We start from the raw sequence: 95,048 nt of genomic DNA on the forward strand, positions 1-95,048 counted from the left end.
CCGCCCCCGGGGCGGTCTTCGCGGTGCGCGCACGTGCCCAGGGCGTGTCCGACGGCCGTGCCGAGCTGCTCGATCCTGCAGGCCAGGTGGTCGCGCGTGCCGCGCTGGACAAGCGCGGCGGCGCCCGCCTGGAAGGTGTTGCGCGGGTCGTCGGGCGCACCGTGTTCCAGCTGCGGCTGCTGGACGGCAGCGATCATCAGGTGGACAGCATCCCGGTCCCGCTGCAGGTCGCAGCGCCTGCACCGGTGCGGATGCTGATGCTGGCCGGTGCGCCCGGACCCGAGGTCAAATACCTGCGACGCTGGGCCGCCGATGCGGGGGTGGAGCTGCAGTTCCAGTCCAGCGTGGGGGCCGGCGTGACCTTGGGCGACGCACCGGTGGCCCTGACCCCGGCGCGGCTTGCGGGATCAGACGTGCTGCTGCTGGACGAACGCAGCCTGGCCGCACTGGGCGCAGCGCAGCGCAACGCCGTGCAGCAGGCCCTGCGCGATGGATTGGGCGTGTTGGTGCGCAGCGCGGGGCCGCTGCCGGACAACGCGCGCCAGACCCTGCGTGGCTGGGGCCTGTCGGTCACCGGCAATGGCCAGGCCGCGGCGTTGAAACTGGCGGGCGAATCGCAGGCGGAGCTGTTGCCGGCGCGGCGCGGACCGCGGGCTCCGGCGGCGGAGGCAACGCAGTGGATGGCCGAGGCCGATGCACGTTCCCACCTGGCCGAGGTGCCGGCGCTGGAACAGCTGACCCTGCGCGTCGCTGGCGCCCAGCCGCTGCTGCAGGATGCGGACGGCGCGGCCATCGGCGGCTGGCGCGCGAGCGGTCGCGGACGGATCGGCCTGCTGCCGGTGACCGACAGTTACCGCGCGGTGCTGGCCGGGCGCGATGATCGCCATGCGGAGCTGTGGAGCAGTGTGATCGGCCTCATCGCGCGCCCGGTCGCGGCGGCGCCCGAAGTGCAGGTGGCGTCCGATACGCCCTGGGCGGGCGAGCGCGTGGTGGTGTGCGGTGTCGCGGCCGGCGCGCAGGTACGTCGCAGTGCCGAAGCCGCACCGGAAACGCTGATCGTCGACCCCGCCACCGGCACGCAGCGCTGCGCGGCATGGTGGCCGCGCCAGGCCGGCTGGCACGAACTGATGCAGGGCGATGTGCGGCAGGCGGTGTATGTGTTCGACCCCGCCGACGCCACCGCGCTGCATCGCCAGCAGCTGCGCGACAGCACGGCGCTGCGCGTCGCCGGCGGGCACGGACGGATGTCGGCCGCCACGCAGCAGGTGCCGGGCGCGCGCTGGCCATGGCTGCTCGCCTTCGTGCTGGTCGCCGGCCTGCTGTGGTGGCTGGAGCGGCGCACCACCGCAACGGACCGGTAACGCCGCGCCATGCTCGGCGAGCGCAGCGGAAAGGCAAAGGCGTGCCGACCAACGGTCGCCACCCACCAAGCGCAGAAGCTGACGCCCAGCTCGCAGTGAATGATTCACGTGTATGGGCAAGCGCGTCTCAGGCATTGAGACGAAGCTGTGTTCCCATACCGTTCTTTGCGGCATGTTTTCCTGATGGCTTACGAACTCGCCAAGCGCACCGCCGATGCCGAACACCAGCTCGCTACCCGCGATGGCCTGCCGGCACGTGATGGCGCCCTGCTCGGCGCCCGCCTGCAGCGCCGTTACCACGATCGCATCACCGGCAGCTTCGCCATCCCCGGTCGCGAAGGCAGTTACGCGCCGATCCCGGACAGCGTGCCGCCGGCGCTTGCCGCCGCCCTGAAAGCGCGCGGCATCGACCAGCTCTACAGCCACCAGGCGCAGGCATGGGACGCAGCACAGCGCGGCGAACACGTCGCCATCGTCACCCCCACCGCCAGCGGCAAATCGCTCTGCTACACCCTGCCGGTGGTCAGCGCGGCCATGCAGCACAAGGCCAAGGCGCTGTACCTGTTCCCAACCAAGGCGCTGGCCCAGGACCAGGTGGCCGAGCTGCTGGAGCTCAACCGCGCCGGCGACCTGGGGGTCAAGGCCTTCACCTTCGATGGCGATACCCCTGGCGATGCACGGCAGGCAATCCGCCTGCATGGCGACATCGTGGTGTCCAACCCGGACATGCTGCACCAGGCCATCCTGCCGCACCATACCAAGTGGGCGCAGTTCTTCGAGAACCTGCGCTACGTGGTGATCGACGAAGTGCACACCTACCGCGGCGTGTTCGGCAGCCACGTCACCAATGTGCTGCGCCGCCTCAAGCGCATCTGCGCCTTCTACGGGGTGCAACCGCAGTTCATCCTGTGCTCGGCCACCATCGGCAATCCGCAGCAGCATGCCGAGGCCCTGATCGAAGCGCCGGTCACCGCGATCACCGAATCCGGCGCCCCAAGCGGGCCCAAGCAGGTACTGCTGTGGAATCCGCCGGTGGTCAATCCGGACCTGGGCCTGCGCGCCTCGGCGCGCTCGCAGAGCAACCGCATCGCACGCATCGCGATCAAATCCGGGCTGAAGACGCTGGTGTTCGCGCAGAGCCGGCTGATGGTGGAAGTGCTCACCAAGTACCTCAAGGACATCTTCGACCACGACCCGCGCAAGCCCGCCCGCATCCGCGCCTACCGCGGCGGCTACCTGCCGACCGAGCGCCGCGAGACCGAACGCGCGATGCGCGCCGGGCAGATCGACGGCATCGTCAGCACCTCCGCGCTGGAGCTGGGCGTGGACATCGGCAGCCTGGACGTGGTGATCCTCAACGGTTATCCCGGCAGCGTGGCCGCCACCTGGCAGCGCTTCGGCCGCGCCGGTCGCCGCCAGCAGCCCGCGCTGGGCGTCATGGTCGCCAGTTCGCAGCCGCTGGACCAGTACGTGGTGCGGCACCCGGACTTCTTCGGCGATGCCTCGCCGGAGCATGCGCGCATCGCCCCGGACCAGCCGCTGATCCTGTTCGACCACATCCGCTGCGCCGCCTTCGAACTGCCGTTCCTGGTCGGCGATGGCTTCGGCCCGATCGACCCGGAAGTATTCCTGGAAGCATTGGCGGAAACCGAGGTGGTGCACCGCGAAGGCGAGCGCTGGGAGTGGATCGCCGACAGCTACCCCGCCAACGCGGTCAGCCTGCGTTCGGTGGCCGATGGCAACTTCGTGGTGGTCGACCGCAGCGGCGGCAAGCAGCAGATCATCGCCGAAGTGGATTATTCCGCCGCCGCACTGACCCTGTATGAGGGCGCCATCCACATGGTGCAGTCCACCCCTTACCAGGTGGAGACCCTGGACTGGGAAGGCCGCAAGGCCTACGTCACGCGCACACACGTGGACTACTACACCGACAGCATCGACTTCACCAGGCTCAAGGTGCTGGACCGCTTCGACGGCAACCTCGCCGGGCGCGGCGACTCCCATCATGGCGAGGTGCACGTGGTGCGCCGCGTGGCCGGCTACAAGAAGATCCGTTACTACACCCACGAAAACATCGGCTACGGCCCGGTCAACCTGCCCGACCAGGAACTGCACACCACGGCGGTGTGGTGGCAGTTGCCGCAGGCGCTGCTGCTGCGCGCGTTCGCCAGCAAACAGGACGCGCTGGACGGTTTCCTGGGTGCGGCCTACGCGCTGCACATCGTTGCCACGGTGGCGGTGATGGCCGACGCGCGCGACCTGCAGAAGGCGGTCGGCAACGGTGACGGCGCGTGGTTCGCCATCGCCGACCAGAGCGGCCGTGGCCAGCTGCGCGGCGAAGAGGGCGATCCCGGCGCGGTGGAGCTGCTGCAGCAGTTCGTGCCTACCGTGTACCTGTACGACAACTTCCCCGGTGGGGTCGGCCTGAGCGAGCCGTTGTGGCTGCGCCAGCAGGAGCTGGTGCAGCGCGCGCGCGAACTGGTCCAGCGCTGCGACTGCAAGGCGGGCTGCCCGGCCTGCGTCGGCCCGGTGCTGGCCGCACAGGAAACCGACGACACCACCCCGCGTGCGCTGGCCCTGCGCGTGCTGGACCTGTTCGATGCGCAGGCCTGCGAGCACGTGCCGGACGTGTCGGTGGTGGTTGCCGATCCGCTGGAGCTGTTGGCACCGTGAGCCTGAGCCTGGACAAGCTGCGGCTGCTGCGGCGGCAGGCCGGTGACGCCAGGGCGGTTGCCCCGTCAGCGCCCGCCGGACCCTTGCCGGAGCCGACGCCCGGGCTGCCCGCCGCTGCCAACGATGCGAAGCAGCCCGACGCGGCGCGTTCGGTATTTGCCTGGGTGGAAAAGGAGATCCGCCACAAACCCACCGGGGTGGCCGCAGCGCCACGCCAGGTGGCCGACGCCAAGGGACTGCGACGCCTGCTGGGCGTGCGTGAACGCGGTAGCGAGACCCCCCAGGCACCGCGGGCGCGCGCGCAGGACCGCAGCCTGCCCGGCACCGAGATCGCGCCGGGCCTGCACCTGATCGAATCGTTCCTGCCGGGGGATGTCCCATCGTCACCGCTGTCGTTGGCCTTCGCCAAGCGCGAGCAGCAGCACGTGGCGCCGCAGGACCTGCTGTTCTTCGATACCGAAACCACCGGCCTGGCCGGCGGCACCGGCACCCGCGCCTTCATGATCGGCGCGGCCGACTGGCACCAGGATCCAAGCCGGGGGCCGGGCCTGCGCATCCGCCAGCTGATGATCTCCACGATGGCCGCGGAGACCGCCATGCTGCGTACCTTCACCAGCTGGCTCGGATCGACCACGGTGTTTTCCAGCTACAACGGACGCAGCTACGACGCGCCGCTGCTGAAGACCCGCTACCGGCTCGCGCGGCAGGGCGATCCGATCACCGCGCTGGACCACATCGACCTGCTGTACCCGACCCGTCGCCGTTATCGCGGGGTCTGGGAAAACTGCCGGCTGGCCACCATCGAACGGCAGCTGCTGAAGGTGGTGCGCGAGGATGACCTGCCCGGTTCGGAAGCGCCTTCGGCCTGGCTGCGCTACCTGCGCGGCGGCGATGCGGTGAACCTGCGGCGGGTGGTCGAACACAACCACCAGGACGTGGTGACGCTGGCACAGCTGTTCCTGACCCTGGTCGAACAGCAGGCGCAGGCCGATGTGCCACCCCCGGTGAACTGCCTGCCGCTGCAGGCAGGGTGAGCGAGCGTTTACCCGACGTTGACGGCGCATGGCGCTTGATGACCCCTCGTGTCATCCATTCATCGACCCGGGAGGTCCGCCATGCGTTCGAATCGTTGGCTGTTGCTCACCTGTCTGCTGCCGCTGGCCGCCTGCAGCAGTACGCCGTCCAGCGCAGACACCGCGCCGACCACGCCGAAGCCGGAAGTTGCAGGCCTGGGCAGCCACTGCCACGGCGACACCTTGACCGCGCTGAGCGGCCAGATGGCCAGCCAGGAGGTCATCGACCGCGCGGTGCGCGACGCCGGTGCGCGGACCCTGCGTGTGGTCAAACCCGGCATGGCGGTCACCATGGACTACCGCGAAGACCGCGTCACCGTGCGCGTGGATGAGCAGAACAAGATCATCTCTGCCAGCTGCGGTTGATCCCTGCGGGCGGGAGCGGGCGAGCGCCCGCTCCCTGGTTGATGCTCAGAGCCGCACCGCACGCCCATCCGCCAGCGCCTTGGCGATGACCTTTTCGGCTTCGCGCGACGCACGTGCCTGCACCTCCGCCTGACGCTCGCCCAGTACCGCCTGCTGTTCGCCCAGCACCGCCTGCTGCCTGCCCAGTTCTCCCTGCCGGGTGGCCAGTCGGCCCAATTCGCCATGGGCACTGTCCTGGGTCACACCGCGCGACGCACGCGCCGCCTGCGCGGCCGCATCGCGGTTGATGTCCAATCCCCCCAGCGCACTGCGCGCGGTGTCCCTGGCGTGCTGCGCGACCGCGCGTGCCTGTTCACCGGTACGCCGGCCCAGCTCGCCCTGCTGGCGGCCAAGCGCCCCCTGCTTCACCCCCAGGGTGGCCTGTTGCTGGCCCAGTCGCGCAGCATCTGCATACGCGGCCTGCATCTGCTGCAGCAATGCAGTGTCGCGCACCACGTAACGCTGGTCGCCCTGGCGGAACCAGAAGCCCGTTGCACCCGCACCCAGGTCACTCCTCGCCTGGGTCACATCATCCAGCGCACCGTCGGCATAGCTCTCGTTGCCGGTGACCAGCACGTGCGCACGCGCAGGCCGTTCGCCCAGGTCCAGCCGACCATGGGTGACCAGGCTGGTGACCCGGTGGCCGCCGTCGCGGGTGATGGTATGGGTGGTGGTGCTGGCGTGTCCGCTGCGTGCGCTCGCCGGTGCCGGCGGCGGTGGGGGTGGTGCAGGCGCAGCGGCAGCGGCAGGCGCCGGCGGTGCTTCCGGTGCCGCCAGTGCAGGCGGAGCAGCCGGTGCAGCGGGCGCCGCAGGTGGCGACGGTGGGGTGGGCGGCGGCGGCGTGGCCGCAACCAGGCGCATCGGCAGGATCGCCACGGCCAGCACGGCTGCGGTCAGCAGCGCGGTCAGCGCCTTCGGGCAGGCGTGGTGCTGCTGCAGCGAGATCAAGCGGCGCTTGAGGCTCTGCCGGCTGGGCGCGGCACTGGCCACGCCCAGATGCGGATGCGGCATCACGCCCAGCTGCAACAGCAGCCGACCGTAGTCCTGGCGGCGCTCGCCACGGCCGTCCACCACCGCCGCATCCACCGCTTCTTCGCGGGCCTGGGCATATTCGCTGACCGCCAGCCGCAGCAGCGGATGGAAGAAGAACAGGTGCTGCGCCAAGGCCGGCAGCAAGCCCCACTGCAGGTCGTTGCGCTGCAGGTGCTGCAGTTCATGGGTCAGCGCCAGGTCCAGCGCATCGCCCTGCAGGGCATGCCCACCCACCGGCAGCAGCAGCACCGGCCGCAGCGGCCCGACCACCTGCGGCGCATCGATATCGGCACTCATCCACAGGCGCGGGGCACGACGCAGGCCATGCGCTTCGGCCGCCAGCTGCAGGGCGTGTACCAGCGCCTGGTCATCGCACGGGGTGGCATGGGCCAGCAGCGCGCGGCTTCGCCGCCATTCGCGATGGGTCCGCCAGGCCATGGCCAGTACACCGGCCAGCCACAACGCGGCCAGGGCCAGTGCCCACCAGGGCGTGGTCGCCAGCGCGGACGAAGCGATGCCCTCATCGGCAATCGCCAGCCCCTGTGCCGACAGCGCAGCCGCCTGCACGTACAGCGTTTCACCGACGGCGGGCGTGACCGATCCGGTCGCCAGCGTCGGCGCCGGCAGCACCGCCAGCTGCAGCGGCTGCGCCCAGAACAGGCCCAGCACCGCCTGCAGCGATACCAGCCACCACATCCGGCAGCGCGCGGCAGCGCCCAGTGACGGAACGGCGCGGCAGACGCCCCACACCAGCGCCACCAACAGCGCGGTCTGCAGGCTGGTCCAGGCCAACCGTTCCAGCAGCACGATCAGGTTCGCGCCCATGGCTCAGCCCTCCTGCCGGCGTGACTGCAGCTGTTCGACCAGCGCTTCCAGCTCGGCCAGTTCGTCATCGCTGACCGTGTCGCGCTGCGACAGATAGGCCACGAACGGCGACACCGAACCCTGCAGGGTGCGGTCGACGAACTGCGCGATGGCGCCCTGCACCACGCTGTCCTGCCCGGCTGTGGACTGGTAGCGGTACATGCCATCGGCCTGCTCGCGGCGCAGGTAGTTCTTGCCACGAAGGCGTTCCATCATGGTCAGCACGGTGGACCGGGCCAGGCCGCGCGGCTCGCCGAATCCGACTGCCACTTCGCCCACGCTGGGCGTTCCTGCCTCGTCGATGTACTGCAGCAGGGCCAGTTCCTGGTCCCCGATCGTCTTGCGGTGCATGGCACAGTTCCTTGGGTGACTACACGTGTCGCCACAGTGCCCATGGCGACAGATGTAGTCAACCCCCCGAAGGTCATGTGCCGACGAACGGCAACAGGCCCCGTAGCTGCCGCCCTAAGTCTTGTTACTCAGCCGCGTGGCCCGCCCATCACCGGCAGGATCGCGCCGCTGATGTAACTGGAACAGCTGGGCGCGGCCAGGAACACGTAGGCCGGCGACAGTTCTTCCGGCTGCGCAGCGCGGCCCATGTCGCTGTCCTGGCCGAACTCGCCCACGTCCGGGGCGGCCTTGTCAGCCGGATTCAACGGCGTCCACACCGGTCCCGGCGCCACGCAGTTGACCCGGATGCCGCGCGGCAGCAGCTGGCTGGCCAGTGCCTTGGTGAAGGCATGGATGGCGCCCTTGGTGGCGGAGTAGTCAATCAGCGACTTGCTGCCGAACAGGCCGGTTTCCGAGCCCGAATTGACGATGCTGGCGCCCTCGCCCAGGTGCGGCAGCACGGCGCGGGCCATCTGGATGTAACCGCCGATGTTGGTCTGCAGGGTTTCCTGCAGATGCGCATCATCGAGGTCTTCCAGACGATGGCAGTGCAGCTGGAAGGCCGCGTTGTTGACCAGGATGTCGATGCCGCCGAAGGCCTTGGCCACCTGCTTCACCGCGCGGTTGCAGAACTTCGGATCACGCACGTCCCCGGCGATCACGATGCAGCGTCCACCTTCGCGCTCCACGTGCTGGCGGGTGACATCGGCATCTTCGTGTTCGTCCAGGTGCAGCACCGCCACATCCGCGCCTTCGCGGGCATACAGCACCGCCACCGCACGGCCGATGCCGGAGTCGCCGCCGGTGACGATCGCGCGCAGGCCTTTCAGCTTCCCGCTGCCCACGTAGTCGGGCGCGAGGAAACGGGGTGACAGGTCCAGTTCGTTTTCGTTGCCGGGCTTGGCGATGTTCTGCGCGGGCATCTTTTCCGGTTGCCTGCGGGTGCCGGCCTGGGTCACCTTTTTCTTTGCGGCCTTCTTGCTGGCGCGTGCGTCCTTGGCCTTTTCCTGATCCTGCAGACGGCGCTGGCGTGCGGCCACCCGTGCGCCCCGTTCATCGGTGGCCGCGGTCTTGCGGGTGGCGGTCTTGACCACGCGCCTGCGCGCGCCGCCTTCCGCCTCGGCCGGCGTGGCGCCAGCGGCGCGGGTGCCCTTGCGGACCTTCGGGGTGGCTTTCTGGCGGGCGGGGACTTTCTTTGCTGGGACGGTCTTGGCGGTAGCCATGAGATCTCCTCTTGAAGCGGATTGTCCAGGACAGCGCGGTGTGTCCAGGGCGTGCAACCAGTCTCCACATCGCGCGTTGGCGCGGCAGTGAATGCAACGTGCCCGGCATGTGCACGCGTTCATCCCGGCACCACGCCGCAGGCGTCAGTCTGGGCGCCTCGAACCTGATTGGAGCTGCAACGATGATCCGTTATCTCAGCGTGGCCGCGATGGCCGTTTCCGTGGCCGCCTGCAGCAGCACGCCGGTGGCCCAGGTGCAGCCGATCGACGGCGTGGTTTCAGGCCAGTGCCATCTGGACAAGGTGCAGGGCGCGGTCGGCCTGGCGGCCTCGGCGGCGACCGTGGAACGCGCCCGCGTGGACAGTGACAGCCTGCAGGTGCAGGTGCTGCGCGGCAGCCGCGAGCGCAGTGGCCCCACCGCCAGCGGCAGCGCCGATCCGGCCGCTGGTGCCGCGCATGAAGGCGGCGAACGGTTGACGATTGAAACCGGCCGCACCAACAACATCACCGCGATTTACTGCGGCTGACCTTTGCCGCCACCCGGCGCGCCCTGCGCAGGTAGCGCAGGGTCGCCTGTTCCCATTGGCGCGGCCCCCGCAGGCCGGCCAGCGCGACCAGCTCACCCCGCTCCCAGCCGTCGAACACGCTGGGATCGATGTAGGCCTTGCGGCACACCGCCGGCGTATTGCCGAGCAGGTCGGCAACCTTGCACACCACCTCGCGCTGCGCCGCCGCCAGTGCGGTCTTGCTGGCGGGCTCGGGCAGCTCGGTGGCGGCGAACGCCCGCAACGCTTCCACGGTGCCGCCCCAGGTGCGGAAGTCCTTGGCGGTGAACTCCTCGCCCATCACCTCGCGCAGGTAGTCATTGACCTCACCGGAATCCACCGGCTGCAGCGTGCCATCGTCATCGCGGTACTGGAACAGCGCCTGCCCGGGCAGCTGCTGGATGCTTCGCACCTGCCTGGCCAGCTGTCTGTCGCCGATCTCCACTTCGTGGTGCTGGCCGGACTTGCCGCGGAAGCGCATCTGCACCCGGCCGCCCGCCACCAGCGCCAGGTGGCGGTTGCGCAGCGTGGTCAGGCCGAAGGATTTGTTTTCGCGCGCATAGGTTTCATTGCCAACACGCACCAGCGTTTCGGCCAGAAGCGCTACCACGATCGCAAGGACCTTCTCGCGCGGGAATCCCGCACGCTTCAGGTCGTTGCGCAGGTGTCGGCGCAGCTTCGGCAGGGCCTCGCCGAAGGCGATGATGCGGTCGAACTTGCCCTCCCCGCGTACCCGCGCCCAGTCGGGGTGGTAGCGGTACTGCTTGCGACCCCGTGCGTCACGCCCGGTTGCCTGCAGATGACCGTTGGGCCAGGGGCAGATCCACACGTCGGTATAGGCCGGGGGCACGGCCAGCGAACGGATGCGGGCCAGCACCTCGGCGTCGCGCACGACGTGTCCGGCCGGGTCGCGGTAGCTGAATCCTTTTCCCGCCCGACGCCGCTGGTAGCCAGGCTGGCTGTCGTCCACGTAACGCAGTCCGGCAGCGCGGGCGGCGGCTTTTTCAGGGGTTGCGGGGGGTGGGCTCATGCGCGCAGTGTGGCGGTCGCACCGAGCACGCCGCGTCAATAACGCAACACAAACACGTGGGCGGCCAACAGCCGCTATGCTCACGCCTTTGTCACCTTGAACGTTCCTGGAGTCCGCATGCCGTTCCTGCAGTTGCCGCGCCTGGCGCGCCCCTTCCTGCTCCTGCTCCCCGCCACCCTGTTGCTGGCCGCCTGTTCGGCACCGCCGATGGACGAACAGGATGCGGTCACCGCCCAGGCCCAGCAGGCCGCTGAAAAGGCCACCGCCCCTGCCGACGAAGCCGGCAAGGCGACCGAAGCCCCACCGATCGGCAACTGCGATGCCACCCAGGTGCAGAGCCTGGTCGGCCAGGCCTATACCGATGCACTCGGCAGCCAGGCCCAGCAGGATGCCAGCGCGAAATCGCTGCGCGTGCTGCGCCCCGGCGACATGACCACGATGGAGTTCGTGGGCGAGCGCCTGAACGTGGAAGTTGACGAGAAGGACGTGGTCAGCGGCCTTCGCTGCGGCTGATTTCCCCAGCGCTGGCAAGCACTTGCCAGCGCCTTGGTTGCGCGTGCAACCGTGTGTTGCGGCATCGCACCATCTATGGTCTAGTCGAAGCATCCGGTGGCATCCCGCGCGCTCCAGGTAGCGCGCCCTGTCTCCTGGAGTGAGCGCGAAAGCGCTTGGCGAGCGCCAGGGGAGGCACGCCACCGCACGGGCATCGGCCCTGCCGGGGGAACGGTCGCATCGACCAACGCCAGGACGCCACTTCGCTTTTCCCTGCCGTCCCGGTACGGCAGCCTCATTCCAGTGGTCACGGCGCGTCCTGTGGGCAGGCTCAGGAGTCCCCGCTCACCTGACCAAGAGGCAAAGATGGCCCCCCGCAACCGCCACGGGCTTTACGACCCACGACACGAGCGCGATGCCTGTGGTTTCGGCATGGTCGCCCAGTTGGATGACCAGCCGTCCCGGCTGCTCGTGGATACCGCCATCGCCGCGCTTTCGCGGATGACCCACCGTGGTGGCGTCGCCGCCGACGGCGTGACCGGCGACGGCTGCGGCCTGCTGCTGCGTCGCCCGCAGGCGTTCCTGAAAGCCATCGCCGCCGAAGCGGGCATCAACGTCGGCGCGTGCTTCGCTGCCGGCGTGGTGTTCCTGCCGCACGATGAAACCGCCGCCGCACAGTGCCGCGCCGCGCTGGAAGCGGAGCTCTCCAAGGCCGGCACGCAGCCGCGCGGCTGGCGCGTGGTGCCGACCGATCCCAGCGTCTGTGGACAGCTGGCACGCGATACGCTGCCGCGCATCGAACAGGTCTTCGTCGATGCCGGCCAAGCGCAGGACAATGCCGGCTTCACCCTGGCCCTGTTCCTGGCGCGTCGCCGCAGCGAACAGTCGCTGCGCGACCACGCCGATTACTACGTCACCACGCTCAGCCCGAACGCGATCAGCTACAAGGGCATGGTGCTGCCGGACAAGCTGTCGCGCTTCTTCCTGGACCTGCAGCGCAGCGACCTGGCCTCCAGCGCTATCGTGTTCCATCAGCGTTTCTCCACCAATACGCTGCCGCGCTGGCCGCTGGCGCATCCGTTCCGCATGCTCGCCCACAACGGCGAGATCAACACCATTGAAGGCAACCGCCGCTGGGCGCAAGCGCGCAGCAAGGTGTGGAAGACTCCGCGCTTCGACATCGCCGAGTTCGATCCGGTGATCTCCATGCACGGCTCGGACTCGCAGAGCCTGGACAACATGCTGGAGCTGATGGTCAGCGCGGGCATGGAGCTGATCCAGGCGCTGCGCATCCTGGTCCCGCCGGCGACCCAGTCGCTGGAATTCAAGGACCCCGACCTCGCCGCGTTCTACGAATTCCACGGGCTCAACAGCGAGCCGTGGGACGGCCCGGCCGGCATCGTCGCCTGCGACGACCGCTACGCGGTGTGCACGCTGGACCGCAATGGCCTGCGCCCGGCGCGCTGGATGCTTACCTCCGACCGCCACTTCCTGGTCGCCTCCGAAGCCGGCGTGTGGGAAGTGCCGACCGAACGCGTGGTGCGCAAGGGCAAGCTGGGGCCGGGCGAGATGATCGCCATCGACCTCAAGCGCGGCGACCTGCTCGATTCGGAGGCGGTGGACCGCATCAACCGCGGACGCGCGCCGTACAAGCAGTGGCTGCAGCAGGGCGTGACCTACCTGCAGACCGAACTGATCGATCCTTCGCTGGTGGAAGAACCGTTCGACGCCCGCACCCTGCGCAGCTACCACAAGCTGTACCAGCTCAGCACCGAGGAAGTGGAGCAGGTGCTGCGCCCGCTGGCGGAGACCGAGCAGGAAGCCACCGGTTCGATGGGCGATGACACGCCGATGGCAGTGCTGAGCCAGCGCAGCCGTCCGCTGTACGACTACTTCCGCCAGGCCTTCGCGCAGGTCACCAACCCGCCGATCGACCCGCTGCGCGAAGACTGCGCGATGTCCCTGTCCACCCAGCTCGGCAAGGAGACCAACATCTTCCACGCCGGCGCGGAGACGGTGAACCACGTCATCCTCAATTCGCCGGTGCTGAGCCAGCGCAAGCTGCGCCAGCTGCTGAAGATGGAGCAGTACGCCGACGCCAACCGGCTGATCGACCTGTCCTACAGCGAAGAAGAAGGCCTGCGGGCCGGCATCGAGCGCATCTGTGCCGAGGCCGAACAGGCCGCGCGCGATGGCATCGTCATGCTGCTGCTGTCCGATCGCTACCCGGTGGCCGACCGGCCGATGGTGCATGCCCTGCTGGCCACCAGCGCGGTGCACCACCACCTGTGCAACACCGGGCTGCGCTGCGAGGTGAACCTGATCCTGGAAACCGGCACTGCGCGCGATCCGCACCACATGGCCTGCCTGCTCGGTTTCGGCGCCACCGCGGTGTATCCGTACCTGGCCTACCAGACCCTGTTCGACCTCGGGCGCCGCGGCATCCTCAAGCTCAGCAAGGGCGGCGAGCAGTCGCAGATCGGCCGCCGTTACCGCAAGGGCGTGTACAAGGGGCTGTCCAAGATCATCTCCAAGATGGGCATCTGTACCGTGGCCAGCTACCGCGGCGCGCAGCTGTTCGAGATCGTCGGGCTGGAGCCGGACGTGGTCGAGCTGTGCTTCCCGGAGACGCCCTCGCGGGTCGGCGGCGTCAGCTTCGCGCGGCTGGATGCCGAAGCGCGCGAACTGACCGTGCAGGCCTGGGACGACCAGGTGCAGCCGGACGTCGGCGGCCTGCTGAAGTACGTGCACGGCGGCGAATACCACATGTACAACCCGGACGTGGTCATGACCCTGCAGCGCGCCTCGCGCTCGGGCGATCCGGCGCATTGGCAGGCGTACTGCGATGCCGTGCATGCACGTCCGCCGTCCGCGCTGCGCGACCTGCTGCAGCTGGTGCCGGCCGCCACGCCGACGCCGCTGGACGAGGTGGCGCCGGCCAGCGAACTGTTCCCGCGCTTTGATACCGCGGCGATCAGCCTGGGTGCGTTGTCGCCGGAAGCGCATGAAGCGCTGGCCATCGCGATGAACCGCCTGGGTGGCCGCAGCAACTCCGGCGAAGGCGGCGAAGACCCCGCCCGCTATGGCACCGAGAAGCGTTCGAAGATCAAGCAGGTGGCTTCGGGTCGCTTCGGTGTCACCGCCGAATACCTGGTCAACGCCGAAGTGCTGCAGATCAAGGTCGCCCAGGGCGCCAAGCCCGGCGAGGGCGGCCAGCTGCCCGGCCACAAGGTCAACGAACTGATCGCCCGCCTGCGTTACGCCAAGCCGGGCATCGGCCTGATCTCGCCGCCGCCGCACCACGACATCTACTCCATCGAAGACCTGGCCCAGCTGATCTACGACCTCAAGCAGGTCAACCCGACCGCGCTGGTGTCGGTGAAGCTGGTCAGCCATGCCGGCGTGGGCACGATCGCCGCCGGCGTGGTCAAGGCCGGCGCCGACCTGATCACCATCTCCGGCCACGACGGCGGCACCGGCGCCTCGCCGGTGAGTTCCATCCGCTACGCCGGCGTGCCGTGGGAACTGGGCGTGGCCGAAGCGCACCAGGCGCTGGTCGGCAACGATCTGCGCGCGCGCACCATCCTGCAGACCGATGGCGGCCTGAAGACCGGCCTGGACGTGGTCAAGGCGGCCATCCTCGGCGCGGACAGCTTCGGCTTCGGCACCGGTCCGATGATCGTGCTGGGCTGCAAGTACCTGCGCATCTGCCACCTCAACAACTGCGCCACCGGCGTGGCCACCCAGGACGAGCGCCTGCGCGAGAACTACTTCACCGGCCAGCCCGAACGCGTGGAGAACTTCTTCAGGCTGCTGGCCGAGGAAGTGCGCGGCTGGCTGTCCCACCTGGGCGTGCGTTCGCTGCAGGAGATCGTCGGCCGCACCGAACTGCTGCGGCAGATCGATGCCGCGCCGCGCGAAGGCGTGCGCGTGGACCTGTCGCGGCTGCTCGCCGATGCCAGCTACGAAGGCAGCCACTGCGCCGCCCAGCGCCTGTACGAATCGCCGGACAGCCTGGCCACGCAGATGGACGGGCTGCTGGCCGATGCCATCGCGCACAAGCGCGGCGGCGACCATCGCTTCCTGATCCACAACACCGACCGCAGCATCGGCACCCGCCTGTCAGGCACCATCGCCCGCGCGCACGGCAACCAGGGCATGGCCGAATCACCGCTGGAGCTGCGCTTCCGCGGCACCGCCGGGCAGAGTTTCGGTGCCTTCAACGTCGGTGGCCTGCACCTGGAAGTGGAAGGCGAAGCCAACGACTACGTGGGCAAGGGCATGGCCGGCGGCCGGCTGGTGGTGCGTCCGCCACGCGGCGCGCGCTTCGAAGCCCGCAGCACCGCGATCATCGGCAACACCTGCCTGTACGGGGCCACCGGTGGCGAGCTGTTCGCTGCCGGGCGGGCCGGCGAGCGCTTCGCGGTGCGCAACTCCGGCGCGCTGGCGGTGATCGAAGGCGCCGGTGACCATTGCTGCGAATACATGACCGACGGCGTGGTGCTGGTGCTGGGCAAGGTCGGCCTGAACTTCGGCGCCGGCTTCACCGGCGGGCTGGCCTACGTGCTGGACGTGGACCGTGATTTCGTCGACCGCTACAACCACGAGCTGATCGACATCCACCGCGTTTCCGCCGAAGGCTTCGAGAACTACCGCCAGCACCTGCATCGGCTGATCGGCCGCCACCGCGAGCTGACCGGCAGCATCTGGGCCCAGCAGATCATGGACGAGTTCCGCGATTACATTGGCAAGTTCTGGCTGGTGAAGCCCAAGGCCGCCAGCATCGAATCGCTGACCGAAACCCTGCGCCGCGCCGCATGACCCCGCCCTTTTCATCGGTAGTGCCGGTCGCTGGCCGGCAGCACCTCCAAGCCGAAAGGCAGAGCCCGCCATGAGTCGCAAGCACGCTTTCCAGTTCCTCGACCTGCCCCGGACGATGCCGCAGCGCATCCCGGTGGAACTCCGCACCTCCGGCGACTGGGGCGAGCTGTACGGCAAGTTCGGCAAGGAGGAGGCGCAGTACCAGGCCGGCCGCTGCCTGGACTGCGGCAACCCGTACTGCAGCTGGAAATGCCCGGTGCACAACGCGATCCCGCAATGGCTGCAGCTGGTGCAGGAAAACCGCATCGAAGAAGCCGCCACGCTGTGCCACAGCACCAACCCGCTGCCGGAAGTGTGTGGCCGGGTGTGCCCGCAGGACCGCCTCTGCGAAGGCAGCTGCACGCTGGAGGAATTCGGCGCGGTGACCATCGGGGCGGTGGAAAAATACATCGTCGATACCGCGCTGGCACGCGGCTGGCGTCCGGACCTGAGCGCGGTGGAGCCCACCGGGCGCACGGTGGGGGTGGTGGGTGCCGGACCGGCTGGGCTGGCCTGCGCCGACCGCCTGGCGCGTGCCGGCATCACCGCGGTGGTATACGACCGCTACGAACAGATCGGCGGGCTGCTGCAGTTCGGCATCCCCAGCTTCAAGCTGGACAAGGACGTGATCCGCAAGCGCCGCGAGGTGCTGGAAGGCATGGGCGTGCAGTTCCGGCTGGGCGTGGAGATCGGCCGCGATGTCACCGTGGATGACCTGCTGCAGCGACACGATGCGGTGTTCCTGGGTACCGGTGCCTACCGCTATACCGACGGCGGGCTGGATGGGCAGGACCTGAAAGGTGTGCTGCCGGCACTGCCGTTCCTGGTACAGAACGCCCGCATCGTCAGCGGCGACAATCCGCAGGGCCGCCCGATCGCCGGCTGGGAAGACCAGATCAGCCTGCCCGACCTCACCGGCAAGCGCGTGGTGGTGCTGGGCGGCGGCGATACCGGCATGGACTGCGTGCGCAGCGCCATCCGCCTGGGTGCGGCGCGCGTTACCTGCGCCTACCGCCGCGACGAAGCCAACATGCCCGGCTCCGCGCGCGAGGTCGCCAATGCCCGCGAAGAAGGCGTGCGCTTCCTGTTCAACCGCCAGCCGCTGTCGATCGAAGCCGGTGCCGACGATGAGGCAATCGGCGTGACCGTAGTGGAGACGCGACTGGCCGCGCCCGATGCCGATGGCCGCCAGGCCGCGGTGCCGATCGAGGGCAGCGAATCGCTGCTGGAAGCCGACGTGGTGATCATCGCCTTCGGCTTCTCGCCCAGCGCGCCGGAATGGCTGTCCGCGCACGGCGTGGAATCCACCGGCAACGGTCGCCTGCAGGTGGGCGGCAAGGACCGCCTGCCGTTCCAGACCGCACACCCGCGGCTGTTCGCCGGCGGCGATGCCGTACGCGGTGCGGACCTGGTGGTGACCGCGGTAGCCGAAGGGCGCGATGCTGCGGCCAGCATCGTGCGCCTGCTGCTGGCGTGACCCTGCGCGCAGCTGCGCTAGCCTTCCAGCTGGCGCAGGTGCGCGATGCAGCGCTGCAGGCGGTGATGCAACTGGTCGCGCTGGGCGCGCGATGGCGGTACCTGCGCCTCGTTCGGCTCGCGCAGGTGGGTGGACAGCGCCGCCAGTCCGAGGCTGCCCACGCCGCCGGCCATGCGATGCAGCCGCTGCGAGGCCATGCGCTGGTCCGCCCGGTGCCACGCCTCCTGCAGTGCCGCCCCGTCCTCTTCCAGGCTGGCGCGCAGCGTCTGTACCAGCTGGCGGGCGGCGTCCTCCGTACCGAAGCGGGCCACCAATGACGCCAGGGTCGGCGCATCGCTGCATTCCACCCCGGCACACGGTGCTGCCGGCGCAGCGCCAGCGGCCAACAGCCCGGGCGCGACCTTGGCGATCGCATCGTGCAGCGTGCGCCGGCTGATCGGCTTGGCGAGCAGGTGGTCCAGGGCCATCCCCCGCATACCGTCGATATCGGCGGTCATGCCGATGATGGGCCCGGGCGCACGGCCCCGCTGCTGTTCTTCGCGGCGGATGTGCTGCACCAGCCCGGCACCGTTGAGGCCGGGCATCTGCTCATCGGTGAACAGCAGCCGGGGTGGGTCGCGGCGCCACGACGCCAGCGCCTGCAGGCCATCGCCGGCCACTTCCACATCCAGGCCCATGCCGCGCAGCCACCACTGCATCAACAGCTGCTGGGTCGGATGGTCTTCGGCAACCAGCACGCGGGGCGACGATCCGCTGCGCCGCGATGCGTCCGGCCCGCAGCCAGGATCGGCAAGGTTGCTCGCCACGGCATCACCTGCGAGCGGCACCGGGGCGTGCTGCAGTTCCAGTTCGATTTCCACCACCGTGCCCTGGCCGGGCACACTGCGCAGGGCCAGCGTGCCGCCCATCGCGGTGACCAGCTGGCGGCAGATGCCCAGTCCCAGCCCGGACCCGCCATGCTGGCGCGTCGTGGAACGCTCGGCCTGGGCAAACGGCTCGAACACCGCCTCCTGCCGCTCCAACGCGATGCCCACCCCGGTATCGGCCACGACCAGCCGCAACCGCTGCGCGTGGGCGGTGTCTTCGAGCGCTTGCAGGGACAGCGATACACCGCCGTGGCGGGTGAACTTGATCGCATTGCCGACCAGGTTGAACAGCACCTGCCGCAGGCGGGTGGCATCGGCCAGCAGCTGCGGGGCCACCCGTGCTCCCACGCGCTGGTGCAGGTACAGACCCTTGGACTGTGCGACCGGCCGCAGCAGGGCCTCCACGCTCTGCACCAGCGCGCGCAGGTCGACCGGCCCGTCCTGCAGGTCCATGCCCTCGGCGCGCCCTGCGGACAGAGCGGCAACGTCGTCCAGGATGCGTCCCAGCATCGACGCGGCGTCGTCCAGGGTGGCCATCACCGCACGCTGGTGCGCGTCCAGCGGTGCACCCCGCAGCCGTGCCAGGCGCTGCAGCAGCACGTGCATCGGTGCGCCGATCCCCGTCCCCAGGCTGGAGACCATCTGCTCACGCTCGGCCGCATCCGCAGCGGCCTGCGCATGCGCGCGGAGGATCGCCTGTGCACGGGCGTCGGCGTCGGACACGTCCATCCAGTAACCCGTCCAGCACTGCTCGCTGGATGCTTCCAGACGGGGCCATGCGTGCATGGCGACATGCCGTGGCCCGCGTACGCCTTCGGCGGAAAAACGCAGCGCCACCGGACAGATGCGACGCACCGCGCGCAGCAACACCGACAGCACCCGCTTGTGGTCAGCGGCATGGATGGCGGCAAGGATGCGCGAAGGATCGTCCTGTAGTTCGCGCGGCGTTGCACTGAACAGCTGCGGCGTGTCCCCGGCCAACAGTTCGATGTGGATTTCTCCGTCGCGCGCGCGCCGCGCCTGGAACACGACCACCGGCAGGTTCCTAGATACCTCGTCGATCAGTCGCTGCACGTCACGGCTGCGGCGGACTTCGTCGCGCAGCCGCCAGTAGCCGTTCGCCTGCACGAGGGCGATGCCGGCAAGCGCCAGCAACAGGCCCGCAACGACGAGCGGCCCCCGCGTCGGCGCCGGCAGCATGAATGATCCCAGGGCGAGGCAGACGGTGACAACGCACGGCGTCACGAAGATGTCCTTTTCCGCAATCCAGGATCCACCGACGCTAGCAGGCTCATCGCTGGGCACCATCAGGATTGCTGCATAAACGACGACGCCCGGCGTGATCCAGCGCATACACTTCGGCAGTGCCCCCTGGAGAATCTCCGTATGCGACTTGGACTGGCCGCCAACCGGCTGCACCACCATGATGGCGAAGCGGCCCTGTTCCGCTTCCTGCGCGCCAGTGAGGCGGGCCTGCGTGACCTGCAGTGTTCGCTGCACGCGGTGGGCCGCACCTTCGATGCGATCCAGCAGCATGGTCCGCTGCGGGGCGATCCGCTGGTCCGGCAGTATCCGTATGGCCGCGACGGCGGGCTGATGAAGCTGGTGGCCGAGGTGGTCGGCATGGGCGCCGAGCGCAGCCTGGACGGCGCCATCTACCTGATCGATCCGGTCGATCCGTCATCGATTTTCCCGGAGGCGATCGCGCTCAAGCGCCAGTGCGTGATCCATGCCAAGCCCTTCATTTCCACCGTGGCCAGCGCGCGCGACTGGGTGGAGGTGGAGCGCCTGCACGCCGGCTTCGCCGCCGATGCGGCCGCGGACGACCTGCACCGGTTCGAAGGGCAGACCCTGGCGCTGATCGCGCACGATGCGATGAAGCCGGCGATGCTGGCATTCGCCGACGAACACTTCGCCGTGCTGTCGCGGTTTGCTTCGCGGATCGGTACCGGCACCACCGGCCAGCGCTTGAATGAACTGGCGTGGAGCCGCGGCTGGCCGGCCGATACGCCGTGGGTGACGCGCTACCAGAGTGGCCCGATGGGCGGTGATGCACAGATCGCCGACCAGGTGCTGGAGGGGCGCTGCCAGCGCGCGGTGTTCTTCGAAGATCCGCACGTGGCGCGGCAGCATGAAGCCGACATCCAGCTGCTGGAGCGGGCGGTGACCACGGTGACCGACCTGGCGGTGTGCATCACTTCGCCGCGGGTGGCGGCGCGGTGGGCTTCTGCGGCGGCGCGGCGTTTTTGAAGCTGGCTACGTGTAAGGCGCGTTCGTCTACGTGTGAGGCGCCGGGTGGGCAGGCCAGGCAGGACACGCCGTGAATCCGTCCATGGAGGCTCGCTGTTCGCATCCATGCGAACAGACGGTCCTGCCTGGCCTGCCCACCCGGCGCCCTGACGGTTCACGGGTGCCCGGGCAATGGGGGATGGGGGAAATGCGTGGGCGACTGCTGTGGCCCGGCGCAGGCGGCAGCGGTATTCCTGCTGTGCGGGAGCCCCCTTGTTGTTCAAGGGGGCGCGCCGCAGGCGGGGGGATAAGGTGGAATGCGTGGGCGACTGCTGTGGCTCGCCGCAGGCGGGTTACAGCAGTTGCCTTAGCATTGCCTTCAATCTGCGGCCTTCCTGCTGGAAGTAGTCGCGTTGTTGGCGCCAGGCGGGGAAGCGTTGTTCGACTTCGTGCCAGAAGGCGGGCGAGTGGTTGGCCTGCAGCAGGTGGCAGAGTTCGTGGACGAGGACGTACTCGAACGCTTCCGGCTTGCCCAGGACCAGTGCCAGGTCCAGTGCCATGCTGCCGTCGGGGGCCAGTGATCCCCATTGCGAGGACATCACTTTCAGCCGGATACGCGTCGGCGCGCGTGGCAGGCCAGGCAGGTAGCGCGGCAGCCAGCGTCCTACGTCGGCGCGCGTCTGCGCTTCATAGAACTCGCGCAGCAGGCGCTTGAGCGTGGTCGGGGTGGCGCGCGCCGGCCAGTGCACGCACGCGCCCTGTTCGTCCACCTCCAGCTTGGCGTAGCGTGCTTCCTGCCAGCGCAGCGGAATCAGTTCACCGCGCAGTGGCAACAGTCCAGGCTCGCCCGGCACAAGCGGCGGCGGCATGCGATCAGAGCGGTAGTGCTGCAGCTGCTCGGACAGCCAGCCCCGATGCTGCTCAAGGAACCGCTCGCCGGTCTGCAGGCTGGCACGCAGCGGCAGCGTCAGCCGCGCACCGCGTTCGTCCACGCTGAGCTTGATGCGACGCGCACGCGGATCGCGCACGCGCAGCACATCAATCTCCGCATCGTCCAGCCGCAGTCGCACGGTATCGCGCTGCACGGTGGCACTGGGTGCAGGGGACAGCAGGCGGCGGAGCAGGCGACTCATGCCACCAGCATACGCCGCCACGGACGGCGCGATGTCAGCAACGTCCACCCCACCCTGTTCAGTCCGCCTTGCTCAGCTTGAAGGCCTCTTCCAGCAGCAGGAACAGGCGACGGATCTCGGCGCTCTGCAGTGCGAAGCGTGCATCCAGCTCGGCACGACGGCCGTCATCGTCCGAATGCTCCAGCTGGTCCAGCGCGCCATCGAGGAACTTCAGCTTGCGCACGATCAGGTCATCGCCGATCACGAAGGACAGGTTGTCTTCGAACACCAGGGCCAGCTTGGTGACCTGCTTGCCCGCGTCCAAGTGCTTGTCGATCTCGTCGCAGCGCAGTTCCTGGTGCTGGCACTTGACCACGGCACCGCCCTCCACCGGGTCCTTCATTTCGCACTCTTCGCCCAGCGACAGGCCGGTCGGCAGCGGTTCGCCGGCAATCCAGCCGGTGAGGATCGAACGTGGCGCCACTTCGGCGTTCAGTGGCATCGCCGGGAAACTGCCCAGCAGCCCGCGGATGTCGGACATGAAGTACTCGGCGGTCTTGCGACTGGAGCAGTCCACTGCGACGTAGCCATGCTTGAGGTCGATGAAAGCATCGTTGCGCGAGTTCTTGACGAAGGCGCGCGGCAGCAGTTCGTGCAGCAGGTCATCCTTCATGCGCTTGCGTTCGCGGCCGCCGGGACGACGCCCTTCGTTGGACTCGATTTCCTCCAGCTTGCGCTCCAGCAGGTCGTTGACCACCGCGCCCGGCAGGATCTTGTCTTCGCCGCCGACGGTCAGCCACAGATGCTCTTCGATGCGGTGGGAGAACTGTTCCTTCTCTTCGCGGCCGAACGGGGAAATGAAGCCACGCGAATTCATCTCAAGCGGGCCGACCGGCTTGAGCAGGGCATTCGGCAACTGGGTGTCCACGTTGGAGAAATCGGTGGCGGTGGGGAAACGGAAGAAGGTCAGGTTGCGAAAGAACATGGAATTCCGGATTCAGGAGTGAAGGGCGCCGTGGCCATCGTCGGCCATCGGCGTCTCAGGAGGTGCGTCGCGGTGGCGACGCTCCAGGGAATGAAAATCAAACAGGTCCAGGTCCGCCAGCTGCGACGGTTCCACGCTGGCCAGTGCACGGGCGATCTGCTCCACGCGCCCCGGATGGTCACTATCCCACTGCGCCAGCAGCTGGCCTATCTGGCGACGCTGCAGGTTGGGTTGGCTGCCACACAGCGTGCACGGGATGATCGGGAAGCGGCGTGCCTGCGCGTACTGCGCGATGTCCCGCTCGCGCACATAGGCCAGCGGCCGGATCACCACGTGCTGGCCATCGTCGCTGCGCAGCTTGGGCGGCATGCCGGACAGCTTGGCATGGTGGAACAGGTTCATCAGGAACGTCGCCGCCATGTCATCGCGGTGGTGCCCCAGCGCGATCCGGGTGAAGCCATGGCGGGCGGCATGCTGGTACAGCGCGCCACGGCGCAGCCGGGAGCACAGTGAACACTGCGTGCGCCCTTCGGGAATCACCCGGCTGACCACCGAATAGGTGTCCTGTTCGATGATCTGGTACGCCACTCCCAGCCGCTCCAGGTACGCCGGCAGCACATGCGCGGGAAACCCCGGCTGCTTCTGGTCCAGGTTCACCGCGACCAGCTCGAACCGAACCGGCGCCCTGCGCTGCAGCTGCAGCAGCATGTCCAGCAGGGTATAGCTGTCCTTGCCGCCGGACAGGCACACCATCACTTTGTCGCCCGCCCCGATCATGCCGTAATCGGCGATGGCCTGGCCGACCTGCCGACGCAGTGCGCGCGCCAGCACGTCCGCCTGCGCGCCGGCCTCGCGGGGCACGCGCGGCAACGGATCGGGCAGGGACAGGACGTCGGTCATCCGTCCATTCTACCGGCTGGCATGCGTGCTTCGGAGGCCTCCGGAGCGGCGGTTCTCCCGGTGGTCACCCGCGCTGTGTATGCTCGACGGGTGGACATCTACACTCCCGCAGAAATCACCGAGCGCCTGCTCGCGCTGCGCGCCGACCACCGCGCGCTGGACGAACGCATCACGCGCATGGCGGCCAATGGCGAAGACGACCTGGAGTCCAAGCGGCTCAAGCGTCACCGGCTGCAGCTGAAAGACTGCATCACGCGGCTGGAAAGCCTGCAGATCCCCGACGAGCCGGCCTGAGCCCTTCCGGTGGGTGCCCCGGCCTGGGCACTTCCGGTGGGTGGCGACCGTTGGTCGCCACGCCCTGCCTGATCAGTCCTGCGGCACGGTTTCTTCCGGCCGGGCCGCTTCCGGGCTCACCCGTTCAATGGTGTGGCGCAGCTCGCGGCCGAGGATGAACTTGGCATCCTTTGCCCAACCGTCCAGGCGCTCGTCGAACAACAGACGGCTGTTCTCGTCCGGCCAGACCAGCCGCAGTTCGCGCAGCTTCTGGATGAATCCACGGAACAGGGTCTTGTCGAAGAACTCCGGTGCCGCCGGCGCGTACAGCAGGCTCAGGCGCTGCGCGGCCTGCTGGCACAGGCTTTCCAGTTCCGCCGCACCCAGCGTGCCGGGACCATTCTTCACCAGCACCGAAATGGCGATGTAGTAACGCTCGAATGCCTGCTGCAGGGAGTGGCCGATCGCACGCAGGCGGAACACCTCGTCGGTCTGTCCGGTATTGCGCGACAGCACGCCGCCCTCATCCTCGCCGACCTGCTGCAGCAGGCCCTCGCGGATGAACAGGTCGATGGTCTGTTCGATGCGCTGGCCGAACTCGTCTTCGGACCACGGCAGGAACAGTTCGGCCTGCAGGAAGGGGTACACCGAACGCCCCAGGCGCACCAGGCCGGCGCGGCCCATGCGCCGGTTGTTCTGGAAACAGCACGCGACCCACGACGAAGCGGTGAACAGGTGCAGCACGTTGTTGCGGAAGTAGCTGAGCAGCACGGCGGTGTCCCCGCTCACGCTCAGCACGTCGCCCAGCGGATGCTTGACCCGGGTCAGCACGTTGATTTCTTCGGCGTGGGCGATGATCCGCTCCGGCGAATGCGGGGTGACCGTCACCCGGTCCGAGTACGGCATTTCCTCCAGCAGCGTCTTGCACAGCTGGATCTGCGCGATCAGGTCGGCCTCGCCCATGGCGTGCTTGGGCGTGGACAGCAGCGCCAACGCCAGCAGGTTGATCGGGTTGACGTCGGCGGCACCGTTGATGCGCACCTGGATGCGTTCGGCCAGGGTATCCACGGTAGTGGACAGCCATGCCGGCTTTTCATCCTCGGCGACCGCACGACCATCCCACTCAGGGGCCTTTTCGGCCAGCACGTCGTTGAGCGCGATCGGTTCGCCGAAGTTCACCACCACCTGGCCGAAGTTCTGCTTCAGCACCTTCGGGATGCCCCACAGCAGCGACCAGATCGATTCCTTTTCCTTGGGCCGGCCGGTCAGCTCGTCGAGGTAGCTGCTGCCTTCCATCAGTTTTTCGTAACCGATGTAGATCGGCTGGAACAGCACCGGCTTGCGCGGCTGGCGCAGGAATGCCTTGAGCGTCATCGAGATCATGCCGCCCTTGGGCTGCAGCAGGCGACCCGTACGCGAGCGGCCGCCTTCGACGAAATATTCGATGGAATAGCCGCCGGCGACGAGCTGGGCGACGTATTCGCTCAGCACCGCCGAATACAGCGCGTTGCCGCGGATCGAGCGGCGGATGAAGAACGCGCCGCCCTTGCGCAGCAACGTGCCGACCACCGGCAGGTTGAGGTTGATGCCGGCCACGATGTGCGGCGGCACGATACCGCGGTCGTACAACAGGTAGGACAGCAGCAGGTAGTCCATGTGGCTGCGATGGCTGGGCACGTACACCACCTCGTGGCCGGGCGCGGCCGCCTTGAACTTGTCAAGGTGGTGGACCAGCACGCCGGCATAGATGCGGTTCCACACGTGGCTCAGCATGAAGCTGGCCGAACGCACCACCGGACTGGAGTAATCGGCGGCGATTTCCCACGCGTAGGCGTGCGCCTTCTTCCACGCGTCGGCCGGCTTGCTGTTGTCGCGGCGGGCCTGGGCGGCAATCGCTTCACGCACCGGCTCGGCCTGCAGCACCTGGTCCACCAGCAGGCGGCGGGTGGACAGGTCAGGACCGATCACCGATTCGCGGATGCGGCGGAAATGCGTGCGCAGCACACGCTGCAGCTTGCGCACCGTGCGTTCCGGATCCAGCCCTTCATCCACGGTGGCCCGCAGCGAGATCGGCGGGGCGAAGCGCACGATGGTGCTGCGACCGTTCAGCAGCACCGCCAGCAGTCGGCGGAAGCGTCCGACCAGCGCCCAGTTTTCAGAGAACAGCACGGCAAACCAGCCGCTCTGCTTGTCCGGCGCGCGGCCGACGAAGATCGACACCGGCACCAGGTGCACGTCCAGTTCGTCGCGCGACCGGTGCGCCTGCAGCACCTTGGCCAGCGAATCGGAGTGGGTCTTGGCGCCGCGCTGTTCGGGGATGATGGAATTGCTCGAACTGCGCCGTGACAGGGCCACGTAGGCGCGCTTGCGGCCGGTGGGATCACCGGGCAGCGGCACCAGCGGCGAGGGCAGCCCGGCCTGGCGGCAGGCCTTGTCCAGGATCAGCGCATTGGACAGACCGTAATCCTCCAGCACGTAGACCACCGGGCGGCCGTCGTTGTACTGGCCGGGATCCTGCGGTTCGATGTCCAGCGACAGCCAGGGCTCGAACAGACGACCCAGCAGCCGCGCCCACCACGGACGCCGGCCGGCGCCAGCGCGCGCGGCAACATGCGCCGGCACCGGGCCGTCGATCGTCATCGGGGACACCTGCGCCGGATCGGCAGGGGTCTGCTCAGGTTGTTCGCCGGGGAACGGCAGCGGATTCTGTTTCGACATCGGCATCATTATGGCGTAGCCGCGGGCTTTTCATCGTCCCCGGTCTCAACAGGAAGTGCGATGGCCGAGACGGATTCAGCTTCCACGGCCGCCTGCGCCGTGCGCGCGTTGCGCAACAGCGCGTCGGTATCGGCCAGCGTACGCGTGAGGTACCAATGCCCCTCGCGGCGGGTCAACGGAATCTGCAGGGTGATCGTCTCTCCTGCCAAGGGATACTGCAGGCGTACCAGGGCGTTGTCGCCCTGCCGGGAAAGTACCTCGCCGGCAATCCCGCGCATCGATGCGTCCAGATCAAGCCCATAGCTGGCCAGCACCGATTTCAGCGTGGCGATGAACGGTCCCAGCCGCTCCAGGCTGGCCGCCATTCCGGCCTGCTGCAGCTGCGCATCGTCGGTGAAGCCGGTCGCGCTGGCGGCCTTGGTGAGCGCGGCGATGCTCGCCCGTGCCCGCGCCCGGTCGCTTATCGGCGCATCGGCCGCCCACGCCGCCAGCGTCTGCACCACCTGCACGTAGTGCGCCTGCTGGCTGGCGGTGAAGCTGGTTTCATGGCGCAGGTACTGCACGCCGAACAAGCCCATGGACTGCGCGGCCTGGCGCACGGCGGCCGTCTGCCCGGCCAGTTGCCGGTCGAAACTGCGCTGCAGGCGCTGGCTGCCATCGTCGGCGGAAAGGGCCTGCAACATCGGCAGCAGCTGGTCGTGCAGCGGCAGTTCGGTCAGCGGCCAGCGGCTGTGGCCCTGGCTCCACGCCTGGTCCAGTGCCGTGTACTGCGCCGGTGGTACCGACAACCGGGCATAGGCCACCAGGTCGTTGTCGGCAATCGCACGCGCCATCGCCTGCACCGCCGCGACGGGTTCGGCGGGCGGCAGAGCGGCATCGACCGCATCGCGCTGGCAGGCGGCCATCGCCAACAGCAGCATGGCAGCGCAAGTCCACCCACCCGCATGGCGCAGCGCGCGCCGTTTCGTCTTCGACATGATGGTTCGGACTCCCCAGACCGGCCTGCATCTTGACCGGAGTTGCCTGTCAGCAGCAAGACAGTGGCGACACAACGCCGCGCGCGGCGTGCAGGCCATTGAACCACAACGGCTGGCGCTCGGCGGATCAGTGGATGCTGGTGACCGGCTGATGCACGTGTAGGTATTGCGCTGGATGCACCGGATGCGTGATCGAGGCGGCAGATCCCTCGCCCGCGGAGGCGCCCACTACAGGCCCCGGCAAACTGCCGAACCCGAGGTGTCCCACCATGCGTTCCTTCTTTTCGCTTGTCATCGCCAGCGCCCTGTCCTGGCATGCAATGGCCGCTCCGGCTGCGGGTGAGGCGCCGCTGCAGCCTGCCATCGTCGGCGGAACCGATGTCCCGGACGGCCGCTATCCCTTCATCGTCAGCCTGCAGAATGCCGGCGCGGGCTCGCTCTACTCCGGCCACTTCTGCGGTGGCTCCCTGATCTCGCCATCGTGGGTACTGACGGCCGCCCACTGCGTGTGGCGCCGCTCTCCCGGCAGTCTCGACGTCCATGCCGGTGCAACCGATTTCGGCAGCGCCACCGGCAGCCGCCACGCCGTGGCTGCCATCCACGTCCATCCCGCCTACACCGGCGATAAAAATGACGTGGCCCTGATCCGCCTGAGGACACCGATAGCCGATGTGCGGCCGGTCAGCCTGCCGGGCCTGGAAGGGGCGGCGTTCGAACAGCCCGGCCAACGCCTCACCGTTGCCGGCTGGGGCAGCCTGGCCAGCGGCATGGATTTTCCGCTGCGGATGCAGGAAGTGGATGTTCCTTTCATCGCCACTGCGGAATGCCAGCGGCTGTACCAGGGTCGCCTGCCTGTCGATGCCGAGGTGGAGCTGTGCGCCAGCCGTTCGGGCAAGGACTCCTGCCAGGGCGATTCCGGTGGCCCGTTGTTCCTGGCCAGCGATGAGGGCAGCTGGGATCAGCTCGGTGTCGTAAGCTGGGGAATCGGCTGTGCGAGGGGCGACTCCCCGGGCGTGTACGCGCGCCTTGCCGGTGCCGGGATCGTGGACTTCATCCGCGCTACCTGGACCGGGGACTGAGCCGGCCCCGCGCGCCGCTCAGCGCCGCAGTGCGGCACTGATGTCCTGCTGGATGGCCCGTGCCGCAGCCTGCGGATCGGCCGCCAGCCGGATCGGTCGCCCGACCACGATGGCATCGGCGCCGTCGGTGAAGGCCTGCGCCACCCCGACGGTGCGCTTCTGGTCATCACCGGCCGGACCGTCCGGGCGGATCCCCGGGCAGACGATGGAGAACCCGGCGCCGGCCGCGGTACGGATCGGCGCCGCTTCCTGACCGGAGGCGATCACGCCGTCGATACCGGCCGCCTTCGCCGCCAGCGCGCGTTCCACGACAACATCCACCGGTTCGCGGTCAATGCCCATCCGGGCCAGGTCTTCGCGCCCCATCGAGGTCAACACCGTGACCGCCAGCAGGCGCATGTCGCCGCCAGCCACGGCCGCACAGGCCTCCATCATCGCCGGGTGCCAGCCATGGATCGTGCAGTAGCTCACCGGCCATTGCGCCAAGCGCTTGATGACCGCCGCGGCGGTGGCCGGAATGTCGAAGAATTTCAGGTCGACGAACACCCGCTTCTCGCGGCGCGCCAGCTCCTCCAGCACCTGGAAATACTCACCCGATGCCAGCAGCTCCATGCCGATCTTGTAGAAGCCGACGCTGTCGCCCAGCCGATCCACCCACCCCAGCGCCTGCGCGCGGTCGGGCACGTCCAGCGCGAAGATCAGGCGCTCGTCATCACGCAGTGGCAGCGGTCCGCGGCTCATGGCGCATAGTCCAGCGCGGCACGCTTTGCGTCGTGGCGGGCCTGGCGCGGCTGGCTGAAATCATTGTTGAACTGCGCCGGCTCGAAGCCGCCGTAGGTCGGGTTCGGCAACATCCACCAGCGCTCGCCGAACCAGTCGTGGTACTGCTGCAGCAGGGCATCGCGGCCGTCGTTGGTGTTGGCGGTGACTTCGACGAAATCGCCGAGCTGGTCACCGAACTGCATCAGCACCCGGTACTGTTGCCCGGCCAGGCGGCGGCGGCAGTTCTTTTCACTGCCGGCCTGCTCACAGCCCTCCACCACGGTCCCCAGGCCGAGGAACACGCTGTCGTCGGCAACCGGCAGGCCCTCGGCACGCAGGTTGGCCAGGGTGGTCTCCTTCAGGTGCACGGCGCGGTTGGAGATGTACAGCAGGGTGACGCCTTTTTCATTGGCCGCCCTGGCGAAATCAACGACGCCGGGAATCGCCTTGGCCTTCTTCTCGGCCACCCACTGGTCCCAGGTCATCTCGTCGTATTCCTTGCCATCGCGCACCAGGCGCGCCTGGTAGGGCGAGTTGTCCAGCACGGTCTCATCCAGGTCCAGCACCACCGCCGGCTTCAGGCCCTTGGCATCGTTGCCGCGCTCTTCCGGCACCAGGGCATCCCAGTGGGACTCCTTCAGCGCCGCATCCAGGCGATCAGCTGCGGCACGGTAGGTCTGCTCGGTGATTGCCCGGTATTCCTGCGCACGCTGCATCCACAGCACTGCGTTCAGGTTGTCGTTGGCACTGCTGTCCGTTGCCGGGGCCGCATCCGCCGGTGCGGCGGCAGCGGCTTGGGCCGCAGCAGGCGGGGCGTCGACGCGCTTGCACGCGGACAGCCCGATCACCGCGATGGCGAGCAGGGACAGGGAAAGGGGGGCGATACGACGACGCATTGGCTTCACCATGTTCAGATCCCCGCCATTTTAACGGCAAACATGACAGGGGCAGCGGCTATGCTTGATGGCTGTTCCATCGACCCAGCGGAGCCCGCCATGACCGACACCCCCGACACCCCTGCCCGCCCGCTGCTGGATGCCACCCAGGCACGCTTGCTGGGGTGCCTGGTGGAAAAGGAAGCCACTACGCCGGACACCTATCCGCTGACGGTGAACGCGGCCCAGTCGGCGGCCAACCAGAAGACCGCGCGCGATCCGCTGATGAACCTGGATGCCGGCAATGTGCAGCACGCGCTGCGCCAGCTGGAAAGCATGGGCCTGGCGCGCCAGCATTTTTCCTCGCGTGCCGACCGCTATGAACATCGCCTGCAGACGGCCCTGGACCTGACCCGCCAGCAGACCGTGGTGCTGGCACTGCTGCTGCTGCGGGGTCCACAGACGTTGGCCGAGCTGATGACGCGCGCCGAACGGCTGCATCGCTTCGGCAATGCCGACGAGGCACGCCACGCGATCGAACGCCTGCAGCAGCGCGAGCTGCTGGTGGTGCTGCCGCGTGCCGGTGGCCAGCGCGAAGACCGCTACATGCACCTGCTGTGTGGCGAAGTCGATGGTGCGGCGCTGGCGGCGACGTTCGCCGCGTCGGGTTCGGCATCCACTGGCTCGGGCGGCCACGATCCGGCGCTGGCCGAACGGGTGGCGCAGCTGGAAACCGCCGTTGCCGAGCTGCGCGCCGAGCTGGAAGCGCTGCGCGGCTGAATCGAGGGCTGCCGGCCAGCGGCCGGCACTACCATGCGGCGCGCGATCAGCGGGCGACGTCGGCCGCGCCCGGCGTGGCGAACAGGGTCACCCATTGCTCGCTGCCGGGCAGCTGAATCGGGCCGCGCTGCTGCATCCCCAGCCGGCGCAGGATCGCCGCGGAAGCCAGGTTGTCCGGGCTGATGATGCCGTACAGGTCCTGCAGGCCCAGCGTGCCGCGCGCATGGGCGAACACCGCCTGCGCCGCCTCGCCGGCATACCCATGGCCTGCGTACTCGCCCAGTACCGCGTAACCGACATCCGGTCCCGGCAGGCCGTCGCGGCGGACCAGGCCGGCATTGCCCAGCCAGGCCCCATCGGACAGGCGCTCGATCGCATACATGCCGAAGCCGTTCAGCGCGTAACTGTGCAGCACGCGCAGCGCGATGTACTCGCGGGCCTGCTCCTCGCTGCGCACGGCGCGATCGCCGATGAAGCGCACGAAACCAGGATCATTCAGCAGGGCCAGCATGCAGCCGGCATCGCGCTCGGGCTCGATGGGCCGCAGGCGCAGCCGGTCGGTTTCAATCTGCACTGCCGTTCCCGTCGCCGTTGTAGTGGCCGATTGTGCGCACTGCGCGCTCAGTCGAACAAGGCCTGGATGGCCGCCAGGCCGGCGCTGGCCCGTTCCTGCTTGCGCGCCGCATCGGCCACCGGATCGGCGCCGTCGCGCTGCAGTTCTTCGGCCGGCAGTTCGGCGAAGAAGCGGCTGGGTTTTAGCCGGACATGCTCGCCGAACTTGCGCGTCAGCTTGCTGTGGCTCATCCACAGCTGGACCTTGGCCCGGGTGATGCCCACGTACAGCAGCCGCCGCTCTTCCTGCAGCGTGCCTTCGTCCAGGCTGACCTGGTGCGGCAGCACGCCGTCTTCGCAGCCGACGATGAAGACATAGGGGAACTCCAGGCCCTTGGAAGCATGCAGAGTCATCATGCGCACCTGGTTGCCGCCATCGTCCTTGTCGTTGCGCGACAACAGCGCCAGCTGGCCGGCCAGGTCGGCGGCGGTGGCGCCGCGCGGGCCGCCTTCGAACCACTGCGCCAGCTCTTCGATGTTGCTGGCGCGGCGCTGGTAACTGGCTTCTTCCTTGGCCTGCTGACGCAACTCGCTCAACAGCCCTGATTCCTTGGCCACCTTGCGGATCATGTCGCCGGAAGATATCTCGCGGGTCTGTGCGCGCAGGTCACGCAGGATGTCGGTGAAGCGCGACAGGCTGTTGGCCGCACGCGGGGGGAGCTGCTGCAGCGCGCCCAGCGCCTCGGCCGCCTGCGCCATCGGCATGTTCTTTTCCGATGCCAGCTCCGCCAGCTTGGCCAGCGTGCCTGCACCCACGTCGCGCTTGGGCGCCTGCACCGCGCGCATGAAGGCGGTGTCGTCGTCCGGATTCACCAGCAGGCGCAGCCAGGCCAGTGTGTCTTTGACTTCCTGGCGCTCCAGGAACACCGTGCCGCCGGACAGGTGGTACGGCACGCGCGCCAGCTGCATCGCCTTTTCCAGCGGGCGTGACTGGAAGTTGCCGCGGAACAGGATGCAGAAATCACTCCACGGTACCTGCCGCGCCTGGGCGATGAAGGCGATCTCGGCCGCCACTTTTTCCGCCTCGTGCTCGCTGTTGCGACACTCCCACACCCGGATGCGTTCGCCGTCGGCCTGGTCGCTCCACAGCTTCTTCAGGTGTTCGTGCGGATTGTTGGCGATCAACGCATTGGCCGCGCGCAGCACCCGGTTTGAACAGCGGTAGTTCTGTTCCAGCTTGATGATCTGCAGCGCGGGGTAGTCGCGCGCCATCTGCTGCAGGTTTTCCGGATTGGCACCGCGCCAGGCGTAGATGGACTGGTCATCGTCACCCACGCAGGTGAAGTTGCCCTTGTCCCCGGCCAGCTGCTTGAGCAGGCGGTACTGGGCGTCGTTGGTGTCCTGGCACTCATCCACCAGCAGGTAGCCGATGCGTTCGCGCCAGGCGATGGCGATCTCCGGATTCTCCTCCAGCACCTGCACCGGCAGGCGGATCAGGTCGTCGAAGTCCACGGCATTGAAGGCCGTGAGCCGCAGCTGGTAGCGCTCGTAGACGCCGGCCGCTTCCTTCTCGCGGTTGCTGCGCGCCTCGCGCATCGCCTGCTCCGGTGACAGGCCGGCATTCTTGGCACGCGAAATAAGGTTCTTCACGTCCTCGATGTCATCCGGCTTGGCACCATGCATCAGGTCCTTGACCTGGGCGTTGCTGTCGTCGGCATCGAAGATCGAGAAGCCGCGCTTCAGGCGCACCGCAGCGTGTTCGATCTGCAGGAACTTCAACCCCAGCGCATGGAAGGTGCAGATGGTGACGTCTTCGGCGTCCTGATCACGCAGGCGCCGGGCCACGCGCTCGCGCATTTCCTTGGCCGATTTGTTGGTGAAGGTGATCGCGGCGATGCGCCGGGCCGGATAGCGGCCGCAGCCGATCAGGTGGGCGATCTTCTCCACGATGACGCGCGTCTTGCCGCTGCCGGCGCCCGCCAGTACCAGCAAGGGGCCTTCGATGTGCAGCACTGCTGCGCTTTGGGGGGGATTGAGTCCGTGCATGTACTGCCGATTGTAGCGGGGGCACCCTGACCTCCGGCAGGTTGCGCTCGCCCGCCCCGCTGCGGATAGTGGCGGCACACCCCGTTTCACAGGAAGTGACCGATGGACCTGAACAGGTTTGCCTGCCGCGCGGTGCTCGCCGCCGCCCTGCTGTCGCCGCTGCACGCCGCCCAGGCGCAGCTGGCCGCCGAAAACGTCCCCCTGTCGCTGCAGGAACACGCGGTGGTCAGTTCACCGGCCTTCCTGAAAGCGCACCCGGACCTGCGTTACCGGCAGCTTGGCCTGGCGGCCGTCGAGCGCGACAAGCCCGAGGATGCGCGTCGTTACTTCCGGCTTGGGGCCCAGCATGCCGACAAGCTGTCCCAGGCGCTGATGGCCGAGCTGCTGTGGAACGGCAAGGGCGGCCCGGTCGACCGCGCACTGGGCTATGCCTGGATGGACCTGGCGGCCGAACGCGGCACCGAATGGCTGGTGGTGCGCCGCGAACAGTACTGGGCCGCCCTGGACGAAGCCGAGCGCAAGCGCGCGGTCAGTGAAGGCCAGAAGCTGTACGCCGAGTACGGCGACCCGGTGGCCAAGCCGCGGCAGGAACGCGAAATGCGCCGCAACATGGGGGAAATGACCGGCAGCCGCACCGGTGCACTGGGTTCGACGGTCATGCAGGTGCGCTTCAACGGGCAGATGGTGCGGGTGGTACCGGAGATCTACTACGCACCGCGGCTGTGGCAGCCCGAAGCCTACTGGAAGTGGCAGGGCCAGCAGCTGGACGCGGGCAACACCAGCAGCGTGGACGTGGGTTCCCCGCATCCGCTGCGCGGCGACTGAGTCCGCCCGCTGCGGCTAGAATCTGCCGATGGCCAAGCTCTATTTCTATTATTCGGCGATGAACGCCGGCAAGACCACTACGCTGCTGCAGAGTGCGCACAACTACCGCGAGCGCGGCATGCGGGTGGCGATCCTTACCCCGCGGCTGGACAACCGCGCCGGCAGCGGCGTGGTGGCCTCGCGCATCGGGCTGAAGGCCGATGGCATGGCCTTCGAGCGCGACAGCGACCTGCAGCGACTGGTCGAAGCCGATATCGCCGCGCACGGCCCGCTTGGCTGCGTGCTGGTGGACGAAGCGCAGTTCCTCAGCCGCGCCCAGGTCTGGCAACTGAGCGAAGTGGTCGACCAGCTGCGCATCCCGGTGCTCTGCTATGGCCTGCGCACCGACTTCCGCGGTGAGCTGTTCGAAGGCAGCCAGTACCTGCTGGCCTGGGCCGACGAGATGCAGGAGATCAAGACCATCTGCCACAGCGGCAAGAAGGCGACCATGACCGTGCGGGTGGACGAGCACGGCCACGCGGTGCAGGACGGCCCGCAGGTGGAGATCGGCGGCAACGAACGCTACGTGTCGGTCAGCCGCGCCGAGTTCAAGAAGATCACCCGCGGCGAAAGCCGGATCGACCCGATGCAGGCCGCGCTGCCGCTGTAAACCGGTAGCGCCGGTGGCGCCGGGCATCGCGCGGCGCATCCGGTTCCCTGTTTACAGGGCTCAGTACAGCGTGCGCTCTGGCGCCCCGGCCGGCGGCGGACTGTACTGGTACAACCAGGTTTCCGTCAGCGTCTTGCCCCCGCTGCGCAGGAACAACCGGATGTCGATCTGCGCGGTGCTGTCATCGCCCGGCACCAGGTCGAACATGGCCCGGTAGCCGTTGATCTCACGCAACGGACGGGCCGAAACGATCTCCAGCTTGCCACGGCTCGCCTGCACCACGGCCTCCACCTCACCCTTGTCGATCAGGCTGGCCAGCGCGCCGCCGGCGAAGTCCACCGCGAAGCGCCAAGAGAAATAGTTGCGCTTCTTGCCGATGATGCCGCCCAGGCCGGTGCGGGTGGCCACGGTGTGCGCCAGCGGCGAACGTGCCGGCGGCTCGGCGCCCCAGTACAGGCGATAGCCGACCAGCAGCTCCTGCCCGGCCTGCGGTTTCTCCTTCGGGTTCCAGAACGCGACGATGTTGTCGAAGGTCTCGTCCACGGTCGGGATCTCCACCAGCTGCACCGAGCCCTCGCCCCAGTCGCCCTTGGGCTCCACCCACAGGCACGGGCGCTTCTCGTAGAACACGCCGTCGTCCTGGTAATGGTCGAATTCGCGGTCGCGCTGCAGCAGGCCGAAGCCACGCGGATTGCGATCGACGAACATGTTGAAGCGCAGCTCGCGCGGGTTCACCAGCGGGCGCCAGATCCACTCGCCGCCACCGCTCCACATCGCCAGCCCGTCGGTATCGTGGATCTCCGGGCGCCAGTCCCACGCCATGCGGCGATCGTTCTCGCCGACCTGGAACATGCTGGTGCACGGAGCGATGCCAAGCCGCTCGATCGCCTTGCGCGGGTACAGCGCGCTGTCGATGTCCATCAACAGCACATCGCCATTGGTGATGGCGAAGCGGTAGGCGCCGGCGACGCTGGGCGAGTCGAGCAACGCATAGACCACGATGGTGTCCGAGTCGTTGTCCGGGCGTTCGAGGTAGTAGGCGATGAAGTCCGGGAACTCTTCCGGGCCGCCGGTCCCGGTGTCGATCGCCAAGCCGCGCGCCGATTGCCCGTACTGGCCTTCCTTGCCGACCGCGCGGAAGTAACTGGCGCCGAGGAACGCAGCGAAATCGCGATCGGTATCCTTGCGCGTGTTGAGCCGGAAGCCGGCAAAGCCGAGGTCGGCAGGCAGCTGGCCGTCCTTGATCCCACTCTTCCCATAATCGAAGGCGGCACCGTCATAGGCCAGTTCCTGCGCCTTGCCGTCGACCACGTCGAACATCCGCACCGGCGAATGGAAGTACAGCCCCAGGTGGAAGAACTTGGCCTGGAACCGGCCCGGCTCATTACCCCACAGCGCATGGTCCTGGCGGTAGCGGATCGACTGGTATGCATCCCAGCTCAGCGCTTCCACCGGGCCTGGCAGGGTCCGTTTGTGGGTCGTGTAGGGCGCAGCGGCCAGCGCGCGCGCCTGGCCCTTCAGGCTGGCGAAATCGAACGGCACCGGCTGTCCCAGGCGGCGCAGGCCGACCTGTCGGCTTGCCGCGGCGCCCACGTTCAATGCAGGCAGGCCGAAGGCAGCCAAGGCCAGGGAAGCGTTGCGGATAAAATCGCGTCGTTGCATTCGAAGGCAGCCGGGGCATGGAGGGTCGGCCATTATTCCAACAGATTCGTTAATTGTTGGCAGTGGCCGGCGACATCTGTTCAGCTGGCCGCGGCAGGCGGGCCAAGCGCAGGTCCAGCTGGCGGACGGCCGAAGACGGAATGCCGCGCTGGGCGATCAGCAACTGGCGTGCCTCGCGCCACGCCGCGGCGGCCCGCGCGGGGCTACCCGCCGCGCGTTCGGCCTCGCCCAGGTCGAGCAGGCCCTCCGGCAGCAGGGCCACATGGTCAGGCTGGCGCCAGATACGTACGGCGGTGCGGTAGTGGCTGACCGTGGCCTGGTCATTTCCATCCGCCCTGGCGACGTCACCCAGGGCGTGTTCGGCCAGGCCGACTTCACGGTGGTCCGGCCCCAAGGCGAAGGCCAGCTTGTCCCGCACTTCGCCGAGCACAGGGCCCGCCCACGCCCGGCGACCCTGCTGCAGTGCCAGCAGCGCGCGGGAACGCTGCACCACCAGCGTTTCCGGATGGTCCGGGCCGAACGCCTGCACCGCCGATTGCCAAGCCTGGTCGAGTGCCGCAGAGGCCTCTGCGGCCTTTCCGCTACGTGCCAGCATCTGCCCCAGCTGGCGCCGCATGCCGATGGCTTCCGGGGTGCCCGGTGCAGCGCGCTGCAGCAGTGCCAGCGCCTGCTGGTAGCCCTCCCGTGCACGCGCGTCCAGGCCGGCTTCGGCATCCAGCCCGGCCAGCCCCGCCAGCGCACCGGCGATGCCACGCGGGTTGCCCTCCCCGCGCTGGTACAGCGCCAGGGCGCGGATGAAGGCAGCGCGCGCAGCACGGACATGGCCGAGCTGGCTCTGGCAATGGGCCAGTTCGCTGGCGAAGCCCGCCACGGCGGTCGGCAGCAGGTCCTGCTGCTGGTCGGCGATGGACGCTGCGGCCTGCAGGTGGGCGACGCACTCGCGGTCACGGCCCAGCATGCGCAACGCGCGCGCGCGCTGGGTCACCGCTTCCAACTGCAGCGCACCCGGCACGTCCTGTTGTGCCTGCAGCAGCGTGCGTTGTTGATCCAGGATGCGCAGGGCCGTCTGGTAGTCGCCCAGTCCGATGTGCAGGCGTCCGATGACCCCCTCCATTTCGGCCAGCGCCAGCGGCTGCCCGGCCAGTTCTGCCTGCGCACGCTGTTGTCCGGTTTCCAGCAGCTGGCGTACGTCGAAGTGGCCGTGGCGGACGCTTGCCGCGCGGTCGAACAAGCCGATGTTGAAGTCCTGCATCGCCTGTGCGCGCGCGGTCTCCTGACGGGCCTGGCGCGCCTGCCAGACGGCCATCGTCGATACCGCCAGCAAGGCCGACAGGGCCAGGCTGGCGCCGGTCACGCCCCAGCGATGGCGCCGCAGATATTTGCGCAGGCGATACCCGGTGCCGGGCGGATGGGCGCGCAGCGGCCGTCCATCCAGGAACCGGCGCAGGTCTTCGGCCAGGGCATCGACCGATCCGTAGCGCTGCTGCGGATCCTTGTCCATCGCCTTGCCCAGCAGCAGGTCCAGGTCGCCCCGCACGCGTCGGGCAAGACGCCGCGCGGCCGCCGGCACCGACATCCCGGCTTCACCCTGCAGCAACCGACGCGATGCGGGCATTGGCTGGACCTCCAGGATGGAGCGCTCCCACTCGCTGTCGGAGTGTCGACGCAGGCGGTAAGGTTTGTGCCCGGTTACCACTTCGTAGATCACCACGCCCAGCGAGTACACATCGGTACGGGTGCTCAGCGGGTCGCCCCTCACCTGCTCTGGCGCGGCGTAGTGCAGGGTGAACGCGCGCGGCTCGCCGGGGGCGGCCACCGCCGCGACGCCCTCCGGATCCAGCAGTTGGGCGATGCCGAAATCCAGCAGCTTGACCCCACCATCGGCCACCAGGATGTTGGAGGGCTTCAGGTCGCGGTGCACCACCAGGTTGGCGTGCGCATGCGCCACCACCGAACACACCTGCAGCATCAGCCGCAGTCGTTCTTCCAGCGGCAGCATCCTGCGCTGGCAGTACTCGGTTATCGGCTCGCCCTGCACGTAGTCCAGCGCGAAGTAGGGGTGTCCCTGCGGATCGATGCCTGCGTTGTGCAGCTGGGCAAGATGCGGATGCTGCAGCCGGGCCAGGATCTGCCGCTCGCGCGCAAAGCGCGCATGCAGCCCGGGTTCGGCCAGGCCGCTGCGCAACAGCTTCAGGGCGACCTTGCGCTCGTACATGCCGTCGCAGCGCTCGGCCAGCCAGACCTCGCCCATCCCGCCTTCGCCGAGCAGCTGCAACAGGCGGTAGGGACCGATGCGGCTACCACCGCGCGATGATCCGGGCGCGGAAAACACCGGCTGGGCCATGAACTGCTCGCTGTCGCGTTCATGGGCCAGCATCTTCTCCAGCTCTGCGGCCAACCCCGGATCGCGTGCTGCCACCTGCCGCAGGCGTTGCAGGCGACCGTCTTCATCCAGTTCCAGCAGCTGGTCCAGCCATGAGGACAGTTCACGCCAGCGCAGGGCATCCATGGCGGGTGTTCGCGCTCAGTCCCCGCTTACTTCGGTCAGCAGGAACAGGCGTGCCTTCTGCCAGTCGCGTCGGATGCTGCGCTCGGAACGCTGGCTGAGTTCGGCGATCTGCTGTTCGGTCAGGCCGGCGAAGTAGCGCAGTTCGACCACCCGTGCCAGGTGCGGATCCAGCGCCTGCAGGCGCTCCAGCGCCACGTCCAGCGCCAGCAGGTCCTCGTCCATGCGGATGCCGCTGCTGCTGTTTTCAGGGATGTCCACCCGTTTGAGGTCACCGCCGCGCTTGCGCGCCAAGCGGTTGCGGGCGTAGTCCACCACCACGCTGCGCATGGCCGAAGCCGCATAGGCGAAGAAGTGCGCACGATCCTCGAAGCGTGCCCCGCCCCGGCTGCCGAGCAGTTTCAGGTAGGACTCGTGCACCAGCGAGGTGGCATCCAGGGTGCGGCCCTGCTGGCCGGCCAGCTGCCGCCGGGCCATCCCATGCAGCTCCTGGTAGAGCACGGTGAGCACGCGGTCCAGCGAGGCACGGTCGCCGCCGCGCGCGGCGTCCAGCCACACAGTGATGTCGGATCCTTCATCCATCGCAGCGCCTGCTCCCACGGGAGTCGTGGCGCGACTATAGCCCTGTCCAGCGCGCTTGGCGAAAAAGCCCTCAGCGCTGGCAGGAACCGCACCAGACGCTGGCCCGCTGGCCGATGGTGGCGTGCTTCAACGGCCGGCCGCAGGACCGGCAGGGCTGGCCGTCGCGTCCGTAGACCGACAACTCCTGTTCGAAGTAGCCGGGCGCCCCATCGGGACTGATGAAGTCGCGCAGAGTGGTGCCACCGCGGGTGATTGCATGCTGCAGGATCTGCTTGACCGCCTCCGCCAGACGTAGATAGCGCTCGCGCGATACCTTGCCGGCCTCGCGCAGCGGGCTGATGCCGGCCCGGAACAGGCTTTCGGCCGCGTAGATGTTGCCCACGCCCACCACCACCGCCTGGTCCATCAGGAAGGTCTTGATCGGCGCCTTGCGGCCACGGCTGCGCTGGAACAGATAGTCACCATCGAAGGCATCGTCCAGCGGCTCCGGGCCCAGCCCCTGCAGCAGCGGATGGACCTGGCCCGGCGGCTGCCACAGCAGGCTGCCAAAGCGGCGCGGATCGTTGAAGCGCAGCAGGCGGCCGTTGTCCAGGCTGATATCCACGTGGTCATGCGCGCGCAGCGGTGTGTCGCCCGGCAGCACGCGCAGGCTGCCGGACATCCCCAGGTGCAGCAGCGCACTACCGGCTTCGGTATCCAGCAGCAGGTACTTGGCGCGCCGGCGCACATCCACGATGCGCTGCCCCGGCAACAGGGCGGCCACCTCGTCCGGGATCGGCCAGCGCAGCTCCCTGCGGCGCAGTATCACCCCATGGATGGCACGTTCGAGCAGATGCGGCGCCAGTCCGCGCCGGGTGGTTTCAACTTCGGGCAACTCAGGCATGCGCAGATTCTACGCCCGGCCGCAGCGGCAGCGCGGTAGCCCTACCGCCCGGCCCACTCCCAGCTGCAGCGCCATGCGCCAGACTCACCGCGGCGGCGCCGCCAGCTCGCGCGCATCCAGGAACCCATCCCGGTTCGCATCCTGCTTGTGGAACCGCTGCACCAGCGTCTGCCGCTGCTGCCCACGGGTGATCGGCCGCCCCTTGCCGCCCGGCAGCTCGCTGGCGTCCAGCACGCCATCACCATCGGCATCCATCTGCTCGAAGGCGTACATCATCCACTGCACATACTCGGCCTCGCTGACCCGCCCATCGCCATCGGCATCCATGCGCTGCAGGTAGGTGCCGGTGTCGGCCACCTGCGCCTGCACGCCGCCCGCAGCGGACAGCAGCAAGGCGATCAGCAGGGTGATCACGGGTCCGCGCGGCAGCGTAAGGGTGACGTCGGTCATGGCGGCCTCCAGGCCGTGGTCCGGCGCGGGGTTGCCGCGGTGCAGACATGATGGCCCCTGGCTTGGCAAACTGCATCCCTGCGCCGCCACGGCGCGCACCTTCCAGCCGGGAACCTGCGTTGTCCAGCCTGAATCCAGCCGCCGTCGTACCGCCCGCAGCCGATGCCGGCACCCTCCCGCCGCTGATAGAACTGGATCGCGCCAGCGTGATGCGCGGTCAGGTCAAGGTGCTGCACGGCCTCAGCCTGCGGATTGCACAGGGCCAGCACACCGCGCTGCTCGGACCCAACGGCTGCGGCAAATCCACCTTCATCAAGCTGATCACCCGCGAGCTGTATCCGCTGGCACATGCCGATGGCCACGTGCCGGTGAAAGTGCTGGGCCAGAACCGCTGGCAGGTCGACCGGCTGCGCTCGCAGCTGGGCATCGTCACCGGCGACCTCAGCAGCACGCTCGCCGACATGCCGGGACTGACCGTGGAACAGGCGGTACTGACCGGATTCTTCGCCAGCTACGTGCTGCCTGCCTTCCGCGAGATCACCCAGGACATGCGCGAGCGCACGCGCCAGACCCTGGCGATGACCGGCGCGCTGGCGCTGCACGGTCGCAGCTATGCAGAGCTGTCGGCCGGAGAGACACGGCGCGTGTTGATCGCCCGGGCACTGGTCAACCGCCCGCACGCGCTGTTGCTGGACGAGCCATCCACCGGGCTGGACCTGGTGGCCCGGCAGCAGCTGGTCGATACCATGCAGTCACTGGCGCGGCAGGGCATCACGCTGGTGCTGGTCACCCACCACGTGGAAGAGATCATTCCCGAAATCGAACGCGTGGTGCTGCTGCGCGACGGCCGTGTACTGGCCGATGGCACGCGTGCCGAACTGCTGTGCGATGCGCCCCTGTCGGCCGCGTTCGGCGGCCCGATCTCCGTGGTGGAGCAGCACGGACGGCTGGCCGCGTACGCGGGATAGTTCCGCAGGGCCGTCGCAATGGGCACCACAGGGGCGGGCCGGCTGCCCCGGCCCACCGCTCCCGGATCAGAACCGCAGCGCGGCAGCGCGCGACTCGATCGGTGCCATCCGGCTCTGGTCCTGCAGTTGCAGATCGCGCAGTTCATACGGCGGGCCAAATCCCGCCGGCAACGCAGCCTGGTCGAACGGCAGTATCAGCGTCCCCTGCCCGGGACCCTCGAACCAGGCGGCGGCATGGGCCTGCGCGACGGGTTTCAGCTGCCCATCGGCGGCGCTGGCGTACAGGGTGCCGCGTGCTTCGTAACGCCCCGCCGCTGCCACCTGCAATGACACGCTGACCCGGCGGCTGGCGGGATCGGCCGTGGCCTGGCCGCTGAGACGCGCCGTCGGCAGCGCAACAGCGAAGGCGACCGTGCCATCACGCAGCACGCCGTCGGCCTGTGCGAACACCTGCAGCTCCCACAGACCCTGCGTGTTGCCCACGTCGGCGGGAATACGCACCTGCGCGCGCAGGCTGCCATCGGGAATGGGCCGCAACTGCTGCGGCCAGCTGCGGCCATCCGGTGCGACCAGCAGCGCATGACCGCCGAAACCGCTTCGGGGCGTGCCCGCCTGCAGGCTGCTGGCGCCGTCTTCGCGCAGGCGCGCCTGCAGCTGCATGCTGCCGCCGGCCAGCACCCGCCAGTGGCTGGCCTGGACTTCCAGCCACAGTGGGCTGTTCGGTTCCAGCACCTGCACCACGTAGCGGCCCCGTGCCTGGCGACTGTGCAGGCGGTAGATCCCGGCCGTGCTGGCTGCACCGGTCCGCAGCATGCGCGTGCCATAGCCAACCGGCATGCCGGCATCGTGCAACACACGTGCATCGACGCTGCGGGCCCCGCTGCTTCGCCCGGCCGGATCGCGCAGCTGCAATGAGCCCGCCGACAGCGCGCGGGCGCCCGGCGCCGGGCTGAGCTGGATCACCGCGTCCGGCGCGGTCAGCGGCAACGCCAGGCCGCGCTGCAGTTCGGCTGCATCGACCTGCTGCCAGTAACTCCGGCTGATGGCCGCATGGGGCGCGGGCGCATGCAGCGGCTGCGCCGGGTCCAGCGCCCAGGCGAACGCCAGCGGTACCTGCTCGCTTTCATCGTCGTTGGGCAACGGCGCGGCGACCAGGGTGGCCGGTATCTGGTCGCCCGCCGCGGCGGCGCGCAGCGGTTGTGCAGCCCCTGTGGTCGCGGTGGACAGGATCGCCAGCGCGGCAACGGCCAGGAGGGTGGAATGCATCGTCATGAGGGTCTCCGTCACTGGGTCAGGTCGTTGCGCAGGAGCGTGCCCAGGCCGAAACACGCGCGGCGGCTCTGGTTGTGGCTGAGCGGTTCGGCGCCGTGCGTGCGCGCCGTGTCGGTGAACCACACGGTGCCGGCCGCCTTCTGGCTGCTGCAATCGAGGAAACCGTCCGAACACGAAGAAAGCCAGTTCCGGGTGAACTCCAGGCCGAGGTTGGCGGCATAGCCTCCGCAGTAGCTGTCCGCGTCCGTAGGCGCCGAGTCGACATCGCTGCCGACCACCACGCGGAACGGCGTGGGCAGTGCCGGGCGACCGCCGGTGCCATACAGGTTCTGCGCGTTGTAGGTGGCCATGTGGCCGACCTGTTGCTGGCGCACCGCATCGTTCCTCAACCCCAGCAGCCAGCCCAGCAGGGTTTCGAAGGTGCTGCCGTTGATCACTGCGTCGGCCAACGGCGTGCCGGCCGAAGACGGTGCCAGCGCGGTGACCTTCTGCAGCGTCTGGATGATCTTCGGATAGCGGCGGTCGTAGGTCGGGTTGGACAGGATCCAGCGCACGACGTTGCCACCGTTGGAGTGGGTGATGACCACCAGCCGGGTGATGCCGCGGCTTTCGATGAAGCCGGACAGCTGCCCGGCCAGGCAGCCGGCGGCTTTGGGCTTCCACATGTACTGGTTGAAGTCGCAGTTGATGACGACGTAATTGCGCCTGTCCGGCAGGCCCTGGCGGACACTGTCGATGATGGCTGGCTGCCAGTAGTCCCGGAGGGCGTTGGTGTGCGCGCCGGTGCCGTGCACGAAGGCTACGCCGAGGCCATCGGCCGCCTGCGCGGGTTGCAGGCCCACCAGCAGGGCCAGTGCGGTGCTTCGTAGTGCGGTGCTGTGCATTGCATGTTTCCCTGATCTGCGGGTCCTGCGGACCCCTGGATGGCCTCATGCTCGGCGCGATCGTGGGGAGACGTCCGTGCGCTGCCCCGGGTATCAAGACATTTCCGACACTCGGCAGCGGTTTTGTCCCGAGCAGAGGGCCATGCCGGTTCTGGCCGTATGCGCGATGGGCGCTGCGCAGGGCGGGCGGGGCTGCGATCATTGCCGGCGAGCCCCTGCCCCGAGCCTGCCCATGTCCGTGATCGCCCACCTTGGCCGCACCCTGCCCGGCCTTGCCGTCGCCCTGTCCCTGGCGGGGTGCACGTCAACCGCAAGCAGGCCGACCGCCGTTGAAGCCAACGTCACCACCAAGGCGGTCGGCTACCTGGACGCGGCATCGGTGCCGGCCAGCCTGGCGCTGGTGCCTGCACCGCCGGCGGCCGGCTCGGCCGGCTTGGCGCTGGACGAACAGGTCAGCCGCGAGGCACGGGCACTGCGCGGCACGCCGCGCTTCACCCAGGCCACGCACGACGCCGAACTGGGCTTCCCTGAAGGGGCCAACCAGTTCTCCTGCGCCATCGGCCTGGACGTGGACGCGCAACGCACGCCGGCGCTGTACCGCCTGCTGGAACGCAGCCGCATCGATGCCAGTGCCGCCACCCGCACTGCGAAGAAACACCACCAGCGCCCGCGCCCGTTCATGGTCAACGGCGAGGCGACCTGTACTCCGGAAGACGAAGCCGGCCTGCGCGGCAACGGCTCCTATCCCTCCGGCCATACCTCGATCGGCTGGGCGTGGGCGCTGCTGCTGTCGCAAATCGCGCCGGACCGGGCCGATGCCATCATCGCGCGCGGACGCAACTACGGTGAAAGCCGCCTGGTGTGCAACGTGCACTGGCAGAGCGACATCCTGGAAGGCCGCTTCATGGGCGCCGCTGCCGTGGCACGGTTGCAGGACAATCCGGCTTTCCAGCGCGACCTGCTCGCTGCGCGCAAGGAAATCGAAGCCGCGCGCAGGTCCGGGCAGCATTCCAGCCGCGACTGTGTGGCCGAGGAAGCGGTGCTGAAGGTGCGCCCGCAAAGCGCGCTGTAGTTCGTCGACAAATCCGGCAGGGTTCATCGCGCGCGATGACGCTGCCGACGCCGGCAGGTTGCCGAGGTGCGTCGGGCCGCGATCCCGCCATCGTGTCAGGCAATCGGCTGCACGCCATGGCCTTGCGGACCGCTGCCGACCGCTGCGGTCCACCCGCGCAGGGCAGTGACGCCCTGCGCCACGTTGCTGACTGCAACTGGCGACAGCGTGCCGGCGCTCGTGCACCGCCGTGCAACGCTGTCGCTTCCATCGCATGCGGAACCTCCATCCATGACACGCCACCAGACAGCCGTCATCGCGCGGACCAGACCCTTTGCGTTGGCCGCCTCGTCGCTGATCGCGGCCGCCTCACCGGTGGCTGCCAATGTCACTGGCTACCTTCTCGACATGCAGGTGCCGGACAGTATCGCGCTGCTCCCCACGCCGCCTGCCGCAGGCACGGTGACCGCAGCCCTGGACGCGCAGGTCAGCGATGAGGCGCTCGCGCTGCGCGGGACCGAGCGGTTTGCCCAGGCCAGCCGGGATGCCGACGATTCATTCCCTAAAGGCCCTGTGCAGCCGGGCGCCAACCAGTTCAGCTGCACACTGGGGATCGACGTGGACGCCGCGCGTACCCCGACCGTGCTCAGCCTGCTGCAGCGCAGCCGTCGCGACGCCAGCGCCGCCGCGCGTGCGGCCAAGAACCAGTATCTGCGTCCGCGGCCGTACGTGGTCAACGCAAAGCCGACCTGCACACCGGAAGAGGAGGACAAAAAGCGCGAAACCGGCTCGTATCCGTCCAGCCACGGCATCGCCGGGTGGGCCTGGGCGCTCATCCTTGCCGAGGTGGCGCCGCAGCGGGCCGATGCGATCTTCGCGCGCGGTCGCAGTTACGCTGAAAGTCGCCTGGTCTGCAACATGCATTGGCACAGCGATATCGTGCAGGCACGGTTCCTCGGCGCCGCACTGGTTTCGCGGCTGCACGAGAATCCGGAGTTCCAGGCCGACCTGCTCGCCGCAAAACGCGAAATCGCAGCCGCGCGCGCGTCCGGGCAGCGTTCCAGCCGCGACTGTGTGGCCGAGGAAGCGGTGCTGAGGGTGCGCCCGCAAAGCGCGCTGTAAAGAACGAAAAACGGCGCGGAAGAATCCGCGCCGTGGATGCCCATCAGTCGGATGGCGACCGTGGGCCGCCACCCGGTTCTCCGGTCGGTCAGAACTTCGCGGTGAACTCCACGCCGAAGGTACGCGGCTCGTTGAGGAAGCCGGTCAGGTTGTTGAAGTCGATCGCCCCGACCACCCGCACCTGGTCGGTCAGGTTGCGACCGAAAACGGCCACGTCGTACTGGCCGTAATCCCAGTTGTAGCCCAGGCGCAGGCCGCCTTCAAGCGAGCTGCGGCTACGGAACTCCGGCGATTCGTACAGGAAGAAATTGACTTCGCTCTTGTATGCCCAGTCGGTGTAGACGTAGAACTCGCTGGCATCGGTGACCGGGAAACCGGCACGCAGGGTCAGGTTGTGGATCCACTTCGGCGCCTGCGGCAACGAATTGCCATTCACCAGCGCGTAGGTGCCACCGTTGATCACCGTGGTCGGATCGGTGATGGTGCAGCCACCGCCGCAGATCGCCACCGCCAGGCTGGGGTCCTTGATCTCGGTGTCGTTGTAGCTGCTGCCCAGGGTCAGCAGCACGTTGTCGGTCAGGTAGGTTTCGAAGTCGAGCTCGAAGCCCTGGCCGATCGTCTTGTCGGCGTTGAGCAGGGTCGCGGTGTTGTTGGTGCCGCCCACGGCGATCAGCTGCTGGCCGTCCACGTCATAGCGGAACACGCTGAAGCCCAGGCGCGCACGGCGGTCGAACAGGTCGGCCTTGATGCCGGCCTCGTAGGAAATCACCTTCTCCGAATCGGCCTGGGTGACCCCACCAAAGGCCAGCCGGCCCTGGATGGACGGCGCCCGGAAGCCCTTGGCCACGCGCGCGTAGGCGTTGACGTTGTCGGTCAGCGCGTAGACACCGCTCAGGTCCCAGCTGACGTCGTCGACATCGCTGTTGGCCACGTACGGACCGCTGACCGGGGTACCGCCGGCGACAGCCTGCAGCACGCTGGCGGTGAAGTCCTTCTTGTCCTGGGTGTAGCGCACGCCGGCACGCAGCTTGAAGCGCTCGGTCACGTCGAAGTCACCGGAGGCGAACGCCGCCCACGCCTTGTTGCGCTGCTGCTGCACGGCATGGCCGCTCTGCGGATTGCCCGGGGTCAGCGAGTCGTAGTTGAAGCTGTCGATGGTGACGTCTTCATCGAAGTAGAACACGCCGGCCTGCCAGTCGAAGCGGCCCCATTCGTTGGATTCGACGCGGAATTCCTGCGTCCACTGGCGGTGGCTCGGCAGGCCATCGGCCGACTCGGACGGGAACGGAATGAAGCCCGGGCCGTAGTTGCCGGCGCCCAGGAAGGCCGCGCCGTAGCCGCCGTCGATGTCGCCGTGGTTGAGCGATTCGGCGGTTTCATAGCCGGTGATCGAGTGCAGGGTGACCCGGCCCAGGTCCCACTTCAGGCGCGCGCTGCCGCCCCAGGTTTCCAGGTCGGAGAAGTTCTGCCCGTCGGTGGCCACTTCATCACGATCGAAGTTTTCCACCAGCTTGTTGCTGCCCGGCTGGATGATGTTGGCGCGGAACAGGCGCGCGGTGCCGTTGAGCTTGCGCTTGTGCAGGTTGAACAGGCCTTCGAAACCGTCGCCTTCGTACAGGAACTGCACGCGTGCGGCGCCTTCGTCATAGCCTTCGAAGCCCTGCGCCGGTGCGTCGCTGCGGGTGTTGGTGACCCAGTCGTCGCGGCGCTGGTAAAGGGCCGATACGCGGGCCGACCAGCGGCTGGTCAGCGGGCCGCCGTAAGCGCCCTGCACGTTCCAGGTGTCATAGCTGCCGTAGGCGACCCTGACGTAACCGTCAGCGTCCTGCGACGGACGCGCCGAATCGAACTTGACCACGCCGGCCGGGGTGTTGCGGCCGAACAGCGTGCCCTGCGGCCCGCGCAGCACTTCCACGCCGGCCAGGTCGAACAGCGGGAAGCCCTTCAGCAGCGGGCTTTCCTGCACCACATCGTCGTATACCAGCGACACCGGCTGGGACGCGTTGAGGTCGAAGTCGGTGTTGCCCAGGCCGCGGATGTAGAAGCGCGGGAAGGCACGGCCGTAGGATGATTCGATGTTCAGGCTGGGCACGCGGCCGGCCAGGAAGCGGATGTCGTCACCGGCCGAACCGAGGACATCAAGCTTCTCCCCCTGGATCGCGGTGATCGCCACCGGCACGTCCTTGGCGTTCTCGACGCGGCGCTGGGCGGTCACGGTGAGCGCATCGAGCGCGACCGGATCCTTGCTGGCCGGAGCTTGCTGGGCAACTGCGGACAGCGGCAGCAGGGCGGAGAGAGCGAGAACGAGCGGACGCACGACCGGTCGGCGGTCGTGGACGGAACGGTTCGGGGACATGGCGGTAGGCTGTGTTGGGAGGGGTGGTGGAACGGCGCTACCAGATAATTGTTGCAATACAACACGCTGGCCGCAAATGCCGCGCGTTCATGGCCGTCGCCGGGGCGCTGGCCAGGCCGCTAGACTCGTCGTTTCCGCACCCCTTGGAATCGCAGCGATGAACCAGTGGTACTTCCATGTCCCCGGCCAGGCCGACCGCGTCGGCCCCTTCGATGAGCAGGCCGCACGCCGCTTCGCCCAGGCCAATCCGCGCGCGCTGGCCTGGTGCCAGGGCATGAGCGGCTGGATGGCGATCGACGAAGTCCCGGAGCTGCGCAGCGAGGCCTCCGGGATGTCCAGCGCGCCGCCGCCGGTACCGGGCCACGGCGCGCGTGGCCAGCGCGCGGACGACATCGATTTCCGCATCGTCGGCCATGAAATGCAGTTCGTGGAGATCGAACTGGACCCGGGCGAGAGTGCGATCGCCGAAGCCGGCGCACTGATGTTCAAGGATTCGGCGGTGCAGATGGATACCGTGTTCGGCGACGGCTCGCACAGCGGCCAGGGCGGCGGTTTCATGGACAAGCTGATGTCGGCCGGCAAGCGCGTGCTGACCGGCGAAAGCCTGTTCGCCACGCTGTACACGCACACCGGCCACGGCAAGGCCAAGGTCGCCTTCGCCGCGCCCTACCCCGGCACGGTGCTGCCGATGAAGCTGGACGAGCACGGCGGGCGCCTGATCTGCCAGAAGGACAGCTTCCTGGCCGGCGCGCGCGGGGTGCAGATCGGCGTGCAGTTCCAGCGCAAGATCATGACCGGCCTGTTCGGTGGCGAGGGCTTCATCATGCAGAAACTGGAAGGCGACGGTTGGGTTTTCATCCATGCCGGCGGCTGCGTGGTCGAACGCGAGCTGGCGGCCGGTGAGCGGCTGGACGTGGATACCGGCTGCGTGGTGGCCTACCACGCCAGCGTGGACATGGACGTGCGCCGGGTTGCCGGCATCAAGAGCATGGTATTCGGTGGCGAAGGCGTGTTCCTGGCCACCCTGACCGGCCCCGGCAAGGTCTGGCTGCAGTCGCTGCCGTTCTCGCGGCTGGCTGGCCGGATGTGGATGGCCGCGCCGCAGGGCGGTGGCCAGAACCGTGGCGAGGGCTCGGTACTGGGCGGCCTGGGCCGGATGCTGGACGGCGACAACCGCTTCTGAGGGGAACGCGGCCCGCTGCCGCCCCTCCGCCCGGTGGGTGACGACCATTGGTCGTCACGCTGTTGCTCTCTTGCCGCTGCGCTCGCCGAGCGTGGCTCGGCGCTACCGGGCACCTGCGACCCTGGGTAGTGATGGCCGCTGGCCGTCCTGCTGTGGCCCCTGCTCCGGTGGGTGACGACCGTTGGTCGTCACGCTGTTGCTCTCTTGCCGCTGCGCTCGCCGAGCGTGGCTCGGCGCTACCGGGCACCTGCGACCTTCGGTAGTGACGGCCGCTGGCCGTCCTGCTGTGGCCCCTGCTCCGGTGGGTGACGACCATTGGTCGTCACGCTGTTGCTCTCTTGCCGCTGCGCTCGCCGAGCGTGGCTCGGCGCTACCAGGCACCTGCGGTCGTCACCCACCACGATTGACGGCCAGCGGCCGTCACTACCGGCTATGCTGGCGCCCTTTCCTGCTGCGTTTCCTTGCCGATGAGCCTGTCCCGCACCCGTGTGATGCTGTCCGTTGCCCTGCTCGGCCTGCTGGCCGGTTGTGGTGGCGAGAATGCCCGCCCCACTCCGCCACCGGCGCCCACCGTGGTGCAGCCCGCCAAGCCGGTGAAGATCGGCATCGCCCTCGGCGGCGGCGCGGCCAAGGGCTTTGCCCATATCGGCGTGATCAAGATGCTGGAAGCCAACGGCTTCGAACCGGTGGTGGTGTCCGGCACCAGTGCCGGCAGCGTGGTCGGTGCGCTGTACGCCAGCGGCATGGATGCCTTCGAGATGCAGACCAAGGCGGTGGCACTGGACGAAGCCAGCATCCGCGACGTGCGCCTGTTCTCCGGTGGACTGGTGCAGGGCCAGAAGCTGCAGGACTACGTCAACCAACAGGTCGGCAACAAGCCGGCGGAACGGCTGAAGAAGCCCTTCGCCGCCGTCGCCACCAACCTGGAAACCGGTGAGCGCGCGGTGTTCGTGCGCGGCAACGTCGGCCAGGCGGTACGTGCGTCCAGCAGCATTCCGGGCGTGTTCGAACCGGTGAAGATCGGCCAGAACAACTTCGTGGATGGCGGCGTGGTCAGCCCGGTGCCGGTGGACGCGGCGCGCCAGCTTGGCGCCGAGTTCGTCGTCGCCGTGGATATCTCCAGCAAGGCCAGCGGCCGCACGCCGACCGGCATGCTGGGCATCGTCAACCAGTCCATCGCGATCATGGGCCAGCGCCTGGGCGAACAGGAACTGGCGCGCGCAGACATCATCATCCGACCGCGCGTGCTGGATATCGGCGCGTCTGATTTCAGCCAGCGCGGCAAGGCCATCCTGGAAGGCGAGAAGGCCGCGATGGCCGCCATGCCGCAGATCCGCGCGAAGATCGAGCAGATCCAGCGCGCGCGCGCCGCCGCCCTGCTGCCGCCGCCGCCCAAGCCGAAGTGCGATGAGCCCTCGCGCGTGGGCCGGCTGATGGGACGCAAGGCCGACTGCTGACCCTCGGTAGTGACGACCGCTGGCCGTCCTGCTGTTGCCCCTGCCCTGATGGGTGACGACCGTTGCCGGTGGGTGACGACCGTTGGTCGTCACGCCGTTGCTCTCTTGCCGCTGCGCTCGCCGAGCATGGCTCGGCGCTACCGGGCACCCGCCACCCTCGGCAGTGACGACCGTTGGTCGTCACGCCGTTGCTCTCTTGCCGCTGCGCTCGCCGAGCATGGCTCGGCGCTACCGGGCACCCGCGACCCTCGGCAGTGACGGCCGCTGGCCGTCCTGCTGTTGCGCTCTTGCCGCTGCGCTCGCCGAGCATGGCTCGGCGCTACCGCTTCAGCGCTTCACATGCCCGGCGGCGCGGCGCTTTTCCATGCGCCGGGTTTCCAGGCTTTCCGCATGGCGCTGCGCGCTCAGCTGCAGCTGTTCCATCGCATCGCCCGGCAGCCACAGCTGTTGGCTGCCACGGGTCAGTGCCAGGTAGGCCGCGCGCACCGGGCTGTGCGCCTGGCGCGTCTCGTAGCCGGTGATGAAGCAGCACGCCGACATCGCCACCCGGTCGAACTGCAGGTTCTTGGCATGCTGGGCCAGGCACAGCGTGATGCCTGCCTCCTGCACGGGCACCAGCGCCGCCAGCAGCTGCTCCAGCGCGGTTGAATCGAATCCACCGGAAAACAGCGCCGGGATATCGCCCTGGCCGCGCTGCCCGCAGGCTTCCACGAAGGCCTCCCAGCGCCGGCTCGACTCGCCCCGCCGCACGCTCCGCCAGGCATCGATCGGCGCCTGCGCTTCTTTCTGCAGCAGGCGCAGCGAAGCCGGATGCACGTGCACGCGCGCGCCCTGCGCGAGCAGCTGGTGGGTTTCCTGCAGCAGCCGCCACAGGCTGCCGTACAGGCGTGCCCCGGACTGCGGCACCTGCGACCACGTGGCATAGCGGCGCACACCGGTGGCGCGGTCGCTGGCGCCCATGAAACGTTCGCTGGAGGCACCGATGTCATCCAGCGCCAGTGACTGGTTGACCAAGCCATCCACCTGGCTTCCCTGGCGCACCGATTGGCTCATTTCCAGCACCTTGGAGCTCGACCAGCGCGATGCGCGCCCTACCAGCCGCTGGTGCGGATCGCCCAGGCTGACCACGCCGGGCGCATGCCGGGCCAACACCTGCTTCCAGGCCGGACTCAGTTCATGTGCCTCATCCACCAGCAGCATGCCCAACCCGACCGGCGGCGCCACGCCCTGCAGCTCCAGCCATTTGCCGAGGTGGCCGGTATTGAGGCTGAGGCAGCCGCCCTTCTGCACGCCGGCATCGAACATGCAGCGCCAGACGTGCTCGGCAGCGGCCACGTAGGGCGCCGCGTCGAGCATCGCCCATGGCAGCGAACGGTCGAAATGCGCGGCCTGCAGCGTCGGCGATGCCGATGCGCACCAGCGGTTGATGCCTTCCAGGGCCGTCATCAGCACCTGCTCGGGTACGCGCTGGCCGATGCCCTGCAGGCCGATCCGGCGGGTGATCTCCCAGGCCGGGATCGTGCTCAGCCGGTAGGTCGGCACGAAGCCGTTGCCGCGGCCACTGCGTGCGGCCTGCTGCACCATCAGGTTGGCCAGTTCGATCTGGGTCAGCAGCCGCGTGCCGGAATCGGCCGGCAGCCGCGGGCGGAAGGCTTCGACCTGGCCGCGCGAGGGCGCGATGTAGGTATAGCGGCCCGGCCGGGCGTCCATCAACGCCAGCACCAGATGGCTTTTCCCGGTGCCGGCGTAGGCGTCCAGGTCGATCAGTTCATCCGGGTTGGCGGCGATGGCGCGCAGCACGCGCGCCTGTTCGCTGGTGAACAGCCCGTTGCGCTCGATGGCCCCGGCCCCGGTGGCATGCGGCGCCTCCTCGTCCGGATCCGATTCGGGATCGACCGCTTCGCCCTCGTCCTCGGGCGCGGCGGTGGCCGGGTAACGGATCGTGTGCTCGGCCAGGGTGACCTGGCAGGCGGCCTGGAAGTCCGCGCCGGGATACACATTAGGCGAGGCGGCGACGAAGCGCTCAACGGCTTCGTCCGGTGCCAGCAGCACGCCGTGCATGGCCAGCTCGGCCAGCCACGCATCCAGCGCCGGCTGCCCTTCACCGCCTTTCCCGGACAGCTGGGCGGCGACCGCGCTGCCGTCGTCAGCGGCGAACAGCGCGCACGCATCGTGCAGCAGGCGTTCCAAGTGCGCTCGTGGATGGGCGTGCAGGCGGCACAACTGCGCTGCGAGCAGGCCGGCCTGTTCCAGCGGCGTCGCCGGCGGCGTGCCGCGGCCCAGGTGCTGCGCCAGCATCCGTCGCCGCAGTGGCAGGAAGTGGGTGGTTTCGGTGAAGGGCGCGGTGTCGGGCATGTCGATGATCGAAAGAGGTGCTGCAGCCAACGCCCCTGTTCGACGCTACCGCTGGCGACGATGCTCGGCTACCGCATGGCTGCCGTCAAACCGGTTCACCCACCCAGCTGCGACAAGGGCAGTGCGCGGAAGGGTTTCACCGTGCGCAGCACGAAGCTGGAATTGACGTCAGCCACCCCGGAGGCATTGAGCAGCTTGTCCAGCAGGAAGCTGGAGAAGTGCTCCAGGTCGCGCACGTAGATCTGCAGCAGGTAGTCCATGTCGCCGGTGAGCGCATGGCAGGCCACCACTTCATCCCATTCCACCACGCTGTCGGCGAAACGTGCGATGGCGGCCTGGTCATGCTTTTCCAGCTGCACGCGCACGAAGGCCTGCAGCCCCAGGCCGATGTGCTTGGGCTCCAGCCGTGCGCCATAACCGGCGATGACGCCCTCGCCTTCCAGCCGCTGCAGGCGGCGCAGGCAGGCCGAGGGAGACAGGTTGACCCGCGTCGCCAGTTCGGCGTTGGTGGCGCGGCCATCCCGCTGGATCTCGGCCAGAAGGCGTAGATCCGTGCGGTCGAACTGGACTTCACCTGCCATTGCTGCCTCGCAACACGGGATGGACGCAACGATATTGCGCCAGGACGCGATCAACGCGCAACTTTGCAACCCTGTTGCGCGATCCCTGCCCTAGCATCGACAGACACCCGCAAGGAGCCATCCCATGGACCAGACCACTCCCCGCCGCGTCGAGCACCAGCAGACCGACAAGGGCTATGTGCCGGTCTATACCACCGCCGTGGTGGAACAGCCGTGGGACAGCTACAGCGCCGACGACCACGCAACCTGGAGCACGCTGTTCAAGCGCCAGCGCGACCTGCTCAACGGTCGCGCCTGCCAGGAGTTCCTGGATGCGCAGGACGCCATGGGCATGAGCGCGGACATGATCCCGCGCTTCGACCAGCTCAACGAGGCCCTGGCGGCGGCCACCGGCTGGACCCTGGTCGGCGTGGAAGGGCTGCTGCCGGAGCTGGATTTCTTCGACCATCTGGCCAACCGGCGTTTCCCGGTCACGTGGTGGATCCGGCGGCCCGACCAGATCGACTACATCGCCGAACCGGACATGTTCCATGACCTGTTCGGGCACGTGCCGCTGCTGATGAACCCGGTGTTCGCCGACTACATGGAAGCCTACGGGCGCGGCGGCGTGAAGGCCCATGCGCTGGGCCCGGACGCATTGCAGAACCTGACCCGGCTGTACTGGTACACGGTTGAGTTCGGCCTGATCAACACCGCCGACGGGCTGCGCATCTACGGCGCCGGCATCGTGTCGTCCAAGGGCGAGTCGCTGTACTCGCTGGAGTCGCCTGCACCCAACCGGATCGGCTTCGACCTGGAACGCATCATGCGCACGCGTTACCGCATTGATACCTTCCAGAAGACCTACTTCGTCATCGACAGTTTCGAGCAGCTGATGCAGGCCACCGCACCGGACTTCACCCCGATCTACGCCAGCCTGGCAGACCAGCCGCAGTTTCCGGCCGGCGAGGTGCAGGCGGACGACCGCGTGTTCCAGCGCGGCACCGGGGATGGCTGGGCGAGCGGCGGCGACGTCTGAGGCGTGGCTTAGGGGCTTGGTGGGTGGCGACCGTTGGTCGCCACAGCACCGCCGATATGCGCGATTTCTGAAAGCAACGCCCTGATGTCATCTATCTAATCGTCCGGCACTCATTTGCGTCGTTTATGGCGCTGTTTCCATGGAGCCGGATGACAACGCTGAGAATCAAATTTCAATTCGAGCACGGATCGGCTGATGGCCATGTGCTTGATGCCTACGATGCCGCGCGGGCACTGACCGGCATCGCGCGCTCGCTGAACATCACGCTGCATGCGTTGCTCAACGACGAAGTAAGGACGCAGGGCGATACCGCCAGCGGGGTCGAGGTGTTTCTTGCGCCGCCCAGGCGTGGCAGCTTCGTGTACGAGCTGGTGATGAGCTTCAGTGAGCTGGTCGCCACCGGCGTCGCCTACGATTTCATCAAGTACGCCTTCAACGAGGCGATCGGCAACGACGCCGACGAAGCACACACTGCGGCGCTGCAGAAGCGCATCGAGCCGACCATGGGTGCGCTGCCTGCCGCACTGGAAACCGCCCTGCTGGAAGCGCATCGCCCGATCGCGCAGGCGCCGGAGATGACGCTGACGGTGATGCGTCCCCGCGGCCAGGTGCTGGCACGCTTTGACAACCAGACCATCCGCCAGCTGCAGCCCACCGTCGAGGACCTGGATGCGCCGGTGCTCGGGCACGTAACCCGCTACAACACCATCAGTGAGTGGGGCAAGCTTTACAGCCACGATGAGCGTCGCGTGGTGTCGTTCCAGATTGTCGACGAACTGGACATGGCGCAGCGCTCGCTGATCACCTGGTCGCTGCATCAGAACAATCTGGGCCAGGAAGGGGCAATCGCCCTGCATGCCCGCGCGTTGATGTCACCGGGCTCGCATCGCGTCAAGCGCTATCTGGTGACCCACGTCGCGCGGACAGCCTGAAGCTCGAGCCTCCGCTGCGCCCGCCGACCATGGGTCGGCGCTACCGGTCATCGGTCGGTGGCGTCAGCGCGGGTAGGCCAGCAGCACCACAAGGTCTTCTTCGCCACGCTGCTGCAGGGCGTGGCGACTGCCGGTGCGGGTCAGCAGCGCATGCCCGGCGCGCACATCAAACTGCTTTCCATCCAGCACGTACGAGCCTTCGCCGCTGACGATGTAATAGATCTCGTCCTTGTGCTGCGGATGCAGGCCGATGCCGGCGCCTTTGTGCAGCACGCGCTTGCGCAGCACGAACGGCAGCCCCTCGGCGTCGGCGAAGAACGGATACGCCGTGGTCGGACCCGCGCCGCCATGCGGACCGGCCTGGGGCCGCGCAAGGTCGTCTTCGTGCACGACCTGCGACGGGCGCTGCGGGTCGCTGCCCTGCCCCGCGCCGCCGCTCACGTCACAGTCGATGTCACGCACCAGTGCAGGCTTCACTGCCGGCTGCAGTTCCACCCAGTCACGCATCACCAGGCAGGCCACCGCGTTCGCACCTGCAGTGCTGAAATGGGTGCCATCAGCCTTCTGCTGTTCGGGCACGAACAGGAAATACGGCCTGGCGCCCTGCTCGCCCAGCGCACGGATCCAGCGCGTGGAACGGTCGTTGAGGTCGATCAGCGCGATGTCCTCGCGCGCGGCCAGCTGTTTCATCGCCAGGGTGTACACCCCATGCGTATCCAGCAGCGAACCGAAGTCATACAGCAGGCGTGCCACCGGGGTGATCAGTACCGGCGTGGCACCCTTGTCGCGTGCCAACTGCACGTAGCGCATCAGGAACGCGGCATAGTCGCCGGCCGGATCGGTATAGCGCGAGGGGTCTTCGAACTTCGCATCGTTGTGGCCGAACTGGATCAGCAGCACATCGCCCTGGCGCAGCTCGCCGGCAATGGCGTCCAGCCGTCCTTCGGCGATGAAACTGCGCGTGCTGCGGCCGCCCTTGGCATGGTTGCGCACCTCGATGCGCGCCGGATCCAGGTAGCTCTGCAGCATCTGCCCCCAGCCCGCCTGCGGCGTCCGCTCCGGCCCATACTCGGCCGCGGTGGAATCGCCGGCAATGAACACCCGCTGCGACGCAGCGTGTGCGGTGGCAGCGAACGACAGCAACAACAACAGCGTCAGGCGCAGCATCGGCAGGGCCTCTGGTAGCGCCGAGCCATGCTCGGCGGATTGCCGGAGTGACGACCAACGGTCGTCACCCACCTTGGTCGGTCGTCACCCAACTTGGTCGGTCTCACCCACCGTGGCGGGTCGTCACCCACCGTGTTACCCGGTTACCGCGCCAGCCAGCCACCGTCGACCGGCAGCACCGCGCCGTTGACGTAGTCCGACGCCGACGAGGCCAGGAACACGGCAGCACCGGCCAGGTCTTCCGGGTTGCCCCAGCGTGCGGCGGGGATGCGTTCCAGGATCGACTTGTTGCGGTCTGCATCGGCGCGCAGGGCCGCGGTGTTGTCGGTCGCCATGTAGCCCGGTGCGATCGCATTGACGTTGATGCCCTTGCCGGCCCATTCGTTGGCCAGCAGGCGGGTGATGCCGGCGATGCCGCTCTTGCTGGCGGTATAGGACGGCACGCGCACGCCGCCCTGGAAGGACAGCATCGAGGCGATGTTGATGATCTTGCCGTGGCCCTGGGCGATGAAATGCCGGCCGGCCGCCTGCGAGATGAAGAACGCGGACTTGATGTTGACGTTCATCACGTCGTCCCAGTCCTGCTCGGTGAAGTCGACCGCGTCGGCGCGACGGATGAGCCCGGCGTTGTTGACCAGGATGTCCAGCCCACCGAGGCCTTCGATGGTTTCGCGCACCACGCGCTCGACCGGCTCGATGCTGATCAGGTTCGCTTCGATGGCCAGGCAGCGGCGGCCCAGCGCGGTGATCTTCGCCACGGTATCGGTCGGCGGGGCGATGCCGGCCACGGCTACGTCGGCGCCTGCGGCAGCCAATGCCACGGCGATACCCTGCCCCAGGCCGGTGTTGCCACCGGTGACCAGCGCGACCTTGCCTTCCAGACTGAACGGATTAGCCATTGATGCATTCCTTTTGGATACGTGCGCTCGCCGCACGATGGACGGACCGCCGCCGGCGCGGATGCCGGCGGCGGAACTGAGGCTTACTTGAGCTGGCAGATGTCCAGCACGTGCATGTCGGTGTAATCCAGGTTCTCGCCACCCATCGCCCAGATGAAGGCGTAGTTGCTGGTGCCGGCGCCCATGTGGATCGACCACGGCGGCGACACCACTGCTTCGTTGTTCTGGATGACGATGTGGCGCTGCGCTTCCGGCTCGCCCATGAAGTGGTACACGCGATCGTTCTGGCCCAGGTCGAAGTAGAAATACACTTCGCTGCGGCGGTCGTGCAGGTGCGGCGGCATGGTGTTCCAGACGCTGCCCGGCTTCAACACGGTCAGGCCCAGCAGCAGCTGCGAGGACTGGCAGGTGGCCGGCACGATGTACTGGTAGATGGTGCGCTCGTTGCTGGTTTCCAGCGCGCCACGGTCCAGTGCCACCGCGTCCTTGATCGACAGCGCCTTGGTCTCGAAGCGCGCGTGCGCCGGGGTCGAGGCCAGGTAGAACTGCGCCGGGTTGGCGGCATCGTCGGAGGCGAACACTACGTCTTCGCTGCCCATGGCCACGTACAGACCGTCCTTCGGGCCCAGCTTGAAGGTGGTGCCATCGACGGTGATGGTGCCGCTGCCGCTGCCGACGTTGATCACGCCCAGCTCGCGACGCTCCAGGAACGCATGGCCGGCGGCCGAAGCCGGTTCGGTCTGCTTGGGCAGCGAAACCGGGCCGTTGACCGGCGCTGCACCGCCGAGCACGAAGCGCTCGTAGTGGGTGTACTTCAGGGTCACCGCATCGGCGTTGAACAGGCCATCGAGCAGGTACAGGTCGCGCAGGTCGTCATTGCTGGCGCCCTTGATGGCATCGGGATGGGTGGCGTAATGGGTCTTGCAGTACATGGCTTCTCCAGAGCAGGGGACGGGCCGATGACTCGGCGCCGGCGCGGTGTGGCGGCCATTCTAACGGCCTTGGACACCGGTGTCATTTTGCACCGCAAGGTGCCTTTTCTTCCATACGGGGCGGGGGTTTACGGTTTATTCGTCCTGCGGCGGCTGGCAGGAATCGCGCACGATCAGGTGCGGGCGCACGCTGGCGATCTGCATCGCCGGCTGGCCATCGGGCTGGATCAGCATCGCCGCAGCGGTGCGTCCGGTATCGCGCGTGTGCCGCCGCACCGAGGTCAGCGACGGCCACAGGCGCGAGGCCAGCGGGCTGTCGTCGTAGCCGATGATCGACAGTTCGCGCGGGATGTTGATGCCGGCGCGCAGCGCGACCTTGTAGATGCCGGCGGCCATTTCGTCGTTGCCGGTGAAGATGGCGGTCGGGCGCTTCTTGCCCAGCAGCAGCTTTTCCGCAGCAGCCACGCCGGATTCGAAGGTGTAGCCGGCTTCGACGATGCGGTCCTTGGGCAGCTCGATGCCGCGCTTGGCCAGCGCCTCGATGAAGCCGGAGGTGCGTTCGTGGGCCGAGCGATAGGCACTCGGGCCGGTCACCAGCGCGATATCGCGGTGGCCGAGCGAGAGCAGGTAATCGGCCGCCTCGGCGGCGCCATCGCGATCATGGGTGACCACCATCTGCGAGGTTTCATCCAGCGGCAGCGAGGCGATGCGGGTGAAACGGCAGCCGATCTCTTCCAGGGCATCGGCCAGCGCCTGGTCTTCGGATGCACGCGGCACCAGGATCACCCCGTGCAGCTTCTGCTGCTGCACGAAGCGGCAGACACCCTCGATATAGCCGGGGCTGCGGCTGTCGCAGGGATGCACCACCAGTTCGAAGCTGGAACCGCGCAGCGCATCCAGTGCGCCGTACTGCATGTCCACGATGTACTGCGCGGTCGGGTTGTCGTACACCATCCCGATCAGGAACGAGCGCCGGAAGGCCAGCCCACGCGCCAACGGGTCGGGCGTGTAGCCGACCTCGCGCATCAGCGTTTCCACCTTCTCGCGCGTGTCCTTGCGCACCAGCGGGGAGTTGTTGATGATTCTTGAAACCGTTTTCTTCGAGACCCCCGACAGCCGCGCGATGTCGTTGATCGTTGCCGCCTTGCCTTTCATCACTGCCGGCTTGGCGGCATCGTTGCTGTTGCGCACTGACATGTCTTCGACTCGAGGGGTCGGGGGATTCTAGCCGCGCGCTCAGTCGAGCGCGCGGTAGCGGAAGTTGCGGAAGGTGACCGCGCCGTCGCCGGCCGCGTACAGCGCCGGCTTCAGGGCCAGGAACTTGCCCGCCACATTGTGATGGTAACCGGACACTTCCATCTGAACCGGGTACTTCTCCCAGGTGCGGCCGTCGGTGCTGGAGTGGATGGTGACGATATGCCGGTTGTTGGTGACCCGCAGCCACAGCTTGCCGCCGGTGCTGCTGGGCGCCAGCCGGGTAGGGCGCTCCTCACCATAGCGGTGCATGATGAACTTCTCGCCGTTGCTGCCGACGCCCACGTACAGGCGGTCACTGTAGTACAGCAGGGCACCGCCGACCGCGCCGGGGGCGACATCCATCTCGACCTCGAACTGGTAGGCCTTGTCGCCGGCGATGGCGGTGAGCGGCGAGCTGTCACGCGGGGTTTCGCCCTTGCCCTGCAGCACCAGGCCGTTGCCGCTGAAGCCCAGCCGCTTGTATTCATCCTGCGCGGGGTTGAAGAACGACCATTGCGGGCCGAGCTTGCTGCCGGTGAAGGGGTCGGACAGGGCCATGCCGTGCTGTCCCACCGACTCGCCCGACGGCTTGCGCAGCGGCTGGCCTAGGTCGCCGCCCTTGGCGACATACCAGCCGTCGGCGGTCCACTCGATCGGCTCCAGCAACGCCTGCCGACCCAGCGTCCAATAGCCGTTCTCATAGCCGTGATAGATCATCCACCAGCGGTCGTCGGTGCCTTCCACCACGGTGGCGTGGCCGCGTGACCACCACGGCTCGGCGGCTGACTGCGTGCGCATGATCGGATTGTTCGGGTCGTTCACCCACGGACCGTGGATGGAACGCGAACGGGCAACAATGACCATGTGCCCGGTCGGCGGGCCGGCGGTACCGCCCACCGCGGTGGTCATGTAATACCAGCCGTCGCGGAAGTTGATCTTCGGGCCTTCCTGCGCGTATGCCTCCACGTCCCAGCTTTCCGGATACTTCCAGCCGTCGTAGACGTGCTTGGGGGTACCGACCACGCTCAGGCCGTCGTCGGCCAGCTGCACGTAATCACCGCCACTCAGGAACAGATAGCGCTTGCCGTCCTCACCGACGGCGTGGCCCGGATCGATGTACTTCTCCAGGCCGATGTCGATCGGTTCGCTCCACGGGCCCTTGATGTCATCGGCCCAGACCACGAAGTTGCTCCGTGTTTCACCGGTGCGCGCGGGGAAATAGATGTAGTAGCGGCCTTCGTGCTTGATGATGTCCGGGGCCCAGATCGCGCCGACGTTCCGGGTGATCGCATGGCCCAGCGGCTGCCAGTTGACCAGGTCGCGCGAATGCCACAGCGGCAGGCCGGGATACGCATCGAAGGAGGACAGGGTGAGGTAGTAATCCTCGCCATCCTTCAGCACCGACGGATCCGGGCGGTCACCGGCGAACACCGGATTGAGGAAGGTGCCGTTGCCGAGGTCGGCCTGGCGCTGATTCTCGATGCCACGTTTCCAGTTCGTGGCGGTTGCCGGTTCGGCCACGGCCGAGCTGGCCAGCAGCAGGCCACCGGCCAGCAGGATCTTCAGAGTGTGCTTGAACTGCATCGTTTTCCCTCCCAGGAAACATATGTAGGACGACCCGCGACCGCGTTGGGTGACGGCCCGCGACCGCGGTGGGGACGGCACGCGACCGCGGTGGGTGACGACCGTTGGTCGTCAAGCTTTCTTCGATGGATGGCGACGCAGGTCGTCGCCACGCCGCCCGCCCCCATCAGGCCCGCAGCAGATGCGGCAGCCACAGCGACAGGCCGGGGAAGAACGCCACCACCAGCAGCACGCCCAGCGCCACGAACCAGAACGGCCAGATGCTGCGCATGCTCTCGCCCACGCTGATCTTGCCGATGGCGGTGCCGATGAACAGCACCGAGCCCACCGGCGGGGTCACCAGTCCGAGGCCGCCGGCCAGCACCAGCACCAGCCCGAAGTGGATCGGATCGATGCCGTAGGCCTTGGCCACCGGCAGGAAGATCGGCGTGCAGATCAGGATCATCGGCGCCAGGTCCATGAAGGTGCCCAGCAGCAGCAGCATGATCACGATCATCAGCAGCACCATGAACTGGCTGTGCGCGAAGGACTGCAGGAAGTCCACCGCCGCGACCGGCACCTGCAGGAACGCCAGCAGCCAGCCGAACACGGCAGCGGTGGCGATCACGAACAGGATCACTCCGGTGCTGCGCGCGGCATGGATGACCGTGCCGAAGAACTCGCGCCATGGCAGCTGACGGTACAGCAGGGTGGTCACCAGCAGCGCATACACCACGGCGATGGCCGCACTTTCCACTGCAGTGAAGATACCCGCGCGGATACCCACGAAGATCAGCGCCACCAGGCCCAGGCCGGGCAGGGCGGAGAAGATGCGCAGGGCCACCGCGCGCCATCCCGGGAACACTTCCACGCCATAACCCCGGCGACGTGCCACCACATAGCCGGTGACCATCAAGGCCAGCGTCATCAGCAGTGCCGGCACGATGCCCGCCGCGAACAGGTCGGCGATGGACAATCCACCGCCGGCAGCGGCCGAGAACAGGATCAGGTTGTGCGAGGGCGGCACCAGCAGCGCGACCAGCGCGGCGGTGATGCTGACGTTGACCGCGAAGTCACGGTCATAACCGCGCTTGACCATCTGCGGGATCATCGTGCCGCCGACGGCCGACACATCGGCGATGGCCGAACCGGACACGCCGCCGAAGAACAGCGAGGACAGGATCGACACCTGGCCCAGGCCGCCGCGCATGCGCCCGACCAGCGAAGACGCCAGCGCGATCAGGCGTTCGGAGATGCCGCCACGCATCATGATCTCACCGGCGAAGATGAACAGCGGAATCGCGATCAACGATGCCGAGCCGGTACCGGCGGAGATCTGCTGCACCAGTACGATGCTGGGGATGTCCAGGTAGAGCAGGGTGGCAAGCGCGGCGGCCGCCAGCGCGTAGGCGACCGGCACGCCGATCACCAGCAGGCCGGCGAACACCAGGAAAAGCAGGGTAATGCCCATGTTCAACGATCTCCTTCAGCGTCTTCGTCGGCCACCACCGCGAGCGGGAAATGGACCCGCCAGGCACGGTTGAGCGCGAACAGCACCATCAGCGCACCGCCCACCGACAGCGGCAGGTAATTGATGCTCTGCGGCAGGTTGGCACCGGCGGCCTTGATGCCCAGGCCGTCGCGCAGCAGCACCATCGCGCACACCGCCAGGTAGCCACCCAGCACGCCGATCACCAGCTGCACGAAGGTATCCACCGCACGGCGCAATCGCGGGCCCATGTAACCGGCCAGCAGGAAGAAACCGAAGTGGCGGTTGGTGTAGACGCCGCAGGCCGCGCCCAGGCTCATCGCCGTGCTCAGCAGCAGCAGCGTCACCGGCTCGGTCCAGCTGGGCGAATCGTTGAGCACGTAGCGGGCGAAGACCTGCCAACCCTGCACCACCACCAGCCCCAGCAGGGCAGCCACGGCGATGTAGATGGCGAAATCGGCGATGCGGTCCAGCAGGCGCTGTCCTGCGCCGGGGGCGATCGGGGCGGTGCCCGTCGTCATGTCGGTCATGGCAGAGTTCCTCAGGCGAGATCGCGGATGCGGCTGACCATGGCGGCCAGCTCGGGCTGCTTCAGGTACTCCTGCAGCAGCGGATCGGCGGCCTTGCGAAAGGCCGGCATGTCCACTTCGTTGGTCTTGATGCCGAAGTCGAGCACCGCCTTGCGCGCGGCATCTTCGGAAGCATCCCACTGTTCGCGCATGACCTTCACCGAGGCACGCGCGGTTTCCAGCAGCAGCTGGCGATCGGCCGGCTGCAGCTGGTCGAAGCTGGCACGCGACATCAACAGTACGTCCGGCGCATACGAATGATCGCTCTGCGACCAGTAGCGCGCTGCCTCGAAATGCCGGCTGGAATGGAAGCTGCGCATGTTGTTTTCCGCACCGTCGATCATGTGCGTTTCCATCCCGGAGAACGTGTCACCCAACGACATCGGGGTGGGGTTGGCACCGAACAGGCGCATCAGTTGGATGAAGATGTCCGATGATGCGACGCGCAGTTTCAGGCCGCGCAGGTCCTGCGGGGAGACGATCGGATGCTTGGTGTTGTAGAAGCAGCGCGCACCGGAATCGTAGATCGCCAGGCCGACCAGGTCGCGGCTTTCGAAGCCGCGCAGCACCGCCTCGGCAACGCCGCTGTCCAGCGCGGCGCGCATGTGCGCCACCGAGTCGAACACGTATGGCAGGCACAGGGCCTGGGTCAGCGGAAAGGCGTTGTTGAGCGCGCCGGAGTACACCCGGGTGATGTCGATGGCGCCGAAGCGGGCCATGTCGATCGCTTCCGATTCGCGGCCCAGCTGCCCGGAGTGGTATTGCCGCAGGCGCAGGCGCCCACCGGTCTCACGTTGCAGCGTATCGCCGATCCACTTGACCGCAGTCACGGTGGGATAGTCCGCCACATGCACATCGGTGGCGGTGAGCAGGTGGCCGCCGGCTGCGCTGTCGCCGGCCTTGCTGCAGCCGACCAGTGCCGGCGCGGCAAGCGCGCCGAGGCTGGTGGCAAGGAAATTTCTACGTGTGATCATCTGCGCCCTCCCGCGCGTGTTCACCGGGCCGCTGCGGTCATCCCGCAGCGACGGCCCGGCAGGCAATGTCTCCGAAACCGGCAAACCGCACCACTGCCGTCTGGCCTACGCGGATATCGTGGATACCGGTCGCATTGCCGGTGGCGATCAGCTCGCCGCGCTTGAGCGGTCGGCCGCGTTTGGCCGAGCGGGACAGCGCGAAGGCGATCGCAGTGCGCAGGCCGCCGGGCAGGCGGGTTGCACCGCCGGTGCCGACCACCTCGCCTTCGATCAGCGTTTCCGCGCGCAGTTCGCTGTCGTCGCGCCTGGTCCAGTCGGTGATCTCCGGTCCCAGCAGCAGGCCGTTGTTGTTGCCGAAGTCGGACACCACCACCAACGGCCCCAGGATGTTGATCGTGGCCAGCGGGCTGCTGGCAACTTCCACGCCGATGTACAGGCGGGCCGGCAGTGCTTCGGCCTGCTCGGGCGTCCACTCCAGCTGGTCGGCCGGGGCATCTTCCAGCAGTTCGATCACATACTCGGCTTCGACCGCTGCGAAGCCGCCCTCGAAGACCGCGATATCGAGCGTTGTTCCACCGGTAGCATTCTGCAGCCGATTGTTGAAGATCGGGCCCAGCAGACGATCATCGCCGGAGCTGTCGCGGCGTTCTTCAGCGATGTAGCCGACCTTCCAACCGACCACCTCATGCTCCCACTGGCCGATTGCCAAGTCCTGCACGTGATAGGCGCTGACCAGGTCGGCGGGGATCTGGCCGGGGAAATCGGCCAGCGATGCGCCCGCGCGGCGCGCACCGGTGAAGGCGCTGGCGATGGCGGCAGGGTCGGCGGAGGCCGCCGGTGCGGTTGGCAGGTCCATGTTGCCGGGTTCGTTGCTCAAGGAGGCTCTCCCTTTGGCGTTGTTGCGCTGCGCATCGACAGCGTTCGGATGACGTGTATATGGTAAACCGGTGTCATCTGGCAATGTGCAGTGCGTCAGAAGGCACGACGGGGGTGGCCAACTGTCACCTGTCATCGTTCCAGGAGCCTTGTGCCGCATGAGATCGACGCTTTTTTCGCTGCTCTGTTCGTTGTCCCTGGCCACTGCACCGGCGACTGCTGCCGCTGCGGCGCAGCGCGCACCGCCGCCGGCCGTTGCCGGGGCCGAAGAGGCCGCCGGTGAGCACATCGCATTGTGGCCAGCGGGAGGGGTTCCCGGCGAAAGCGGCCCCGCGCGCGGACTTCACGTGGTGGAGCGCAGCGCGGACCCGGCCCGGCCCGATCGTTACGTCGATCAGATCGATGCGCCGTGGTTGGTGGTGCATGCCCCGGCGCAGTCGAATGGCAAGGCGCTGCTGGTGATTCCAGGCGGCGGCTACCAGCGCGTGGTCATCGACAAGGAAGGCACCGCACTGGTCCCACGGTGGGTTGACCGCGCCGGCTATACCCTGTTCGTGCTGCGTTACCGGTTGCCCGAGGCCGGCCGCGACCGCCAAGCGGCGCTTGCCGATGCGCAGCGCGCGATGCGCGTGGTTCGCGCCGCCGCAGCACGCCGCGGCCTGGACGTCGAAGACATCGCGGTGATGGGCTTTTCAGCCGGTGGGCATGTCGCCGCGCGGCTGGCCACCGGCTACGACACCCCCGCTTACCCGCCAGCCGATGCAGCCGACCGGCTCAGCGCGCGGCCTTCCCGCGCCGTGCTGGTGTACCCGGTGATCGACATGGGGCCGCAGGCCCACGGCGGCTCACGCCTGCGCCTGATAGGCGAACCGGCGGACGCGGCCCTGGTACGCCGCTACTCGATGCAGGACCAGGTGCGCGCGGACATGCCGCCCACCCTGTTGCTGCACGCGGCGGATGACCGCGTCGTCAGCGTCGACAACAGCCTGCTGATGGCGCGTGCGCTGGCAGCGGCGGGCGTGGAGCACGAACTTCATGTGTTCGCCCACGGTGGCCACGGCTTCGGCATGCGCGCGGCCGCGGATTCGACCACGGCCCTGTGGCCGGACATCGCGCAGCGCTGGCTGCGTGCCCAGACCCAGACCCAGACCCAGACCCCGGAGGGTCACCCATGAACGACGATCACGCCGACCTGCAACGCCGCCGCTTCCTCCGCGACAGTGCACGCTGGTCGTTCGCTGCCGCCGCCGCCTCCCTGCTGCCGAACGCACTGGCCCAACCTGGCCTGCACGCCGACCAGCAGGTACTGGCGCGGGTACGCGGGGGGCGCGTGCGCGGCCAGCGCGAACACGGCACGTGTGTGTTCCGCGGGCTTCGCTACGGCGCCGACACCGCCGCCTACCGCTTCCAGCCACCGCGCCGGGAAACGCCGTGGCGCGGTATCGCCGATGCACTGGACTACGGAGCCGCCGCGCCACAGGGCGGCAGCGAAGGCCCGGGCAGCGAAGACTGCCTGTTCCTCAATGTCTGGACGCCGGCGCTCGGCGACGGCGGCAAGCGGCCGATCCTGTTCTACATCCACGGCGGCGGCTTCAACAACGGTTCCGGCAGTGACCCGCTGTATGACGGCGGCGCGCTGTGCCGGCGCGGCGACGTGGTGGTGGTGACGGTCAACCATCGCCTCAATCTGTTCGGCTATCTGTATCTGGGCGCGCTCGGTGACCCGCGCATGGCCGCGTCCGGCAACGTCGGCCAGCTCGACCTGGTGCAGGCCCTGCAATGGGTGCGCGAGCATGCTGCGGTCTTCGGCGGCGATGCGGGCAACATCACCGTGTTCGGCCAGTCCGGGGGCGGGGCGAAGATCGCCACGCTGATGGCCATGCCCGCGGCGAAGGGATTGTTCCAGCGGGCTTGGACGATGAGCGGCCAGCAGGTGACCGCCGCCGGCCCGCGCGCCGCCGCGCAGCGCACCGCCATCGCCATGGAAGCGGCCGGCGCGAAGGACGTCCAAGCGCTGCTGCGTCTGTCCCCGGCCGCGCTGCTGGCCGCCGGCAAGGCGCGCGATCCGTCGCGGATCGAGACCAGCGGGCTGTACGTGGGGCCGGTGCTGGATGATGTGGTGCTACCGGTGCATCCGTTCTTCCCCGAAGCGCCGGCGCAGTCCGCGCACATCCCGATGGTGATCGGCAACACGCGCGATGAAACCCGTGCGTTCCTCGGCAACGATCCGGCCAACCACGAACTCACCTGGGACACCCTGCCGGCGAAGCTGGAACGCGAGCAGTACGTCGACCTGCGCCCACAGCGGGTGATCGACGCGTACCGCCGGATGTATCCGGATTACACGCCGTCGCAGGTGTTCTTCGCCGCCACCACCGCCGGACGCTCATGGCGCGGGGCGGTGGAAGAACTGGAAGCGCGCGCGCGGCAGCGCGCCGGCGCGGCGCCCACCTGGGCCTACCAGCTGGACTGGGGCTCGCCGCTGGACGGCGGCAGGCTCGGCGCTTTCCACACGCTCGATATCCCGCTGGTGTTCGACAACACCGCCCAGCCCGGTGCACGCAGCGGCGATGGCGCGCAGGCACGCGCACTGGCGGCCACGATGAGCAGCGCACTGCTGCAGTTCGCCCGCCATGGCGACCCCAACCACGCCGGCCTGGCGCACTGGGAACCGTACGGCCTGCCGCGCCGGCAGACGCTGCTGTTCGATGTGCGCAGCACGCTGGCTGACGACCCGCGTGGCGGAGAGCGTGAGCTGTATCGGCAGGCACCGTTCCTGCAGCGCGGCACGTTCTGAGTCCTGTTCGAAGGAGCTGTTGATGATCCGTAGTCCCTCCAGGCACCCCGCCGGGCATGGCCCGGCGCTACCTGTGTCCATCATGCAGCGCTTGCTGCTTCTCTTCTGCTGCGTCACACCGCCGGCCTTGGCCGACGTGCCCGCCGACCGGCCGGCGCCAACGCCGATCCGCGCCAGCAAGGTCATCCTGGTCGGTGACTCCACCACGGCCGTGCAGGGGGGCTGGGGAGCGCGCTTCTGTGCGGACCACCTGGTGTCCTTCGCGGCCTGCACCAATCTGGCGCGCGGCGGACGCAGCACCTACAACTACCGCGCCGAAGGCTCCTGGGCGCTGGTGGAGGCGGAGATGCGCACCGCCGGCTATGCCGCTACCTGGGTGCTTATCCAGTTCGGCCACAACGATCAACCCGGCAAGCCGGGGCGTTCCACCGGACTGCGGCATGAGTTCCCCGACAACCTGCGCCGGTACGTTGCCGAGGTACGCGCGGCCGGCGCGGTGCCGGTGCTGGTCACGCCGTTGACCCGGCGCCAGTTCGCCGATGGCACGCTGATCGACGACCTGGGCCCCTGGGCGGACGCCGTGCGCACGGTGGCCGCCGAACTGGACGTGCCGCTGGTCGACCTGCACGCCCGCAGCCGGCAGCTGGTGCAGGCGATGGGCCCGGTACTGGCGATGCAGCTGGCACAGGCGCCTGCGTCGCAGGAGCAGGTCGCCGCTGCGCTGACCGGCACCACCGTCGATGCGGCCCCTTCCAGCGCGGCCGGCCGCGCGGCGCAGCACGCGCTGCTGGAACCGATGGGGCAGGCCAAGCGGGCCTTCGACTACACCCACCTGGGCGACAAGGGCGCGGATGTGTTCGCCACGATCATGGCCGAAGAGCTTGCACGCGCCGTTCCCGCGATGCGCCCCCTCCTGTTGCCTTGACGTATTCAGCTCCTCGGCCCCGGGGTTGCTCACCGCTCTGCTGCACGGATACGCACGGAAACAGGCACTCTCGTCTGCTGTTGACACCGTGCAAACGTTCCGCGGACGTCACTCGCCTAGACTGCAGGCATGGATCTGCACCTCACCCCTCCGGCCTTCCGCGGGAAAGACCGACTGATCGCGGCGCTGGATGCGGCGGTCGGGCAGGGCGATGCCGGAGCGATCACCCGCGCGCTGCAGCACACGCTGCGGCAGGCGATCCATGATCCGGAGATCGAACTGCCTTCCTGCGTCCACCAGCCGCTGCAGGGCCGCTACGCTCGTCGGGAACTGCACCGCAGCACGACGCTGGGCTACAGCGTGATCGCGATGTGCTGGGGGCCGGGACAGGGCACACCGCTGCATGACCACGATGCGATGTGGTGCGTGGAAGGGGTCTGGCGTGGCGACCTGCGGGTTACCCCCTATGCGCTGCTGGAACAGCGAGGCCCACGCTGGCGGTTTGCCGCGCAGCCGGTGCTGTACGGTGAGACAGGCAGCGCCGGCAGCCTGATTCCGCCGCACGAATACCACACCCTGCGAAACGCCAGCAGCGAGGACATCGCGGTGTCGCTGCACGTCTACCAGGGGCCGATGGAACGCAGCACCGTGTTCGATCCGCTCGGCGATGGCTGGTACCAGCCACGCGTGCAGGAACTGGACAGCGACGGCTGATCAGCGCAGGGATGACGGCCAGCGGCCGTCGCTCCCCTCACGGCAGGGCGACGGTGTTGTTCAGGCGGGTGACCTCTTCGCCATCGTCTGCAAGGCCTACCCGCACGCGCAGTCCGCTGCGCTCACCGGCCGGCAGCGGCAGGCTGACCGTGGTGGTCTTCGGCTGCAGGTCCAGCGGCGCGTCCATGGCCGGGACCTCGATCCGGGCGATTTCACGGCCGCGTGCATCTTCCAGCACCGCCACGCCCACGCCGGTGGCCACATGGCCCAGGCTGTGCACGGTGACGTGCACCTGGCGGCCATCCACCCGCACGTCGCCGCGGCCTACGCCCAGGTCGGCACGCTGCTCCACCGGGGTACCGGCGCGCACCCGTTCGAATTCGAACACTTCGGTGCGGCCCGGCTGGAACTGCAGCGGCGTGCTTGCGCTGCTTTCAAGCACGAACTCGCGCTCGCGCGGCGTGCCATCGATGCGCCCGTCACCATCGGCGTCCACGCCACTGCGCACCCGCCAGGTGCCGCTGGCCACGTTCCAGCCGGTCATGTCGGCGCGGATCACCCGCTTGCCCAGGTTATGGCTGGTCACGGTGAAGCGCTCGCGCGAGGGTGCATGCACCAGCAGTGCCACCTGTTCGGCCGCTTCATCGCGGTCGAAGCGCCAACTCACGGTATGCCCCGGCCAGCTCTGGTTGCGCTTCAGCGCGATGCCGCCCAACCGCGCGCGTTGCAGGAACTCGCTCGGCGCTTCCACCCGATCCGACCACCAGTGGCCTTCGGTGTTCATGTACTCGCGTTGTGCCTTGGCCTGGATGCCATCGGCATGCAGGGCCTCGATGTAGCCGGTATCGCCGCTGGCCTGCCAGGCCATCAGGCTGGCGAAGCCGGTCTTGCCACCCTTCGCCTCGGCGGTCAGTTTCGGGTACCAGTCCTGCTGCCGGCCCAGTACCTCGACGTAGTTTTCGCCCAGGTTGGACAGCGCGCCGGGACCGCCACGTTCCACCCGGTAGTCCAGCGCCTTCAGGTATTTTTCGTCACCGCTCCAGCGCCATGCGGCCCAGAACGTATGCATGATGTCGCCGCTGCCGGAGCCGTTGTTGAGCTCGCCGCCACGGGTTTCGCCAGTGGCCCAGTTGATCTCGTTCGGCAGCGCCCAACGGCCCTTGTCATCGGTGTAGGCGTGCGCCAGATAGCCATCGGCCAGGCCGGTGACCAGACGGCGGCTGTTCGGATCGGCATTGAACTGGCCGAGCAGGAACGCCGGATGCAGCACCGGGAACGAATACGGCTTCTGCCACTGCCAGTTCGGTTCGCGGTAGACCTTGTTGCCGCCGAACCAGTTGCTGGAAAACAGCAGGTGGCCCTGCGGGTTGGGCAGGATGATCTTCTCCTGGAACGCCTTGACCGTTTCCATCAGGCGCTCCACGGTCAGCGGATCGCCCCAGTTGAGGTACAACATGGCGCTGTTGGTGTTGATGCCTTCTTCGTAGGCATGCAGTTCGTCGGTCTCGATCGTGCTCAGGCCGTTGCTGAACATGCCATTGCGGTACACCGCGTCGGACAGCGCGGTCAGCGAGGCATTCAGGCGGTCCGGCTGCACGCCCATCAGGGCCAGCCCGGGCCACTGCTGGGTGAGGTCGGAATCATCGGAGATGCCGCCGCCGAAATCGCCATAGGCGACCTGCCGGTTGTCGATCCACCAGTCGATGAAGCGGCGCACATGGGCAAGGTCCTGCACCTGGTTGAAGGCCCACGCCGGCACGCCCTTGGGCACGGCCGGCGCGGTGAATGGCGGTTTGCCCTGGCTGTTGTAACTGATGTAATTCCAGTACAGGCGGCCCAGCTCATGGTCCGGGTCCACCCGCAGCAGGTCGCTGAGGTCGGCGTACACGCGCGCATACAGGCGCTGGCGCTTGGACGTGGTGTGCTCTTCGACCAGGAAGCCCCAGTTGTCGCGTACCTGGTTGAAACGGTCGGCGACATGTTCGGCGATGGCCTCCTGGCGGGGCTTGAACACCATGCGGATTTCGGTGCCGTCGAGCGCGCCCGCATCGAAGCCCGGCGCGGCCGAAGCGATGCTCAGCCACAGGCTGTCGGCGGTGAGGATGCGGTCGCGCAGGTCCAGCCACAGCGTGCGCTGCTTGCCCGGCTGCACCGATACCGACACATCGATCATGTCGCGTGCCGGCCAGATCGGATCCTTGATGCGGATGTTGAGCGGAATCAGCCCGTCGTGCGTGGCCGGCAGGTCCAGCGCGGGCAGGTCGATGGCCACTCCGTCCAGGCCGTCGTGCATGTTTTCCCAACTGTGCGCCCAGCTGCGGATCAGCGGCTGGTTGGCCGGTGCATCGCCCACGCCGGAAGGAACCAGCACGTGCACGATCGGTCGCGGCTGCGCGGGCAGGCTGTCGGCGCCGCGACGGCGCGAACCGGCGCCCTTGGGCAGGGCCATCACCGTGCTGCGTTCGGCCGCCGGGTAGCGCCCCTGGATGTAATGGCGAAGGCTGTCCAGGTTGGTGTAGTCCGGCAGCGCCTGGCTGTCCACCCGATACGTCTGCGTGACGCTGCCCTCGGGCTCGGCGCCGGCGTCCACGTGGTACGCCCAGATCTCCTGGATCGGCGTTTCCTGTTCCACGTTGGAAAAGCGCAGCACGCCGCCCTGCTGGGCCGGGATGTCATCCACGCTGCGCACCACGCCGCGCGGGCGCTGCATCAGCACCGTGCCGGCATTGGCTGCATCGCTGCCATGGGCGAGCGAACCGGACGCCGCGCCGCGCACTTCGATGCGGTTCACCGTTTCGCCCGCCGGCAGGGTCAGGTCCAGATGCTGGCCGCCCTCCACATAGGTATTCCAGTCCGGCAGCTGGAAGTAATCGTTGCGGCCGGGCAGGCGCGAGCGGTTGTAGACACCCGGCCAGGTGGTCTCGGCGATGCCGTCGGTGGCCTTCCACATCCACTGCTTGAGGTCCTTGGTATCGGCGAACTCCACCTTGCGGATGCGCGTGCCCTCGGCGGCCAGTGCGGGCGGGGCCGCGCCTTCCCAGCCGAAACGATGCCGCCACGCGCGATCATCGGCCGTGGCGGCAACCGCGCTGGCCGCTGCCTTGCCCTGTGCCAGCGCGGCCACGGCAGGACCGTCCAGCAGCTGGTCGTAGACGCGGATGTGCTGGAAATCGCTGCCCCGCAGGAAGTTGTAACGGCTCTGCACCTGGTAGGGCGCCATCACCCTTCCGGCGAGCCCAAGCTGGTCCAGCGCGGCATCGTAATCGGCGGTGGCCTCGGCCCGCGCGACCTCCTTGCCGTCCACGAACAGCCGCACGCCATGGTCTTCGTCCCAGCCGAACGCCAGGTGCAGCCACTGGTCGGCACGCGGTGCCTGCGGCATCTTGAACGACACGCGGGTGCGCGCCAGGTTGGCGTCGGTGACGAACGCATCGAAGCCGTGCCCGTTCCAATCGATGCGCAGCCACGCCATGTCCCAGCTGCTGTGGTCGGCATAGCCCACGCGGAAGATCACGAACGGCGCTTCGCCCACGGCGTAGCGCGGCCGCCAGTCGAAGGCCAGCGTGCCGCGCTGGGCCAGGATGTTGCCCGGTGCATCCCAGGACAGCACGCCGTCGTCCTGCCATTGGATCGCCTTGCCGCGTGTACCGTCCTGGACCACCGCCACCTTGTCGCGGAAGTTCGGTATCGCTTCACCGTGCGCCACGTCCGCCTGCAGGCCGCGGTTGGCGTCGACATGGAACAGCAGCGTTGGCGGGCCGGCGCCGAACACCGGCGCAGCGAACAATGCAGTGGCCAGTGCCAGCAGGTGGCGACGGGGCAGGCGGGCGACGGCAGCGGAGCGGTGTGGCATGGAACCTTCCTTTCAACAGCGGGCAACGGCAGGGCAATGCGAGGGCGGTGCGGCGATAGAGGGGGCGTGGCCGAGCATGCCGATGCCTGAGCGTGGAGGGCATCGACCCGTCCCGCGCTGCGCCGCATTCTGCACCTGCTGCCGCGCTTTGGAGGCAGGTCGGCCTGGGCTCCATCGTGGCCTGCTCGGACGCCGTGGCGCCGCTGGCGAGAGGGACGACCGTGCAGCTGCGGCCCTCACCGCAGACGTCTGGCTGACACCGCAGGTCACCGGAACGTAGCAAAGCCGACCACGGCGCAGCATCTTGCGCCGCAGCAGGAGCGCCACGGTGGCGGGTACGTTGGGCGTTGCACCGGACGGCGGCGTGGCTGGCACGCCGCCGGGTGGGTCATCAGAACTTGTAGCGGACGCCGAGCAGGAACTGGCGGCCGGTTTCCGTGTACTGCAGCGGCAGCTGGCCGGTGAGCGGCGAACGAACCCACTCGTCGGACGCTTCGTTGGTCAGGTTGACCCCTTCCAGGGTCAGCTCCAGCTGGTCGCTCATCTTGTAGCGCAGCGACGCGTCGATCATCGTGGTGCCGGTCATGCCGTGCACGCCGTCCAGGTTGAAGCCGGTTTCCTGGCCCGGTGCCTGGGTCAGGTAGTCGTCGCGGTTGGTCGCCGAGACGCGGCCGGACCAGACCTCTCCTTCGTAGAACAGCGTGGCATTCCACGAGGTGGGCGACAGGCCGGTCAGGTCGTTCTTCATCACCGCCTGGCCTTGACCGTTGAGGTACTGGATCTTCGATTCCACCCAGGTGTAGTTCAGCTGCACGCCCAGGTTGGACCACTTGCCCGGCAGGAAGGTGAACGGCTGGGTGTAGTTCGCCTCCACGCCGTGCAGTTCACCGCCGGGGGTGTTGAGCGGGATGCTGAAGGTGAACTCGTCGTTGACCGTGGCACCGGTGCCGTCCAGCAGGCTGGCCGGCAGGCCGCTGGTGGAGTACGGACGCACGTCGCGGGTGGTCTGCACGAAGGACTCGATGTCCTTGTAGAACAGGCCCAGGCCGAGCATTGCGCCTTCGTTGAAGTACCACTCGAAACCGAGGTCGACGTTGGTGGCGCGGATCGGATCCAGGTTCGGGTTGCCGCCGGCCACCGTGCGTGCGCCGCCGGCCACCGCCACGGTCACGCCGGGGGTCAGGTTGCCCAGGCCCGGACGGGTCATCACCTTGGCCGCGCCGAGGCGGATCAGGAAGTCCGGCGCCACTTCGGCAACCAGGTTGAACGAGGGCAGGGTGTCATCGTACTTGCGGTTGCTGGTGGTCAGCACCGGCACCCCGCCGACGGTGGCGTAGCCGTTGGATTCCTGCTTGGTTTCCACGTAGCGCACGCCGAAGTTGCCCGACAGCGGGATCGAACCCAGGTCGGTGGAGAACTCGCCCATCAGCCACACCCCGCGGTCCTTCTCTTCCACGCTGCGGCTGTTGTTCAGGCGCGGTGCGACGGCGAAGGTGCCGGTGTTGCTGTAGATGTCGAACAGGTCAGCCACCGCGTCCAGGTTCGGCACCACCCAGTTGGACGGGCTGCCGGAGATGCCCTTCAGGCCTTCCTGCTGGGTGTATTCCGGCGGCACGATCAGCCCGCTACCCGGGAAGGTGGGCACGGCCAATTCGCTGGCGCGGCGCAGTTCCACGGTGTTGAAGCTGTAATCCTTGGCCAGCACGCCACCCTTCAGGCGGAAGCCCGGGCTGATGTTCCAGTTGAAATCCAGCTGCGCGGTGTCGAAGTCGTTGTCCACAGACTGCGGACGCAGGCGGATTTCGGCCAGGGTCCAGCCGTTCGGATTGGTCGGATCCACGCCGTAGTTGAGGATCGGCTGGTTCTTGTTGCCGCGGTAATCGTAGCTGTACCCATCGACATCGAACTTGTCCATGATGACGGTGGTCTGCACCGGGTTCTCGTGCGCCGAGCGCGAGGTACCCAGCTTGCCGGTGATCGAGAACGCATCACTGAAGCGATGGTCCAGGTTCAGGCTGACCTGCTTGAAGTCGGTGCTCCACTCGTCGTGGCGGTTCTCGCTGCGGATGTCGACGTTGTCGAACGCACCATAGACCAGCGCGTTGTTGCGGATTTCGCCATCGCGCACGATGGTCTGCGGCTTGCCGGCGCCGGAGCGGCTGAAGGAGATCGCTTCGATGTAATGCTCGTCGCGGTCGGCGTCGATCTTGGAGTACAGCGCATCCAGGGACACTTCGGTGCGGTCGGTCGGCTTCCACTGCAGCGAGCCGGTGACGCCCAGGCGTTCCTGCTTGTGCTCCATCTGCACGTAGCGCGGGAAACGCGGGTGGAAGACGTTGGCACCCCGCGCGGCAGCGAACGGCGAGCTGGCGGCGAAGCCGCCATTGCTGGGGCCATTGGCCCAGCGGCCGGTGTTGGAACCCTCTTCAAGCGCCTGGCGCTCGGAGTAGGCCACCGACAGCAGCGCACCGAAGGTGCCATCGGCGAAGGTGTTGGAGATCAGCGCCGCCATGCGCGGGTCGGCTTTCTGCGCCATGTCGTTGTAGCTGGCCTGGCCGCTGGCGGCGAAGGTGAAGCCGTCATAGTCGAACGGGCGCGCGGTGCGCAGGTCGACGGTGGCGCCGAGCGAGCCCTCTTCGACATCGGCCGAAGCGGTCTTGCGCACGATCAGCTGCGAGAACAGGTCTGAGGCGAACACGTTGAAATCGAAGCCGCGGCCACGGTTGGTGCCGCCGCTCTGGTCGCCGGCACCGACGGTGGCCAGCGCTTCCATGCCGTTGATGCGCACGCGGGTGAAGTCCGGGCCCAGGCCGCGCACCGAGATGCTGCGGCCTTCACCGCCATCGCGGGTGATCACCACGCCGGGGATGCGCTGCAGCGATTCGGCCAGGTTGAGGTCCGGGAACTTACCGATGTCTTCGGCGACGATGGCATCGACCACGCCGGCTTCGCCGCGCTTGATGTCCAAGGCCTTTTCCACGCTGGCGCGGTAGCCGGTGACGGTTACAGTGTCCAGGTCGACGGCGGGATCCGAGCTGGCCTGCTGGGCGATGGCCGGGGCGGTGAGCGCCAGACCGATTGACAGAGCCAGCAAGGTAACCGGTGTCTTTTTGCGGTTGCTACGAGAAATCATGGCCTTTCCCTCTCCCAAAGGTCTGGTTCACAACGCGGTGTCAGCAAGATGACACCGCTGGTCAGGGCGGACGTTAACAGCACCTTCAGGATCGGGCATCTTGCACCGCAACAGATTGGAGTTGTCCCGCAGAGGCTTGCGGGACAATGACTTCGACAATGCGTGCAGGTAGACGCAGCGGTCCCTGGGGCTAGAATGACACCGATAGCCAAGAGCCACGCGGGGTGCGTGGTTCCCTCCGGCGGGCAGCAACGCGATGCTGCAGTCCGGGCAACGAGGACATCTGATGAGTCGAGTGGTCTGTTTCGGGGAACTGTTGTTGAGGATGGGTGCACCGGGCAACGAGCTGCTGCTGCAGTCGCCGCGCCTGGACGTACACGTAGGTGGGGCGGAGGCCAACGTAGGCGTCTCCCTGGCGCACTTCGGCCATGACGTGGCGGTGGCCAGCACGGTAGCCGACAATCCGCTGGGCGCGCATGCGCTGGGTGAACTGCGCCGGCATGGCGTGGACACCCGTGGGGTGCGCCTGCAGGCGGATGGCCGCATGGGCCTGTACTTCCTCACCACCGGCGCAGTGCAGCGTGCCAGCGAGGTGGTCTATGACCGTGCCGATTCGGCCTTCGCGCTCAGTACCGCCGCCGACTACGACTGGCCGACGCTGCTGCAGGGCGCGGACTGGCTGCACCTGTCCGGGGTCAGCCCGGCCCTCGGCGCCGATGTGGCCCAGGCCACCCTGGCGGCCGCACGCGCGGCACGTGCGCAGGGGGTCAAGGTGTCCTTCGATGGCAACTTCCGGCCCAAGCTGTGGCAGCGCTGGGGCGGCGATGCCAAGGCCATCCTGCGCGAGCTGTTCGCCCAGGCCGACATCGTGTTCGCCGATTACCGCGATATCGAAGTGGTGCTTGGCCAGCCGTTCGCGCAGGACGACGTGGTCGCCCGCGTGGAAGCTGCCGCCGCCGCCGCCTTCGCCGCCTTCCCGCAGTTGCAGTGGATGGCCTGCACGCAGCGCCAGGCACTGAGCGTGGACCACCACGCGCTGGGCGCGCTGCTGATCGGCCGCGATGGCACGCGTGCGCAGGCACCGGTGCGCCAACTGCAGGGCATCATCGACCGCATCGGCGGCGGTGATGCGTTCGCTGCCGGCATCCTGCATGGCATCATGCGCGGCTTCGATGCCGACGCCACCGTGCGCTTCGGCTTGGCCGCCGGTGGCCTGAAGCATTCGATCCCCGGCGATTTCAATCCCGTCAGCGAAGCTGATGTACTGGCCCTGGTGGGCGAGGAGCGTTTTGATGTCAGGCGCTGATCCGCGCGTTCGCGCGGTACTGAAACTTGCACCGGTGATCCCGGTGTTCACCCCCGATGACGTGGACGATGCGGTGCAGGTCGCCCTGGCCCTGTTCCGCGGTGGCCTGCCGGTGGTGGAAGTCACCCTGCGCACGCCGCGCGCGATGGAAGCGATCAAGGCCATGGCCGAGGCCGTGCCGGATGCGGTGATCGGCGCCGGCACGGTGTTGACCGCCGCGCAGATGCAGGCGGTGAAGGAAGCCGGTGGCCGCTTCGCGGTGTCGCCGGGCGCGACCGATCGGCTGTACGCGGCCGCGCGCGATACCGACCTGCCGTTCCTGCCGGGCGTGGCGACTTCGTCCGAGCTGATGCACGGGCTGGAACAGGGACTGGATACGTTCAAGTTCTTCCCGGCGGTGCAGGCCGGTGGCGCCCCGTTGCTGGCCGCCTGGGCCGGTCCGTTCGCCGATGTGCGCTTCTGCCCCACCGGCGGCATCAGCGTGCAGACCGCGCCGCAGTTCCTGCACCTGCCCAACGTGCTGTGCGTGGGTGGTTCGTGGTTGACCACCGCCGCGCTGCTGCAAAGCCGCGACTGGGCGGCGATCGAAGAACTGGCCCGCCAGGCATCGGTGCTGGCGAGCTGACCTGCCTTGGTATCGCCGAGCCATGCTCGGCGAGCGCAGCGGGAACAGCGTGACGACCAACGGTCCTCACCCACCAGGGCGATGGCATGACGGTGTAGTGTCGAGCTTGCTCGGCTCTACACTGGCTGCATGGCCATGTTCAAAACCTTCCTGTTCTCCCTGCTTGCGCTGGGCGGTGCGCTGCTTGCGCTGGTGCTGGTCACCACCGTGGCCGGCTGGCTGCCGCCGTTGATCGGGGTGCACCCCGGCGGGGCGGTGCAGTTGGGCTGGGACCTGGCGTTCACCGTGCTCGGCGGCATCGCCGCGGTGGCCTTCGCCAGCTACCACGCGCCGCGCTGGCCGCGTTCGCACGGTGTGGCCCTCTGGTTGCTGCTGGCGGTCGCCTCGTTGTGGGCAGCATGGGACATGGGCAACGAATTCCCGCGCTGGTTCGTGGTGCTGCTGGTCGTCTCTCTGCCGCTGCAGCTCGCCGCTGGCCTGTGGCTGGGCGCACGCCGTTTGCGCACCGCAACAAAGGCTTAACAATTCCCCCCTAGTCTCTATGTCCGCCGGTTACCGGCACGGCCGCGCAGGGGCCTTGTGCGAACCATCGCATGGGCGCGCGGCACGAACTCACAGGGCAATGGGGACCATCCGATGCGCAATACCCTCCGGGAGACGCCGACGCGCGTCCCCCATGCGAAGCTTTTGTCCCGCGCCGTGCGCGCCGTGCTGGTCAGTGGCATCGCCACCCTGCCATTGCAGGCGCTGGCAGATGAAACAGCGGCCGCAGCAGCCGGCGCAGCCGCGATGCAGCAGCTGGACACGGTGGTGGTGACCGGCGGCTACGCAAAGAGCCTGGAGCGCGCGGTTGACCTCAAGCGCAGCAACATCGGCTTCTCCGATTCCATCGTCGCCACCGACGTGGCCGACTTCCCGGAGCAGAACCTGGCCGAAGCGCTGCAGCGCATGCCGGGGGTGACCATCGAACGCAACAAGGGGCTGGGCAGCAAGGTCAGCGTGCGCGGCCTGCCGTCCGAGTTCACCCACGTCTCGATCAACAACCTCGCCACCGCCTCGGGCAGCGGCGGACGCGACGTGCAGTTCGATATCTTCGCCTCGGACGTGGTGCAGACCGTGACCGTGCAGAAGTCGCCGACTGCGGCCGACGAAGAAGGCGGCATTGCCGGTTCGGTCTACATCGAAACCGCCAAGCCGTTCGACTATGCCGAGCCGAAATTCAGCGCCTCGGCCGAAGTGGCCAACAATTCGATCAACGGCAAGAACGATCCGAAGATCTCCTTCCTGGCCAGCGATACGTGGGGCGACTGGGGCGGGCTGGTGACCTTCTCCAAGGCCAAGCGGACCAACCGCACTGATTCCAATTCCGGCATCAACTTCCGCCCGATGGGCCGCTTCCTTGAAGCGTCCGGCACCCGCGGTTCGCAGGCGGCCGCGGTGCTGGCGCGCGATGCGGGCATCGTCGTCGGCAACCGCATGGACAAGGACGAGACCAACCGGATCATCTTCCAGGACAAGGTCGGCGATCGCATCTACCTCAACGAGCAGGACCAGTGGGGCGCGACCGCCTCGCTGCAGTTCAAGCCGAGCGAAGCGTTCTCGCTGAGCTTGGATGCGATGTTCGGTGGCTACGACACCCACGAAGACGAATACGATGCGGCGGCCTACTCGGCGTCCAGCCGCAGCACCCTGGACACCATCCACGACTACGACGCCGACACGTTGTCGCGCTACGGCATGGTGGTCCTGCGCGATGTGTCCTACACCGCCACCCAGCATGAAATCCTGAGCAAGGAACGCTTCGCCAACACCGACTACCGCCAGTTCAGCACCAAGCTGGACTGGACCGTGGGCGGCTGGGACATCGATGCACTGGTCGGCTACTCCGGCGCACGCCGTGATTCGGACTACGCCAACCTCAAGCACGTCGCCTACGCACCGTCGCGCACGCGCTGGACCGCCAACGGCGGCGAGACGCTGGCCAGTGCGGCGTCCAATGGCTTCGATATGTACAACTCCCCGGAGAAGTACCTGTTCGAAGCCTATGAGACCGAAGTGGAGCACGTGAAGGACGACAAGTACGCCGCGCAGCTGGATTTTCGCCGGTCGATGGAACTGGCGTTCTTCCCGGCGCTGACCAGCGTCAAGTTCGGTGCGCGCTACACCGACAAGTCCAAGGACCGCGAGTTCGGCAACACCAAGATCCAGGGCCCCACGGCCGGCAGTGCGGCATGGGTGAACACCCGCACGCTGGCTGACAGCAATCCCGGCTGGATCAGCGACATCGTGCCCGGTGGCGGCTACGAGCCCAGCAAGCTGGACTGGCAGCAGGTGTCCAACAGCTACGCGCGCAACACCTTCCGCTATGCCGGTTTCACCACCCCGCTGGACAACGGCCAGTTCTACCAGGTCGATGAAAAGACCTTGGCGCTGTATGCCATGACCGATTTCTACTTCGATATCGGCACGGTGCCGGTGTACGCCAACCTGGGCGTGCGTTCGATCGACACCAAGGTCGATTCGGCCGGCTTCCACCCGGTGCAGAATGCCGATGGCAGCAGCGGTTACACCCCCACGCCGATTTCCAGCAGCGGTGACTACAGCGACCTGCTGCCCAGCTTCAACATGACCGCCGAGATCGCCGATGGGCTGGTGCTGCGCGCGGCCGCGTCGGAAACGCTGATGCGTCCGTCGCTGACCGACATCGCCTACCGCCGCACCGTCAGCTGGTCCAGCTTCCGCTTCATGGACGGCAACCCGGCGCTGAAGCCGACCACCGCCAGGCAGTGGGAAATCGGCCTTGAAAAGTACCTGGAGAATGGCGGCCTGCTGTCGGCCTCCTACTTCTCCAAGAAGATCGACGGTGTGGTCCGCCAGGAACTGACCGGCATCGTGCCGAACGTGGAAAAGCTCAACGCCAATGGATCGCTGGATGGCTACTACGACTTCGAGGTCTACCAGCCGGTCAACGCCGATGGCTCCTACAAGGTCACCGGTGTGGAACTGGTCGCGCAGCTGCCGCTGTCGATGCTGCACCCGGCGCTGGAAGGCTGGGGCATCAATGCCAACTACACCCAGCTGGACAACACGCTGACCGGCGCATCGGACCTGGATATCCCGACCCCGCCGGAAGGCCTGGCCGAGAAGGCGTACAACTTCACCCTGTACTACGAGAATGACCGCTTCGACGCGCGCGTGTCCTACAACTACAAGGACAAGTACGTGGAGTACATCCACCTCAACATGTACCCGGTGTACCGCGATGCCTACGGCCAGACCGATGCGTCGATCGGCTTCCGTCTGAACGATACCTGGAAGCTGAGCCTGGATGCGATCAACGTGTTCGACGAAGAGACCTCCGGCTACACGATCGATAAATCGTTCCCGACCCAGTACGAGTTCTCCGGCCGCCGCGTCAGCCTCGGCATCCGCGCCGATTTCTGATCGGCCATCGGTCGGTGACGACCATCGGTCGGTGACGACCATCGGTGGGTGACGACCGTTTGTGGGTGACGACCATCGGTGGGTGACGACCGTTGGTCGTCACCGCCCCAGCGTCGGCAACACCTGCTCAAGCGTGGTGATCCCTTCCCAGGGGTCACCCTTCAGGCGCTTTGCCCGCGCCAACGCCTTGTCCAGCGGAAACGCATCGGCCGCCGCGACGCGGCCGAGTTCTTCCCAGCGAAGCGGCACCGCCACCCCGGCGCTCTCGCGCGCCCGCAACGACCACGAACACACGCTGGTGGCCCCGCGTGCATTGCGCAGCCAGTCGATGAAGATCACCCCGTTGCGCTTGGCCTTGCTCATGGTGGCCACGTAGCGGTCCGGCGCGTGCTGTGCCAACGCCTGCGCGAAGGACTCGCAGAATGCCTTCGCCTGCTCCCAGTCCGCCTTGGGCTGCAGTGGCACCACCACGTGCAGGCCCTTGCCGCCGGACAACCGTACGAAGCTTTCCAGCCCGGTTTCCTGCAGGCGAGCGCGGATGTCCCGGGCCGCCGCCTTGATTTGCGTCCAGTTCACGCCGTCGCCGGGATCCAGGTCGAACACCAGCCGGTCCGGATGCTCCGGATCGGCCACCGTCGCCCCCCAGGGATGCAACTCCAGGGTGTTCATCTGCACCAGTTGCAGCAGCCCGTCCACATCGTCGATGTAGACGTAATCCTCGGTACCGCTTTTCTGTTCCAGCGGCACCGCACGCACCGCATCGCCCAGGCCCTGGCCGTGGTGTTTCTGGAAGAAGCACGCCTTGCCCACGCCCTGCGGACAACGCAGCAGCGACAGCGGCCGACCGCTGATCTCCGGCAGTATCCAAGGCGCCATCGCGCGGTAGTAGTCGGCTACTTCGCCTTTGCGGATCTTCTGCTTCGGGTAGACCACGCGCTCGGGGTGGGTGATGTGCAGGGGCAATGCCTTGCCTTTCACCGGCGCGGCAGCAGGCTGGGTGCGGTCGGGCTGCAGGTCGGGCGCGGTCTTGTCGGTGCGCAGCCGTTTGAAACTGGCCTGGCGCAGCAATCCCTCCTTGCCCCAGCCACGGAAGGCCACCTCGGCCACCAGCGTGGGCTTCACCCAATGCACGCTGGCGGCGCGTAACGGCACGTGGGCCGGCAGCTCGACCGCAGCGCTGGAGGTCCCCAGCTTGCCCAGCGAAGCGCTCAGCGCGCGCAGCTTCGCATCATCGAATCCGGTACCGACGCGGCCCACGTAACGCAGCCCGGCCTTGTCCGGCGTGGCCATCAGCAGCGAACCGAAGCCTTGCCGTGCGCCCTTGGGCGCGGTGTAGCCAACCACCAGGAACTCATCGGTCTGTTCGTGCTTGATCTTCACCCAGCTGCGCGCGCGGCCGTTGGCATAGGGCGCATCCACCTGCTTGCTGATGACCCCTTCGAAGCCGGCCTTGCCGCTGGCGGCGAACACCGCCGGGCCGTGGTCGAGTACATGGTCGCTGTAGGCAAGCGTGCCCGGTACATCACCGATCAGCGCCTTCAGCAGCGTCTTGCGCTCCAGCAGCGGTGCACGGCTGATATCGACCCCGGCCACGCCCGGCAGATCGAACACGATGTAGCGCAAGGGCTGTTTCGCCGTGCCGTCGATCACCCGCTGCAGCGCGCTGAAATCACTGCGCCCCTGGTCATCCAGCACCACCAGTTCGCCGTCCAGCCGTGCATCGTTGACCGGCAGCGCGGCGATCGCCTGGCTCACTTCCGGGAAATCATCGCTCCAGTCCAGGTTGTTGCGCGAACGCAGCGTCACCTTGCCGTCGTGCAGATCAGCCAGCAGGCGGTAGCCGTCCCATTTGATCTCATGCAGCCAGCGTTCTCCGTCGGGAGCGTTCTGGCGATGATCGGTAAGCTGCGGCGCGTATTGGTGCGGATAGGGGGTGTCGCGCGCGCCCTGCAGCGCCAGCGCGCGCTTGTGCCAGCGCGCGTCCGCCTTGCGTGCCCGCGGTGCCGCCGCAGACGTGCTTTTCGACGGCGTGCTTTTCGATGACGTGCTTTTCGATGACGTGCTTTTCGATGACGTGCTTTTCGATGACGTGCTTTTCGATGACGTGTTCTTCGACGGCGCGGCCTTGCGTGATCCGGTGGCGGTGGTCGAGGTCGCAGGGGACGCCTCCAGCAGGTCATCGGCCTCCGCATCGGTGGCATGGGCATCGTTGCGCTTGATCAGCAGCCACTGCACCTGGCGCCCTTTCAGGTTGGTGCGTACCAGCTTCCAGCCACCGCGCAAGCGCTCGCCGTGCAGTTCGAAGTCGAGCTTTCCAGCGGCCAGCGCTTCCAGCGGATCACCGTCCATGGCCCAGTTGCCTTGGTCGTAGACGTCCACGTGCCCGGCGCCGTAGTGGCCTTGCGGAATATCCCCCTCGAACGCCGCATAGGACAGCGGATGGTCTTCCACCTCCACCGCCAGCCGCTTCTCCCCGGCGCGCAACGAGGGACCCTTGGGCACCGCCCAGCTCTTCAGCACCTCGCCCATCTGCAGACGGAAGTCATAATGCCGGCTGCTGGCATGGTGCAGTTGCACCACGAAGATCGGCCGGTCCGCCGGGCTGCCGGGCCCGGCCTGCAGGTCATCCGGCTCCGGCGTGCTGCCCTTGGCCGCGCCGAGCCTGCGTTTGCGGCGATACTGATCCAGGGACATGGCTCAGCCCGCCTTGCGGCGTGGCGCAGCCTTCTTCGCAGCCTTCTTGGTCGCCTTGGCCGGTGCCTTCTTGACTGCTGTCTTCCTGGCCGGTTCCTTGCTGGCCTTCCTGGTCGCGGCCTTCTTCACCGTCTTGCCGGCGGTCTTCTTGGCCGGGGTGCGCTTGTTGGCCTCCAGACTCTTCTGCAGCAAGGACATGAAGTCCACCACGTTGGTGCTGGCGTCCTCGCGCGGGGTCGGCTCGTCTTCCACCGTGGTGGTGCCACCGTCCTGCTTGATGCGCTTGGTCAGCACGTCCTGCAACCGCGCACGGAACTCATCGTGGTACTGGGTCGGGTCCCAGTCGCCGGCCATCGACTCGATCAGCTGTTCGGCCATCGCCGTTTCCTTGCTGCTGATGCGGTAATCGGACAGCTTGCCGTCGGGCAGCTTGAAGTCGGCCGGGTCCACCAGTTCCTGTGGATAACGCAGGATCATCAGCACCAGCGCGTCATCATTGGGCATCACCGCGCACAGGTACTCGCGGGTGCGCACCACCACCTTGGCGATGCCGACCTTGCCGGTACTGCGCAGTGTCTCGCGGAGCAGCACGTAGCCTTTTTCAGCCTTCTTGCCCGGCACCAGCAGGTACGGTTTCTCGAAATAACGCGGATCGATCTGCGCGGCGTCGACGAAGCTTTCCACCTCGACGGTTTCATGGCTCTCCGGCGCGGCCGATTTGATGTCGCCCTCTTCCAGCACGACGTAGCTGCCCTTGTCGTACTCGAAGGCCTTGACGATATCCTTCCACGGCACTTCCTCGCCGGTATCGGCGTTGACCCGCTCGAACCGGATCGGTTTCTTGTCGCGCGAATCGAGCATGCGGAACTGCAGGTCGGTCCGGCGCTCGCCGGACATCAGCGAGACCGGCACGTTGAGCAGGCCGAAGGAAAGAGTGCCGGTCCAGATCGGGCGGGCCATGGGACGCACCGTAAGGTCAAGGAGCATCCAGCTTCGGCGCGCGCGCGTGAAACGACCGTGTCCTCCAGCTCAAGAAGGGGTCACTGCAGCAGCGGGCGCACGGCCGGGGCAGGCATGTGGTCCAGCGCCAGCCAGGCATCTTCGACCACCTCGCGGGCCTTGGGCCAGCGCAGCCGCGATTCGCCACGCATCAGCTCCCACTGCGCGGCCAGTTCGCCCTCGGTTTCCTCGCCGCCGCCGCGCGGCCAGTTCGCCGCGTGGGTGGTCAGCGCGAAGGCGTATGCCGGGCACAGGTCACGCCAACTGCGGTGGGCCTGCCGGCGCCGGTCGTCGTAATCGTTGAGCATGTACTGCAGGTAATCCTGGGCGACGGCCTGCGGATCTTCACGCTGCTGGCGGCGGGCGCGGCGCTGGGCAGGGCTGGCGGCCAGCGGGTCGCGCCGGGAATTGAAGACCGAGGGCGCGGGACGTTCCGGGCGGTTCATGGCGCAGCTCCTGCTTGCAGGGCGGGCGGCCAGATGTAACCACGGCGCCGTTATCCAGTCGTGATCGATGTGTTGATGACGCGGGATTCGCAGTGGCTTTACCTCTGAGGGGCTGTAGTAGGGGCCTCATCGAGGAGAGCCGCCATGAACAGAGACACCTCGCGCGACCCACTGCGCCAAGCCACTCCACACGTGCCCGGCGAACAGCGTGGCAAGCACGACAACATGGACGCCGAAGAGCGCGGCACCGGCGCGCCGTTCGTCGATGCGGAGGCTGCGCTCACCACAGACGCCACGGACGACGCGCACCTGCCGGTGCGGCATGTCAGCGACCAGGCTGCACAGGACCGCAAGGACTGCGGTGACCGCCATCGTGGTGGCCAGGAAAGCCCACTGAAGCGTCGCGAACGCAAGCAGCACGCCAGTGACAACCAGGACGAGGCGCTGGAGGAGACGTTCCCGGCGAGCGATCCGACGTCACCGTTCGTGCCGGCAAAGGCGCCGGATTGAGGGGTGGGGGGCATTGTGACGACCAACGGTCGTCACCCACCGGTGGCGCTCACCGCCAGGACCACTGCACGCCGAGGCTGCCACGGCGGTCCGGGCCGGGTTCGTAGTAGCGGCCGTTGCCGTCGTTGACGATCACCGAGCCGATGTAGCCCTGGTCCAGCAGGTTGTCCACACGGGCGAATACTCGCAGGTCGCCGCCGCGCAGGGTCCAGCGGCGGGCGGCTTCCACGTTCATCACCGCATAGCCCGGTGCACGCTCGGTGGCCAGGTCATTGACCACCGTGTCGCTGCTGCCGGTGACTTCAGCCGCCCACAGCCAGTCACGCGGCTGCCATTCCAGCCGCGCGAAGGCCTGCTGGCGCGGCACGCCGGGCAACCGGCTGCCGGCGGCAACCGGCGTGTCCGGCCCCGCGCAGCCGCTGCCGGCGCAGGCCAGGTAGGCGCTGCGCACTTCGGCCTGCAGCCAGGTCCAGGCCAGCTGCAGGTCCAGGTCCTGCGCCAGCGGCTGGTGCCATGACAGCTCCGCGCCCTGGCGGCGGGTACGGCCGATGTTGCGGTAGGTACTGCGGCCATTGGTGTTGCTGGCCACGGCCAGCTCGTCGTCGGTATCGGCGCGGAACAGGCTCACCTCCAGCCGGCGACCGTCCTGGGCCTGCCATTTGCTGCCCATTTCCACATTGCGGCTGCGCGCGGCGGACAGGCCCAGCGCCAGCCCGGCCTGGCCATCGGCGCGATAGCCGAGTTCGTTGAAGGTGGGGGTTTCAAAGCCACGGCCGACTGCAGCGTGCAGCCGCCACTGCGGAGTCACTTCGAAGCTGACCCCGGCCACCGGCGTGGTCGCCTGGTAGCGGCGGCTGCCGCTGTCGTCCGGGTTGCGGCCGACGATGTAATGGTCTTCCGAACGGAAGCGGACACTGCTGTGGCGCGCCCCGGCCAACACCGACCAGCGCGGGCTCCACTGCCACCAGGCCTGCACGAACTGGTCCACGTTGGACACCGTATCGCGCTGGTCACGGCGCAGCCGGCCGCGTACGCCCAGTGCGTCGCCGACGAAGTTTTCATGGCCGGTGCGGTGCTGGCGCTGGCGGTCGGCGTTGACCCCGGCGGTGACATCCAGCGCGCGTCCGGCCAGCTCACCGTTCCAGCCCCAGCGAGCATCCAGCCCGCCGAAATCGCCATCCAGTCCGATCACCCCACCGGCGTGCAGCGGATTGGCCTGCGGGCCCGGCGGGATGGCCAGGAACTGGGTCACCTCACGCTGGCCGGCATAGCCGATCAGGCGGAAGCGGTGGGCGGCGCGCTGCCCGCTGTAGACCAGCCCTGCCTGCGACTGGCGCACCGATTTACGGGTGTTGTACTGGTGCGCCACTGCGGTCGCCTGGCGCGGATCGGCAGTCACCTGCGCACGGGTCAGGCCGAGCGGATCCTGCGCGTTGGGCGCATCCAGGTAGTTCACCAGCAGCTCCAGCCGGTCCTCGCCCACGGCCGTACCCAGTCGCGCGTTCAGCGATTCACGGCGGGCCGCGCTGTGGTCGCGCCAGCCATCGGTACGGAAGTGATTAGCGGCGACGTTGTAGTCCACCGGGCCCTGCACGCCGCGCAGGTGGGCACCCACGCTCAGCGTGTTGTCCGCACCGGCATTCAACCTCAGCCGCCATGGATCGCCTTCGCGACCCTGCGCGGTATGCACCTGCAGCACCCCACCGGAGGAATTGCCGTACAGCGCCGAAAACGGCCCGCGCAGCACCTCGATGCGCTCGGCACCAAGCAGGCTGGCGTGCGAAAGCTGGCCCTGGCCATCGGGCATGGTCGCCGGCACCCCGTCCACCAGCACGCGCACGCCACGCACGCCGAAGGTGGAGCGCGCACCGAAGCCGCGGATCGACAACTGGGTGTCCTGCGCGAGGTTCTGGCGATCACGTGCCAGTACGCCCGGGATGCCCCCCAGCGCCTCGGCCAGCTGGGCCTGCGGACCACTGCGGTCGTCATCGATCCACACCGTGTCCGAACTGGACGGCAGCGCGAACGGGTCGATGCCGGTCACCCGGGCGGCCTCGACTTCCACCGCAGGCAGGCTGCGCGTGGCCGGGGGCGACTGGGCGAAGGCGAGGCCGGGCAGCAGCAGGGCGCAGGCCAGGGACAGGCGGCGACGGGCCGGGGGCAGGTTCATCATTCAGGTTCAACAGCAAGCATGAACGCGCCATGGTACCGGCCACGGCGTGACGAGGAATGCCGCGCCATCGGCACGCTTTGTTACGATGGCGTGGTCCCCGCCCGGTAGGCGGTGGCGCAGCTGCGTGCTTTCTTCCTCCCCCTTACCGAATGAGTACCGCCGTGTCCTTCTTTGCAAACGTGGAACTGGTCCCCGGTGACCCGATCCTGGGCCTGACCGAGGCGTACAACGCCGACAGCCGTCCGACCAAGGTCAACCTGGGTGTGGGCATCTACTACGACGAAAGCGGCCGCATTCCGCTGCTTCGCGCCGTCAAGCAGATCGAGCAGCAGCTCGCCACCGAAGCCAAACCGCGCGGCTACCTGCCCATCGATGGACTGCCGGCCTACACCCAGGCCACCCGCGAACTGGTATTCGGCAAGGAATCACCGCTGCTGGCCGCTGGCCGCGTCGCCACCACCCAGACCGTGGGCGGCAGCGGTGCGCTGCGCGTGGGCGCCGAGCTGTTGAGGACGCTGCTGCCGCACGCCACCATCGCCATCAGCAACCCCAGCTGGGAAAACCACCGCGCCGTGTTCGGTGCGGCCGGCTTCGACGTGCTGGAGTACAGCTATTTTGATGCACAGACGCACGGCGTGGACTTCCCGGCGATGCTGGCCGACCTGCAGAACCTGCAGCCGGGCACCGTGGTGCTGCTGCACGCCTGCTGCCACAACCCCACCGGTGCCGACCTGACCGTGGACCAGTGGAAGCAGGTGGCTGAAGTACTGAAGGAACAGCAGCTGTTCCCGTTCATCGACATGGCCTACCAGGGCTTCGACAAGGGCATCGAGCAGGATGGCGCGGCCGTGCGCATCATCGCCGAAGCCGGCATCGACAGCTTCGTGGTCGCCAATTCGTACTCCAAGTCGTTCTCGCTGTATGGCGAGCGCGTGGGTGCGCTGTCGATCGTCGCCCCCAACGCCACCGAAGCCAAGGCCGTGCAGTCGCAGATCAAGCGCATCATCCGCACGATCTACTCCAGCCCGTCCAACCACGGTGCCGCGCTGGTGGCCGGTGTGTTGAACAGCCCGGAGCTGCGCGCGCTGTGGGAAGCCGAACTGACCGAGATGCGTGAGCGCATCCACGCCCTGCGGCATGGGCTGGTGGACCGCCTGGCCGCCCTGGGCGCCCCGGAATTCGCCTTCATCAACGACCAGGCCGGCATGTTCTCCTACTCCGGGCTGAGCCGGGTGCAGGTGGAAAAGCTGCGCGATGAGTACGGCATCTACGCCGTTGGCACCGGCCGCATCTGCGTGGCCGCGCTGAGCCAGAACAACCTGGACTACGTCGCCCAGGCCGTAGCCAACGTCGCCAAGGCCTGACCCGACAAAAAGGGGACGGAGGGGATTAAGTCGTTATCGGCTCGCACTAGCTGATAACGACTTAATCCCCTCCGTCCCCTTTTTTGCATCCGGGCGGCGACAATAGACGCATCTTTCCGTCGCTCGAGCCCTGCCCATGTCCCGTACGTCGTTGACCCGGTATCTCATCCAGGAACAGCATGCCGGCCGCATCAATGCCGACCTGCGCCAGCTGATCGCCGTGGTCGGGCGTGCCTGCACCAACATCTCCATCGCGGTCAGCAAGGGCGCGCTCGGCGGCGTGCTCGGCGAAGCCGGCACCGGCAACGTGCAGGGTGAAGCGCAGAAGAAGCTGGATGTGATCAGCAACGAGATCCTGCTGGAAGCCAATGCCTGGGGCGGTCACCTGGCCGCCTGCGCGTCGGAGGAGATGGACCATTCGCAGCCGGTGCCGGACATCTATCCGCGCGGTGATTTCCTGTTGCTGTTCGATCCCCTCGATGGCAGCTCCAACATCGACGTGAACGTGTCCGTGGGCACCATCTTCTCCGTGCTGCGCTGCCCGAAGGACGTCGAATGCCCCAGTGACGAGAGCTTCCTGCAGCCGGGTACGGCGCAGATCGCCGCCGGTTACTGCATCTACGGGCCAAGCACCCAGATGGTGCTGACCGTCGGCCACGGCACCCATGCCTTCACCCTGGACCGCGAGACCGGCGAGTTCGTGCTGACCACCCAGGGCATGCAGATCCCGGCGGCCACCCAGGAGTTCGCCATCAACATGTCCAACCAGCGGCATTGGGAAGCCCCGATGCAGGCGTACGTGGCCGATCTGCTGGAAGGCAAGGAAGGCGCGCGCGGCAAGGATTTCAACATGCGCTGGATCGCCAGCATGGTGGCCGACGTGCATCGCATCCTGACCCGCGGTGGCATCTTCATCTACCCGTGGGACAAGAAGGATCCGTCCAAGGCCGGCAAGCTGCGCCTGATGTACGAAGCCAACCCGATGGGCCTGCTGGTGGAACAGGCCGGCGGCGCCGCCTCGACCGGGCGTGCGCGGATCCTGGACATCCAGCCGGACCAGCTGCACCAGCGCGTGCCGGTCTTCCTCGGCTCGCGCGATGAAGTCGCCGCCGCGGTGCAGTACCACCAGCAGCACGACGCGTCAGCGAACTGAGTAGCAGGCGAGCTTGCTCGCCTGGCCGTCGCACATGTCCGTGGCGTGACAACCCCTGCGCCAGTGGGCACCATCAAAGGCCCGCTGGCGAAGGATCCAGGCATGCAGACGCAGGACCCTGTTGATTTCATTGAAGTGATCCACAACGCCGTGCCCGCCGATGTGTGCGCGGCGATCGCGGCGCGACTGCGCGCAAGTGACCGCCTGCAACCGGGTGCGGTAGGCAGTGGTGTATTCCCCGAACTCAAGCGCAGCAAGGATCTCCGCATCAGCGGGCTGGCCGACTGGGCGGATGTTGAAAACGTCCTGCAGCAGGCCGTTTTCAACGGGCTTTTGACTTATCTACGCCGTTATCCACAGGCACTGATCGCGCCGCTGATGTTGCAGATCCAAGACAGCAACGGCCAGCCCAAGCGGCTCACGGCGGAAGACTTCCCCGACATGAGCCCGGCCGCGCTGTCGGATCTTGCGCGCACCTGCCTGCGTCCGGGCGCGATCAACCTGCAATGGTACGCAGCAGGCGAGGGCGCTTACCCCTACTGGCATTGCGAGCTGTATCCGAAGGACGAGAAGGCGGAAACCCTGCACCGCCATCTGCTGTGGACGCTGTACCTCAATGATGACTTCGAAGAGGGCGAGACCGAGTTTCATTTCCAGCAGCGCAAGGTCACCCCGCGCACCGGCAGCCTGCTGATCGCGCCGACCGCCTTCACCCATACCCATCGCGGCAATCGTCCGCAGGGCGGCGACAAGGTCATCGCCACCAGCTGGATCCTGTTCCAGTCCGCGCAGAAGCTGTACGGCGGCTAAGGTCCCCCTCTCCCCGGGCGCTGAACGCACACGTGTCCACCTTTCCCTTGGCCGACATGTGCAGCTACGCCCGGGGAGATGAGGATGCTTGGCAGCGAGCGTCCTGCTCATGGGCCCGCCTTCCGTGGGGCGTTGCGTCCTCAATTCGATTGATGGAGTCGATATTGGCTGGCGTTGCCTCTGCACGGCGCCTATCTTCCGCGACACGACGCGAACTGCCTTTCAGAAAACGCTCATCGACGCTGACAGGTCGCCCGGTGGGTGGGTGACGACCTGCCTCGGTGGATGACGACCTGCCTCGGTGGATGACGACCTGCCTCGGTGGGTGACGACCGTTGGTCGTCACGCTCTTGCCGTTTCCTGACAGCCAGACCGCTGCGCTCGCCGAGCGTGGCTCGGCGCTACCCTGCCAGTTCCACGCGCAGCTGCAATCCCAGGGCGCGCAGCGCGCCCATCATCGTGCGCAACGTCAACGTGCGTCGGCCGGACAACTGGCGACGCACCACCTCGACAGGCAGCCTGCATTCACGCGCGATGGCACGCAGATCTTCCTCGCCGGCGACGTAAACAATCGCCTCGCCGAGGATCTCTGCATCACCTTGGCTTTCCCAATGCGTATTGGTCCCTAAAGGCCGGAAGCGCTTCCGTGGTCCTCAGGCTCACCTCGGACTAGATACACATTCGGTACATATCGATCAGCAGTCGCTGAGCGCATGCGGGCCTGCTTACCGTGAACGTCCAGAGCCGGAATGGCTGTGCGCGCCACCTTCAGAACAACGACCCCTGCGGCGAATCCGCCTTCGGCGGTGCGGGCCGCTCGAACTTCGTGCAATCCAGCTTCGGCCAGTGGCTGTTCTGCGCATCGAATCCCAGTCGCCTGCGCGCCAGCTTGAAGCGGTTCGACAGCAGGTCCGCATACACGCCCTGGCCGCGCATGCGGGTGCCGAACTGGCTGTCGTAATCCTTGCCGCCGCGCAGCTGGTTGATGGTGCTCATCACGTGCGTGGCGCGGTCCGGGTAATGCGTCTCCAGCCAATCGCGGAACAGCGGCGCCACTTCCAGTGGCAGGCGCAGCAGCACATAGCCGGCACTGGATGCACCGGCATCGCGCGCGGCTTCCAGTACGGCTTCCAGTTCGGCATCGTTGATCCACGGAATCACCGGCGCCAGCATCACCCCGACCGGGATGCCGGCCTCATGCAGACGGCGCATCGCACGCAGCCGTGCATGCGGTGCGGCCGCGCGCGGTTCGAGTTTCGAAGACAGGTGCGGATCCAGCGAGGTCACCGAGAAATGCACGCTCACCAGGTTCTGTTCGGCCAGCGGCGCCAGCAGGTCGATATCGCGCTCGACCAGTGCGTTCTTGGTGATCAGCGAGAACGGATGGCGGGTTTCCAGCATCACTTCGATCAGCTGGCGGGTCAGTTTGAACTTGCGTTCGATCGGCTGGTAGGAATCGGTGTTGATGCCCAGCGCGATCGGCTGTGGCACGTAGCTGGGTTTTGAAAGTTCTTTGCGCAGCAGCTGCGCTGCGTTGGTCTTGGCGAACAGCTTGGTCTCGAAATCCAGCCCGGGCGACAGATTCAGATAGGCGTGCGAGGGACGTGCGAAGCAGTACGAGCAGCCATGTTCGCAGCCGCGATAAGGGTTCACCGATTGGCTGAAGCCGACGTCTGGTGAGTTGTTGCGGCTGATGATGCTGCGGGCGGTTTCGGCGCGCACTTCGGTGCGCAGGCGCGGCGCCAGGAACTCTTCGCTTTCTTCGGCTTCCCAGCCATCGTCCACCGCTTCGCTTACCGTGCTTTCGAAGCGCCCGGCGATGTGGGTGGTGCTGCCGCGGCCTTTGATGGCGATGTGGGGGATGGAATCGGGGCGACCCATGGGATTCTTCTGAGCTGAGTGCGGTTAGTATTATTGCTAACCACAGGGTATGCAATGCGCTGGAATTCAGGTGGCTGTAGGCGTGGCGGGGGATGGGGATCTGGCTTGCCCCCATGGTTATCCACAGGGCTTCGGGTCATGCCGGGACAGGGCGCAGGACATTGCAAGCCACGGTGTGCGCCTGTCCCAAATACACATCTC

Annotated in this window: 74 protein-coding genes (1 of these 74 running past the window's edge); 34 read left to right on the forward strand and 40 right to left on the reverse strand. The window is 67.7% G+C overall.

The genetic code is table 11. The features are described 5' to 3' along the window. The 4 genes from CXG43_RS18610 to CXG43_RS18625 form a co-directional block, all read left to right on the forward strand. Positions 1 to 1,361, forward strand: partial view of a hypothetical protein gene (locus tag CXG43_RS18610; protein WP_157825179.1) — the 3' portion only. Its footprint begins 472 nt before the window's first position; the window shows 1,361 of its 1,833 coding nt (coding positions 473–1,833); the start codon falls outside the window, past its left edge; it ends in the stop codon at positions 1,359 to 1,361. A 180-nt stretch (positions 1,362 to 1,541) separates the two neighbouring features. Beyond that, positions 1,542 to 4,034, forward strand: coding sequence for a DEAD/DEAH box helicase (locus CXG43_RS18615; protein ID WP_232767895.1), 2,493 nt, complete (start codon positions 1,542 to 1,544; stop codon positions 4,032 to 4,034). Next, complete coding sequence (locus CXG43_RS18620; protein WP_101101656.1) at positions 4,031 to 5,068, forward strand: ribonuclease H-like domain-containing protein; 1,038 nt, start codon at positions 4,031 to 4,033, stop codon at positions 5,066 to 5,068. The genes CXG43_RS18615 and CXG43_RS18620 overlap by 4 nt, the downstream gene beginning before the upstream one ends. A gap of 81 nt (positions 5,069 to 5,149) precedes the next feature. Then, entirely contained in the window at positions 5,150 to 5,473 is a 324-nt protein-coding gene (locus CXG43_RS18625) for an I78 family peptidase inhibitor (protein ID WP_101101658.1), read from the forward strand. A 45-nt stretch (positions 5,474 to 5,518) separates the two neighbouring features. Here the strand turns inward: CXG43_RS18625 and CXG43_RS18630 are convergent, their stop codons facing one another. The 3 genes from CXG43_RS18630 to CXG43_RS18640 all read right to left on the reverse strand — a co-directional run bounded on the left by CXG43_RS18630 (position 5,519) and on the right by CXG43_RS18640 (position 9,021). Next, positions 5,519 to 7,369 carry a M56 family metallopeptidase gene (locus tag CXG43_RS18630; protein WP_101101660.1) on the reverse strand — a complete coding sequence of 617 codons (1,851 nt, stop codon included), beginning with the start codon at positions 7,367 to 7,369 and terminating at the stop codon, positions 5,519 to 5,521. 3 nt (positions 7,370 to 7,372) lie between these two features. Continuing rightward, positions 7,373 to 7,759 (reverse strand): BlaI/MecI/CopY family transcriptional regulator, encoded by a 387-nt coding sequence (locus CXG43_RS18635; protein WP_057508951.1) that lies wholly within the window; start codon positions 7,757 to 7,759, stop codon positions 7,373 to 7,375. 128 nt (positions 7,760 to 7,887) lie between these two features. Continuing rightward, positions 7,888 to 9,021 (reverse strand): SDR family oxidoreductase, encoded by a 1,134-nt coding sequence (locus CXG43_RS18640; protein ID WP_101101662.1) that lies wholly within the window; start codon positions 9,019 to 9,021, stop codon positions 7,888 to 7,890. Between the two features lie 182 nt (positions 9,022 to 9,203). Here CXG43_RS18640 and CXG43_RS18645 point away from each other — a divergent pair, with 182 nt between their 5' ends. Beyond that, a complete protein-coding gene (locus CXG43_RS18645) occupies positions 9,204 to 9,548 on the forward strand; it encodes a hypothetical protein (protein WP_101101664.1) in 345 nt (114 codons plus the stop codon). Here CXG43_RS18645 and CXG43_RS18650 read toward each other — a convergent pair. Next, positions 9,526 to 10,596 (reverse strand): DNA topoisomerase IB, encoded by a 1,071-nt coding sequence (locus tag CXG43_RS18650; protein WP_101101666.1) that lies wholly within the window; start codon positions 10,594 to 10,596, stop codon positions 9,526 to 9,528. The two genes, CXG43_RS18645 and CXG43_RS18650, sit on opposite strands and share 23 nt — an antisense overlap. A gap of 117 nt (positions 10,597 to 10,713) precedes the next feature. On the opposite strand from CXG43_RS18650, the gene CXG43_RS18655 reads away from it, so the two are divergent. From CXG43_RS18655 to CXG43_RS18665, 3 genes are all read left to right on the forward strand, one after another. After that, positions 10,714 to 11,109 (forward strand): I78 family peptidase inhibitor, encoded by a 396-nt coding sequence (locus CXG43_RS18655; RefSeq protein WP_101101668.1) that lies wholly within the window; start codon positions 10,714 to 10,716, stop codon positions 11,107 to 11,109. Positions 11,110 to 11,454: 345 nt separating this feature from the next. Further along, positions 11,455 to 15,909, forward strand: coding sequence for a glutamate synthase large subunit (gene gltB / locus CXG43_RS18660; RefSeq protein ID WP_101101670.1), 4,455 nt, complete (start codon positions 11,455 to 11,457; stop codon positions 15,907 to 15,909). 70 nt (positions 15,910 to 15,979) lie between these two features. After that, positions 15,980 to 17,425 carry an FAD-dependent oxidoreductase gene (locus tag CXG43_RS18665; RefSeq protein ID WP_101101672.1) on the forward strand — a complete coding sequence of 482 codons (1,446 nt, stop codon included), beginning with the start codon at positions 15,980 to 15,982 and terminating at the stop codon, positions 17,423 to 17,425. A gap of 17 nt (positions 17,426 to 17,442) precedes the next feature. On the opposite strand, the gene CXG43_RS18670 is transcribed toward CXG43_RS18665, so the two are convergent. Continuing rightward, positions 17,443 to 19,491, reverse strand: a complete 2,049-nt coding sequence (locus CXG43_RS18670) for an ATP-binding protein (RefSeq protein WP_157825180.1) — start codon at positions 19,489 to 19,491, stop codon at positions 17,443 to 17,445. Between the two features lie 186 nt (positions 19,492 to 19,677). Here CXG43_RS18670 and CXG43_RS18675 point away from each other — a divergent pair, with 186 nt between their 5' ends. Further along, complete coding sequence (locus CXG43_RS18675; protein WP_101101801.1) at positions 19,678 to 20,541, forward strand: hypothetical protein; 864 nt, start codon at positions 19,678 to 19,680, stop codon at positions 20,539 to 20,541. A 332-nt stretch (positions 20,542 to 20,873) separates the two neighbouring features. Here the strand turns inward: CXG43_RS18675 and CXG43_RS18680 are convergent, their stop codons facing one another. The 3 genes from CXG43_RS18680 to ttcA are packed head-to-tail and all read right to left on the reverse strand — an operon-like array spanning position 20,874 to position 23,517. Then, positions 20,874 to 21,653, reverse strand: coding sequence for a SprT family zinc-dependent metalloprotease (locus CXG43_RS18680; RefSeq protein WP_101101803.1), 780 nt, complete (start codon positions 21,651 to 21,653; stop codon positions 20,874 to 20,876). 58 nt (positions 21,654 to 21,711) lie between these two features. Further along, positions 21,712 to 22,617: a recombination-associated protein RdgC gene (locus tag CXG43_RS18685; RefSeq protein WP_101101676.1), complete on the reverse strand. Its 906-nt coding sequence runs from the start codon at positions 22,615 to 22,617 to the stop codon at positions 21,712 to 21,714. A 12-nt stretch (positions 22,618 to 22,629) separates the two neighbouring features. Next, positions 22,630 to 23,517 carry a tRNA 2-thiocytidine(32) synthetase TtcA gene (gene ttcA / locus CXG43_RS18690; RefSeq protein ID WP_101101678.1) on the reverse strand — a complete coding sequence of 296 codons (888 nt, stop codon included), beginning with the start codon at positions 23,515 to 23,517 and terminating at the stop codon, positions 22,630 to 22,632. 90 nt (positions 23,518 to 23,607) lie between these two features. Between ttcA and CXG43_RS18695 the strand changes: the two genes are divergently transcribed. Beyond that, positions 23,608 to 23,811, forward strand: coding sequence for a YdcH family protein (locus CXG43_RS18695; protein WP_101101680.1), 204 nt, complete (start codon positions 23,608 to 23,610; stop codon positions 23,809 to 23,811). Between the two features lie 72 nt (positions 23,812 to 23,883). On the opposite strand, the gene plsB is transcribed toward CXG43_RS18695, so the two are convergent. Both plsB and CXG43_RS18705 read right to left on the reverse strand, forming a co-directional pair. Further along, positions 23,884 to 26,517, reverse strand: a complete 2,634-nt coding sequence (plsB, locus tag CXG43_RS18700; protein ID WP_101101682.1) for a glycerol-3-phosphate 1-O-acyltransferase PlsB — start codon at positions 26,515 to 26,517, stop codon at positions 23,884 to 23,886. Further along, on the reverse strand, positions 26,517 to 27,485 hold the full coding sequence (locus CXG43_RS18705; protein WP_157825181.1) for a hypothetical protein: 969 nt from the start codon (positions 27,483 to 27,485) through the stop codon (positions 26,517 to 26,519). Before CXG43_RS18705 ends, plsB begins: the two co-directional genes overlap by 1 nt. 269 nt (positions 27,486 to 27,754) lie before the next feature. Here CXG43_RS18705 and CXG43_RS18710 point away from each other — a divergent pair, with 269 nt between their 5' ends. Beyond that, the gene (locus CXG43_RS18710; RefSeq protein ID WP_101101686.1) at positions 27,755 to 28,564 is read left to right on the forward strand and encodes a serine protease; all 810 of its coding nucleotides are present in this window, start codon (positions 27,755 to 27,757) and stop codon (positions 28,562 to 28,564) included. Between the two features lie 18 nt (positions 28,565 to 28,582). Here the strand turns inward: CXG43_RS18710 and pyrF are convergent, their stop codons facing one another. Both pyrF and CXG43_RS18720 read right to left on the reverse strand, forming a co-directional pair. After that, positions 28,583 to 29,305, reverse strand: a complete 723-nt coding sequence (pyrF, locus tag CXG43_RS18715; protein WP_101101688.1) for an orotidine-5'-phosphate decarboxylase — start codon at positions 29,303 to 29,305, stop codon at positions 28,583 to 28,585. Beyond that, positions 29,302 to 30,222 (reverse strand): 5'-nucleotidase, lipoprotein e(P4) family, encoded by a 921-nt coding sequence (locus CXG43_RS18720; protein ID WP_101101689.1) that lies wholly within the window; start codon positions 30,220 to 30,222, stop codon positions 29,302 to 29,304. Before CXG43_RS18720 ends, pyrF begins: the two co-directional genes overlap by 4 nt. A 99-nt stretch (positions 30,223 to 30,321) precedes the next feature. On the opposite strand from CXG43_RS18720, the gene CXG43_RS18725 reads away from it, so the two are divergent. Continuing rightward, positions 30,322 to 30,981, forward strand: a complete 660-nt coding sequence (locus CXG43_RS18725; protein ID WP_101101691.1) for a YceH family protein — start codon at positions 30,322 to 30,324, stop codon at positions 30,979 to 30,981. Between the two features lie 46 nt (positions 30,982 to 31,027). On the opposite strand, the gene CXG43_RS18730 is transcribed toward CXG43_RS18725, so the two are convergent. Further along, positions 31,028 to 31,555: a GNAT family N-acetyltransferase gene (locus CXG43_RS18730; protein WP_232767883.1), complete on the reverse strand. Its 528-nt coding sequence runs from the start codon at positions 31,553 to 31,555 to the stop codon at positions 31,028 to 31,030. Positions 31,556 to 31,602: 47 nt separating this feature from the next. Beyond that, a complete protein-coding gene (locus tag CXG43_RS18735) occupies positions 31,603 to 33,579 on the reverse strand; it encodes a UvrD-helicase domain-containing protein (RefSeq protein ID WP_101101693.1) in 1,977 nt (658 codons plus the stop codon). A gap of 102 nt (positions 33,580 to 33,681) precedes the next feature. Here CXG43_RS18735 and CXG43_RS18740 point away from each other — a divergent pair, with 102 nt between their 5' ends. Together CXG43_RS18740 and CXG43_RS18745 are read left to right on the forward strand one after the other, a co-directional pair. Next, complete coding sequence (locus CXG43_RS18740) at positions 33,682 to 34,404, forward strand: sel1 repeat family protein (RefSeq protein WP_101101695.1); 723 nt, start codon at positions 33,682 to 33,684, stop codon at positions 34,402 to 34,404. Positions 34,405 to 34,432: 28 nt separating this feature from the next. After that, positions 34,433 to 35,053: a thymidine kinase gene (locus CXG43_RS18745; protein ID WP_101101697.1), complete on the forward strand. Its 621-nt coding sequence runs from the start codon at positions 34,433 to 34,435 to the stop codon at positions 35,051 to 35,053. A 60-nt stretch (positions 35,054 to 35,113) separates the two neighbouring features. On the opposite strand, the gene CXG43_RS18750 is transcribed toward CXG43_RS18745, so the two are convergent. The 5 genes from CXG43_RS18750 to CXG43_RS18770 form a co-directional block, all read right to left on the reverse strand. Then, on the reverse strand, positions 35,114 to 36,715 hold the full coding sequence (locus CXG43_RS18750; RefSeq protein ID WP_101101699.1) for a glucan biosynthesis protein D: 1,602 nt from the start codon (positions 36,713 to 36,715) through the stop codon (positions 35,114 to 35,116). 49 nt (positions 36,716 to 36,764) lie between these two features. Beyond that, positions 36,765 to 39,224: a serine/threonine-protein kinase gene (locus CXG43_RS18755; protein WP_101101701.1), complete on the reverse strand. Its 2,460-nt coding sequence runs from the start codon at positions 39,222 to 39,224 to the stop codon at positions 36,765 to 36,767. A gap of 15 nt (positions 39,225 to 39,239) precedes the next feature. Further along, positions 39,240 to 39,803, reverse strand: coding sequence for an ECF-type sigma factor (locus CXG43_RS18760; RefSeq protein ID WP_042612096.1), 564 nt, complete (start codon positions 39,801 to 39,803; stop codon positions 39,240 to 39,242). Positions 39,804 to 39,873: 70 nt separating this feature from the next. Then, positions 39,874 to 40,686: a bifunctional DNA-formamidopyrimidine glycosylase/DNA-(apurinic or apyrimidinic site) lyase gene (mutM, locus tag CXG43_RS18765; RefSeq protein WP_101101703.1), complete on the reverse strand. Its 813-nt coding sequence runs from the start codon at positions 40,684 to 40,686 to the stop codon at positions 39,874 to 39,876. An 84-nt stretch (positions 40,687 to 40,770) separates the two neighbouring features. After that, positions 40,771 to 41,136: a hypothetical protein gene (locus tag CXG43_RS18770; protein WP_101101705.1), complete on the reverse strand. Its 366-nt coding sequence runs from the start codon at positions 41,134 to 41,136 to the stop codon at positions 40,771 to 40,773. Between the two features lie 119 nt (positions 41,137 to 41,255). Here CXG43_RS18770 and CXG43_RS18775 point away from each other — a divergent pair, with 119 nt between their 5' ends. Continuing rightward, complete coding sequence (locus tag CXG43_RS18775) at positions 41,256 to 42,104, forward strand: ATP-binding cassette domain-containing protein (RefSeq protein ID WP_317450744.1); 849 nt, start codon at positions 41,256 to 41,258, stop codon at positions 42,102 to 42,104. 66 nt (positions 42,105 to 42,170) lie between these two features. On the opposite strand, the gene CXG43_RS18780 is transcribed toward CXG43_RS18775, so the two are convergent. Next, positions 42,171 to 43,376, reverse strand: a complete 1,206-nt coding sequence (locus CXG43_RS18780; protein ID WP_101101707.1) for a DUF4785 domain-containing protein — start codon at positions 43,374 to 43,376, stop codon at positions 42,171 to 42,173. 11 nt (positions 43,377 to 43,387) lie between these two features. Continuing rightward, positions 43,388 to 44,260: a hypothetical protein gene (locus CXG43_RS18785; RefSeq protein ID WP_101101709.1), complete on the reverse strand. Its 873-nt coding sequence runs from the start codon at positions 44,258 to 44,260 to the stop codon at positions 43,388 to 43,390. Between the two features lie 232 nt (positions 44,261 to 44,492). On the opposite strand from CXG43_RS18785, the gene CXG43_RS18790 reads away from it, so the two are divergent. Further along, positions 44,493 to 45,332, forward strand: coding sequence for a phosphatase PAP2 family protein (locus tag CXG43_RS18790; RefSeq protein ID WP_101101711.1), 840 nt, complete (start codon positions 44,493 to 44,495; stop codon positions 45,330 to 45,332). A gap of 207 nt (positions 45,333 to 45,539) precedes the next feature. Further along, entirely contained in the window at positions 45,540 to 46,433 is an 894-nt protein-coding gene (locus tag CXG43_RS18795) for a phosphatase PAP2 family protein (RefSeq protein ID WP_232767885.1), read from the forward strand. A gap of 88 nt (positions 46,434 to 46,521) precedes the next feature. Here CXG43_RS18795 and CXG43_RS18800 read toward each other — a convergent pair whose 3' ends face one another. Then, the gene (locus tag CXG43_RS18800; RefSeq protein ID WP_101101715.1) at positions 46,522 to 48,789 is read right to left on the reverse strand and encodes a TonB-dependent receptor; all 2,268 of its coding nucleotides are present in this window, start codon (positions 48,787 to 48,789) and stop codon (positions 46,522 to 46,524) included. A 157-nt stretch (positions 48,790 to 48,946) separates the two neighbouring features. Here CXG43_RS18800 and CXG43_RS18805 point away from each other — a divergent pair, with 157 nt between their 5' ends. Together CXG43_RS18805 and CXG43_RS18810 are read left to right on the forward strand one after the other, a co-directional pair. Next, positions 48,947 to 49,972 carry a TIGR00266 family protein gene (locus CXG43_RS18805; protein WP_101101717.1) on the forward strand — a complete coding sequence of 342 codons (1,026 nt, stop codon included), beginning with the start codon at positions 48,947 to 48,949 and terminating at the stop codon, positions 49,970 to 49,972. A gap of 467 nt (positions 49,973 to 50,439) precedes the next feature. Further along, a complete protein-coding gene (locus CXG43_RS18810) occupies positions 50,440 to 51,429 on the forward strand; it encodes a patatin-like phospholipase family protein (protein WP_101101719.1) in 990 nt (329 codons plus the stop codon). Positions 51,430 to 51,756: 327 nt separating this feature from the next. Here the strand turns inward: CXG43_RS18810 and CXG43_RS18815 are convergent, their stop codons facing one another. Both CXG43_RS18815 and CXG43_RS18820 read right to left on the reverse strand, forming a co-directional pair. Then, a complete protein-coding gene (locus tag CXG43_RS18815; protein WP_101101721.1) occupies positions 51,757 to 53,784 on the reverse strand; it encodes a hypothetical protein in 2,028 nt (675 codons plus the stop codon). Between the two features lie 95 nt (positions 53,785 to 53,879). Beyond that, positions 53,880 to 54,365, reverse strand: a complete 486-nt coding sequence (locus tag CXG43_RS18820) for an Lrp/AsnC family transcriptional regulator (protein WP_042612106.1) — start codon at positions 54,363 to 54,365, stop codon at positions 53,880 to 53,882. Between the two features lie 124 nt (positions 54,366 to 54,489). Here CXG43_RS18820 and phhA point away from each other — a divergent pair, with 124 nt between their 5' ends. Beyond that, entirely contained in the window at positions 54,490 to 55,383 is an 894-nt protein-coding gene (gene phhA / locus CXG43_RS18825; RefSeq protein ID WP_101101723.1) for a phenylalanine 4-monooxygenase, read from the forward strand. Between the two features lie 149 nt (positions 55,384 to 55,532). Next, positions 55,533 to 56,315 carry a hypothetical protein gene (locus tag CXG43_RS18830; RefSeq protein WP_157825711.1) on the forward strand — a complete coding sequence of 261 codons (783 nt, stop codon included), beginning with the start codon at positions 55,533 to 55,535 and terminating at the stop codon, positions 56,313 to 56,315. Positions 56,316 to 56,378: 63 nt separating this feature from the next. Here the strand turns inward: CXG43_RS18830 and CXG43_RS18835 are convergent, their stop codons facing one another. The 9 genes from CXG43_RS18835 to CXG43_RS18875 form a co-directional block, all read right to left on the reverse strand. Further along, positions 56,379 to 57,482: a GDSL-type esterase/lipase family protein gene (locus tag CXG43_RS18835; RefSeq protein WP_101101727.1), complete on the reverse strand. Its 1,104-nt coding sequence runs from the start codon at positions 57,480 to 57,482 to the stop codon at positions 56,379 to 56,381. A 143-nt stretch (positions 57,483 to 57,625) separates the two neighbouring features. Further along, the gene (gene kduD / locus CXG43_RS18840; RefSeq protein WP_042612108.1) at positions 57,626 to 58,381 is read right to left on the reverse strand and encodes a 2-dehydro-3-deoxy-D-gluconate 5-dehydrogenase KduD; all 756 of its coding nucleotides are present in this window, start codon (positions 58,379 to 58,381) and stop codon (positions 57,626 to 57,628) included. Between the two features lie 83 nt (positions 58,382 to 58,464). Further along, positions 58,465 to 59,313 (reverse strand): 5-dehydro-4-deoxy-D-glucuronate isomerase, encoded by an 849-nt coding sequence (gene kduI / locus CXG43_RS18845; RefSeq protein ID WP_042612109.1) that lies wholly within the window; start codon positions 59,311 to 59,313, stop codon positions 58,465 to 58,467. A 135-nt stretch (positions 59,314 to 59,448) separates the two neighbouring features. Then, positions 59,449 to 60,510, reverse strand: coding sequence for a LacI family DNA-binding transcriptional regulator (locus CXG43_RS18850; protein WP_101101729.1), 1,062 nt, complete (start codon positions 60,508 to 60,510; stop codon positions 59,449 to 59,451). A gap of 39 nt (positions 60,511 to 60,549) precedes the next feature. Beyond that, positions 60,550 to 62,133: a family 43 glycosylhydrolase gene (locus tag CXG43_RS18855; RefSeq protein ID WP_101101731.1), complete on the reverse strand. Its 1,584-nt coding sequence runs from the start codon at positions 62,131 to 62,133 to the stop codon at positions 60,550 to 60,552. A 166-nt stretch (positions 62,134 to 62,299) separates the two neighbouring features. After that, on the reverse strand, positions 62,300 to 63,583 hold the full coding sequence (locus CXG43_RS18860; protein WP_101101733.1) for a TRAP transporter large permease: 1,284 nt from the start codon (positions 63,581 to 63,583) through the stop codon (positions 62,300 to 62,302). Between the two features lie 2 nt (positions 63,584 to 63,585). Further along, complete coding sequence (locus CXG43_RS18865; RefSeq protein ID WP_101101735.1) at positions 63,586 to 64,131, reverse strand: TRAP transporter small permease; 546 nt, start codon at positions 64,129 to 64,131, stop codon at positions 63,586 to 63,588. 11 nt (positions 64,132 to 64,142) lie between these two features. Beyond that, positions 64,143 to 65,144 (reverse strand): TRAP transporter substrate-binding protein, encoded by a 1,002-nt coding sequence (locus tag CXG43_RS18870; RefSeq protein ID WP_101101809.1) that lies wholly within the window; start codon positions 65,142 to 65,144, stop codon positions 64,143 to 64,145. Positions 65,145 to 65,181: 37 nt separating this feature from the next. Then, positions 65,182 to 66,000, reverse strand: coding sequence for a 2-keto-4-pentenoate hydratase (locus CXG43_RS18875; protein WP_101101811.1), 819 nt, complete (start codon positions 65,998 to 66,000; stop codon positions 65,182 to 65,184). A gap of 178 nt (positions 66,001 to 66,178) precedes the next feature. Here CXG43_RS18875 and CXG43_RS18880 point away from each other — a divergent pair, with 178 nt between their 5' ends. The 4 genes from CXG43_RS18880 (at position 66,179) to CXG43_RS18895 (ending at position 70,456) form a co-directional block, all read left to right on the forward strand. After that, a complete protein-coding gene (locus tag CXG43_RS18880) occupies positions 66,179 to 67,195 on the forward strand; it encodes an alpha/beta hydrolase (RefSeq protein WP_101101737.1) in 1,017 nt (338 codons plus the stop codon). After that, positions 67,192 to 68,817 carry a carboxylesterase family protein gene (locus CXG43_RS18885; RefSeq protein WP_101101739.1) on the forward strand — a complete coding sequence of 542 codons (1,626 nt, stop codon included), beginning with the start codon at positions 67,192 to 67,194 and terminating at the stop codon, positions 68,815 to 68,817. Before CXG43_RS18880 ends, CXG43_RS18885 begins: the two co-directional genes overlap by 4 nt. 82 nt (positions 68,818 to 68,899) lie before the next feature. After that, positions 68,900 to 69,742 (forward strand): rhamnogalacturonan acetylesterase, encoded by an 843-nt coding sequence (locus tag CXG43_RS18890; protein ID WP_101101741.1) that lies wholly within the window; start codon positions 68,900 to 68,902, stop codon positions 69,740 to 69,742. Positions 69,743 to 69,871: 129 nt separating this feature from the next. Then, positions 69,872 to 70,456, forward strand: a complete 585-nt coding sequence (locus CXG43_RS18895; RefSeq protein ID WP_101101742.1) for a cysteine dioxygenase family protein — start codon at positions 69,872 to 69,874, stop codon at positions 70,454 to 70,456. Positions 70,457 to 70,493: 37 nt separating this feature from the next. On the opposite strand, the gene CXG43_RS18900 is transcribed toward CXG43_RS18895, so the two are convergent. Continuing rightward, positions 70,494 to 74,309 carry a LamG-like jellyroll fold domain-containing protein gene (locus CXG43_RS18900; protein WP_101101744.1) on the reverse strand — a complete coding sequence of 1,272 codons (3,816 nt, stop codon included), beginning with the start codon at positions 74,307 to 74,309 and terminating at the stop codon, positions 70,494 to 70,496. Positions 74,310 to 74,700: 391 nt separating this feature from the next. Further along, a complete protein-coding gene (locus tag CXG43_RS18905; RefSeq protein WP_101101746.1) occupies positions 74,701 to 77,442 on the reverse strand; it encodes a TonB-dependent receptor in 2,742 nt (913 codons plus the stop codon). Positions 77,443 to 77,728: 286 nt separating this feature from the next. Here CXG43_RS18905 and CXG43_RS18910 point away from each other — a divergent pair, with 286 nt between their 5' ends. The 4 genes from CXG43_RS18910 (at position 77,729) to CXG43_RS18925 (ending at position 82,817) form a co-directional block, all read left to right on the forward strand. Further along, positions 77,729 to 78,748: a sugar kinase gene (locus tag CXG43_RS18910; RefSeq protein ID WP_101101748.1), complete on the forward strand. Its 1,020-nt coding sequence runs from the start codon at positions 77,729 to 77,731 to the stop codon at positions 78,746 to 78,748. Further along, positions 78,735 to 79,373, forward strand: a complete 639-nt coding sequence (gene eda, locus CXG43_RS18915) for a bifunctional 4-hydroxy-2-oxoglutarate aldolase/2-dehydro-3-deoxy-phosphogluconate aldolase (RefSeq protein ID WP_101101751.1) — start codon at positions 78,735 to 78,737, stop codon at positions 79,371 to 79,373. The genes CXG43_RS18910 and eda overlap by 14 nt, the downstream gene beginning before the upstream one ends. A 135-nt stretch (positions 79,374 to 79,508) precedes the next feature. Then, a complete protein-coding gene (locus CXG43_RS18920) occupies positions 79,509 to 79,895 on the forward strand; it encodes a hypothetical protein (protein WP_232767887.1) in 387 nt (128 codons plus the stop codon). Between the two features lie 165 nt (positions 79,896 to 80,060). Further along, the gene (locus CXG43_RS18925; protein WP_232767889.1) at positions 80,061 to 82,817 is read left to right on the forward strand and encodes a TonB-dependent receptor; all 2,757 of its coding nucleotides are present in this window, start codon (positions 80,061 to 80,063) and stop codon (positions 82,815 to 82,817) included. A gap of 99 nt (positions 82,818 to 82,916) precedes the next feature. Here the strand turns inward: CXG43_RS18925 and ligD are convergent, their stop codons facing one another. The 3 genes from ligD to CXG43_RS18940 all read right to left on the reverse strand — a co-directional run bounded on the left by ligD (position 82,917) and on the right by CXG43_RS18940 (position 86,956). Beyond that, a complete protein-coding gene (gene ligD / locus CXG43_RS18930; RefSeq protein WP_101101757.1) occupies positions 82,917 to 85,511 on the reverse strand; it encodes a DNA ligase D in 2,595 nt (864 codons plus the stop codon). Between the two features lie 3 nt (positions 85,512 to 85,514). Continuing rightward, complete coding sequence (locus CXG43_RS18935; RefSeq protein WP_101101759.1) at positions 85,515 to 86,471, reverse strand: Ku protein; 957 nt, start codon at positions 86,469 to 86,471, stop codon at positions 85,515 to 85,517. A gap of 80 nt (positions 86,472 to 86,551) precedes the next feature. Further along, positions 86,552 to 86,956 carry a hypothetical protein gene (locus tag CXG43_RS18940; protein WP_101101761.1) on the reverse strand — a complete coding sequence of 135 codons (405 nt, stop codon included), beginning with the start codon at positions 86,954 to 86,956 and terminating at the stop codon, positions 86,552 to 86,554. Positions 86,957 to 87,100: 144 nt separating this feature from the next. Here CXG43_RS18940 and CXG43_RS18945 point away from each other — a divergent pair, with 144 nt between their 5' ends. Further along, entirely contained in the window at positions 87,101 to 87,466 is a 366-nt protein-coding gene (locus CXG43_RS18945) for a hypothetical protein (protein WP_101101763.1), read from the forward strand. A 49-nt stretch (positions 87,467 to 87,515) separates the two neighbouring features. On the opposite strand, the gene CXG43_RS18950 is transcribed toward CXG43_RS18945, so the two are convergent. Next, positions 87,516 to 89,636, reverse strand: coding sequence for a TonB-dependent receptor (locus CXG43_RS18950; protein WP_101101813.1), 2,121 nt, complete (start codon positions 89,634 to 89,636; stop codon positions 87,516 to 87,518). Between the two features lie 164 nt (positions 89,637 to 89,800). Between CXG43_RS18950 and CXG43_RS18955 the strand changes: the two genes are divergently transcribed. The 4 genes from CXG43_RS18955 (at position 89,801) to CXG43_RS18970 (ending at position 93,595) form a co-directional block, all read left to right on the forward strand. Continuing rightward, positions 89,801 to 91,003, forward strand: coding sequence for an amino acid aminotransferase (locus CXG43_RS18955; protein WP_101101816.1), 1,203 nt, complete (start codon positions 89,801 to 89,803; stop codon positions 91,001 to 91,003). 136 nt (positions 91,004 to 91,139) lie between these two features. Beyond that, positions 91,140 to 92,156 carry a class 1 fructose-bisphosphatase gene (locus CXG43_RS18960; protein ID WP_101101765.1) on the forward strand — a complete coding sequence of 339 codons (1,017 nt, stop codon included), beginning with the start codon at positions 91,140 to 91,142 and terminating at the stop codon, positions 92,154 to 92,156. A gap of 102 nt (positions 92,157 to 92,258) precedes the next feature. Next, on the forward strand, positions 92,259 to 92,966 hold the full coding sequence (locus CXG43_RS18965; RefSeq protein ID WP_101101818.1) for a 2OG-Fe(II) oxygenase: 708 nt from the start codon (positions 92,259 to 92,261) through the stop codon (positions 92,964 to 92,966). 335 nt (positions 92,967 to 93,301) lie between these two features. Further along, entirely contained in the window at positions 93,302 to 93,595 is a 294-nt protein-coding gene (locus tag CXG43_RS18970; protein ID WP_101101767.1) for a hypothetical protein, read from the forward strand. Positions 93,596 to 93,734: 139 nt separating this feature from the next. Here CXG43_RS18970 and CXG43_RS18975 read toward each other — a convergent pair whose 3' ends face one another. Continuing rightward, positions 93,735 to 94,847 (reverse strand): PA0069 family radical SAM protein, encoded by a 1,113-nt coding sequence (locus CXG43_RS18975; protein WP_101101769.1) that lies wholly within the window; start codon positions 94,845 to 94,847, stop codon positions 93,735 to 93,737. Positions 94,848 to 95,048: the final 201 nt, after the last annotated feature.

It is taken from the genome of Stenotrophomonas sp. Bg11-02 (assembly GCF_002836635.1).
Lineage (GTDB): Bacteria > Pseudomonadota > Gammaproteobacteria > Xanthomonadales > Xanthomonadaceae > Stenotrophomonas > Stenotrophomonas lacuserhaii.

Coding starts and splice junctions, on each gene's coding strand:
- CXG43_RS18855 (WP_101101731.1), bottom strand. CDS start 62,133: ATGCAGTTCAAGCACACTCTGAAGATCCTGCTGGCCGGTGGCCTGCTG.
- CXG43_RS18705 (WP_157825181.1), bottom strand. CDS start 27,485: ATGTCGAAGACGAAACGGCGCGCGCTGCGCCATGCGGGTGGGTGGACT.
- CXG43_RS18850 (WP_101101729.1), bottom strand. CDS start 60,510: ATGTCAGTGCGCAACAGCAACGATGCCGCCAAGCCGGCAGTGATGAAA.
- CXG43_RS18740 (WP_101101695.1), top strand. CDS start 33,682: ATGGACCTGAACAGGTTTGCCTGCCGCGCGGTGCTCGCCGCCGCCCTG.
- CXG43_RS18760 (WP_042612096.1), bottom strand. CDS start 39,803: ATGGATGAAGGATCCGACATCACTGTGTGGCTGGACGCCGCGCGCGGC.
- ttcA (WP_101101678.1), bottom strand. CDS start 23,517: ATGACCGACGTCCTGTCCCTGCCCGATCCGTTGCCGCGCGTGCCCCGC.
- CXG43_RS18655 (WP_101101668.1), top strand. CDS start 10,714: ATGCCGTTCCTGCAGTTGCCGCGCCTGGCGCGCCCCTTCCTGCTCCTG.
- CXG43_RS18785 (WP_101101709.1), bottom strand. CDS start 44,260: ATGCACAGCACCGCACTACGAAGCACCGCACTGGCCCTGCTGGTGGGC.
- CXG43_RS18875 (WP_101101811.1), bottom strand. CDS start 66,000: ATGGACCTGCCAACCGCACCGGCGGCCTCCGCCGACCCTGCCGCCATC.
- plsB (WP_101101682.1), bottom strand. CDS start 26,517: ATGATGCCGATGTCGAAACAGAATCCGCTGCCGTTCCCCGGCGAACAA.
- CXG43_RS18735 (WP_101101693.1), bottom strand. CDS start 33,579: ATGCACGGACTCAATCCCCCCCAAAGCGCAGCAGTGCTGCACATCGAA.
- CXG43_RS18815 (WP_101101721.1), bottom strand. CDS start 53,784: ATGCCCGACACCGCGCCCTTCACCGAAACCACCCACTTCCTGCCACTG.
- CXG43_RS18750 (WP_101101699.1), bottom strand. CDS start 36,715: ATGCAACGACGCGATTTTATCCGCAACGCTTCCCTGGCCTTGGCTGCC.
- CXG43_RS18675 (WP_101101801.1), top strand. CDS start 19,678: ATGCGACTTGGACTGGCCGCCAACCGGCTGCACCACCATGATGGCGAA.
- mutM (WP_101101703.1), bottom strand. CDS start 40,686: ATGCCTGAGTTGCCCGAAGTTGAAACCACCCGGCGCGGACTGGCGCCG.
- CXG43_RS18890 (WP_101101741.1), top strand. CDS start 68,900: ATGCAGCGCTTGCTGCTTCTCTTCTGCTGCGTCACACCGCCGGCCTTG.
- CXG43_RS18800 (WP_101101715.1), bottom strand. CDS start 48,789: ATGTCCCCGAACCGTTCCGTCCACGACCGCCGACCGGTCGTGCGTCCG.
- CXG43_RS18625 (WP_101101658.1), top strand. CDS start 5,150: ATGCGTTCGAATCGTTGGCTGTTGCTCACCTGTCTGCTGCCGCTGGCC.
- CXG43_RS18670 (WP_157825180.1), bottom strand. CDS start 19,491: ATGCTGCCGGCGCCGACGCGGGGGCCGCTCGTCGTTGCGGGCCTGTTG.
- kduI (WP_042612109.1), bottom strand. CDS start 59,313: ATGTACTGCAAGACCCATTACGCCACCCATCCCGATGCCATCAAGGGC.
- CXG43_RS18745 (WP_101101697.1), top strand. CDS start 34,433: ATGGCCAAGCTCTATTTCTATTATTCGGCGATGAACGCCGGCAAGACC.
- CXG43_RS18950 (WP_101101813.1), bottom strand. CDS start 89,636: ATGAACCTGCCCCCGGCCCGTCGCCGCCTGTCCCTGGCCTGCGCCCTG.
- CXG43_RS18965 (WP_101101818.1), top strand. CDS start 92,259: ATGCAGACGCAGGACCCTGTTGATTTCATTGAAGTGATCCACAACGCC.
- kduD (WP_042612108.1), bottom strand. CDS start 58,381: ATGGCTAATCCGTTCAGTCTGGAAGGCAAGGTCGCGCTGGTCACCGGT.
- CXG43_RS18835 (WP_101101727.1), bottom strand. CDS start 57,482: ATGCTGCGCCTGACGCTGTTGTTGTTGCTGTCGTTCGCTGCCACCGCA.
- CXG43_RS18685 (WP_101101676.1), bottom strand. CDS start 22,617: ATGTTCTTTCGCAACCTGACCTTCTTCCGTTTCCCCACCGCCACCGAT.
- phhA (WP_101101723.1), top strand. CDS start 54,490: ATGGACCAGACCACTCCCCGCCGCGTCGAGCACCAGCAGACCGACAAG.
- CXG43_RS18680 (WP_101101803.1), bottom strand. CDS start 21,653: ATGAGTCGCCTGCTCCGCCGCCTGCTGTCCCCTGCACCCAGTGCCACC.
- ligD (WP_101101757.1), bottom strand. CDS start 85,511: ATGTCCCTGGATCAGTATCGCCGCAAACGCAGGCTCGGCGCGGCCAAG.
- CXG43_RS18780 (WP_101101707.1), bottom strand. CDS start 43,376: ATGACGATGCATTCCACCCTCCTGGCCGTTGCCGCGCTGGCGATCCTG.
- CXG43_RS18665 (WP_101101672.1), top strand. CDS start 15,980: ATGAGTCGCAAGCACGCTTTCCAGTTCCTCGACCTGCCCCGGACGATG.
- CXG43_RS18945 (WP_101101763.1), top strand. CDS start 87,101: ATGAACAGAGACACCTCGCGCGACCCACTGCGCCAAGCCACTCCACAC.
- CXG43_RS18960 (WP_101101765.1), top strand. CDS start 91,140: ATGTCCCGTACGTCGTTGACCCGGTATCTCATCCAGGAACAGCATGCC.
- CXG43_RS18910 (WP_101101748.1), top strand. CDS start 77,729: ATGAGTCGAGTGGTCTGTTTCGGGGAACTGTTGTTGAGGATGGGTGCA.
- CXG43_RS18900 (WP_101101744.1), bottom strand. CDS start 74,309: ATGCCACACCGCTCCGCTGCCGTCGCCCGCCTGCCCCGTCGCCACCTG.
- CXG43_RS18720 (WP_101101689.1), bottom strand. CDS start 30,222: ATGCGTCGTCGTATCGCCCCCCTTTCCCTGTCCCTGCTCGCCATCGCG.
- CXG43_RS18725 (WP_101101691.1), top strand. CDS start 30,322: ATGACCGACACCCCCGACACCCCTGCCCGCCCGCTGCTGGATGCCACC.
- CXG43_RS18755 (WP_101101701.1), bottom strand. CDS start 39,224: ATGGATGCCCTGCGCTGGCGTGAACTGTCCTCATGGCTGGACCAGCTG.
- CXG43_RS18790 (WP_101101711.1), top strand. CDS start 44,493: ATGTCCGTGATCGCCCACCTTGGCCGCACCCTGCCCGGCCTTGCCGTC.
- CXG43_RS18630 (WP_101101660.1), bottom strand. CDS start 7,369: ATGGGCGCGAACCTGATCGTGCTGCTGGAACGGTTGGCCTGGACCAGC.
- CXG43_RS18645 (WP_101101664.1), top strand. CDS start 9,204: ATGATCCGTTATCTCAGCGTGGCCGCGATGGCCGTTTCCGTGGCCGCC.
- CXG43_RS18830 (WP_157825711.1), top strand. CDS start 55,533: ATGACAACGCTGAGAATCAAATTTCAATTCGAGCACGGATCGGCTGAT.
- CXG43_RS18810 (WP_101101719.1), top strand. CDS start 50,440: ATGAGCCTGTCCCGCACCCGTGTGATGCTGTCCGTTGCCCTGCTCGGC.
- pyrF (WP_101101688.1), bottom strand. CDS start 29,305: ATGAGCCGCGGACCGCTGCCACTGCGTGATGACGAGCGCCTGATCTTC.
- CXG43_RS18870 (WP_101101809.1), bottom strand. CDS start 65,144: ATGATCACACGTAGAAATTTCCTTGCCACCAGCCTCGGCGCGCTTGCC.
- CXG43_RS18880 (WP_101101737.1), top strand. CDS start 66,179: ATGAGATCGACGCTTTTTTCGCTGCTCTGTTCGTTGTCCCTGGCCACT.
- CXG43_RS18975 (WP_101101769.1), bottom strand. CDS start 94,847: ATGGGTCGCCCCGATTCCATCCCCCACATCGCCATCAAAGGCCGCGGC.
- CXG43_RS18635 (WP_057508951.1), bottom strand. CDS start 7,759: ATGCACCGCAAGACGATCGGGGACCAGGAACTGGCCCTGCTGCAGTAC.
- gltB (WP_101101670.1), top strand. CDS start 11,455: ATGGCCCCCCGCAACCGCCACGGGCTTTACGACCCACGACACGAGCGC.
- CXG43_RS18935 (WP_101101759.1), bottom strand. CDS start 86,471: ATGGCCCGCCCGATCTGGACCGGCACTCTTTCCTTCGGCCTGCTCAAC.
- CXG43_RS18860 (WP_101101733.1), bottom strand. CDS start 63,583: ATGGGCATTACCCTGCTTTTCCTGGTGTTCGCCGGCCTGCTGGTGATC.
- CXG43_RS18650 (WP_101101666.1), bottom strand. CDS start 10,596: ATGAGCCCACCCCCCGCAACCCCTGAAAAAGCCGCCGCCCGCGCTGCC.
- CXG43_RS18820 (WP_042612106.1), bottom strand. CDS start 54,365: ATGGCAGGTGAAGTCCAGTTCGACCGCACGGATCTACGCCTTCTGGCC.
- CXG43_RS18905 (WP_101101746.1), bottom strand. CDS start 77,442: ATGATTTCTCGTAGCAACCGCAAAAAGACACCGGTTACCTTGCTGGCT.
- CXG43_RS18770 (WP_101101705.1), bottom strand. CDS start 41,136: ATGACCGACGTCACCCTTACGCTGCCGCGCGGACCCGTGATCACCCTG.
- CXG43_RS18865 (WP_101101735.1), bottom strand. CDS start 64,131: ATGACCGACATGACGACGGGCACCGCCCCGATCGCCCCCGGCGCAGGA.
- CXG43_RS18895 (WP_101101742.1), top strand. CDS start 69,872: ATGGATCTGCACCTCACCCCTCCGGCCTTCCGCGGGAAAGACCGACTG.
- CXG43_RS18885 (WP_101101739.1), top strand. CDS start 67,192: ATGAACGACGATCACGCCGACCTGCAACGCCGCCGCTTCCTCCGCGAC.
- CXG43_RS18805 (WP_101101717.1), top strand. CDS start 48,947: ATGAACCAGTGGTACTTCCATGTCCCCGGCCAGGCCGACCGCGTCGGC.
- CXG43_RS18940 (WP_101101761.1), bottom strand. CDS start 86,956: ATGAACCGCCCGGAACGTCCCGCGCCCTCGGTCTTCAATTCCCGGCGC.
- CXG43_RS18640 (WP_101101662.1), bottom strand. CDS start 9,021: ATGGCTACCGCCAAGACCGTCCCAGCAAAGAAAGTCCCCGCCCGCCAG.
- CXG43_RS18710 (WP_101101686.1), top strand. CDS start 27,755: ATGCGTTCCTTCTTTTCGCTTGTCATCGCCAGCGCCCTGTCCTGGCAT.
- CXG43_RS18920 (WP_232767887.1), top strand. CDS start 79,509: ATGTTCAAAACCTTCCTGTTCTCCCTGCTTGCGCTGGGCGGTGCGCTG.
- eda (WP_101101751.1), top strand. CDS start 78,735: ATGTCAGGCGCTGATCCGCGCGTTCGCGCGGTACTGAAACTTGCACCG.